At 65.7% G+C, this 115,343-nt stretch carries 69 protein-coding genes (1 of these 69 running past the window's edge); 26 read left to right on the top strand and 43 right to left on the bottom strand.

Annotation, left to right across the window (positions count from 1 at the left end):
• From F0185_RS07330 to F0185_RS07315, 4 genes are all read left to right on the top strand, one after another.
• On the top strand, window positions 1-404 hold the final stretch of the coding sequence (locus tag F0185_RS07330) for a TonB-dependent receptor (protein WP_370663987.1). The gene continues 1,714 nt to the left of window position 1, outside the view; only the last 404 of its 2,118 coding nucleotides appear in the window; its start codon lies beyond the left edge, outside the window; the stop codon is at window positions 402-404.
• A gap of 37 nt (window positions 405-441) precedes the next feature.
• On the top strand, window positions 442-822 hold the full coding sequence (locus F0185_RS07325) for a DUF2946 domain-containing protein (protein WP_167223003.1): 381 nt from the start codon (window positions 442-444) through the stop codon (window positions 820-822).
• Between the two features lie 131 nt (window positions 823-953).
• Entirely contained in the window at window positions 954-3,143 is a 2,190-nt protein-coding gene (locus tag F0185_RS07320) for a TonB-dependent receptor (protein ID WP_167223001.1), read from the top strand.
• Window positions 3,144-3,151: 8 nt separating this feature from the next.
• Window positions 3,152-4,663, top strand: coding sequence for a PepSY domain-containing protein (locus F0185_RS07315; RefSeq protein ID WP_167223000.1), 1,512 nt, complete (start codon window positions 3,152-3,154; stop codon window positions 4,661-4,663).
• Between the two features lie 90 nt (window positions 4,664-4,753).
• Here the strand turns inward: F0185_RS07315 and F0185_RS07310 are convergent, their stop codons facing one another.
• The 5 genes from F0185_RS07310 to F0185_RS07290 all read right to left on the bottom strand — a co-directional run bounded on the left by F0185_RS07310 (window position 4,754) and on the right by F0185_RS07290 (window position 26,131).
• A complete protein-coding gene (locus F0185_RS07310) occupies window positions 4,754-8,044 on the bottom strand; it encodes a Tc toxin subunit A-related protein (protein ID WP_223164470.1) in 3,291 nt (1,096 codons plus the stop codon).
• A complete protein-coding gene (locus F0185_RS07305; protein ID WP_167222998.1) occupies window positions 8,041-14,619 on the bottom strand; it encodes a neuraminidase-like domain-containing protein in 6,579 nt (2,192 codons plus the stop codon). The genes F0185_RS07310 and F0185_RS07305 overlap by 4 nt, the downstream gene beginning before the upstream one ends.
• Before the next feature lie 25 nt (window positions 14,620-14,644).
• A complete protein-coding gene (locus tag F0185_RS07300; RefSeq protein ID WP_167222996.1) occupies window positions 14,645-22,177 on the bottom strand; it encodes a SpvB/TcaC N-terminal domain-containing protein in 7,533 nt (2,510 codons plus the stop codon).
• Between the two features lie 163 nt (window positions 22,178-22,340).
• Complete coding sequence (locus F0185_RS07295; protein ID WP_167222993.1) at window positions 22,341-23,117, bottom strand: hypothetical protein; 777 nt, start codon at window positions 23,115-23,117, stop codon at window positions 22,341-22,343.
• Between the two features lie 8 nt (window positions 23,118-23,125).
• The gene (locus F0185_RS07290; RefSeq protein ID WP_167222991.1) at window positions 23,126-26,131 is read right to left on the bottom strand and encodes a hypothetical protein; all 3,006 of its coding nucleotides are present in this window, start codon (window positions 26,129-26,131) and stop codon (window positions 23,126-23,128) included.
• 220 nt (window positions 26,132-26,351) lie between these two features.
• On the opposite strand from F0185_RS07290, the gene F0185_RS07285 reads away from it, so the two are divergent.
• A complete protein-coding gene (locus F0185_RS07285) occupies window positions 26,352-28,127 on the top strand; it encodes an ATP-binding response regulator (RefSeq protein ID WP_167222990.1) in 1,776 nt (591 codons plus the stop codon).
• The gene (locus F0185_RS07280) at window positions 28,120-33,765 is read left to right on the top strand and encodes an alpha/beta fold hydrolase (protein ID WP_167222989.1); all 5,646 of its coding nucleotides are present in this window, start codon (window positions 28,120-28,122) and stop codon (window positions 33,763-33,765) included. Before F0185_RS07285 ends, F0185_RS07280 begins: the two co-directional genes overlap by 8 nt.
• Here F0185_RS07280 and F0185_RS07275 read toward each other — a convergent pair.
• On the bottom strand, window positions 33,680-34,327 hold the full coding sequence (locus F0185_RS07275) for a response regulator (protein ID WP_368737860.1): 648 nt from the start codon (window positions 34,325-34,327) through the stop codon (window positions 33,680-33,682). The two genes, F0185_RS07280 and F0185_RS07275, sit on opposite strands and share 86 nt — an antisense overlap.
• A gap of 197 nt (window positions 34,328-34,524) precedes the next feature.
• Between F0185_RS07275 and F0185_RS07270 the strand changes: the two genes are divergently transcribed.
• Both F0185_RS07270 and F0185_RS07265 read left to right on the top strand, forming a co-directional pair.
• On the top strand, window positions 34,525-35,427 hold the full coding sequence (locus F0185_RS07270; RefSeq protein ID WP_167222988.1) for a hypothetical protein: 903 nt from the start codon (window positions 34,525-34,527) through the stop codon (window positions 35,425-35,427).
• A 1-nt stretch (window position 35,428) separates the two neighbouring features.
• The gene (locus F0185_RS07265) at window positions 35,429-36,847 is read left to right on the top strand and encodes a S1 family peptidase (RefSeq protein WP_167222987.1); all 1,419 of its coding nucleotides are present in this window, start codon (window positions 35,429-35,431) and stop codon (window positions 36,845-36,847) included.
• Between the two features lie 403 nt (window positions 36,848-37,250).
• Here the strand turns inward: F0185_RS07265 and F0185_RS07260 are convergent, their stop codons facing one another.
• From F0185_RS07260 to F0185_RS07105, 32 genes are all read right to left on the bottom strand, one after another.
• A complete protein-coding gene (locus tag F0185_RS07260; protein ID WP_223164469.1) occupies window positions 37,251-38,954 on the bottom strand; it encodes a hypothetical protein in 1,704 nt (567 codons plus the stop codon).
• Between the two features lie 12 nt (window positions 38,955-38,966).
• The gene (locus tag F0185_RS07255; RefSeq protein ID WP_167222985.1) at window positions 38,967-40,112 is read right to left on the bottom strand and encodes an SAM-dependent methyltransferase; all 1,146 of its coding nucleotides are present in this window, start codon (window positions 40,110-40,112) and stop codon (window positions 38,967-38,969) included.
• 56 nt (window positions 40,113-40,168) lie between these two features.
• Window positions 40,169-41,341: a methionine adenosyltransferase gene (metK, locus tag F0185_RS07250; RefSeq protein ID WP_167222984.1), complete on the bottom strand. Its 1,173-nt coding sequence runs from the start codon at window positions 41,339-41,341 to the stop codon at window positions 40,169-40,171.
• Window positions 41,342-41,405: 64 nt separating this feature from the next.
• On the bottom strand, window positions 41,406-42,209 hold the full coding sequence (locus F0185_RS07245; RefSeq protein ID WP_167222983.1) for a sterol desaturase family protein: 804 nt from the start codon (window positions 42,207-42,209) through the stop codon (window positions 41,406-41,408).
• A gap of 55 nt (window positions 42,210-42,264) precedes the next feature.
• Window positions 42,265-43,419: a tyrosine decarboxylase MfnA gene (mfnA, locus tag F0185_RS07240; RefSeq protein ID WP_167222982.1), complete on the bottom strand. Its 1,155-nt coding sequence runs from the start codon at window positions 43,417-43,419 to the stop codon at window positions 42,265-42,267.
• Window positions 43,412-44,203 (bottom strand): carbon-nitrogen hydrolase family protein, encoded by a 792-nt coding sequence (locus tag F0185_RS07235; RefSeq protein WP_167222981.1) that lies wholly within the window; start codon window positions 44,201-44,203, stop codon window positions 43,412-43,414. The genes mfnA and F0185_RS07235 overlap by 8 nt, the downstream gene beginning before the upstream one ends.
• A 19-nt stretch (window positions 44,204-44,222) precedes the next feature.
• Window positions 44,223-45,149: a carbon-nitrogen hydrolase family protein gene (locus F0185_RS07230; protein ID WP_167222979.1), complete on the bottom strand. Its 927-nt coding sequence runs from the start codon at window positions 45,147-45,149 to the stop codon at window positions 44,223-44,225.
• Window positions 45,146-46,456 carry a phenylacetate--CoA ligase family protein gene (locus F0185_RS07225; RefSeq protein ID WP_167222977.1) on the bottom strand — a complete coding sequence of 437 codons (1,311 nt, stop codon included), beginning with the start codon at window positions 46,454-46,456 and terminating at the stop codon, window positions 45,146-45,148. Before F0185_RS07225 ends, F0185_RS07230 begins: the two co-directional genes overlap by 4 nt.
• Before the next feature lie 9 nt (window positions 46,457-46,465).
• Complete coding sequence (locus F0185_RS07220; RefSeq protein ID WP_223164468.1) at window positions 46,466-47,155, bottom strand: class I SAM-dependent methyltransferase; 690 nt, start codon at window positions 47,153-47,155, stop codon at window positions 46,466-46,468.
• On the bottom strand, window positions 47,145-49,235 hold the full coding sequence (locus F0185_RS07215; protein WP_167222973.1) for a molybdopterin-containing oxidoreductase family protein: 2,091 nt from the start codon (window positions 49,233-49,235) through the stop codon (window positions 47,145-47,147). The genes F0185_RS07220 and F0185_RS07215 overlap by 11 nt, the downstream gene beginning before the upstream one ends.
• Window positions 49,232-50,290, bottom strand: coding sequence for a BtrH N-terminal domain-containing protein (locus F0185_RS07210; RefSeq protein WP_167222971.1), 1,059 nt, complete (start codon window positions 50,288-50,290; stop codon window positions 49,232-49,234). Before F0185_RS07210 ends, F0185_RS07215 begins: the two co-directional genes overlap by 4 nt.
• On the bottom strand, window positions 50,287-51,579 hold the full coding sequence (locus F0185_RS07205) for a TrpB-like pyridoxal phosphate-dependent enzyme (RefSeq protein ID WP_223164467.1): 1,293 nt from the start codon (window positions 51,577-51,579) through the stop codon (window positions 50,287-50,289). The genes F0185_RS07210 and F0185_RS07205 overlap by 4 nt, the downstream gene beginning before the upstream one ends.
• 17 nt (window positions 51,580-51,596) lie before the next feature.
• A complete protein-coding gene (locus tag F0185_RS07200; RefSeq protein WP_167222967.1) occupies window positions 51,597-52,763 on the bottom strand; it encodes a hypothetical protein in 1,167 nt (388 codons plus the stop codon).
• Entirely contained in the window at window positions 52,760-53,545 is a 786-nt protein-coding gene (locus F0185_RS07195) for an outer membrane lipoprotein-sorting protein (RefSeq protein ID WP_167222965.1), read from the bottom strand. The genes F0185_RS07200 and F0185_RS07195 overlap by 4 nt, the downstream gene beginning before the upstream one ends.
• The gene (locus F0185_RS07190) at window positions 53,538-54,935 is read right to left on the bottom strand and encodes an ABC transporter permease (protein WP_167222963.1); all 1,398 of its coding nucleotides are present in this window, start codon (window positions 54,933-54,935) and stop codon (window positions 53,538-53,540) included. The genes F0185_RS07195 and F0185_RS07190 overlap by 8 nt, the downstream gene beginning before the upstream one ends.
• A complete protein-coding gene (locus F0185_RS07185) occupies window positions 54,932-55,636 on the bottom strand; it encodes an ABC transporter ATP-binding protein (protein WP_167222960.1) in 705 nt (234 codons plus the stop codon). Before F0185_RS07185 ends, F0185_RS07190 begins: the two co-directional genes overlap by 4 nt.
• Window positions 55,633-57,192, bottom strand: coding sequence for a 4-hydroxyphenylacetate 3-hydroxylase N-terminal domain-containing protein (locus tag F0185_RS07180; protein ID WP_223164466.1), 1,560 nt, complete (start codon window positions 57,190-57,192; stop codon window positions 55,633-55,635). The genes F0185_RS07185 and F0185_RS07180 overlap by 4 nt, the downstream gene beginning before the upstream one ends.
• Before the next feature lie 56 nt (window positions 57,193-57,248).
• The gene (locus F0185_RS07175; protein WP_167222958.1) at window positions 57,249-58,712 is read right to left on the bottom strand and encodes a tryptophan 2,3-dioxygenase; all 1,464 of its coding nucleotides are present in this window, start codon (window positions 58,710-58,712) and stop codon (window positions 57,249-57,251) included.
• A gap of 104 nt (window positions 58,713-58,816) precedes the next feature.
• On the bottom strand, window positions 58,817-59,059 hold the full coding sequence (locus tag F0185_RS07170; protein ID WP_167222956.1) for a ferredoxin: 243 nt from the start codon (window positions 59,057-59,059) through the stop codon (window positions 58,817-58,819).
• Window positions 59,060-59,085: 26 nt separating this feature from the next.
• On the bottom strand, window positions 59,086-60,438 hold the full coding sequence (locus F0185_RS07165; RefSeq protein WP_167222954.1) for a phenylacetate--CoA ligase family protein: 1,353 nt from the start codon (window positions 60,436-60,438) through the stop codon (window positions 59,086-59,088).
• A complete protein-coding gene (locus F0185_RS07160) occupies window positions 60,435-61,490 on the bottom strand; it encodes a BtrH N-terminal domain-containing protein (protein WP_167222952.1) in 1,056 nt (351 codons plus the stop codon). Before F0185_RS07160 ends, F0185_RS07165 begins: the two co-directional genes overlap by 4 nt.
• On the bottom strand, window positions 61,483-64,680 hold the full coding sequence (locus tag F0185_RS07155) for an excinuclease ABC subunit UvrA (protein WP_167222951.1): 3,198 nt from the start codon (window positions 64,678-64,680) through the stop codon (window positions 61,483-61,485). Before F0185_RS07155 ends, F0185_RS07160 begins: the two co-directional genes overlap by 8 nt.
• Before the next feature lie 14 nt (window positions 64,681-64,694).
• Window positions 64,695-65,792 (bottom strand): DUF4872 domain-containing protein, encoded by a 1,098-nt coding sequence (locus F0185_RS07150; protein ID WP_267875995.1) that lies wholly within the window; start codon window positions 65,790-65,792, stop codon window positions 64,695-64,697.
• A gap of 27 nt (window positions 65,793-65,819) precedes the next feature.
• Window positions 65,820-66,548: a DNA alkylation repair protein gene (locus F0185_RS07145; protein WP_167222947.1), complete on the bottom strand. Its 729-nt coding sequence runs from the start codon at window positions 66,546-66,548 to the stop codon at window positions 65,820-65,822.
• Entirely contained in the window at window positions 66,545-68,056 is a 1,512-nt protein-coding gene (locus F0185_RS07140) for a B12-binding domain-containing radical SAM protein (protein ID WP_223164465.1), read from the bottom strand. Before F0185_RS07140 ends, F0185_RS07145 begins: the two co-directional genes overlap by 4 nt.
• A gap of 23 nt (window positions 68,057-68,079) precedes the next feature.
• A complete protein-coding gene (locus tag F0185_RS07135) occupies window positions 68,080-68,946 on the bottom strand; it encodes a carbon-nitrogen hydrolase family protein (RefSeq protein ID WP_167222943.1) in 867 nt (288 codons plus the stop codon).
• Between the two features lie 9 nt (window positions 68,947-68,955).
• Entirely contained in the window at window positions 68,956-69,138 is a 183-nt protein-coding gene (locus F0185_RS07130) for a hypothetical protein (protein ID WP_167222941.1), read from the bottom strand.
• Window positions 69,135-69,842, bottom strand: coding sequence for a class I SAM-dependent methyltransferase (locus tag F0185_RS07125; protein ID WP_167222939.1), 708 nt, complete (start codon window positions 69,840-69,842; stop codon window positions 69,135-69,137). Before F0185_RS07125 ends, F0185_RS07130 begins: the two co-directional genes overlap by 4 nt.
• A 21-nt stretch (window positions 69,843-69,863) precedes the next feature.
• A complete protein-coding gene (locus tag F0185_RS07120; protein WP_223164464.1) occupies window positions 69,864-71,075 on the bottom strand; it encodes a coproporphyrinogen-III oxidase family protein in 1,212 nt (403 codons plus the stop codon).
• A gap of 167 nt (window positions 71,076-71,242) precedes the next feature.
• Window positions 71,243-72,247: an ATP-binding cassette domain-containing protein gene (locus F0185_RS07115; protein WP_167222937.1), complete on the bottom strand. Its 1,005-nt coding sequence runs from the start codon at window positions 72,245-72,247 to the stop codon at window positions 71,243-71,245.
• Window positions 72,216-73,007 carry an ABC transporter permease gene (locus tag F0185_RS07110; RefSeq protein ID WP_223164463.1) on the bottom strand — a complete coding sequence of 264 codons (792 nt, stop codon included), beginning with the start codon at window positions 73,005-73,007 and terminating at the stop codon, window positions 72,216-72,218. The genes F0185_RS07115 and F0185_RS07110 overlap by 32 nt, the downstream gene beginning before the upstream one ends.
• Window positions 73,004-73,867, bottom strand: coding sequence for a carbon-nitrogen hydrolase family protein (locus F0185_RS07105; protein ID WP_167222935.1), 864 nt, complete (start codon window positions 73,865-73,867; stop codon window positions 73,004-73,006). The genes F0185_RS07110 and F0185_RS07105 overlap by 4 nt, the downstream gene beginning before the upstream one ends.
• Window positions 73,868-74,452: 585 nt before the next feature.
• Here F0185_RS07105 and F0185_RS07100 point away from each other — a divergent pair.
• Genes F0185_RS07100 through F0185_RS07065 form a run of 8 tightly spaced genes read left to right on the top strand, consistent with a single transcriptional unit; the run spans window position 74,453 to window position 86,562 of the window.
• Window positions 74,453-76,297, top strand: a complete 1,845-nt coding sequence (locus tag F0185_RS07100; protein WP_167222933.1) for a hypothetical protein — start codon at window positions 74,453-74,455, stop codon at window positions 76,295-76,297.
• Window positions 76,294-77,238: a hypothetical protein gene (locus F0185_RS07095; RefSeq protein ID WP_167222931.1), complete on the top strand. Its 945-nt coding sequence runs from the start codon at window positions 76,294-76,296 to the stop codon at window positions 77,236-77,238. Before F0185_RS07100 ends, F0185_RS07095 begins: the two co-directional genes overlap by 4 nt.
• A gap of 47 nt (window positions 77,239-77,285) precedes the next feature.
• A complete protein-coding gene (locus tag F0185_RS07090) occupies window positions 77,286-79,460 on the top strand; it encodes a hypothetical protein (protein ID WP_167222929.1) in 2,175 nt (724 codons plus the stop codon).
• A 29-nt stretch (window positions 79,461-79,489) separates the two neighbouring features.
• On the top strand, window positions 79,490-81,304 hold the full coding sequence (locus F0185_RS07085) for a hypothetical protein (protein ID WP_167222927.1): 1,815 nt from the start codon (window positions 79,490-79,492) through the stop codon (window positions 81,302-81,304).
• 16 nt (window positions 81,305-81,320) lie between these two features.
• Window positions 81,321-83,414, top strand: coding sequence for a hypothetical protein (locus tag F0185_RS07080; RefSeq protein ID WP_167222925.1), 2,094 nt, complete (start codon window positions 81,321-81,323; stop codon window positions 83,412-83,414).
• Window positions 83,411-84,562 (top strand): hypothetical protein, encoded by a 1,152-nt coding sequence (locus F0185_RS07075; RefSeq protein ID WP_167222923.1) that lies wholly within the window; start codon window positions 83,411-83,413, stop codon window positions 84,560-84,562. The genes F0185_RS07080 and F0185_RS07075 overlap by 4 nt, the downstream gene beginning before the upstream one ends.
• 5 nt (window positions 84,563-84,567) lie before the next feature.
• Window positions 84,568-86,190 (top strand): hypothetical protein, encoded by a 1,623-nt coding sequence (locus F0185_RS07070; protein WP_167222921.1) that lies wholly within the window; start codon window positions 84,568-84,570, stop codon window positions 86,188-86,190.
• A gap of 42 nt (window positions 86,191-86,232) precedes the next feature.
• Entirely contained in the window at window positions 86,233-86,562 is a 330-nt protein-coding gene (locus tag F0185_RS07065; protein WP_167222920.1) for a hypothetical protein, read from the top strand.
• 87 nt (window positions 86,563-86,649) lie between these two features.
• On the opposite strand, the gene F0185_RS07060 is transcribed toward F0185_RS07065, so the two are convergent.
• Entirely contained in the window at window positions 86,650-87,354 is a 705-nt protein-coding gene (locus F0185_RS07060) for a putative adhesin (RefSeq protein WP_167222918.1), read from the bottom strand.
• 438 nt (window positions 87,355-87,792) lie between these two features.
• Here F0185_RS07060 and F0185_RS07055 point away from each other — a divergent pair, with 438 nt between their 5' ends.
• The 10 genes from F0185_RS07055 to F0185_RS07010 all read left to right on the top strand — a co-directional run bounded on the left by F0185_RS07055 (window position 87,793) and on the right by F0185_RS07010 (window position 95,914).
• Window positions 87,793-88,785 carry an FHA domain-containing protein gene (locus F0185_RS07055; protein WP_167222916.1) on the top strand — a complete coding sequence of 331 codons (993 nt, stop codon included), beginning with the start codon at window positions 87,793-87,795 and terminating at the stop codon, window positions 88,783-88,785.
• A 261-nt stretch (window positions 88,786-89,046) separates the two neighbouring features.
• Window positions 89,047-90,045, top strand: coding sequence for a serine/threonine-protein kinase (locus F0185_RS07050; RefSeq protein WP_167222914.1), 999 nt, complete (start codon window positions 89,047-89,049; stop codon window positions 90,043-90,045).
• 114 nt (window positions 90,046-90,159) lie between these two features.
• Window positions 90,160-91,020, top strand: a complete 861-nt coding sequence (locus F0185_RS07045; RefSeq protein WP_167222912.1) for a hypothetical protein — start codon at window positions 90,160-90,162, stop codon at window positions 91,018-91,020.
• Between the two features lie 150 nt (window positions 91,021-91,170).
• Window positions 91,171-91,755, top strand: a complete 585-nt coding sequence (locus F0185_RS07040) for a hypothetical protein (protein WP_167222910.1) — start codon at window positions 91,171-91,173, stop codon at window positions 91,753-91,755.
• Complete coding sequence (locus tag F0185_RS07035; protein ID WP_167222908.1) at window positions 91,752-92,261, top strand: hypothetical protein; 510 nt, start codon at window positions 91,752-91,754, stop codon at window positions 92,259-92,261. The genes F0185_RS07040 and F0185_RS07035 overlap by 4 nt, the downstream gene beginning before the upstream one ends.
• A 23-nt stretch (window positions 92,262-92,284) precedes the next feature.
• Window positions 92,285-92,965 (top strand): hypothetical protein, encoded by a 681-nt coding sequence (locus F0185_RS07030; RefSeq protein WP_167222906.1) that lies wholly within the window; start codon window positions 92,285-92,287, stop codon window positions 92,963-92,965.
• A gap of 9 nt (window positions 92,966-92,974) precedes the next feature.
• Window positions 92,975-93,280, top strand: coding sequence for a hypothetical protein (locus tag F0185_RS07025; protein ID WP_167222904.1), 306 nt, complete (start codon window positions 92,975-92,977; stop codon window positions 93,278-93,280).
• Window positions 93,281-93,364: 84 nt separating this feature from the next.
• Window positions 93,365-93,994 carry a glucosaminidase domain-containing protein gene (locus F0185_RS07020; protein ID WP_167222903.1) on the top strand — a complete coding sequence of 210 codons (630 nt, stop codon included), beginning with the start codon at window positions 93,365-93,367 and terminating at the stop codon, window positions 93,992-93,994.
• A 142-nt stretch (window positions 93,995-94,136) separates the two neighbouring features.
• The gene (locus F0185_RS07015) at window positions 94,137-94,565 is read left to right on the top strand and encodes a hypothetical protein (protein ID WP_167222901.1); all 429 of its coding nucleotides are present in this window, start codon (window positions 94,137-94,139) and stop codon (window positions 94,563-94,565) included.
• A gap of 251 nt (window positions 94,566-94,816) precedes the next feature.
• Window positions 94,817-95,914: an alpha/beta hydrolase gene (locus F0185_RS07010; RefSeq protein WP_167222899.1), complete on the top strand. Its 1,098-nt coding sequence runs from the start codon at window positions 94,817-94,819 to the stop codon at window positions 95,912-95,914.
• Window positions 95,915-95,937: 23 nt separating this feature from the next.
• On the opposite strand, the gene F0185_RS07005 is transcribed toward F0185_RS07010, so the two are convergent.
• The 4 genes from F0185_RS07005 to F0185_RS06990 form a co-directional block, all read right to left on the bottom strand.
• Window positions 95,938-96,975 (bottom strand): Ldh family oxidoreductase, encoded by a 1,038-nt coding sequence (locus F0185_RS07005; protein WP_167222897.1) that lies wholly within the window; start codon window positions 96,973-96,975, stop codon window positions 95,938-95,940.
• Entirely contained in the window at window positions 96,972-98,270 is a 1,299-nt protein-coding gene (locus F0185_RS07000) for an aminotransferase-like domain-containing protein (RefSeq protein WP_167222895.1), read from the bottom strand. The genes F0185_RS07005 and F0185_RS07000 overlap by 4 nt, the downstream gene beginning before the upstream one ends.
• A gap of 84 nt (window positions 98,271-98,354) precedes the next feature.
• Complete coding sequence (locus F0185_RS06995) at window positions 98,355-112,115, bottom strand: non-ribosomal peptide synthetase (RefSeq protein WP_167222893.1); 13,761 nt, start codon at window positions 112,113-112,115, stop codon at window positions 98,355-98,357.
• A partial coding sequence (locus tag F0185_RS06990; protein WP_167222891.1) for a non-ribosomal peptide synthetase occupies window positions 112,108-115,343 on the bottom strand: 3,236 nt, incomplete at its 5' end. The genes F0185_RS06995 and F0185_RS06990, both read right to left, overlap by 8 nt.

Below are 115,343 nucleotides of genomic sequence, written 5' to 3'. Positions count from 1 at the left end.
TCGACGCCAACCTGGCGTGGTCGCACGCGCGCTTTCGCGACCACGATCCGGCCGGCGCCTTCATTCCCGGCTCGATCAGCCGCACCGCTTCGCTCGGCGTCTCGGGCGTGGCCGGCGCGTGGTCGGGCGGCGTGCGCCTGCGCTATTTCGGCCCGCGTGCATTGCTGGAAGACGACTCCGTGCGTTCGCCGTCGTCCACCTTGCTCAACATGAAGCTCGGCTACCGGTTCACACCGCGCCTCAAGCTCACCCTCGAAGTGCTCAACCTGCTCGACCGCCGCGCCAGCGACATCGATTACTACTACGAATCGCAGTTGCCGGGCGAAGCGGCGCCGGTGGCCGACATCCATACCCATCCGGGCGAAATGCGCACCCTGCGCGCCGGCCTGGCATGGCGCTTCTGAGCAGGACCATGCAGCACGCGGCGCGCCGGCGATGCGCATGAACCGCAGGGCGTTTGCCCTGGCAGCCTGGATGGCCATGCTCGCCGTGCTCATGGCCGTCCTGGCGCCGGCGCTCTCGCACGCCTTCGGCGCGGACCCCGCGGCGCGTTTTCTGCCGGGCGACATTTGCCGGGCCGGCAGCGTGGCGGCCGCCGGAGAAGCGCTGGCCGGCGGCGCGCCCGCGCCGCCATCACACGAAGAAAAACGCCAGCACTGCCCGTACTGCCACCACGGCAACGGCGTGCTCCTGTTGCCGCCCGCGCCCCACCCGCTGGCGCTGGCCGTCGCCGACGCGCCACCCACGGCGCCATTCCCCGACGCGCCGAAACCCCGCTTCGCATGGACGGCGGCGCACGCGCGCGGCCCGCCCTGGTCTTGATCCGGTAGAACATCGCGCACGCATCGCTCAGTGCAAAGGAACAGGCGCCAGCGCCTGCGGCTTTGCCGCGTCCGATCCGTGTCGCGCCAATTTCCAATCGCCTGCACCAGACAACCGAACAAGAGTACAACATGACTGCACAACCATTCCACGCGGCTACGCTGCCGCTGGCGCATGCCCGCGCCGTCCTCCCCTTCGCCATCGCCCTCGCCTGTAGCGCCATGGCCATCCAGGCGCGGGCCGACGAGCCCCTGCCCACGGTGGAGATCGCAGGCACGGCGCCGCGCGCCAACGGCAAGCTGAACCTTGACACGCCCTCCACCACCGGCAGCCGGCTCGGCCTCACGCCACGCGAAACGCCGGCCACCGTCACCCTGGTCGACCGCGCCATGATCGACGCGCGCGGCGCCCAGGACACCCAGGAGATCCTGCGCGCCATTGCCGGCGTCACCGCCCACAATGCGCCGGGCAATATCGGCGTCAGCTACCGCGGCTTCGGCAGCGGTTCGATCAGCCAGCTCTTTAACGGCATCAACGTCCAGTATGCGATCGCGGCGCGCCCGGTCGACAGCTGGATCATCGACCGGGTCGAGGCCATCGGCGGACCGTCGAGCTTCCTGTTCGGCTCGGGAGCGGTCGGCGGCTCCATCAATTACATCACCAGGGTGGCGGAACCGGGCGACGCCGGCGCGGCGCAAGTGCGCCTTGGCACGAACGGCTTGAAAGAAGCTTCCATCGGCCTGAACCGGCGCATCGGTGGCGCAGCCGGCGACGGGCATTACCTGCGCATCGACCTCAACCATCGCGATGCTGGCAGCTGGATCGACGCCAGCGCGGCCCGCTCGACCCAGCTGGCCGCGTCGCTGCGTTCCGACCTCGGCGAACGCTTGCGCCATACCCTGGCCTACGAGTTCCAGCAAGAAGACGTTGCGCGGCCCTACTGGGGCACGCCGCTGATGAACCCCGTCGCCGGGCGCGCGCGCATCGACCCGGCCACGCGCGCGAAGAACTACAACAGCGCCGACGGCGTCTACGCCCAGCGCGTTCACTGGCTGCGTTCGCTCACCGAATGGCGCCCCACGCAACAGGTCGCGCTCACCAATACGGTGTACCTCTACGATGCGCTGCGCGACTACCGCAACGTCGAGAGCTACCGCTTCAACCAGTCCAATACGGCTGTGGCGCGCTCCGGCATCCTGTTGCAGCACCATGAACAGCGCATGCTCGGCGACCGCCTCGACGCCACGTACAAGGGCGAGCTCGCGGGCCGGCGCAGCGACTGGGCGCTCGGCATCGATGTCAGCGTCAACCAGCAGACCCGCTTTCCCAACAGCCTGGCAGCCTCGCTCGGCGAGGTCGATCCCTACGATTTTACGACCGAGCGCTTCTTCGACATTGCCGGCATGAGCCCGGCGTTGCGGCCGGACCGCGACAACAAGGTCACCACGCGCGCCATTTACCTCGAAAACCGGACCGCCATCGCGCCGTCGCTCAACCTGGTCACCGCGCTGCGCCACGAGCGCATCGCGCTCGGCCTGGTGAACCGGCGCGAGACCAGCGCCGCCAACCCGGCCAGCTTTACGCGCCGCTACCGCCCGAGCACCGGCCGCGCCGGCCTGGTGTGGGACCTGGCGCCGGGCGCTTCCGCCTACGTCCAGTACGCGACCGCCGCCGACCCGCCGTCGGGCGTGTTGTCCACGGCCTCGTTTGCCGACGTGCGCAATAACAGCGAGCTGACCACCGGCCGCCAGCGCGAGATCGGCGCCAAGCTCGACTTCTGGCAAGGCAAAGGCTCGGCCACGGTGGCGGCGTACCGCATCGAACGCAAGAACATCGCCACCCAGGACCCGGACAACAGCGCCCTGACCGTCCTGGTCGGGGAGCAGTCGGCCAGGGGCGTCGAGCTGTCGCTGGGCCTGCAGCCGACGCGCCAGTGGTCGATCCAGGGCAACCTGACCCGGGTCGATGCACAATACGAGCAATACCGCCAGGGTGGCGTCTCGCTCGCCGGCAAGACGCCGACGAACACGCCGCGCACCGTCGCCAACCTGTGGCTGGGCTACGCCCTCACCCCTGGCATCAAGGCCAGCATGGGGCTGCGCCACGTGGGCGGCGTGTATGCGGACGCGGCCAATACCATCGACTGGCCGGCCTACACCCTGCTCGACCTGGGCCTCAGTTACCAGATCAGCCGCGATGTGGCCGTGGTCGGGCGGGTGCGCAATGCCGGGGACCGGGTGCACGCGGTCAATCTGAACGCGAGCATGGCGTATCTGGGCGCGCCGCGCACGGCCGACCTTGCGCTGCGCGTGGCGTTTTGAGGCCGCCGATGGGGATCTCTTTCAAACGCCTGCTGTTCCTGGGCCACCGCTGGCTGGGCATCGTCCTGTGCGCCTTTTTCGCGATGTGGTTCGTCTCCGGCGTGGTGATGATGTACGTCGGCTATCCGAAACTGACCGAGGCCGAGCGCCTGGGGCATTTGCCGGCCTTGCAGCCCGGCGCGCCGCTGCTCGGGCCGCAACAGGCGCTGGCCATGGCCGGCATCGACGGGCCGCTCAAGGAACTCAGGCTGGCGGCCGCCAGCGGCGGCGAGCCGGTGTATCTGGCCCAGCCCGCCGGCGCCAAGGGAACGGCGGCCATCGCTGTCGATGCGCGCAGCGGCGCCCGGTTAGCACTCACCGACCAGGCGCGCGCCATGGCCAGCGCCGCCGCCTTTGCCGGCCCGGGTGTCGGCGCGCACTACCTTGGCCCGGTGGACGAAGATGCGTTCACCCACTCGCGCGGCCTGGATGGCCACCGCCCCTTGCACCGCGTGCAACTGGCCGACCCGGAGCACACGCTGCTGTACGTGTCGGGCCGGACCGGCGAAGTGGTGCGCGATGCGCCGCGCACTGAACGGCTGTGGAACTACGCCGGCGCGTGGATCCACTGGCTGTATCCTTTGCGCGGCACCGTGTTCGAGCCCTACTGGGCCGATATCGTCAACTGGCTCGCGATCGCCGGCACCCTCATGGTACTGGGCGGGGCGAGCGTCGGCATCCTGCGCTGGCGCTTGCGGGCGCCGTACCGCAGCGGTTCGCGCTCGCCCTATCCGGGCGCGCTGATGCGCTGGCACCATATCGGCGGCCTGCTGTTCGGGGTGGTGACGGCAAGCTGGATCTTCAGCGGCCTGATGTCGATGAACCCGTGGCGCGTCTTCGACGGCGGCGCCGCGCCGCTGCGCATGCAGGCGCTCGAAGGCGCCGCGCTGCTGCCGTCCGCGCGCGATGCCGCGCCGGCGGCGCTGCTGGCCGCCGCCGGCCCCGGAATACGCGAGCTCAAGTGGACACGGGTGCTGGGCGACACCATGGTGCTGGCCCAGAGCGCCGCCGGTGCGCCGCTGGTGCTCGACAGCCAGAGCGGCCGCCCGGCGGCGGTCGACGGCGCCGCGCTGCTCGATGCCGCGCGCACGCTGCTACCCCATCCGGTGGCCAAGGTCGAACGCCTGGACGCTTACGATCTGTACTATTACAGCCGCGACGCCCACAGCATGACCGGCGGCGCCGGCAAGCCGCTGCCGGTGTGGCGCATCGCCTTCGCCGATCCGCACCAGAGCTGGGTGTATGTCGATCCGCACACGGGCGCGCTGGTTGGCCGCAGCGACCGCCACAAACGCCAGAGCCGCTGGCTGTTCGCCATGCTGCACAGCTGGGATTGGCTACCGCTGCTGGAGCGCCGGCCCTTGTGGGACGTGCTCATGCTGGCGTTCAGCCTGGGCGGGGCCGTCCTGAGCGTGACGGGCGTGGTGATCGGCTGGCGCAGGCTGGGGCGCAAGCTGCGTGCGGCGCGGAATACGCCTTAACGCGCGCCGGCCTTCATCTCGCGCACCTGTGCGGTGGCGTCGCCGGGCGCGGGGTCTTCGGCGACCCGCCGCTGAAACGGCAGCATTGCCCTACGCCGGCGCCGCATACGACACCGCCATGTACACCTTCCTCGCCTGGTTCTTCTTCACGAACGCGAACACCGGCGAAGCCTGGTCGATCGATAGCGTCCACCCGCCAGCGGCGTCGCCGGCGAAGTCGACGGGGGTCGGCGCCAGGGTGAGCTTGTCCTTCGACCAGTCGATCACCGCGAACCTGGCGCGTATCGTATCGTCCATGCCGAGCCGCTTCACCCAGTAGGGGAACTGGTCGCTGTTGACGGCGATATCGATCCGGCGGGTCGCGTCCGTTGCGGCATTGCGGAACATGAACCAGGCATTGCCGAAGTCCGAATTCAGCGAGAACAGCTGGAACAGCGCGTCGGGCGCTTGCAGCACTTCCTTGACATGCGCAGCCGCAGGTGCGGCCAGGTTGCCCGCTTCGCGCGCCGTGTAGCGCAGGTGGAATACCACGTCGGAAACCGTTTCAAGGTCGAACTGCGGCACATCGCGGGGCAATTCGATGCGCCAGGTGCTGATGGCGCCGGCATTCTCGAACGGCAGGTAGCGTTCGTCGTGCAAGTTGACCTCGAACAGGCCGCTGTCGTTGTGCGCCGTGCTGGTGACGATCGACTGGATCGCACCGGCGAAGTCGCGGAAGCGCTCGTCGCCGCCGGCTTCGGCGCGCGCATAGTCGTCGCCGGCCACGGCGCTGATCCGGATACTGCTGCGCAGCAACGCCAGCTTGCAATGCACGCCGGTATACGGGCCAGTCACGCAGGGCACGGACAGCGCCACCGTTTTCAGGCGCCGCATGTACTGGCCGGGGCTGTCCATGTCGAACAGCCATTCGGGAATAGTCACTTCGCAGGCGCCGGTGGCCTGCAGTTTGAGCAGCGCCAGCGGATCGAGCCGCGCCAGCGATACATGGCGCGTCATCTCGTATTCGCGCCGATTCTGCTCGAGGTACGCCATTTCCAGGCGACGCAGGTCGAGGTACAGGCGCTCGCCGGCCAGCAAGCCCTTGCGCGCGCTGTCCCAGTAGCCGAACTCGATCAGCTTCAACTGGTCGAATTCGGCGCGCATCACTTCATGCTTCAAGGTCTGTTCGGCGCGCCTGGCGAGGTCGAAGGCGAACTTGTAGCAGTCGTAATATCCACGTTCCATTTCACCTTGCATCCAGCGATACAGCTCTTCATTGGTAAATTTCGTGCGCAGGAATTCTTCTTCCGCCGCCGCGTCATCGATCAGCTTCACGTGCGCATCGTATTCGCGCTGCAGAATCTGCTCCCGCAACAGCGCCCCGATCACCTGGCGGCCATATTGCTCCAGCTCCGCCGCGGCGACGTTCGCCTGCAGCACATAGTCTTCCGCGCGCCGGTAATAGCCGGCCAGCCGCGACGAGCGTTCGGCGCTGGTCCTGAACACACCGGCGGCAAATTCGAACAGGTGCTCGCCAAAGTTTGCCGCACTCGACAGCTGCTGGCCGCCAAAGTTGATCGCCACGCCGACGCCGAGCGGCGTGCCATGGGCATGGAACTGGGGGATCAGCGACAGCGCCGGCGCCGCCGCGCCCAGCACCATGGCGATGGCGCTGAGCTTATCGGACGATGGCAGGAAGATGTTCAGTTCCGCGTTTTCGTTCTTGTTCAGCGGCAGCGTCTGGCCCAACTGGCCGCCCAAGGCACCCGCCACGGTGTTGCCGGCAAATTCCGTCAGGCCGCCCACCGAGGTCTCCTTGCGATAGGCCTCGCGGCCCAGCGGCTTGCTGTAGCGCTCCACCAGCGCCGCATACACCCCGTCGAAATTTTCTTCGGTCAGCCGATTGCGTTGCAGGTCGAGTTCCCTGACGGCGTCGATATCGGCGTCCGCCACACCGAGGATGCGCTTGTAATGGCGGAAACGCTCCCAGACGCTGGCGCGGCTCTTGAGCAGTGAGGCGGTCGCGGCTTCCGCTTCCTTCCATTGCAGGAACTTGACATCGCGCGCCAGCTTGCGGCTGTTCAGTTCATGCTGCTGCCGCAGCAAACCGATATGCTCGGCGTCGCCCTTTTCCAGCACCGACAACAGCGCGTTGCCGAGGTTTTTCACCTCGCCGCACAGGTCGATCGCCTTTTGCAGCAGCAGCGGGCCGCGGATCGTCGACAGCGGCTGGTTGACGTTGTTGACGATGCCGGCGATATCCATGCCGGCCGCCGCCGCGCGCACCAGCGCGCCGGGATCGATCGGCGGATCGAACAGGGGCAGCTGGCGCACCATCCCTTCGATGTTCATGCAGTGCCGCAGCTTGAACAGGCGCTCGCCCACCAGGTCCCAGTAAGCGAGCAGTTTATCGTTTTGCGGCACACAGAAGTACAGCGAGCGGCCGATGCCGAACGCCGCTTCCATCCCGCTGTCCGCTTCCCCCTCCTGCCCCGCCTCCCACTGGTTGAACGGGAATGCGTTTTCCATCTCGACCAGCGCGTTGCCGAAGGCGTCCACGCCGTCGGCCTTCAGTTGCGCGTAGCTGCGCGGCGCGCTCTGGCGGCGCGCCGGCGATTTTTGCGGCTTCGGACCGAGCAGGTTTGCGGCCAGCACATAGATCTGCGTGGCTTCGTTGGCCGATTCCATCGTCTCCTGCCGGAACAGGAAGTCGCCCCAGGCCAGCAAGTTGTCCAGGTATTTCATCACCACGTTGAGCTGGTAGGCCAGGAAGCGCCCGCGCGCCAGCACATGCGGCTTGAACGGGTACTTGCGCCACATCGCAATGCTGCGCTCCATGCGGCGCTTGAGCTCACTATTGCCCGGCTTCGCCAGTTCGGCCAGCATGTCGTCGATGAACTGCGGCGAGGTCTCGTTCCTGAAGCGCAGGAACTTCCAGAAGCGCTGCGGCAGCGGGATGTCGGTGTCGTTGGCGGTGGGGTCGAAGATGCGGTGGAACCACCGCTGCGCCTCGTCGAAGCGCTGGTTTTTCGACAGATGGATGGCGATCAGCAGCGGTGCGTGAAAGAACGCTTCCCAGTTGTAGATCGCATACGGGCCATCGTCGCTGACGTCGATCTCCTCGCGCGGAAAGTCGCCGGCGGCATGCTCGCCCTGCTGGTACAGCGTCGGCGCCAGCGGCCGTGAGAGTCCCGCCTGGTAGACCGGATCGAACAAGCGCGACAAACCCTCGCCATTGAGCTTGTCGATCAGCGCATCGACGTGCGGATGGTAATGCGCGAACAGCCTGTAGTCGACGCTGCGCTGCGATTTGAGCGAGATCACCCGCTCGAGCCGTCCCGATGACGCGGTCTCGAAGCGCGCCATCGCGTCGTGAAAGCTGTAAGAGCCCTGGTATTTCATTGACGCCTCCCTTTGACCATGCCGCCCGCATCGAACACCGCGCCGCCGAATACAAACGGGGTGTCGTCCTGGATTATCCGTTCGATGTCCTGATTGAACGGGCCGACCACCCGGTCGCCGCGTGGGTCGATCCTCGGTTCGGCGCGTGGGTTGACGCGTGGCCCGACCTCGGGGTTGACCCGTGGGTCGACCCGGGGTTGGACCAGTGGGTCCCCGCGCGGGTCGATCGGTGGCTTCGGCCATGGCCCCGGACGCGGTCCCACTTCCAAGCGAGGGATCTTGATCTCAACCGGAGTGAAGTCGGGCCGGTAGTAGCTGTCGAAGTCGACCACTATCTGCAATTGCTCGGTGGGATTGATGAAGAACACGACCCGCTCGTCCGAGTAGAACAGCGGCGCATTCCAGCGGTTCGTCGTCGGTTGGATCAGTGAGCGCAGTTGAAAGCCGCCCAGCATCGCATCGGTCTTGGTCAACAACGTTTCATCCAGGTACTTTTCCGCCGCGCCAGCCGGCTGCCCGACGCGCAGCGTCAGCACCTTGCCCGGCGCATGCGCGCGGTTGAAGTCCGGCGTGTACGACGGGTCCGCCTGCCAGATCAGCTGGTCGAGGAAGGGGTCGAAATCAGCGCGGCTCTGCGTGACATCCACGGAACTGACCAGCGGCGCCGCGTTCTTACTGGAGAACACCATCTCGACTTTTTGCAGGGTGTCCAGGTACAGAATGCCGATCGTCAGGCGTTCCGCTATCTCCGGGCCGGGCTTGTGCGTGCGCAGCATTACCTGCAGCTTGGCCGGATCGAAGCTTTTCAGTCCCGTCAAGCGTATCGGCTGATGCAGTTCCGAAGACTTCGGCGCGCTCCACTTGCCCCGGTAGTACTGGCCGAAGGCGACGCTGATCTCTACGTTGAGCCTGGCGCTGTTGGTCCATGGTTCGGCCGCCATGCCTTGCGGCGACTTGCTCTCGTCGACCCCTGCCGGCTTGGGCAGCGCCATCAGCCAGAATACGCAGAGCTGGTTTTTCCAGACCACGGGGAGCACGAACTCGCCCTCGATATTGAGGCTGACCTTTTCCCATGGCGTCCAGTACCCGCCTTCGAAACGGCGGTAATAGTGCTCGCGCGTGAAACCGTTGGTGCGGCCGAACACGTGCAGGATGTCATCCTCGGTGCCCGCCTTGCCTTCCTGGAGGCAGGAGCCGGTCACCTCCAGGCGCGCCACGTCGTCGAGCTTCTTCAGGTAGCCCAGGTACGCATCCTCCGCCAGCTCATCGGTGATATCCGATTTCAGCAATTCCGCTTCGAGCTCGCGGAAGAACGGCGACTTGTCGTCCCTTAGTTCAGGCTCAAGCCAGTTTTCCGGGAACAGGAAGATCTTGCGGTTGGCCTGCCACACGCGGTATCGCCGCATCCATGCCCACTGGACCGCGTCGATCGCCGCCGGCTTCACCTCGTCCTCGAGGCCCATCAGGCAGCGCGTGACGAACAACTGCACCGTCGACAGCGCCAGCCGGATGCGCGACGTGAGCATGCACGCATCCATCTCGACGTCGATCAGGAAATGCTCGTACAGCTTGTCGGCGGTATCGATCCCGGGCAGCGGCGCCTGGTGGTGCAGGATATAGCTGACCAGGGCGCCGCGGCGCTGGTTGCGCAAGGCGTCGTTGACATCCTGCAGCGTAGCGCGCCAGGCCGCCGCATCCTGGTGCTGGCGCAGGCTTTGCTTGATGGCGGCGATCAGCGCCTGGTCCGGCGCAGCGACGCTCCAGGCGGCCAAATCCACGGCGCGCTGGCCGCTGGCCATGGCCAGATCGACGGCCTGCTTCACCTGGCGCAGTGTGCCGATCGACCCCAGGCTGTCGATATCGAGGCCGAAGTGCGCCAGCACCGCGTTCAGGTCGTCATCGGTCCAGCCGGCAGCGGCCGCCAGCACCAGCCGGCCTGTCGGCGTGACCTGGCCGGGACGTTCCAGCAGGCTGGCCCAGGTATCAAGATTGGCGTCGTCGACCTTCATCTGCGCCAGCCAGGCCAGCTCGGCAAACTCGTTCCACAGCGCGTGCAGGCTGGCGCCGGTGATCTTGCCCGTCACGTCCAACTGGTTCAGGATGCCGGCCTTGTTGGTGTTGCCGGCCGCAAGATACGCCAGCGCCTTCGGCGTCAGCGACAGCGTGTGCGACAGCAAGGCCGCCTTGTGCAGCCGCAGCAGCGACAGGCGCGCCGTGGCCAGCCGCGCGGCCGCATAGATGCGGGACGGCGGCACTGGCGCCTTCGCCATGCCATTGGTGCGCCAGCGCAGTTGCGCCGCCTGCCCGGCCGGCAGCTTGGCCAGGGTCAGTGCGAGCCCGGTGAGCACGCCCGCGCTCAAGGCCAGCAAGCCGGTGGCGGCGATTTCCCCGCTGGCGCCGACCGCTGACGCCGGTATGGCCGGTTCAGCGCCCAGCATCAGCGTGACCACGGTCCCCGGCGGCGCCGCGACAAACAGGAGGTAGTTGTCGGTGGCGGGAGGATCGATGTGCAGCAGGTGCACGCCATCGGCATCGAGCGGGGTCGCCGCGTTGAGCTGCCGGAAGTCTTCCAGCACGCCGGCGCTGGCGTCACCGGCCGCGCGCAGCACATCCGGCCCGCCGGTCAGCACCTCCACCATCTCCAGCGGCGTTTTCAGCAGCGCGGCCAGGGTGCCGCGCAGCGCCGTGCTTTCCAGGCCGCGCTGCAGCGCCGGCGTGACCTGCGCGATCAGTGCGCCAGCCTGCGCGCCCGGGTCGGCGATGCCGGCCACCGCATCGTAGACGGTCTTCAGTTCGGGATAGCCGGCGGCCAGGAGCGCCAGGTCGGCCTGGCCGGCGGCGGCAAGCGTGCGCACCGCCGCCTTGAAGTCGGCAATGAAGACGGCCAGCGCGGGCATGGTATCGAGCGCGTCCATCTCCGCCGGCGTCAGGGCATCGGCGGCGGCGCCCAGCGCGGCGGCCACTGCCGCCGGCAGGATACCCCGATAGGTCAGTTGGCGGGCGAACGGGTCGAGTCCGAGGCGCGCATCGACGGCGCCGAGCCTGGCGGGCAGCGCTTCTTCCACCGTCACCAGCGCGGCCCGATAGGTGCCGCTGCGGCCGACCAGGCCGATGAAATGGTCGGCCACCGTCCTGTCGTAGACCTGCGCCATGCGGGCATGCGCCTGCGCCAGGTCGGCGCCGGCCGCCGGCGCGCCAAGGGGGGCGGTCACGGCGCCCATGTTATCGCGCAGCGCCTTGAGGTCGCGCAGCGGCGCGGCGCTGTCGTCGGCATGGCACAGCAGGTAGTCCAGGTCGGCCACCTTCAGGCGCGCGCCCTGCAGCAGCTGCCACGCGTCCAGAAAGCGCGGCAACGAGGGCGCATCGGCGGCCATGTCGGCGGCCAAGGGATCGATGCCGCTGATCTCGCTCAAGCGCACCAGGTCCCCCAGGCCGATCCGCAACAGCCGGGCCAGGCGTTCCTGGCGCACCGGCACGGCGAGCGCGCTGTCGAACACGTCGACCCAGTCGGCCAGCCTGGCGGCGGACAGGGACTGGCGCACGCCCAGCGTCAGGAAGTTGGCGATCCGGTCCAGCAGCGCGGTAAATGCGGTGTCGAGATTGGCATCGGTCAGCTTTTCCGGCGGCATGCCGAGGAAGACGTTGAGCACGCGGTCGGTCAGCGCGATCGGCCAGCCCAGCTTTTTCCACAAGCGGATGAAGCGCAGCAGCTTGTGATAGTCGAGCTTGCCCAACTGGTCGGCGGCGTTGTCGGGCTGCGCCAGGCGCAGTTGCATCGCGCCGCCCACGTCCGTCAGCGTGATCAGCTTCAGGATCAGCTCGCGGTGATCGTGCAGCCAGCGGACCACACCGCCGTGATACGGCGCCAGGTCCAGCGCGGGCGGCAACAAGGCGCTGAACTTGGCGCTGCTGAGCGTGCCATCGTACAGCGCCTGCACCTGCCCCATCGACACTTGCAATGGCGTTAACAAGGCGACCAGCGGATAGCCCGGATTGATGAAGCGCGTGCGCAGCACTGCGGCCAGCTCGTCGGCACTGATGCCCGTGCGCCGGCAGAAGGTCTTGCTATCGGCGACGGCTTTGTTCAGCTCGGCCATGCGCATGCCGGCGGACTCGCCGAAGTACGCGGGCAAGGCGCGAAATCCGGTGTCGGTGAGGATGCTGTATTCGGCGGCGTTCAGGCCAATGCGCTCGCGCCGCGCCGCGGCGGCGCTGCCGAACACGCCCAGCGCATCGGCCAGGGTGGTGCCCCATGCCCGCATCAGCAGCCGCAGCGCCGCCAGCGGCAGGTCGAACGGCAGTCCGTGCGGATACACCTGCTCCTTGGTCTTGACGTACGCGGCATCGGCGACATGTTCCGGATCGGCCAGCAGGTCCGGCGCGCTGCTGTCTTCGCGCAGGTTAAAACCCTGAAACCCCGCCAGGCTGCCGCTGACGATGTAGTGTTCCAGCACCTCGTTGATCAGATCGACGTAGGGCAGCGCGATATTGGTGTTCTCGCAACTGAGCAGCAGATGCTGCAGGTCGGGCCGCCGGCCGAACAGCACCGCCTGCGGATTGAGCGCCGCTCCCGGCAGGTGCGGCAGGTCGATGAACTGCAGCAGCTCGACGAAGTAGGCGGCGGCGCCCAGCACCGACTTGCACTCGTCGCAGGCGCAGTAATCGAGGTTGCCCAGCAATTGCTCCAGTAACGGCGCGCCCGGCGTAGCGGCTGGCAGCGGGGCCGCCGTGTTCTGGCGCCGGCCGGTAATGCCGTACACGTTCGGCATGCCGCGCGCCGTCAGGAAGCCGGTCGCAAGGTGCAGGGTGGCGCTGTGCGTGGCAATGGCCTTGCGGTACACCAGCGCCGCCTCGGCAATGCTGGGGAAGCTGCCGCCGAAACGCGCCATGAACTGCGCGCGCGGCAAGCGCGCGATCTCCATGGCCGAGTCGACGCCCGCCCTGGACAGGGCCTTCATGGCATCGTTCGACGGCGTCAGCTGGTACAGCCGCTCGACCCGGCGCGCGCCTGTCTTCGCTTGCGGCGAGAGGGTGTCGAATCCTTTCCACTGACTGACGGCCTGGGCGCCGATGCGGGCGCCGGCGTTGCGGAAGAAAGCCGTCACCTCGTCGGCGGCGGCGCCCGCAACGCCGATGTCGATGTGCTTGCGGCGCACCATCTCGGCCATCACCTGGCTACCGAAACTGAGCTGCACCTGGGCCGCCAGCCCGCTGGCGTAGGCATCGGCGCTCACGCCCTCCGGCACGTCGGCGTCGATCAGCCGCTTCCAGGCCTCGGCTTCATACAGGCCCGCGCCCACCAGGTCTTCCACGGCGCGTATGCCTTCGGCGCCCAGGCGCTTGACCAGCGGTGCGTTCTGGCGCGTGAGAAAACCCAGCTTGCCATCGGTGCGCAGCCGCTCGATGGCGTTGGCGTCGATGCCGTTCCGGGCCAGCGCCTTCCACAGATCGGCGGGCCGGTCCGCGGTGGCCGCAAAAGCGTCGAGAAAGTCCGGCACCTGCGCGGACTCCAGGCTCACGGCCAGCAGCTCGCCCAGGCTGGAGACGGCGGCCGGCGCCTTGTACCGGCCATACTCGGCAATGCTGGCGCTCTGGTAGCGCTCGAGCGTTCGCTCAATCGGCTGCTCGCCGCCGATCACGCCGTCGTCCGTCGCGCGCTTGAGCCGCGCCTCGACGCTCGACAGCGGCAGGCGGTGGATCGCCGCCGCATCGCCGGCCACGCCGGAGCGCAGCAAGGCGTAGTAATGCTCGGCTGGAATGCTGGTCTCGCTGCTCAGCCGGGCCGCCGTGGCGCCCATGGCGATCATGCGCGGATCCCAGCGCAGGCTGCCGGACAGGGCGTGCACGCCCGCCGCATCGAGCCGCTCGACGCCGGTGCCGGACCCCAGCTCGCGCGCGATGGCACGGCTCAGGCGCAGGAATTCGTCGCTGCGCGGCGCCTTGTCCGCCGCCACCACGAGATCGACGCTCAGCGCGGCATCGGCGCCGTGAAACACGTCCGAGCGCGCCAGCTCCTTGCCGTTGCCGTTGTCGCTGTCGCCCGGCGCCCTGGCGCGCACCAACAGGTCGGCGCGGGGCCGTCCCGCCAGGTCGCCCAGCATGCTGTAGCGGCCCTCGCCATCGGTGACGGCGATGGCCAGCACCGTCTCCTTGCCCAGGCTGCGCTCGACCAGTTCGATGCGCAGTTCCGCCAGGCCTACCCCAAGCTCGTTGCTCACGACGCCAGCGAGCTCGCAGAAGTCCAGCGCGGGCAAGGACGCCAGGACCTGCGCGCCGATCGGGATCAGCACCCGCGCGCTGGCCTCGTTCGGGTTCTTCAGAATGCTCTGCCGGGTATCCTCGACCAGCCGCTTCTCGATGAATACCTTGAAGTAGACGTCGCTGGCCCAGAGCGCATGGTCGTCGGCGTAGTCCAGGGCGATCGCGAAGCGGCCGTCATGCCCGCTGGTGGCCTCGCCGACGGCCGCCTCGTCCTCCCGCTTCGGTGCGCGCAACCATGCTTGCACCAGCAGGTCGGGCAGTGCGACGCGCGTTGCGGCGTCGATCAGCAAGCCCTCGATGATCTGTCGTGCCATGTTGTTCCCCTTTTCGGTTGGCGTCCTAGTGGCAGGCCTTGATGCCGGGCGTGTAGCGCCACCCGCCGCGCTGGGCCGGCATGGTGACGTCCATTTGCTGCGGCAGCCAGCTCCTGCCACGGTCGGCGCTACGGGTCGACAGGATCTCGCTGTAAGACGGCAGCGGCACGCCGCCCAGGCCGAGCGGGCGCGCATTGGCGAAGTTGCTGACCAGGCAGGCGTTGTCAGCCGAGACCGTCTCGGTGATGGCGCCGGCGGCGCCCGCATCGTCGGTCGCCACGCCGCCGTAGCGGGCCCGCGCATATTCCTTCATCTTTTCATAGACCTGCAGCAGCGCGGCGCTGTTGCGTACGGGATCTTGCGGCGCCTGGTCGGCGGTGTGGCCGAACGAGGTGCTGAACTCGCCGCGCTCGGTCCGGTATGACGGATGTCCGATATCCTTGACGGCAACGCCAAGCACCATCAGATAGATGCCCAAGCCGACCAGCAAGGCGGCGCCGCCGTTGCCCTGCAACAGCGCCGGCTCGCTTATCAGCGTGCCCGTAGCGACCGCCAGGCCGACGAACACCAGCGACGGGCCAAGCATCCGCTGCACCGGGCGGCCGGGATCGTGGCGCATGTGCGGCCCGGGCGCATCGGTGAAGCCGATATCCTCCAGCGTGTGCAAGTGCTGGCCAAAGCGTTCCAGGTCGTCGTTGCCGCGCGCGCCCGCCCGCTGGGCGCCGATATCGCCGTCCACGCCGGCCTGCGCACTGGCGAAGGGATTGTCCGGAAAGTGATAGCGGATGGTCTGCGGAATGCGCTGGAACGCGGGGATATCGAGCTCGCCGGCCGGCTTGGTGTCCGCATCGTGGTCCATGGCGGCGGCGGCGAGCGCCACCCGCGCCGCATCCTCGGGCGGGAAGCCGGCGGCAAGCGCCAGCCGGTAGGTCAGGATGCCGTGGACTGATTCTTCAAACATGCCGTTCGGGTCGCGGTGCTTGACCGGATTGTTCTTCACGTAGGCATAGCGGTTGCCCTCCAGCCGCTCGGCGAGGTGGTCGGGCGCGATCCATCGGCCCAGCCATGGCGCGTAGTAGCGGGCATGGCAGTATTCGAGGCCGCTCTCGGCGTCGCGCTCCATGCCGGCATGGCGATAGCGCCTGGCGGCGGCGGCGATATGGCGGTCGGCCACCTGCCAGGCGGTGGTGCCGAACGGATGATATTGCTCATAGCTGATCACGCGGCCGGCGGCGTCGGTTTCGATCTGCGCGGACTGCAAGTGGTCGGCGCACTGATAGCGCACCAGCCTGGTCGCCCCGGTGCGTTCGATCAGCGCCACGCGCTGGCGCTCGTCCATCACGTCGAGCGTGCTCTGTTCGACGGCGGGCGCGGCGGCGCCGTAGTCGCGATAGAGTTCGACGCCGTCGAGATACAGCCGTTCCGACTTGCGCGCCGGCGCGGCGGCCGCGGCGGCGGCGCCTTCCACGATTTTCCGGATACGCTTGCCGTGGCCGTCATACACGTACCAGGTGGTTTCCGGCGTGCCGTCGGTCACACGCTGGGTAGCGGTGGCTTGCAGTTCATCGCGAAAATTCCACGCCATCAGCGTCAGGTGCGGCATCGACGTCAGGAAGCCATGCGCCGCGTGGTGGGCATACGCCACCTCCCGCATGCCAAACCGGGTGGCGGCAAGCCGGTTGGACCCGGCGGCATAGGTATAGTCGCGCGTCCAGCCCGCTGCGCCGGCACTGTGCTTCATCTGCGTGATGTTGCCGGTGCTGTCGTAGCGGTACTCCTGCGTGTAGTTGCGCCATGCCAATGCGTCGCCCACGGCAAGGCTGGCGCCATACGCGGCGTCGTTCCAGTTGTCGGTGGCGGCGGCGGCCGCCGCCCGCTCGCGCCCGTTGGCCTCGACCAGCCGGTAGAGCGGCGAATAGCGATAGGTGGCGAGGTCCGTGACCATCGCGTTGGCGAACCAGACGGTGGGCACGGCGCGGTCTTCGCGGTGCGTGGCATTGCCGACCGGATCGTAGGTATAGTGCAGCGCCTGCAACAGGGTGCCGTCGCCGGCAAGACTGTCGAGTTCCAGCAGGCGGAAGGTGTCGCTGTCGTAGCGACAGGTGGTGACGACGCCGTTGCCATGCACCACCCGCAGGCGCTGGCCCTTGGCGTCATAGTCCATCCCGGCCACGATGAGCAGGGTGTCTGCGCCCTGCCGGATGCGCACCTGCTCGAGCAGGTTGGCGGCGTTATACGTGGGCAGGTACTCGCTGCCATCGGCCGTGATCCTGGCGGCCACCCTGTCGATCGCGTCATAGGTGGCGCCGGAGCGGTACTCGGCCGCCTCCAGCGCGGCGTCGGGATCGGCGCCGGCCCAGTCGGGCACGCCCTTGTAATCGCGCGCCAGGCGCCGGGCGGACGCGGCCAGGTTGCCCTTGAAGTCATACGCCAGGTTTTCCACCCGGCCCGCCGTGTCGTACACCAGCGCCACGTTGCCGCGCAGGTTGCGCGCCATGGCGTCGGGCCGGCCTTCGCCGTAGACGATGCGCTCGTACACATGATCGAGCGGCGCGGCGCCATCGCCGCCCAGCACGCGCCGCCCGGTCAGGCGGTGCAGCGGATCGTCATAGGCGAACTGGAATTCCTGGCCGCGCCCGTCCCAGACGCGCAGCGGCTCGCCGCCGGCATGGTCGAGCATCTGGCGCAGGCCGCTGTCCATGCTGTCGAGCAAGGCGACGCGACCGCGCATGTCATGCCCGTAGATGACCGACGGGTTATTGCGCGCATCGCGGATCGCCACCACATTGCCGCCGGCGTCGCGCCGGTGCACGGTCGCATGAAGGATCGCGTTTCCCAGCCCATCCTGGCCGTCGTGCGCCACCTCCAGCACGTGCCGGCCCAGCGGGTCGACATGGCGGGTCAGCGGCGTGCCGGCATGCGCGGCCGTTTGCGCCGCCGCCTGCGCTTCCCGCAACGGGTCCTTGCCGGCCGCCCGCAACAGGCCATCGATGCGGCGCTTGAGCCGCAGTGCGTACCATGCCGAGTCCAGCACGGTGTCGTTGCGATCGTGCTCGACGACGCGCCAGGCCGAAAATTCCGTGCGGGTAAACGTGCCGTCCGGGTAGTTCACCCGCACCGGACGATCGGCCGGATCGTAGAAGCGCAGGATCGGCCTGCCGGCCTGCGCCACCGCCCGCTCGGACTCGAAGCGCGGCGACAGCGAGAAGAACGGCTCGTAGTCCTTGACCGGATTGCCCTTGTTGTTGACGATGCGGCGCCCGCTGCCCACCCACCGCAGGCGCGGCGGCGACTGCCGCGCGCTGTCGACCTGGTCCACCACCAGCGCGCCGTCCGCGCCGACGGTGACACGGGTCGCTATGCCGGGCTCGGCTTGTAGCTTGCGCATCTCGACCCGGCCCATGCCGTTCGAATACTCGAACGAGATCTGCACCGGCGAATCGGCCAGCGCGGCGGCGTGCTGCTCGCGCACGATCGAGGCCGCCAGAGGCGGCTCGGTCCCGCCCGAGTCCAGGTAGCGGTGCGCATCGTACACATAGCGGGCCGAGGCGCGCTGCAGCAGCGCCTTGCCGGCCGCTTCCAGCGCAAGCGCGTCGGCCGTGCCGAGGAAACTGGCGCGCGCGGCGCTGTCGGCGGCCGACGGCGCCACCGACAGGCCGGCCAGGTCGTCGCCCTCGCCTCCCTTGCCGCCGGCCGCCGTGGCCTTGACCCACCCCATTTCGTCGAGCAGCAGTGTCGATACATTACCGTTGACATCGGTCATGCGCACCGGCGCCAGGGTGCGCAGATCGAAGGTGTCGATGGTGACGCGGTTGTGCGCGGCATCCTCGGTGGCGCTGCGCATCAGAAAATACGTGCCGAAGTAGGCGACGGCGGTGCGCGCGCCCAGCGCATCGAGGTGCGCAACGGGCGCGAAGAAGCGCGCCTGCGCAGCGGCCGCATGCTCGCCCGCGTCCAGGTAGGCCAGGCTTCCGGACGACACCCACCAGCGCCCGGCGCCGCGCTCAAGATAGCCGCCGGCGCGCATCAGCGCGGGCGTGACGCGCGCCTCGAAGAGGTGCGCCAGCAGCTCCGCCGTGTAGGCCAGTTCATGGCTGGCAAACGGTAGCGCGCGGTAATGCAGCCCTGCCAGCGGCAAGGCGTCGCGCACGTTCGCATCGTAATACAGCGTTTCCTTTGCCGACATGAGGCGGCGTTGGATGACGCCCGCGGGCGGGGTGCTGTCGTACGCGAAGAACGGCGCCTCCACCGAATCGGCCAGCACGTGGAATCCGGTCCGCATAAAGTCTTCCAGGCGATACAGCGGCGCGGATTGCCGCACCCCGGTGAGCTCGAACTTGCTGCTGCGCGCCGGCAGGCGCAGCCGGTAGTGCAGCTTGTCGATGGCGTCCGTGGTGAAGTCGGTTTGGTCGAGCGTGACCAGGGTGCGGCCCTGGATGGCGGCGATCTCCGGCTGCGGCGCGCCGGCCCCGTAGGCGACGTGCACCGCTTCGAGCACGTTGCCGTACGCATCCATGGACAGATTGAGGCGGTGCTCGATGCGCGGATGGACCGGGTCGCGCTCGTAGTTCCAGGTGAGCGCCTCGCGTTCCTTGACCACGAATACGGCGTGTTCCCCGGCCAGCGCCGGTTGCAGCATCTCGATCACGCAATTGTGCGCCGCCACCGTGTAGGGCAACAGCTGGCGCCGCAGTTCGGCCGGGGTCGGATTGGTCGCCGGGGCGTCGAGGCCGAATACTTCCTTGCGTAGCACCATGCCCTTGCACGCCCTCAGGGCTTCGCGCCAGTCCTCGGGCCGCAGCGGCGCGACCGCATCGGGAGCGATGCCCGGCGCCGGCACCACGTGCGCATCCGGAAGCGCCGCTTCATCGGCGGCGCCGGCATAGCCCTGGCGGGCCAGTTCGCGGTCCCAGTATTCGTCGCGAAAGCGCAGCAAGATGGCGTCGCGCCCGCTGATCGCCCCCGTGTGGAACCACGTTTTCGTCAGCACGGGCGCCTGGTGCAGGGCCTGCTCGAGCGCTGGTTGCGCCGCGTCGCCCTCCCAGTGCTCGAACGACTCGGCATCGCGCTGCTCGACCATGCCGAAGCCGTGGAACTCGCGCTCGGCGGCGTCGTAGTAACCGTGGTGATAACGCATTTCAGTGACGCGGCGCGCGCCGGCGATGCGGTCGCGCACCTCGACCCGGCGCAGGCAGTGGACTGGAAACGGCAGCCGCGTCGCCCACGGGCGGCCATCCTGCTTATCCTTCTGGTAGAACCAGGTGGAGCTCTTGTAGGAAAACGTGGTTTCCTTGCCGAGATTGTTGACGACCTTGGTCAGCAGGTGCGGCTTCTTGCCGCCCATCAGGTCGATGTAACGCAGCGGCGCGGCGGCATGCGCCGGCAGCGGCGACATCCATACGATGCACGCGGTGCCGTTGCCCAGCAGGTCGAGCACATCGACCTTGACCGGCGCCCCGGGCGGCAAGAACGGCGCGATGGGCTGCACCGCGCTCCAGGCGTTCCCGCCCAGGTTGAGCCAGGCCCCGCAGCCTTGCGGCCCGAGGTACAGGATGTCGATCGCGCCGGTGCCGCTGACGTCGGCCAGGTGCAGGTAGCGGGCATCGAACTGGTCCGGCGCGGCGAAGGCCGGCGCGTTGTCCATCGCCACTTTCGGGCCGAAGCGCCCGTAGCCCAGGTTGGGCCAGTAGCACACTTCGTTGTTGCGGATGCGGACAATGTCCCGCAGTCCGTCGCCGCTCATGTCGGCCAGGTGGATGGTCTGCAGTTCCTCGGCGAAGACGATGGCCGGCCCCAGGTTTTCGTCGGCCGGCCTGGCCACGCGCTCGCCGGCGTCGTACCCTTGCGCGCTCCCCTTGTGCCAGACAAAGGCGTTGTCTTCCGAGATGAGCAGGTCGGCCCGGCCATCGCCGTCGAGATCGAGCCGGCGCACATGGGCGCTGGAAAGGTCGATCCGCAGCACCTTGTCGAAACTGCGGAACGGCAGCCAGTCGCCCTGCTCGCCGCGCGCGAAGTAGCCCTGCATCTGCGCCGTCTGCACCACGACCTGCTGGCGGCCGTCGCCATTGAGGTCGCGCAGCGCCAGCGCGCCTTCGCGCATGCCGCTGAACGACGGGCGCGGCATCACGCAGCGGCTCGCGTCGAGCGTGACCCGGCCGCTCTCGTCCACGTCGCCCAGATTGGCCGTGTAGAACCAGGCCCCCTCCCGCTCCGTGAACAGCCCCGGGATGCCCTCGCCATACAGGTCGGTCCATTCGTAGTCGCCCAGGCCGGGCGGCAAGCTGGCCAGCGTGGCGCGTTCCACCGTGCGCACGGCGCCATCCCAGTCCAGCGCCTGGTACTCCAGCGCCAGCGGGGGCAGCGCGGAGCGCAGGTAGCTGCCGTCGTCGCGCCGGACATAGGCGCACTGGGTGGCGTGCCGCAGGTAGCTCACGTCGGTGGCCTGCGGCGACGCCGCCGACGACGACACGTAGGCCAGGTCCAGCGAGCGCACCAGGCACGCTGCGCCGCCGGCCAGTTCATCGAACTGGTGGAACATCAGCGCCCGGCGCAGCAGGCGGTAGGTGCGGATCTCGAAACCGCCGCGGTAAGCGGAGAACGGGTCGGCGCGCGCCGGCCAGCGCTGCCCCGGCAAGACCTCGGGCACGGGGGCCGCCGCATCGTGTTCGCCATAGTCCAGCACCAGGTGGAACAGGAAAGCGGCCGGCATGGCGGCTGGCCGGTAGGGATTGGCGGGGTCCGCGACGTAGGGCGTGCGGTTGCCATAGCGCACCCGCTTCAGGTATTTGTTGGCGAAGCGCGCGACCCCGGCCAGCCGGTTGGCCTCGGCAAGCGTGGCCGGCACGCCGGCCAGGTCCTCGTCCCGGTAGTCGTACGCGAGGCAGTTGCCCTGGTCGTCGAACAGCAGCGCGGGCAGCCATTCGTGCACATTCCCGGCCGCGGCGGGATCGGCGATGCGGGTGGCCGCATCGAGCCCGAAGAAGGTGCTCACATTGTGCCGGGTGGTGACGCGCCACCATTCACCGAAAACGGGATGGGCGATCCGCTCGATGCGCGCAAACGCGCTTTCGACGCGCACGCGGTAGCGGCGGATGGTGAAATCGCCGTCCGTGACGGCCGTCGTGTCCCAGCGACCGCCCTGCCATGTGGCGGCCGGCACCAGCTCCTGGCCCTGGAGCAGGAAGACATCGTCGTCCCGGTAGCGCGGCAGTTGCTGGTCGGAGCGCCGCCGGATCGATGGCATGTCGAGCGCCCAGCCGATCCCCAGCACGCCGTTGCCGGCGCCCGAGTTGTAAGTCAGTTTCAAGGGCGGCAGGAAACCGTTGCGCGCGGGCGTCATCGGCAACGACAGCGACAGCGCGGCGGTGCCGTTCGATGGATTGAGCGTGAACTGTTCGTCGATGCCGCTGATCGCGCCGCCGCCTTTCGGCAGCGACAGCGTGGGCGGCTCGACTTCCAGCTTCGGCGCCTTGGCGGCATTGCTCCCGGGCGCCGGTTCGCGCATGCGGCGCAGATCGTCGCCGCTGGTGTGGCCCATACCGCCGGACTGCTTTTGCATGCGACGCCTCCACGCTTGAATGTCGGAAGAACGAGTGCCAAGTGCCGTATGTTGCGATTGTCCTATGAAAATCCAGGAACAATGTATTCAATTGTCACAATAGTCTTTTTGACATCGGCATGCGCCCGATGCGCTCGCCGCGCGCGCCGCAAGCCGGTACGGTTCACTGACCGGGCTTGGCGCCGCCGGCCGGCCTGGCGTTGGGCGGCTGCGGCAAGGCCTGGATGAACCATGCAATGCCTTGCGGCTGTTCCGGCGCACTGGCGGTTTGCCGAGGGCAACCCTCCGGGGCGCAGGGAACGAGCGGCTTGAGGCCGTCCGTGCTGCGCTCGAACGTGCGGCCTTCGCCGCGCATATCGGGAGCAATGCTCCTCGACGCGGCCGACAGCTGGGCCAGCACGCCGGCCACGTCGGACGGTACCGGGGCCGCGTCCGGCAGGCGCGCATAGATGGGCAGGCGCGGCCATGGTTTGGCGTCGCTGAAGCCGGAATCGGTAAACGCCTTTTGCAGGCAGGCGTCCACCTTGCGGTCGATGCAGGTGCCGGCAAAGCCGTCGGCCGCGTCCAATACCTGGACCGTCAAGCCCGGCGCCGACTTGACCGCCTGGTCGATCACGCCGCACATGGCGGCATCGAGCGGAGCGCCGTCGGCCGCCGCCGCGCCAGGCTTGGGCGGGGAAATGAGGGCGCTGACAAAGAGCGCGCCCACACGCTCGAGCTTGCCGGCGCGGGCCGTGCGATACCACTTTTCCTGCGCCAGGTCGACCACGCGGGCGGCATCCGATGCATCGGGCGGCAGCGGGAAAGGAAGGCACGCGAGCTTCACTTGCGGAAACGTCCCCTTGGCCGCCGCCAGCTCGGCGCCGGCGTGGGCGTCACCAACGCGGCATGCCAGGCTGGCAATGAGCGTGAAACCGGCAATCATCGTTACCTTGTTCATAATGCCTCCTACAGGCACAAGCCATCAGATGTGTTGGGCAGGATAGCGCCGGCCAACACGCCGATCCCGGACACCAGCGCCGACGAAAACGGACGCGCGGTGAAATCGGTCACGGCGTCGATGACCTTGTCCGCGAGGGGCAGGCTGCTGTCGGGCTTGATATAGTAGGAAATGTCGGCCAGGGGGACGATCGCACCGGCCTTGCCGCAGGCCTTGATCTGGCCGGTTCCGTCGAGTTTGAGCGACATCACGCTGAACATGCCCGCCACATCGAGCGAACGGACCTTGATCACCCGCGAAAAACCGACGCTGATCTCCGGCGCGATCATGGTCCAGCCATCGCACATGCGAAACGGCTTGCGCCATGTGGGGCAGGGGTAGTCGTAATACGCGCGGCGTTCCTTCGAAATGACCCAGTTGACCAGCTTGGCCCGGCATTCGTAACTGGCGGTACTGCGCAGCGAGGCGAGCGTGACCAGCGCCGCGCCCTGGCCCTTGAGCGCGCCGCCGTCGATGACAAGGTCGAGCGCGATAGGACCGGTGGCAATCGCGGCGCGCGCCGGCACCCCCTGGAAATCGGGCTTGCCGTCGCAGCTTTCCCTGATCTCGATGCTGGTATCGGTTTGCAGTTGCAATGCCGTCGTCAGGAGCCGGCCCTGGCCGGTGGGCGCGGCCGGCGTACCGCCAGTCACCTGCGCGGAGAACGACTTGATGCCGACGTTGGCGTCAAATTTGCCATGCGCGCTGGGCGTACTGCTCGACAGGCGACTGTCGGTCAGCAGCAAGCTGGCGCGCAGCTCCTTGTCGGCCAGGCGCTCGAGCGCGAGCGCCAGTTTGCCGCCGGTAAACCGCAGCGCGCTGCCCTGCCCCATGCGGATGTCGGCCAGCGCGAGCCTGGCGTTGGAAATGACCACGTTCTCGACCGTGAGCGCGCCATCGTCGCCGCGCCGGGCAATGTCGCCCGTGATCGATTCGATGCCGGTCCCGTCTTGCAGCACCCCCGACCAGGCCAGCTGGTTGCCGGAGCCGGTGTCCGGCGCCAGCGGCTTCGATTCGAGCCGCTCGGCCTTGAGCGCCACGTCCTTGATCGACAAGGCGCCTTTGCCGCCGTCGAAATTGGCCCTCAGTTCGCCGACCGACGCTTCCCCTTGATGGATCCGGATCGCACCAAGGTCGCCCGCCAGGCCCGGCCTGGTGGCCAGGCTGACCTTGCTCACATGCAGCAAGCCGTCGTGGATACTGCCCTTGCCGCTGGCCAGGTCGATAGCGAGGCCCACGGCGCCCTCGAACTTGTGCGGCCCGGTGAGCACCATGCCGCCCTGCTGTTCGCCCAGCGTGACAACGGGATCGGTCAGCACCAGCGCGCCGGCGCGGGCGTACAGGGTTCCCGTTGCGCCATCCTTGGTCACATGCAAGTCGCTCGCGGCCCGGAACGCCAGGCCGAGCGCGCCGAAGGCGGGCCTGGCGCCGTACAGCCAGGGCTGGTGCGTCACGCTGGCCTTGCCGCTGAAGACCAGCTCGTCCTTGTCGACATCGACCGCCCACGCCCCGGCATCGGCCGGATCGAGCGTGAGCGCGCCGCGCGCGCTGGCTTGCTCCAAAGTCCCTTCGACCGATAGCTTGCCGTCGGCAAGCAGCAGCGACCATGCCCCCGTCGCGGGCGCGGCGGAGAACGAGAACGGCATACGCAGCCGCTTGTCTTGTTGCGCCGGGTTGCCGAGCGAAACCTGTTGCTTGTCGAGTTCCAGCGCGCCCAGGCGCACCGAGGCATCCTTGACCACACCGTCGAAGGTTTCGGCGCCGCCATCGACCGCGCTGGTCAACACCACAGCGCCTGCCGAGCGTACGACGGCGGGCGCGAAGGCCGCGGACGGCTTGTTCGCCTCGAAACGCCAGCCCTGCGCGCCGGCGGCGGCGCTCGCCACGGCCAGCTTGCACGCGGCGGCGGCGGCCAAGGGCGCGCCATCGTAGCGGTAATCGCAGTCGCCGGCATCGGTGTGCAGCCCGGCGATGGCGACATCGTCCAGCGCGATGTGGTCGCCGCCATTGCCGGCGCTGGCCGTCAGGCTGGCGATAGCGCCTTTGGCGGCGCCGGTGGCCACGCTCGAATGGGGGGCCGCAAAGCGCGCGCTTGCCGCGCTGTAGGCCAGTTTCCTTGCCTCGAACCGGACCTTGCCCTTGCTTGCCGACAGCGCCACCGCGTTTGCCGCTCCCTTGAATGTGCCGAACTGTACTCCCGGAAACGCGGCGCTGGCCGCCGTGAACGGTACATTGCTCGCGCTGAACACGCCGTCAAGGAAACTGGCGGCGCCGCCCGCGAGCGGTAGCAAGACCGTGGTGTTGCTGTTTCCCGCCGTGAGGTCGAGCGTTTGCGCCGTCTCCGTACCGGGCATGACGATCCTGGCGCCTGCCAGTTCGCGCCCCCAGGATGCGAGCGCAATGCCACCCTGCGCCGGCTGGCCGGCTTGCGCAACGATCGGTCCGGCATTGCTGATCCAGGCCCTGCCGCTGGTGACCTTGTCCGCGCTGCGCCCCAGCTGCATGCTGCCGCCGTACAGTGTCATGACAGCCTTGGCCCGCACCAGTTCGATACGCAGGCTGCCTTCGGGCAGGTAGAAGACCGCCTTCGCTTCGCCCGCCGCCGTTTCGCGCCCCGCATCGACCGCCATGCGCTTGACGCTGCCTTCAAAAACGACTTGCCCGGTCAATTCGCCGCAACTCGCTAGCGGGTGGGGAACGCCGGGGATATCCCTGAACACCCGCACGAGCGGCCACGGCTCCTTGTCCTTGTGGACGTAGTCGACCTTGAAGTGGGCCACCTCCACCCCATTGTCGTTCGATGTCGCGGTGCTCCTGCGGGCCGTGTCGGGTATGCCCTCGAAGCATAGCGTGCCGATCGTCCGGCCCCATGTGCCCTTGGCCGGCGCAGCCGGCGCCACGCTGCTCGCGCCCATCAGCGCAACGGCCACGACGGCGCTGCGCCCGATGCGTTTCCTGTCCATGTGGTATGTCATTGACGTCCCCTCGTTCAGCGCTCCAATCGACACGGGAAAGTATAGGAAGGAAGGCCGCGCGGCGCCATTCGCCCACTGGCTAGTCCCGCGCCCAGTGCGGCGCCGTCCGCATGGATAGGCCATCCGGATGGGATAGCCATCCGGCCAATTGGTTTTGGCGTGCAAATGGTGTATTTTCGTCACCTGACCCTACCGTCGCCCACCGCCAGGAGGATGTTCGATGCCAAGACCTGCCCAGCCCGAAGGCGCGGAAGACCTGCTTGACGAAGAACTGCTGCGCCTGCTGGCCAAGCAGAGCCGGCGTTTGCCGCTGCCGATTTTCCTCGCGGCGGCGCTCATGGCATGGCTGGCCTCGTATCCCGGATGGCCGTCGCCCTTGCTGCTGTCCTGGGTCGCCGTGTTGGGCACGATGCTCATGGCGCGGCGTTCGCTGCTGGGACGGCTGCCCGCGATGCATGCGGTGCCGCTGCGCCTGCGCATGCGGGTCGCCGTCGCGCTCAATGCCATGAATGGCCTGTCGCATGGCGCCGGCCTGCTGTTCTTCCCGCAAGAGGCGATGCTGCCACTGGCCATTGCCAGCCTGCTGCTGGTGGGCCTGTGCGCCGGCGCGGTGGCGACCACGGCCGGCAACCGGGCGCTGTTCCTCGCGTACGCGCTGCCGGTCATGGGGGCGCTGGTCTTGCGCTGGCTGGCGACGGCGCAAGCGCCGGGGCCGCAGCCGTTCGCGCTGGCCATCGCCTTCATCCTGGCCCTGTTCGGCGCCGTGCTCCTGTCGCTGGCCGACGACGCCTACCGCCTGTTTTGCGAGTCCTTCGCCATCCGGCTGCAGCAGGCCAGCCTGAACCGCGAACTGCGCGCCGCTCTCGAACGCGCGGAGGCGGCCAGCCGCGCCAAGACACGTTTCCTGGCGTCCGCCAGCCACGACCTGCGCCAGCCGATCCATACACTGTCGCTGTTTGCCGCGTCGCTGGCCATGCGCCCGCTGGACCCGGTCAGCCGCGACATCTCGCGCCATATCGACCTGGCCCTGGAGAGCCTGGGCACCCAGCTCGACGCCCTGCTCGACATTTCCAAGCTCGACGCCGGGGTGGTGGCGGTGCAACCGGGCCGGGTGGAGCTGGCCGGGCTGATCGAACGCATTTGCCAGCAATACGAGCCCATCGCGCTGGCGAAGGGCTTGCGCGTGAGCTGCCAGGCCAGCCAGGCGGCAGTCACCACCGACCCGGTGTTGCTGGCGCGGGTGGTGGGCAACCTGGTCGACAACGCCATCAAGTACACGCTGCAAGGCGATATCGCGCTGTCGGTCAGCGCCCACGGCGGCGTGGCGGTGCTGGCGATCGAGGACAGCGGGGTCGGCATCGCCGACGACGAACAGGTGCGCGTGTTCGAAGAGTTCTACCAGGTCGGCAACCCCGAGCGCGACCGCGGCAAGGGCCTGGGACTGGGCCTGTCGATCGTGGGCCGCACGGCCGAGCTGCTGGGGGTGCGCATGGAAATGGTGTCGCGCCCGGGCATCGGCACCGGCTTTTACCTGGTGCTGGCGCTCGCGCCGGAGGAACCGGCAGCCCTTGCCGCGCCGGCGCACGCGCACGCGCATGCCGACCTTGCCGGACGACATGTGCTGGTGGTGGACGACGAGGAAGGGATACGCCAGGGCATGCGCCTGCTGCTCGAAGGCATGGGCGCGCGCGTGACGCTGGCCGAAGGCGAAGCCGACGCGCTGGCGGCGGTGCACGCCGGCAGGCCCGACTTCATCCTGTCGGACCTGCGCCTGCGCGGCGCGCAGTCCGGCATCGCCCTCATCGCCAAGGTGCGCGCCTTCGCCCCCGACATCGCAGCCCTGCTCATCAGTGGCGACACCTCGCCCGAGCGCCTGCGCGAAGCGCAGGCCGCCAATATCCCCCTGCTGCACAAGCCCGTCGTCCTGGACCAGCTGCGCCACGCGCTCTCCGCGATACCGGCCACCTCCCCCGAACCAGGACCTTCACATGACTGAGACCGGCAATGAACAAGGCACGCAATGGCTCTCGCGCGGCGTGGAAGAGCTGTTCGCCTCCCTGCACCCGCCCTCGGGAAGTGCACCCGCGCCGGTTTTCGACGTGCTCGTCGTCGGCAGCGGCTACGGCGGGTCGGTCGCCGCCGCCACGCTGGCCGGAACCCGGCGTGCCGACGGCCAGCCGGTGACGGTGTGCGTGCTTGAACGCGGGCGCGAATACCTTCCCGGCGCGTTCCCGGCCGGCGCCGCCGACATCCCGGGCCACCTGCGCTGGTCCACGCCCGCCACGCCCGGGCCGCAAGGCAAGCCGGAAGGCCTGTTCGACATGCGCCTCGGCCCCGACCTCAATGCGCTCGTCGCCAACGGCTTGGGCGGCGGCTCGCTGATCAACGCCGGCGTCATGCTGGAACCGGACGAGCGCACGCTGGAGGCGCTCGGCATCGCCCTGCCGGGCCTTGCCGAATGCTTCGCCGAGGCGCGCGCCCTGCTCGACACCCCGGCCGGCAATACCATCTTGCGCCATGCGGACTATGCGGGCGGCGCCAGCGGGCCGCTCAAGTTCGAGGCGCTCAAGGCCCTGCACGAACGGATGGGCAAGGACAGCCGCTTCGAAGCGGTGCCGATTTCGGTGGCCATGGCCAGCGGCGCGAACTCGGCAGGGGTGCACATGGACGCGTGCATCCAGTGCGGCGACTGCGCCACGGGCTGCAACCACAACGCCAAGCTCTCGCTCGACACCAACCTGCTGGTCAGGGCCAGGGCCAACGGCGCCAGCATCTACACCGGCGCCACGGTGCTCAACATCGAAGCGGTCGATGGCGCCTGGTGCCTGCACGTGGTCTACACCGACGCCACGCTGCGGCGACGCCATCCTTCGGCATTCAAGGTGCGCGCCCGCAAAGTCATCCTGGCGGCCGGCACCTTCGGCTCGACCGAAATCCTGTTGCGCTCGCGCAGCGGCGAGCTGCCCTTGCCGCCGCGCCTGGGCCAGGGTTTTTCCAGCAACGGCGACATGATCGCCGTTGCCTACGATTACCCGGCGCCGGCCAACGCCGTGGCCGACGGCCGCATCGCGCCGGACCAGCGCCGGATCGGCCCCACCATCACCGCCCGCATCGAGACCACCGGCGCGCAGGGTGCGCGCCTGTGCTTCGAGGAACTGGCCGTGCCGGCCGCGCTACGCCGCGTCTTCGAAGAAATGAGTACCACCGCCGCCGCCCTGCACCACCTCGGGCGCATCGACTGGTCGGTGCACGCGGCGGACGGCGTCGATCCCTGCGCCGTCAATGCGCAGGCCATTGCGCACAGCACCATCCTGGCCGTCATGGGCGACGACGGCGCCGACGGCGAACTGGAACTGACCGACCAGGATGGCCAGGCATGCGGCGACGGCGCGATCCAGGTACGCTGGCCGGCCCTGCGCGAGCATGCGCTGTTCGCCGAACAGGTCGAGGCCATCCCGGTCGCCACCCAGCCGCGCGGCAAGTCGGCCCCGCCGGTGCGCGAGACCGTGCTGCCCAATCCCGTATGGCGGCTGCTCCCCGCCGAGATGGAAAACATGATCGTGGCCAAACGCGGCCCCCTGACCACCGCCCATCCGCTGGGCGGGTGCGCGATCGGTCCCGAGGAGCAGGGCTATGTGGTCAACCAGATCGGGCAGGTCCACCTGGGGCCGACCCACGCCGGGGCGGGCACCCTGGTGGTGCTTGACGGCGCCATCGTGCCGGGCGCGCTCGGCGTCAATCCCGCATTGACCATCGCCGCGCTCGCCTTGCGCGCCACGCGGGCGCTGCTGACAGAGTGGGACTATGAAGCAGCCGGGACCGGGCGCGACCGCGCGCCGCCGGCGCTCTCGCCCAGTCCGCGCAGGCGCGCCGCTTGCGCGGCGGCCAGCCCGGCGCCGACCGAGGTGGACGTGGTCGAACGCCTCAGCGGCCCGGCCTGGCTGCGCGCGCCCGATGGCGGTCGCCGCCAATACATGCTCGAGCTGACGCTGCGCTACGCGCGCTGCGACGTCGCCAGGCTCTCCCTGCCGCAAGACGGCGCCGGGGTGCGGTTGCGCCGCACGCTGCTGGTGGATCCGGCACACAGCGAGGTGGCGGTATTCGACTTGAACGATTGGGAGCAATGGGTCACCCAGCGCGAGGGCGGCGGCGCCAGGCGGCCCGGCGCGCTGGCCGTGGCGCCCCTGGCCGGCAAGCTCGACTTCATGCAGCGCGAGCCAAGCGGCCCGTGGCGCCGCATCCTGCGCGGCGCCGCCGCCTGGCTGCGCAACCGCGGCGCACGCGACACCTGGCAACTGCTGCGCAACGATTGGCGCACGCGGGCGCTGCTGCGGCGCCGCCAAGCCGGCGAACCGCCACGCAACGGGCTCGGGCAATGGCTGCGCAGCCTGGCCATGCTCGCCTCGCGCGCAGGCGAAGTGCGCCGCTTCGACTACCAGCTCGACATTGCCGGCCCGGCCTCGGGCGGCGCGGCCTCGGGCGGCGCCGCACAAGGCCCGCGGCTGCACGGTCGCATCGCCGGGCACAAGCGCCTGACCTACGCCTGCCTGTCCAACCCCTGGACCCAGCTGACCGAACTGGAGCTGACCGCGTTCCCCGGGCTCACCGGCAGCGCCCGGCTCACGCTCGATACCGATTTCCTGGTGGAAGAAAACGCGCCGCTGCTGCGCATCATCACGCAGCAGGACCAGCCCTCGGCCCTGCTCGATCTGATCGGCCTGGCGGGGCTGCTGGCGCGCGTGGTGCTCAATGTGCACATGTGGACCTTCCGCAAGCCGGACGCGCCGCGCGCCCGCACGCCGCAGCGCATGCCGGGCCTCGTGTCCGGCCTGCCCGCGCCACAGGTCGCGGATGTGCCGGTCGACCAGTTGCCCGACGGCGCCCGGGTGTGCGCGCGCCTGACGCGCTACGAGCGCGCCGATACGGTCCAGCCGCCGGTGGTGCTGGTGCACGGCTACAGCACCAGCGGCACGGCGTTTTCGCACCCGCAGGTCAATCCCAACCTGGCCGGCTATCTGTGGAACGCGGGGCGCGATGTGTGGGTGCTGGACTTGCGCACCAGCAGCGGCCTGCCGTTCGCACGCCTGCCGTGGAGCTTCGAACAGGTGGCGCTGGCCGACATCCCGGCCGCCATCGACCTGGTGTGCCGCGCCAGCGGCCAGGCGCAGGTCGACTTGATGGCCCACTGCATGGGCGGCGCGATGACCGGCATGGCCGTCCTGGCCGAGCTGAAAACGGGAGAGCGCTTTTACCGTGAACGCGCATTGCTGCCCTCGCGTATCCGGCGCCTGGTGCTGTCGCAGGTGGGGCCGCTGGTGGTGTTTACCCAGGCCAATGTATTCCGGGCTTACCTGATGCACTACGTGAGCAGTATCCTGCCGCGCATCGCCTACACCTTCCGGGTCGAGGGCGAGCCCACGCTGGGCGACGAACTGCTGGACCGCCTGCTCTCGTCCATGCCCTACCCGCGCCACGAACTGGCCATCGAGAACCCGTGGTGGCCTTTCGCCGACACCAGCTTTACCGGGACCCGCCACCGCATGGATGCGCTGTACGGGCGCGATTTCGAACTGGCCAATGTCGACCGCAACATCCTCGACAACCTGGACGACTTCTTTGGGCCGCTCAACCTGGTGACGGTGTCGCAATCGATCCACTTTGCGCGGCGCAAGACCATCACCAACCGCGCCGGCCGCAACGTGTACGTCTCGCGCGCGCGCCTGGCGCGCTGGAGCTTCCCCACCCTGTGCATCCACGGGACCCACAACGGCTTGTCGAGCGTGGCGACCCTGGCGCGCATGGCGGCGGTGCTGGGCGATGCGCACTGCACCGTCCGGACGCTGCCCATCCCCGGCTTCGGCCACCAGGACAGCTGGCTCGGCCGGCATGCGGTGAAGGTGTTTGCGCCGGTGGCGGCCTTCCTGGGCGGCGACGACAGCGTCGGCCAGGCGCCGGCGCAGGCGGGCCCGCGGCTTCCCCTGCTGCTGGTGCCGGCTGCCGGGCCGGTATGGATAGGATCGGCCAGCCAGGGCAACCCGGTCGGGGCTGCGGGGAGCGACCAGTTCAGCCTGATGTGCAGCCCGGTGCTGCCCAATCCCACCACGGTGCTGTGCGTGCCTGTGATGCGCATGGACGAACACTTCGTCAATGCCGACGGTTTCGTGCCCGCCTGCCGCGCATGGGATCCGCATGCGGACGATGACGGCTGGCTGCGCATTGCGCGCGACCCCGGCCTGGCCGGCCCGGATGGAACGCTGGTGCTGATCGTGTACGACGAAGCGCTGGTCGTGGCCGGCCCGCCCGGCGCCGCGATGTCCAGGTTCTCCGGTTCGCTCGATCCGCGCAGCCGGCTGCAAAAGCGGCGCAGGTGGCCACGTCCGGCCCAGGCGGAACCCTCGGAATGGAGCGAGCTGCCCGACGCGCTGCGCCAGGAGCTGCAGCGCCTGCTTGAGAACACGCCTGCCGCCCAGCTCGAGGCGGGCGTGCTGGCCCCGCCGCAAACCGATAGCGGCCCGCGCATCACGTTCGCCGTGGGCAGTTGCCAGTATCCGGCCGGCCTGCTCGACAGCGAACCGGCCTACCAATCCTACGCGCGCCTGGCGGCGCGCTTGCGCGCCGAGGCCGCGGACGCGCCCGCATTCCTGGTCCTGGCGGGCGACCAGATCTACAGCGACGCCAGCGCCGGGCTGTTCGACCCCGCCGCGCTCGACGACCGATACAAGCGGCCCTACGAAAAACTGTTCGCGAATCGTCACGTGCGCGAGGTGATGCGCCAGCGGCCCGCCTACATGATGCTCGATGACCATGAGATCGGCGACAACTGGGCTCCGCACGCCGACGGCGCGGCGCGCGCCGCGAAAATCGCCGGCTGCGAAGGCTACCGCAAATACCAGCGCGCCTACGACGTGCAGGACAACGCGATGTGGTACACCTTCGAGAACGCGGGCCAGCGCTTCTTCATGGCCGACACGCGCAGCGAACGCGAGGCGCGCTCGCTGCGCAACCTGCGAGCGGCGCGGATCATGGGCAAGGCGCAGATGGACGCGCTCAAATCGTGGCTGCTCGAAGCGCACGAGGGTCCCAGATTCGTGGTCACCTCCTCCATGCTGGGACTGCGCCGGCGTGCCCTGCTGGGGGCGGGCGAGGTGGCGCGCCTGCGCTGCGACGGCTGGGAAGGCTATCCCGCTTCCATGGCGGAGCTGCTGGCGCATATCGTCATGAACAAGATCGATCATGTGGTGTTCTTGTCAGGCGACGAACACCTGTCGTGCGACACCAGGCTCACGCTCTGGTGCGGGGAGCGCCTGGTGCAGGTGCGCTCGGTGCATGCCTCGCCGCTGTATGCGCCCTACCCGTTCGCCAACGCGCGCGAGGACGAATTTGCCGCAAGCCCCGACTACTCCTGCTTCGAGCATGTGGACGACGCGACGGGCGGTTGTTTGCCGATCCACTGCGTGGCCTACACCGAGTACAAGGAAGACGCCGGATTTACGCTGGTAACCGTGGGACCGGACGGGCAACTCGACCTGAAGTTCGACCGGGCGCCGCCTAAGACGGGCGCACGTCCGCCTGCAAGCCCATACGCGCGGCGGCAAACACCGCCTCCGTCCGGTTCTGCACCCCAAGCGTCCTGAACGCCGCCGACAGATGGGCCTTGACCGTCCCTTCCGAGAGCTGCATTTCGCGGGCAATGACCTTGTTGGCCTTGCCCTGCACGGCCTTGAGCAATACTTCCATCTGCCGTCCGGACAAGCTCTCGCATTCGCGCGAGCTTGGCGGGCGCGGGGCAGCCGGGGCGGCAAACGCGCGCAAGGCGGGCGGCGGTATATAGATGCCGCCAGCCATGACCAGGCGCAAGGCCGCGATCAGGATCTGGGGCGTTGACGATTTCGGCACATAGCCGGAAGCACCGGCCTCGATGGCGCGCAGGATAACGTCGGGATCGTCCTCGCTCGACAGCACCACGACCATCGACGCATCGAAGGCGGCGCGGATGGCGGTGAGCACACCCATCGAATCTTCGCCCGGCATGTGCAGGTCGACCAGCACCAATTCGGGCGCATGCTCCCCGGCATGCGCGAGCGCGCACGGCAAGGTGGCCGCTTCGGCAAACGCGATACCCGCTTCCAGGTCGGCGAGCAGGAATTTCAACCCTTGGCGGAAAAGATGATGATCATCGATAAGCAAAACACGCACGGCGTTCCCCCGACCTGATATTTCCGCGCCAAGTCCAGATGGCTTAGCCTTGTGTCCATGTTAGCACAACACATCGCGACCGTTCCCGACTTCGGCTAGGCCATCAGCCGGATGGAAAGCGCGGGCGCCGCCTCCTATGCTTGCTAGGCACCAAAGAGAATTCGCCTCAATCAGCCAAGCTCATCATGGAGAAGATCATGTTCCAACGTCCCATTTCCCGTCTGCAATTGAACACCGTGCGCCGAACAGCCGTGGCGGCATGCGCGCTCATGCTGGGCGGATGCGCGGTCGCGCCCAGCGTCCAGTACCGGAAAATTGCCTCGCCGGGCGATGTGCACGCGACGATGTTCGATGCGTTCGCCCTGCAGCAATCGCATATCAGGATCGACGGCGGCCAGAAAGGCAAAACGGGCAAGCTCGATCCCGCCAGCCTGACCATGACATCGATCCCCGTCGAGTACGAAGAATTCAAGCTCGGCGTCGAGCATGCCGACGCGTGGGGCGTACGTACCAACCTGAACCTGAAGAAGTTCGACAACACCGACATGGTGCAGGAAGCGGGTACGGAAGTTGTCGACAACCGGGTCGAGCTGATCACCAAGGTCGGTGGCATCCTGGTCAAAGCGGCCGGCCTCGATGCAAAAGGGCTCGGGCTGTCGAACTTGCCCATGATCGTCAGGCCGCTGCCCATCATGGTCGCCGAGCGGATCGAACGCGACGCCAGGTCAGGCGTGGCGGTGCCCGGGGCCACGATCGACTTCGGCGCACTGCCCAGGGATGCTCAAGCGATCTCGGCACTGCCGCTGTCGGGCAAGGTGAGCGCCTTCGTGTATGCGGCCTGCCGCAGCGCAACGGTGCGCGTGTCGCTGGGCGACGCCGGTCACTTTACGAAAACGGTCAAGATTTCGGATCCTCGCTATTTCCAGTTGGTGAACTTCCCCGTCAAAGGCAAGATCACCGCGCATTCGGAATGCGGCGTATCGGTGACCACGGACAAGGACCCGGGCACCAGGTCGGGGCTCGACATTGCCGAAGCGCTTGTGACGCAAGCCATTGCGATCAAGGAAGCGATTGCGGCGGCCAAAGAAAGCGAGAAGTGAGATGATCAGCGCTCACCGCTTCCAGGCCGTGCACACCTGCGCCATCCATGGCTGCATCGGCCTGCTGTTCCTGTTCAGCTTGGTCCATCCCGCCGCGGCGGCCGAGCCCTATTCGCTCAGTTTGAGCCAGCGCAATGAACTCACCCTGACCGCCTTCGGCGCCAAGCCGGAAATCAGCCACGGCAGCGCGAAGCTCGCCGCACTGCTGCTGGGCAAGGAAAAAAGCCAGTGCGAAGTCTATGGACGGCGCAGTACGGCGTCCGGCGCCGCCGATGTGGTGCTGCTCGGCCAGCGCGAGGACGGCATGAGCATCCAGATGGCGGCCAGCGCCACCGCGATCGGCGGCCATTACCGCACCTGCGGCATGTGCGCCAGCGACAAATGCGTCGTCGTGTTCGGCCACGACACGCGCGCCAATTCGGTGGCCCAATCGACGGCCGACATTGCGATCACCTTCCCAGCCGATGCGGCCGACGCTTTCTATATCGTCGACGTGGGCGTCGCCGCGCACGGTAGCGCGCCGGCCGTCAAAATGACGGACCAGGCCGGGAAAGCGCTTGCCCCCACGGCGGCGGACGCCAGCTCGTTCAAGATACAGGCGCGCCCGGGCGCCATCTTTTATCTGTCCGCCGCGCTCACGAGCAACGCCGGCAACACCGGGGCATGCTGCAGCGACCAGTCAGGCAATTCCGCGCGGCTGGACGTGAACCTGAGGAAGGCGCCACTGCTGGCCTCTCAAAGGGAACTGGAACCCTACATCGGCGGCGGCAAGCAGACCACCTCGTACAAGAGTGTCGGCGCGCTCCTGCTCAAGGGGGAGCTTCATTGCACCGGCACGCTCATCGGCAAGAGTACCGTGCTCACCGCCGCGCATTGCCTGCACGGATACGAAAAGCAACTCGCCGCAATGACCTTCCTGATCGGTGCAAACCTCCAACAGCCCACGTTCGGCCCGGTAGCCGTTTCGGAACTTGCTTTCCCGAAAGACAGCGCCTCCGGGTTCCAGTACAACGCCAAAACCCTGGAGGACGACATCGGGCTTGTGTATCTTGCGCAGCCCGCCAACATCGCCGCTTTGCCGCTGCACGACGGCAATCCGAACTGGAAGGACCTGGTCGACAAGCAGACCAGCCTCACGTTCGTGGGCTACGGCTACGACGTCGTCGACAGCCAGCCGGTGGGCTCCGGGATCAAGCGCGAGGGTTCATGGTATGTCAACCACGTAGAAAACCGGCGGGTGAGCTTCGGCGTACCGGGCAAGAATACCTGCAAGGGGGACTCGGGTGGACCGGCGTTCCTGATCGAAAACGGAAAAATCATCCAGGTAGCGATCACCTCTTCCGGATCGTCCGATTGCACCACCGGGGTCGAAACCAGGGTCGATGCCTATAAAACATGGCTCGCAAGCAGGATCAGATAGGGTTGAAGGCGCACGCTGGCCGGCGTACCGGCATGGCTGCCGGCACACCGTAATCCCATCGACGGCAACGATGACGCGGCCCTGTTCTTTGACGAGTCGAAGAAGCCGGTCGAGGTCATCGCCGTTGCCAATGACGAGGCGGCGGGACTGGACCCGGCAGACTTCGAGGTGATCGGCGAAAAGCCCCGCTCAGCGGCAGCTGGCCACCATCTTCGTCAGGTGCGCGCGATTGAGGCGCCGGCGCGCCGCCGCGTGACCGTCAGGTGGATGTAAACCGCTGGCAATACGGAAACATTATCAGTTTAAGATTTGCCGTTGACAACAAGCACGGCCATCACTTCTTTACGGCCGTGCTCGTGGCAACAATTATGATCTGGCTTCTATAAGCTTAGTCAGACACACCCTAGACCGCGACAACAACATCGACATCTATGTCCGTGGTGACGTCGGTCGTTACGTCAGTCGTCACGTCAGTCGTAACATCGGTCGTCACGTCGGTCGTTACATCGGTCGTCACGTCAGTCGTAACATCGGTCGTCACGTCAGTCGTAACATCGGTCGTCACGTCGGTCGTTACGTCAGTCGTTACGTCAGTCGTCACGTCGGTCGTGACATCCGTGGTGGTATCTGTTGTCGTATTGACCGGCGGCGGATCGAGTGGATCAATTTCAGGGCCCACCTCTGGCTCGCTGACAGCCCCACTGGGCGCGGGGGCGGTTACTTTTCCATATATCCATTTTGCGACCGTCGCACCCACATATAGTGCCGATCCGATTTCCATTATGTATGAGAAATATTGCATTACGATTTCAAACGTCGTTGCACCGTGTGCGGCGGCACTGGAACTGCTGCTGCTGGAGCCGACAAGACCGCTGTACGGTAGGGCTGCGGTGGTACCTTGCTGCAAAGTTCCGCTGAACGAGTTACCCACATAGCCAGAACTTGTTGGCGTCGTGATAGTGGCAAAAGTAATACTGCCCGCTGAGCCATTGCTGGAAAGCGGCCAAGTCAAGGTATTGCCTTGGAACGTAAAGTTCTGAATCGCAACACCGTATAGCGTTACGCTTTCGTTGCCTGCCACCACCAGCACAGGGCCCGCTGTGAGCGTTCCATTGGTATTAATAGATGTGATCCCATAGGTAGCAGACCAAGACGCCAACGATGTGGGTACTGAGATCTGGCCGCTATATGCAACTGCCGTGCTGGTCGTACTTTGTTGCAGAGTGCCGTAAAACGAATTGCCAACGTAGTTAGAGGGTGCCGTCGGCGTGCTTACTTTGACGAAGTTAATATTGCCTGCGCTTGCATTGCTAGCCAAGGTCCAGCTTAGTTGATTCGCAACATCGTCATACGAAAGGTCAACTAGCGTAACACCGTCGAGCGTGACATTACTTGCACTGACGACCACCAGCACCGGGCCAACGACATAACTTCCGCTCGATGTTGCCAGGGAACTAGTCCCGTAATAGCCGGACCAATTGACCAGGGGCATTGCCGTGATAGGACCGATTATTCCGCTATACGGCACGGCCGTAGCAGTTGCCGATGTCTGCAGCGTGCCCGAGAATGAGTTGCTGGGATTGCTATTCGTGCTTGACGTAGCCGAGCTGGGTAGATAAAAGGTAATACTGCCCGTGCTTGTATTGCCACCGGCAATCGTCCACGCGAGCACGCCGTTGATGCCATTCGCATTGGGCGTGTACGTGAAGTTTTTTAAAGGTACATTGTCAAGCGTGACCTGCGTGCCGCTCAGAATCATCAGGGGTGGTGCCGCCACATATGCGCCATTGACCTTCATCGACACCGTTCCATAGATGCCACTCCAGAACGACAACTGCGTGTTCGACATTTGTTCCTGAGCTTGCTGGATTTGCGTTGGGCTGCAGGTGTAGCCCTGTCCGGCGATCCAAGCCAAAAGTTGACTTGGGGAACCGCCTGCGGCAGCGTTGTTGATCTGCGCTAGGTATTGCTGGCTCAAACTATCAGGTCCGTTGCCGCCTGACAAAGCATTTGACAAGAAACGTTGTGCATCGTTGAATTGTTGCTGAAGATGAGCGGTCGTCATGTTGGTTTTTCCCAAGAAAAATTCGGAAGAGTGTTTGCCCATCAAAGCCTGGGATTAACCGCGACACGGATGGTGCGCCTGATAGATGTGATCAAGATGCGGAAAGTCCTTCGTATTCTTGATTGCCATCCGAATCATGCCGGCATGCATCGACATGATCGCTTTCTCTTCTTCCTTGGTCAATTTTGCGCATAAGCGCAGTGTTGCTGCTGGATTTGCTTGAAATGCCTGTAGCAGCGATGGCGTTTCCGCCAAGTCGGCAATGAATTGCGCGAGCCCGCTATGACTGGGAGTGCCCACATATTCCATGGGCACCGCGCCGGGCTTGCAGGGCGAGGGGGCGGTGCTTGATGACAGTGCGCCGATGGTGGCATTGGCGCCAGCTGGTTTTTCGGCCAGTCCAAGGCGCGCCATCATTTTGGTGCTGGTGACGGACTTTTTCTGTGGTGGGATGTACAGGGTTGAAATGCCCGTCACCTTAGATTTCCTCAGGTCGCGCAATTCAACATGCTCGATGCTCGGTGGGCAGACGGGGTACTGCGAGCCTTGATAATGGATGACGCCATGAGTTGGCTTATAGAAGGTCTCGAGATAGTCGACCAGAACGTTCAGATTCCGATTGTCGTAGCCGGAAAATTTGAAGCCAAGATCGCCGACGCATCCGATCTGCCATATTACCGCGTGCATGTCGATATGCAGTTGCCGCTCGCGAAGCAGCAAGTCTGTGGCCTCGAACTCTTGGGAACCATTGGTGGATGGATCAATGCCCAAGTCAGCGTAGAGGCAGTCGAGCGCGGAGATTGCCGGCAGCATGGTGGCCTCGTAGCCCTCGTCGCGGAGGATCTTGATAGCCTTGTGCGATGGCAGCACGAAGACACCAGGGTGACCATAGAAGACACCGCAGCAGCGTTTGCCTGCACGGGTATGATTTACCATGACATCGACCATATCATTGTACGTATCGATACGCGGCTTCGCGTTCCCGTAGAGCGTATACAGGTCGAAAGACGCCTTGCTGTTCTTCTTGATCCAGATTTCGGTTGCAGGGTCGGCGACACAGTACACGACGATGTCTGCTTCCTTTATCCAGCCTTGGGTTTCCAGAGTGATATGGCCAACGCTCTTGATTCCAGAGCCGACCACTGTCAAGCTGCCAGCTTTTTTGCGTCTTCCCGCACTTGAGTTGATTGCATGTTTCATACGATCCTCATTTCACGTTTAAATACAAAAATTACAACTATGTCTATAAGGACAAGTCAACGCCGGTCCAGGCCCGCCTGATCGCGCAGCGTCGCCGCCTTGTCGGTGCGCTCCCAGGTAAAGTCCGGCTCAGTGCGCCCGAAGTGACCGTAGGCGGCGGTCTTGGTGTAGATCGGGCGCAACAGATCGAGCATCTTGACGATGCCCTTGGGCCGCAGGTCGAAGTTTTCGCGTACCAGTTCGACGATCTTGTGGTCTGAAATCAGGCCCGTGCCTTCGGTGTACACGGTGATATTGATCGGCTTGGCGACGCCGATGGCGTAGCTGATCTGGATCTGGCACTGGCGCGCAATGCCGGCCGCGACGATATTCTTGGCGACATAGCGCGCCGCGTACGCTGCCGAACGATCCACCTTGGACGGGTCCTTGCCCGAAAACGCCCCGCCGCCATGCGGGCTCGCGCCGCCATAGGTGTCCACGATAATCTTGCGTCCCGTTAAGCCGCAGTCGCCCTGCGGCCCGCCGATCACGAAGCGCCCGGTCGGGTTGACCAGGTAGCGCGTGCCGGCCAGCCAGGCGCGCGGCAGCACGCGCTTGATAATCTCTTCGATGACCGCTTCCTGGATATGCCGGTGCGACACGTCCGGCGCGTGCTGGGTCGACAGGACCACCGTATCGACGCCGACCGGCTGCCCGTTCTCGTAGCGCAAGGTGACCTGGGACTTGGCGTCGGGACGCAGCCAGGGCAAGGTGCCATCCCTGCGCAGCCGCGACTGGCATTCCACCAGCCGGTGCGCGTAGTGGATCGCCGCCGGCATCAGCTCCGGCGTTTCGTCGCAGGCATAGCCGAACATCAACCCCTGGTCGCCGGCGCCCTGGTCGAGATCGAGCCCGGCGCCCTCGTCCACGCCCTGGGCGATGTCGGGCGACTGCTTGTCGTAGCAAACCATTACCGCGCAGCCCCGATAATCGATGCCGAAATCGGTATTGTCATAGCCGATCTGCTTGAGCGTCTGGCGCGCCACCTGGATATAGTCCACGTTGGCGTGCGTGGTGATTTCGCCGGCCAGCACCACCAGGCCGGTGTTGCACAGCGTTTCCGCCGCGACCCGTGCCTTGGGGTCCTGCGCCAGGATGGCATCGAGGATGGCGTCGGAAATCTGGTCGGCCACTTTGTCGGGGTGCCCTTCCGATACGGATTCGGAAGTAAAGAGGTAGTCGTGTGCCATAGCATCTTTCGTAAGTGAAAAGTCGGACTGCATTGGACTGCATCAAAGTGCGCTGGCGCCCGCGTCACTCGGCCTGCTGGAGCGGGCCGGCCGCGTGCTCGGGCTGGTGCGGCGCGCCGCTGGCGTGCCCGGCCTGTGGCGCGGACCGGGTCACGACATTCTTGCCCAGCAGGAGGTCGCCCAGCCGGCTGGACGCGCCGTGCCAGAACCCGGACTGCGCATTCCACTCGCGCGGATTGCGGAAGGTACCGAACAGCATGTCCCACAGCGGCAGGCTGCCGTAGTTGTAACGGTGCACGCCCGCCTGGTGGTGCACGGCATGCGCTTCGGGGCGCGAGATGATGTAGCCGAGCCAGTGCGGCGAACGGATGTTCGCATGGGTGAAGATGGTCGAGGCAAACAGGAAGTAGCCGCTCAAAATCGCCGCCTCCATGTTGACCCCGACCACGAAGGCAGCGAGGAAAGTCGACACCACCGTATAGCCGATCGTGTCGATCGGATGAAAGTAGAACGCGGTGGCCACCTCCAGGCGCTCCGAACTGTGATGCATCTGGTGGAAGCGCCACAGCACCGGCAGCGCATGCTGCAAGCGGTGGCGGCACCAGTCGAGCAGGTTGCTGAACACGATGGCGGCCAGGGCGCCGCCCGCCGTGCCCCAGCTGTCCAGGTCGATCAAGCGGTGCGCGCTCACCCAGTCGCGCCACAGCAGCGGCAAGGTATTGACGATGGCCCCGCCCACGAGGAAGAAGGCGAAGCCCTTCAAGCGCCAGTGCGGCACGGGAACCAGTGCGCGCGCGGGAAAAATGCGCTCCAGGATCAGAAACACGATGTACGTCAGCGGAAACAGCAAGCCAAGAATCTTTTCCATGATGCTCCTTCAGTTCGCTTCAAATGATGTCCGGGAGCTTGGCGCGTCCCTGGCCCTAGAGTGCCGGTGGCGTGGCGATGGATCGCAATCGCTCGACAAATTCGTCGACCATGGCTTCGTCGACGTGGTGCGTGACAACCAGCCGCAGGCAATGCCGGAAGCGCTTCGACACCGAGATGATCCAGCCGCATTCCTCCAGCGCGCGCATGACCTCGACCGCGTTCGGCAAGTCGACGTTGACAATATTGAGCTGCGGCGGCGCGACCAGCCGGTAACCGTGTTGCACGAGTTGCTCGATCAGGTAATCCATCACGCGATAGTTTTTCCTGGTCACGTCGAGATAGCCATCGAAGCCCAGCGTTTCCAGCACGGCGTAGGTGGCCGCCGCCGCCGCCCCGCTGCGCGTGCCGATCAGGCTGTGGTGGGTCGGGGTGGCGTTGAAGAACGATTCCAGGTTGATGCTGTCGCGCAGGGCCTGGTCGCGAAAGAAGACCGCGCCGGCCGGAATGATCGACATCCCGTATTTATGCGGATCCATCGCGATCGAACTGACCCCCGCCAGGCTGAAGTCGAACTGCGGCAAGTCGCGCCCGAGTGCGCGCGCAAACGGGATGATGAAGCCGCCGGTGGCGGCGTCGACATGGAAGTACAAATCGCGCCGGTGTGCGATGGCCGCCAGTTCCTCGATCGGGTCGACCGCCCCGAACTCGCTGCTGCCGGCCGTGCCGACCAGGGCGATCGTGTTGCCGTTGATCGCCTCGAGCGCGGCGTCGGGGCGCATCCGGAAGCGCTCGTCCAGCCCGACCACGCGCAGCGTGATGCCGAGCATGTCGCACACCTTGCCGAACGAGTAGTGCACCGTCTCGCCCGCCACGATCTCGGGATGGGCGATGTCCGGCCTGCGCTTGCGCGCAACATACATCGCCAGCAGATTCGCTTCGGTTCCGCCCGACACCAGGCTGCCGGCGCAGTCGGCCTTGCCGAGCAACCCGCCCATCAGCGCCAGCGCTTTCTGCTCCACCTCGCGGCAGCCGCGGAAGATGCGCAGATCGCCCAGATTGCTGTCCAGGGCCGCCTGCCCCGCCCGTAACGCGGCTTCGTGCGGCACGGTGCAGATGGAATTGAGCACCCGGTTCCACGGCACGTCGCGCGTGCGCAGATTGTCGAGCTCGGCCAGTACCTCGGATTGCGCACGCCCCTGTTTACGCATGCGCACGCTCCGCCGCCGCCGGCATCCTGCTCTCCAGGAGCGGGCCGTACAACTGCTTGCGGCGCGACCACAGGCCGAACCACAGCGTATTGGCGAAGGTCAGGTCGGCGTCGCGCAGCTTGCCCATCTGCCCGGGTGCGATCTCGGCCAGCAGGGGCGCGCCGTCGGCCTGGCTTGATGCGGCCAGCACGCCGCTTGGCAGAATCACCGAGGCATGGGCCAGTCCGTCCGCATGCGGCCCGCTGGCAAACGCGATCGCGACGCAGTTCAGGGTCGCCAGGCCCCACAGCGAAGCGATCTTCGCGTCGGCGTTCCGGCTCGACAGGCGGGCCGGCACGAACACCACTTCGGCCCCCTGCAGGCTCAGGATGCGCGTCGATTCGAGCACCCAGATATCGTCGCCGTTCAACATGCCGATGCGGCCGGCGTCGGTCTCGATGACGGGGAACAGCGCATCGTCGCGCGCCTGCCCCTGGTCCAGCGGCGTGCAGTGGGTGTGGACCAGCGCGCCGCTGCGGTCGAACAGCCAGGTCACATCGTGCCCGCCATCCTCGGACAGCAGCGATCCGCCCACGATGTAGCAGTGCTTTTCGCGCGCCAGTTGCGCCAGGCCCTGTTGCACGTCGGCGCGCAGCGCGGCGCCAGGCGCCCCGCCCTCGCCCAGGAAGCGGGCCGGCAATACCAGGAAATCGGCGGCGGGGCTGTCGGCCACGGCTTGCCGCATGTGCGCCCACGCGCTGTCGGGGCTGGACGCGATGATGCCGGCGATGATGGAAATCTTCATGGTCGTTCTCCTTGACGGTTCAGGGCGCGCTGGCGCCGGGGGTGATCTGGCGCATGCGCAGGCTGATTTCCGCCCCCAGGTCGCGGTTCAGGCCAACATAGTCCTGCTCCAGGGCGCCGTAGGCTTGCGGCTGGCGCAAACCGAGCCCCATCCAGGTATCGTCGGATGCGTTCGCTTGGCGCAGCGCCAGGATCGCTTCGCCCGACAGGGTCGCTTCGAGCACGGCGGCGGCATCCGGCGGCGCTTGCGCCAGCAAGCCTTGCGGCGTGGCGATCAGGCTGGTGCCCGCGAACTCCACCGTGATCGAGGTGTTGCCGCGCACGCCAGTGATCTTGCCAACCGGCCCGCAATACACCATGTTGACGGCGCTCAGGTAAGCGGTGGCGCGGAAGGCGTTGATCATGGCGGGCAGGTTCTGGCGCAGCGAGCCGCCCGGCAGGAAGATGGTGGTGGCGCCTTTCAGCGCGAGGATGCGGATGGTTTCCGGTATCCAGAAGTCGGAACACACGGCGATGCCGATCGGGCCGAATTCGGTGTCGTGCACGGCCAGGGTATCGCCCGCCACGCACGACACCGCTTCGTTGGCGAAGGGATGGATCTTGTTGGCCTGCCCGATGTTGTTGCCGTCGCGGTCCAGCAAGACCGAGGTATTGCAATAGCGTCCGTCCGGCATCTGCTCGACCACCGAACCGCACACCAGGTGCACCCGGTGCTTCCTGGCCATGGCCGACAGTTGCTCGAACACGGCGCTGGTCAAGGTGGTGTCGGTGACGCCGCGCAAATGCGCCTGGCCCGGCATGTACCAGGCCGGCCCGAGGAAAAATTCGGCCAGGCACACGAAATCGAGGCTGCGCTGCTGGCAAGCCTGGTCGATCATGCCCAACACGTGTTGCAGGTTGTCGCGCGGATCGGGCTGCCAGACGCTTTGGACGAGGGCGATCTTCATTGCATAGTCTCCTTGGTTGAAAGCGGTGATGCCGGCGCGGGCACGGTGCCCGGCTTGGAGCGGTTGTCGATGCGCTGGTACCACTCCTGGCGGTCGATCGGCACCAGTTCCACCGGTATCCCGCAGTAGCGCTCCAGCGCGGTGGTCAGGCGGGCGCGGGTGTCGTGCCAGTGCCCGCCCTCGGCCGGGATCAGGTGGATGGCGACGTGGCTGGCGTCGCCCTGCACCGAATAGATGGGCTCGATGCCCGGTTCAGCCAGCAGGATGTCGTCCAGTTCGCTGATGTGAAAACGCCGCGCCGGCGCGCCGATCAGGTCTTGCACCCGGCCCAGATGGACGATCCGGGTATGCGGATTGCCGCAGGCGCACGGGCTGGTGTCGGTCTTGACCAGGTCGCCGCTGCGGTAGCGCACCAGCGGCATCGCCTCCTGCGCCAGCGTGGTCAGCACCAGTTCACCGGTCGAGCCGGGCGCCAGGACGGCTGCGCTGTCGGGGTCGATCACCTCGAACACGAAGCGCTGTTCGGCCAGGTGCAGTTGCCCCTGGGGGCACGGCAAGGCGACCGACATGGCTTCGGTCATGCCGTAGTGGTTGTACACGCTGGCCCCCCACAAGCGCTCGATGCGGGCCTTGCGTGCGGGCGAGAGCGCTTCGCCCATGCACACGATGCGCCGCACCGCCAGGTCGCGCTGCAAATCGATGCCCTGCTCGGCCGCCATCGCGGCCAGGCGCAAGGCGCGGATCGGCGCGCACACCAGGGTCGTGACCTTGTGCGAGCGCAGCAAGGCCAGCAGCCGGGTCCACGGGCACAGCTTGTTGTTGGTGCCCACCGCCAGCACGCTCACGCCGAGCAGTTCGGCCACCCGGTCGATGTCCGCCCCCACGTACGACAGTTCGTAAGGCACGGCCACGGCCATGATGTCGTGCTCGCCGAGCAGCCCGGCCCAGGCCAGGGCGACGCAAAAATTGTTGGTTTTCCAGTCGCGCGCCGTCACGAAGCCGGCATTCACGCCGCCCGTGGTCCCCGTGCTTTCGGCATAGCGGGTCAGGTTCTCGGGGGCGACCGCCAGCAGGCCGTAGGGATATTCGGCCCGCAAGTCTTCCTTGCAGGTGAAGCCGAACGAGGCCAGGTCCTCGAGCGAATCGAGCGCGCGCAGGGTTGGCCAGCGCCGGTAGAAGGGACTGGCCCCCGCCGCGTGGGCCACGGACGTATTGAGCCGCGCCAGGCGCTCGCCCGGCGCTTGCGGCTCCAGCAAGGCCGCGAGCAACTGCTGTGGGCTAGTTGCCCCGTTATAGAGATCGCGCATGGGATGGGATCAGTTGATTGACTGCACAGGGGCGGCTTTGACGCCGGTCAGGAACAGGCCCAGCTCGATATCCTCGACTTTCGCACCAGCCAGCGGGGTCGCCTCCAGCAGGCGCCGCAATTCGGCCGAGGTGTAGGCTGCCTTCACCGAATTGGCGAAGCCCTTGCGCATGTTGACGTTGATATTGCCGCGCATGAAAGCGATGGCTTCCTTACTCAGGTCGCGCCGCAAGTCGATGATGCAGAAGCGCCCGCCCGGCTTGAGCACGCGGTGCGTTTCGCGCAGGACGGCGACCGGGTCGACCCATTCGTGCAGGGAACTGTGGGTAAACAAGACATCGAAGTGATTGTCGGGAAAGGGCATGCGCTGGCAATCGCCCAGCACATATTCGCTGCGCTCCGTCAAACCGTAGGCGGCCGCGTTGCTGCGCGCCATCTCCAGCATGTCGGGCGAGATATCGAGCGCGGTCAGGCGCGCGCCGGGGTCGGCCACCGCCTTGAGCCACTCCAGGCCGAAGTAACCCGGCCCCGGCCCGATCTCGAGCGCGCTCCCGGCCCGTACCTCGCAGTCGAGCAAGAGCTCGACCTTCTCGCTCAGCCAGCCGCTGTCGCGGATATGGCGCTGCATCTCGTCGTACACGGTCGCGATATAGGCGCCCTGCAAGCCGTCTTCGGTTTCTGGAACACGTTCATTGAGCATGGGAGTCATCCTTTTCAATTTTTTCAAGTTGAACAGCGACATTGCGAAAATTCGACGTCCCCATCTCGCTGGCGCGCGCGGCGCGGCCGGTGAGCATGTTCGCGTTCGAGCGCTGCCAGTTGTCGGCGCCCTCCTCTTCCGGGTACCACCACGAGGGCGCGACATACACCACGTCGGTCGCGACGCCGTCGCACAGCTCCGCGCAAAAACGGGCGCTGCCGGTGGCGCTGCGCACCAGCACCCAGTCGCCGGCGGCGATGCCCAGGGCGGCCGCCGCTTGCGGGTGGATCTGCACGCGCGGCAGCGGCTCGCGCTTGCGCAGGCTGTCCAGTTGCCGGTACTCGGAGTTGTAGAAGTTGCGGGAATGCGCGCTGGACATGCGGAAGTGACCGTCCGGCAAGTCCTCCCCCGGCCGGTACTGCGGCAAGGCATCCCCTCCCATCCTGGGCAGGCCCGCATGCAGCAGGTTGACCCGCCCGCTGCGGGTGCGGAAACCCTGGGTCGCGTACTTGCGATAGTGCGGCGTGTTGGCGATCGGTCCGTGCTGCTTGAAACTGGTCCAGGTATGCCCGATGCCGGCCAGTTTGTGATCGAGCGCCGCCTCCAGGTCGGGCCAGAAGTGCTGTCCCAGTCCGAGGCGCTGGGCCAGCCCCAGGATGATTTCTTCATCGCTGCGGCATTGGCCCACCTGGGCCAGCTTGCGGCGCGGCGCCAGGTAGGCGTTGAACTCGACGATCTGGTCGCGTTCCAGCCAGCTCCCCACCGGCAGCACCAGGTCGGCCAGCTGCGCGGTCGGCGTCATGAACAGGTCGCATGTCATGTGGAATTCCAGCCCGCGCAGGGCGCGGTGCACGCGCTGCGCGTCGGCATACACCATCGGCAAGTTGCTGCCGAAATTGAGCAGGGTCTTGACCGCGTACGGCTGGGCGTCGAGCATCGCATCCCAGACCGCGTCCGGATGCGCCCAGCCCGCCATCGACAGCACCGGATAGGCGCCCCCGCCCAGGCGCTTGGCTTGCTGTTCCGGGGCCAGCTGCTCGGCCAGCGGGAAGCTGCGGCGTCCGTCCACCGGCAGCAGGTCCCACAGCACGTCGCCGCCCGGCGCATCCAGGTTGCCGCTCAGGGCGCTGAGTATGCAGATGCTGCGCAGCGTGGAAAATGCGTTCTCGTTCTGCGACAAGCCCGTGCCAGCCTCGATGCAGGCGCGCTTGGCCTGCCCGTAGGCGCTGGCCAGGGCCACCACTTGCCCGGCGTCCAGGCCGGTCAGTTCGGCCACGCGCTGCGGATCGTAGCCGCGCACGTGTTCGGCCAGTTCGGCGAAGCCGTCGGTATGCCCGGCCACGAACCCGGCGTCGTACCAGCCCTCCTTGATCATCACGTGCAGCATGCCGAGCGCCAGGGCGCCATCGCTGCCGGGCCGGATCTGCAACCACAGATCGGCGCGCCGGGTCTGGTCGTTGGCGCGCGGATCGATCACCACCAGGCGCGCACCGCGGTGCAATGCCTTGGCCAGCTTGACGCCGATCAAGCCGTCGGAATGCGTGTGCAGCTTGTTGCTGCCCCAGAGGATGATCACCTCCGGCTCGCCCTCGTAGTCGCAAAAGGTGAAGCCGCCGCAGGTGAGGATGGAGGCCATCACGCGCGGATAGAAGCACACATGGGCCGGTCCCAGCACGTTCGGCGTTCCCAGGGTATTGGCAAAGCGGAACACCCACTCCTGGTAGTTGCGGTCCGTGCCCTGGCTGAGCACCACCGATTCCGCGCCATGACGGGCGATCTGCTCGCCGATCCGGTGCGCCGCCATGTCCAGTGCCTCGTCCCAGGGCATGGCGATGTGCTTGTCGCCCCGGCGCAGCAGCGGCTCGGTCAGGCGCGCCGGATGGGTCAACAGTTCGAGCGAGGCCTTGCCCTTTGTGCAAAAGAAGCCTTCGCTGGCGGGACTGGCCGGATCGCCTTTGAGTTCGCTCACCACGCCATCGCGCATCTGCACGATGACCCCACAGCCGCCATGGCACATGCGGCATACGCTGCGCTGCTCGGTGCACTGGCCGCCCACGCCATCGGGATGGTCGATGATCATGCGCGCTCGTCCTTGAACAGCCGCGCCAGCGCCGCCATCAGCGCATGCTCGCGTTCCACCGTGGCGGCAAAGCGCGCGGCCACCTCGCGCAAGTGCGTTGGCGAACCGGTGTCGGCGCTCGCGCGCAAGCCTTCGATGCAATCGGCCCAGCCCAGCTCCACCGCGTGCGCATCGGGCAGCAAGGGCGCCAGGCCGTCCAGGCCCAGCACATCCTGGCTTTCGCGCAGGAACTGGCGGTACAGCGCGCGGAAATTGGCGCCACCGGTGCCGGCGAATTCCCAGAAGTTGGCAATGCCTGTCATGATGGCCGCCGGATCGGCGAAGCGCGACCACCAGTCGGGCATCTCGCGCGCCAGGGTGCGCAAACCCAGGTGGCCGCGCGCGGGGTCGGCCGGCTCCAGGTAATTGCGGGCGCAGCGGCCAATAGCGTTGGCCAGCGCAGCGCGCAGGTCGCGCATGCCGTCGGTCGAGACCACGCTCACCGACAAGCTGTCGGACGATTGCTGGCCTTGCCGGGAGGCGCGCGCCTGCGCCAGGTCGGCCAGCGCGATCCGGTGGCTACCGCCTTGCTGGGCGGTGTCGACCACCCATGCATGCTGCCCATCGATGGCGTGCAGGGCCACGAAATGGGCGCAGAAATGGCGCTTGGCCGAGAAATACGGCAAGTAGAAAATATCGAGCTTCAAGCCCGCCACCCGCCCCGCTTCCAGGATGGCGCGCGCCTGCTCGAGCGCCTGGTCGCCGTTGGCCGACTGCTCGATGCGCAACGTCACCCCGGTGTTGGCCGCATAGTGGCGCAGCAGTTCACCCGAATCCCCGCGCCCCGACAGCATCGGCATCTCGTGGCGCGCATCGGCCACCGGCCAGGCCACGAAATCGAGGCCCTGCCCGAGCCCGAACACCATCGCTTCGCTGTGCAGGATGCCCGCGTGCGCCAGCATCATGCGCAAGGTGCCCGACTCGCAGTGCACGCCCGGCCGGGCTTGAAAATCCTGCAAGGCCAGCATGTCGTGGGCCACGCCGGCGCCGGCGCCCGCGTTCGCCAGCGCGCTCATAGCAGCACCTGGCGATAGCCTTCCAGGTCCAGCATGCCGCTGCCGCTGCCCAGCACCACAATGCACGGCTCGCGGTCCTCCTCGCGCGCCCGCGCGGCGGCGCGAATCGCCGCCGCCATCGCATGGGCCGACTCCGGCGCCACCAGGAAGCCCTCGGTGCGCAGCAGCAAGCGGCCCGCTTCGAACGCTTCATGCTCTTCGATCGCGACGGCGTCGAGCACGCCTTCCTTTTTCAGCAGGCTGACCAGCGGCGAACTGTTGTGCTGGCGCAAGCCACCCGCGTGCACCGGCAGCGGGATGAAGTCCGGCCCCATCGAATAGGCCAGCACCCGTGGCGTATAGCCGGCCGGGTCGGACGAGCAGTATTCGTAGGTGCCCTGGGTCAGGCGTGGGGCGGCCGTGGATTCGGCGCCGAGGAAGGAAATCGTGCGCCCCTCCTTCTTGTCGCGCAGGAAGGGCAGCATGAAGCCGCACAGATTGCTGCCGCCGCTGACGCACGCGATCATTTGATCGGGGCCCTGTTCACCCGCCAGCGCGAGCTGGGCCCGCGTTTCCTGTCCCAGCAAGGTCTGGTGCAGATGCACATGATTGACATTGCTGCCCGACAGATAGGCCGAACCGGGGGTGGCCAGGGCCGCTTCGATCGCTTCGCTGATCGCGGTACCCATCGTGCCCGGGTGGTCGGGGCGCTGTTCCAGCAAGCGGCGGCCGATGGCCGTGGCGCGCGACGGCGACGGCGCCACTTCCGTTCCCAGCAGGCGCATGTAGTGTTCGCGATAGCGCTTTTGCTCCATCGAACAACGCGCCATGAAGATCTTGCACTTCAGGCCGAACATCTGGCTTGCCAGGGCCAGGCTCATGCCCCACTGTCCGGCCCCGGTCTCCGAGATCAGGCAATCGCGCCCTTCCTCCCTGGCATAGTAAGCCTGGGCCAGCGCCGTGCCGACCTTGAAGCTGCCCGTCACCAGGGTGTCTTCACGCTTGATGTAGATGCGCGCGCGCGTCTGCAGGGCCGCTTCCAGGGCCAGGGCGCGCCGCAGGGGCGTGGGACGGCCCACTTGCAGCAGGCGCTGGCGCACTGGCGCCGGAATATCCACCCACTGCTCGCTCGGCGCATTCTGGCGCAACAGTTCCGCCGGCCGGATCCTGGCCATGATCTCGGCCGAGGGCGGCACGTGCACATCCTCGACCGGCGGCAAGGCCTTCGGCAAGTCCAGCAGAAAGTTGTACCACTGCGCAGGAAGCTGCTCCTCGGTCAACCGGTATTCCAGGCACTGTTTTACGCTCATCACCTTCCCCTTGTCAGCTATAAATACCATTGCGCCAGCAGGCGCCAGCTATTGCGTTCGCCGTGGGCCGCGTACTGGTCCCAGGCGCCGCCGCGCACATGCGTCCATTGCAAGGCGACGTCGACTTCATCGAGCCGCCAGCGTGCTTCCGACCACAGCAGCGAACTGCCATCCTGCAAGTCGTGTTTCGCCACCGCGCTCAGGTCCAGCCTCGGGCGCAGCGCATCGGGCCAGACCAGCATGGCGAACAGGCCCTTGCGGGTCGGCGGCTCCTGCTCGCGCCGCACGAAATCGCGATACGCCCAATACTGTGCGGGCTGGCGTGCCAGGCCGGCCCACTGCTCCCTGTCGAGCGCGGCCCCGCACCAGTGGACCTCGGCCGTGAACGACATCCGGTTGCCGGCGGTATAGGTAGCGCCCGCCGCCAGGCGGTTGCGCCAGGCCCGCCCACCCTGCCCGCCCAGCGCGCGCGACAACAAGTCGCGCTGCCGCCCGCCCGACCATTCCGCATGCGCGGTCAGGGCGTCACCGAGCAGGGTCGACAGATTCAGGCCAAGCTGCGGCGCTTCGCCCTCTTCCAGCAACAGCAGCGCCTGCGGCTGGAAGTCGGGCGCCAGCCGCACGCTGCCAACGAGCATCGCGCGGCCGCGGGCGTTGGTGTTGCCGCCGTCGTCGTCACCGATGCGCGGCGCCAGCACCGCGCTCACCGAGCCGCCATCCCACACGCGCTGCCCCTGCACCAGATAGGTGCCACTGCGGCTGCGGCGCAGCGTCTCCGGGTCGACCGAGACCACCGAGCGCACCGCCCGCGCGCGAAAGTAGTCGCTCGGGTTGTAGCCGGCGGCGACACCCTGGCGCAGGTTGACGCGCCCGAGATCGATGGCGCTTTCGGCGCTCGCGTTCCAGCTCAGGTAGGCATCCTTGACTGTATTGACCGAGCGCCGTTCCGTCCCCCCGAAGTGCTCGAAGCGGTCGGCCAGCTTGAAGCGCCAGTCGGGGCTGAACTGGTGCTCCCCGCTCACGTCGACCGACAGGCGCGTAGTGCGCCGGGCGCCCGGCTGCGCTGCGCGCAAGCCCGCTTCGAGTTCGAGCGAGGTGGCCCATGGCGCACCGGCCTGGCCAGCGTGCGAGGCGGCGCAGCACGCCAGCATGGCGGGCGCCAGGGCGCAAGCGCGCCGCATCACGTATCGCGCTCCAGCCTGAAACGCGGCAGGTAGTCGCGCTGGAACCAGGAATCGGGAATCTCGCGCCCCACGTAGCCGGAAAAATCCATCACCGTGATCCAGCTGGTGTCCGCGCCATCGATGATCACCGCTTCGGTCGGGCGCAGCTCGCCGAGCACGCGCTGGGCACGCCGGTAGAACACGGTCTTGAGCAAATGCCCGCTGCCGCTGTAGTACTCGGCCTTGACCGGATGGCGGCTGGCACTGTCGAGCCACAGTCGCACCCGGTGATAGTTGGCCTGTCTGGTATGCGCGGCCAGGTTCAGCAAGGTGCACTGGCGCGCCTGCACATCGCCGTCCTGGATCTGTTCGTCGCCAACGAGCTCCGCACGGTAGTCGCGCGCCAGGTTGGCCGTGACCACGTCGCCGCTGGACGCCCTGCCAAGCAAGCGTTGCTGCGGCGAGATGCGCACCGCGGCCCGGCTCGACGGGTCGAAAAACCACATGTCGCTGCCATTGACCAGCATCAGCTTGTTGGCGTCGCGCAGCGGGCGCGCGAAGCGCACCAGGTTGCGGTACTGGCCGCTTGCGCCATCGATCTTGGCGTAGATGTTCAGGCTGCTTTCATCGGTCTGCTTGCCGGCACGGTACTCGGTCAGGCGCACATCGACGGCAAACGGCTGGACCGGGTTGCGGATCGCGTCGCTCTGGGCCAGCAGCAGGTTGGCGTCCGGCGCGCCGGCCCGCGCCGGTGCGCACGCGGCCAGCAGCGCCCAGGCCAAGACGGTGCGTCGCTCACACATGGCGCAGCGAATCGACGATGGGCAGGCGCCCGGCGCGGCGCGCGGGCCACCATGCGGCCAGCAGCGACACGATGAGCAAGGTCAGTACCGCGTTGGCGATGATCTTGTACTCGCCCCACAAGCCGACCGAAATCACTTGCGGCTCGACCGTGCCCGGCGGCAGCCAGCTCATGCCCGCATGATTGACCGCGTAGGCGATCCCCAGCGCGAGCAGCAGCCCGGCCACCGCGCAGGCCAGGCCCAGCAGCAGTGCCTCCCACACGAAGACGGCGGCAATCGCGCCGCGCTGCATGCCGATGGCGCGCAAGGTGCCGATTTCGACCGTACGCTCGGCCACCGCCATGTTCACCGAATTGGCGACCGAGAACAGCACGACGCAACTGAACAGCAAGGCGACGAAACCGAACAGCGCCCCGAACATGCCCAGTATTTGCCCGTACGAAGGGTTGATCGTGTCGAAGCCGAGCACGGTGAGCTGCTCGCCCTTGAAGTCGCGTGCGAGGATGGCGGCGATCCGTTCGCGCGCCGCTGCCAGGTTGGCGGTCGTGTCGAGCTGCACCACCAGCGAGGTGGCCCGTGGCGCCGCCTCGCCGTACACCAGGCGCTGGGCGCGCGCCAGGTGCAGTTCGATCCAGCCATCGTCGAGCTCCTTGACGCCCTGGCTCTGCGCCTTGACCACGTTCAGGTCGGCCACGTTCGGCGCGCCCGTCTCGCCCGCCGTCAGCAACTGGATGACGGGGACTGCGGCGTCCATCGCCGTGCGCTTGGCCGGCTGGCTCAGTTCGCTCAGTGCGGCCAGTCCGGCCGGCTGCGCCGCGCCGCCGGCCGCGCCCGCCTCGACCGGGGGCGGACAGTCCGGCACCGCCAGCGCTCCGCACAGGCGCAGCACGCGCGCCACGCCGGTGCCGATCACAGCCGCGTTCGGCGGCGATCCTTGCAGGGCCAGGTTGCCCGGCTTGATCGGCAAGCCGTAGGCATTCCAGGCGCGCATGCGGTTCTGGTCGTCCACCAGGGTGCCGCGCCCGAACACCGTGCGCGACACGTTGGCGCTGGCGTTGCCCGCAATGCCGCCCAGCCTGAGCGATGGCGTAATCACCAGCACCTGGGCGCGCAACTGGGGGTCGCTGCGCACCGCATCGATGATGCGCTGGTAATCGGCCAGTCCATAGGCGGCCGGGTTGCCGTCGCCGTACAGCAGGAAGTCGCGGTGCTGGATCTCCAGGTGGCCGCCATGGCGCACGAAGTTCGTCTGCAAGCCCTGGTCCACCGTTTGCACATAGGCGCCCAGCAACAGCAGCGCACAGACCCCGACCGTCATGGTGAGGAAGGTGGACAGCGAACGCCGCCCGTTGCGCCAGACATTGCGCGCCGCCAAAGCCAGCGCGCTCATGCTTCCACCAGTTGGTCGATGCCGGCGGCGCGCGCCTGCAAGGCGCCGTCGCGCAGATTGATCACCGTATCGGCCCCGGCGATGAGCGATGTGTCGTGCGAGGCGAACAGGAACGACACGCCGTGCTCGCGCTGCAGCCTGCGCATGAGCGCGACGATCTGGGCGCCGGTAGCGCGGTCCAGGCTGGCGGTGGGTTCGTCCGCCAGCACCAGGCGCGGACGCGCCGCCAGGGCGCGCGCGATCGCCACGCGCTGGCGTTCGCCGCCCGACAGTTCGTGCGGCCGGCGCCCATCCTTGCCGTTCAGGCCCACCGCGTCGAGCAGGAAGGCGACCCGCTCCTTGCGCGCGGCGGCGCCCTGTTTTGCCAGTTGCAGCGGATAGGCGATGTTCTCCGCCACCGTCAGGGCCGCCAGCAGGTTAAAGTTCTGGAACACGAAGCCAAGATGCTGGCGGCGGAAGGTGGTCAGCGCCTTTTCGGCCAGCTTGCCGACCTGCGTGCCGGCAATCTCGATGCTGCCGCTGTCGGGCCGGTCCAGGCAGCCGATCAGGTTGAGCAAGCTGGTCTTGCCGGAGCCGGAAGGTCCGGTCAGCACGCTGAAGCTGGCGTCGGCAATACTGAAGCTGACGTTGCGCACGGCTGGCACCGGCACCCGGCCGAGACGGTAGCATTTGCTGACATCGCGCACGTTGAGAATGGTCATGTGGACTCCGGGACGGGGTGGGCCGCTTGCAGGGCGGCGCTGGCGCCGTCGAGCAGCGCGACGATGTTCGCTTCGATGCCGGCGCGCCCGGGATAGCTCTCGAACAGGGCAATCCGGTTGCGCACGATGTCGCCGCGGTTCCACATTTCGTACAATTCCTGGCGCATCCCGTAGCGGTCGCTCACCAGTTCGGTGGCCAGGCGGAACAGGCGCGACTTGAACACGACGTCCACATCCTTGCCGCCCATGTAGCGTTCGAGCAGCGGGCGCAGCACCGGATTGGCCAGGTCGGCCTCGCTCGGCTGCATCACCAGGCCGGAACCGCACACCACGCGCACGATCTGGGCCACGCGCGCCGAGACCTGGGCCGCAAAGGCGTCCAGCGCCAGGGTGACGCCGGGTGCGAGGTGGCCGCCACTGGTCGGCCTGAGCTCGTTTTGCAGGCCGACGATGGCCAGCCGGACCATTTCCACGTACGAGGTCAGTTCGCCGAGCTGGTCGCCGATCTCGCGGAAATCCTTGACCCCGATGGCTTTGCTGGCCAGCGCGGCCACGCCGAGGAAGGTGCGCAGCCGATGGTAGAAGCGGATCTGCCCCACGTACAAGGCCCAGGCGCTGATGCGCGCAAAGCCGGCCGCCGCCGCCTGGCAATCGTCGAGCAGGAAGATGCGGTGGTTGGGGATGAACACATCGTCGAAGAACAGCATGGCGTCCTGCTCGTCATAGCGCGACGACAGGTCGTGGCGGAAGCTGTTGCGGTGCTCGGTTTGCGATTCGCGGCACATCAGGCGCAGGTTCGGCGTGGCGATCGGCAGCGCGAACCAGATCACATACTCGGGCGCGCTGCGCATGAAGAAGGCGGGCGACAGGTAGACCATCACTTCATGGCAGTACGGCGCCAGCGTGGCCAACTGCTTGGCGCCACGCACCACCACCCCGTCGGCGCGCCGTTCGACGATGCGCAAGGCATTGTCCGGATGCTCGGCCAGCGAGGCCGAGCGGTCGATCTGCGGGTCGCCGATGGCATGGGTGAGCGCGATATCGTGCTCGCGGCAGTACAGATAGTAGTTTTCGGCGTTGCGCGCGAATTGCGGATCGACCTTGCCCAGCTCGTGGCGGTAATCGTACAAGCCGACCACGACATTGGCGACAAAGTCTGGAATGCGCGGCAACTGGCCGTGGCTGTGCTCCATCCACAGATGGCTGTTGCGGGTTTTGGCCGCAAACTGGGCAGGCGTGCTCGGCGCCAGGTAGGACAGGCTGACCGGATGACCCGTCTGGGGGGAAGTCCAGGTCATATCCTTGTGATGGGCGTCGCTGTGCTGCAGGTCGTACAGGCGTCCCAGCTCGCGCAACACGCCGGCAAAGGCCGGGTGGGTGCGCACATCGACCCGCTGGCCGTCATACCAGACCTCGCGCTCGTCGCCCAGGCTGGCAACGAAGGACGCGCCGCTGTGTACGCCCGCAGCCTTGTGCATGTGCAGATTGTGCCGGTACTCCATATTGCTCCCGCCGGCGCGGTAGTCGACGCGGTAATCCGATAAGTTGGCTGTCATGTTGTCTTTGCTGATCGCGTTGTTTGACATCGGAGCTGCGGCCTTGGACTCCTGGCCTAAGGACGGCGCGCGGGGTCCTTGCGGCTGAACGGGCAGGTTTCCTTTTCTTGTACATGAGGAAACTGGTCGCGCGTAAAGGCCCCGGTCGCGCGCAGCAGGCGCTGGTCGAGCGAATCGGCGCGACCGACATGCCTGGACAGCACGCCGCCCGCACCGGGTCCGGCCACCACGCCGCGCGCGCGGTGCAGGCGGTTGAGCGAGGCCAGGGCGTTGGCGCCCTCGCGCATGCGCTTGACCGTCAAGAGGCCATCCGGCACGCCGATCATGGACTTGGTGCCGCCCCCGCCCAGACAGTTGCGCGGCATGTGCAGGTGCTCATGGCGCCAGGCCTCGATCAGGTCGTACAGGCGAAACGCCGCGTTGAGCAGGTTGTGCAACTGCCAGTTGTGGGCGCTGTCATGACGCCCCAGGTCCACATGTTCGACGGCGGCCTCGAGCGAGGCGAAGCCGGACCCGCTGAAGTGGGTTTCCAGCTCGCCCCAGAGCGAGGTGAACAGGTCGCGCAGCATGTGATAGCGGATCGACAGCGAATGCATGCCGCTGGCCGGGCCCAGGTTGTCGCGGAAGATATGGTAGTCGTTGGCCGACAGGCAATCGCCCATCACTTGCTGCGCCTGCACCATGGCCGGCAACAGCGTGCTGGCCACCTGCAGCCGTTCGGTCGCCTGCGAATAGCGCCCGGCGCGGATATCGCGCACCGCATGGTCGATATGGTCGTTCGCCTCGCAACTGAGGATTTCGGGCACCTGGTGCAGGGCGACGAACTCGGTGTAGCAGGTTTCGGCCTGCAATTGCGACTCCATGACCGCCTTGCCCAGCAAGCCGGACGCCACGAACTGGTCGAAGTCGCGATCGTCGAGCTCGACCACGACCTCGTTCAGGTTCGCTTCCCAGTACACCATCTCGTGGGCCGAGGAGCGCGCCAGGTTCAGCAAGGCATAGTCGAGATCGGTATGGCGGCCGAGACCCACCGTTTGCGTCATGCCGCGTCCGCCCGGTGCGGCGCCGCGCTCGTCGAAAAAGCGGTTCACTTGCAGCTCCAGCGCTTCGGACGCCGCCAGGAACTCGGCCATGGCGGGCGACTCGGCGATACCGATCTTGCGCGTCGCCGCCGGATCGCGGCACATCAGATGAATCTGCTTGGGCACGTCGCCCAGGCGGCGCATGACCAGGTGAAAGCCATGCACCCAGCGCATCACTTCGGTAGCGCGCTGCAAGTCGTCTTCCTGCAAGGCTTTGGTGGCGCGCCGGGTCAGGCGCACCAGGTTCAGCAGCGCGATCTCGGCCGCCTGGAACACCGCATGCAGCGCGGAGTTGCGCGTGCCGGCCACGACGTCGCTGACGTGGCGCGCCTGCGACAGGGTGGCAAGATTATGCAGCACATCGTAGCTCTCGGCGATCGCCCCGAGTGCATTCGCCTGCGCGGCGCCGTTGGCAAAGCTGGTATTCGTTTCCATCATCGCTACTCTCCCGGTTTCACATCAATCGCGCCCGCCTGGCGCCACTTCATCGCGACCCGCGTCGCTACCCGTGTCGCTACCCGGGTCCCTGCCCGCGCCGGCCATCAGGCCGGCGCCGGGCCATCGTCCCCGATCGCGGCGCACGGACAGGAATCCATGGCGTCGGTCACATCGTCGAGCTCCTGCTCCGTTTCCGGCTGGCGCGAGACGTAATACGTCTCGCTGGCAGTGTCGAGAGCGAAGTTGTTCGGCGCCATGTCCTTGCAAACCATGCAGTCGATACAGGAATCGTCGACATAGAATTTGCCGGCGGCGTTCATTGCGGTACGTAGTTCAATCGTGGCCATGTCGCTCTCTCCATCGGGGTGTCACGTCAGTTGAGATAGATACTCTGCATCGTCGGCTTGACGGCGTTGCGCACCGCCTTGTCGACTTTGTCCTTGTCCATCAGCAAGAAATTGACTTCCAGGCCGTGCTGGGCGACGAAGCGGGCCGCGACGCGCGCGCGCACCTCTTCGCCGTAGTTGTTCTCGGTCAAGCCAATATGCAGTTTCTCGTCAACCACCTTGACCCCGAAGTGATACGGGGCGCTGGTCAGCTCGCTCAGCACATCCTGTTCCAGCGCGAGCATGCTCATGCTGCGGCCCTGCACCACGATGTGGTCGGCCACCCGGCCCATGTGGCGCATGGTGTGGAAGGGCGAACCGCAGGTGCACGGCGCCTGCTCGATATGCACCAGGTCGCCGGTACGGTAGCGGATCAGGGGCAAGGCGCGCGAACTGAGGGTCGTCACCACCAGCTCGCCGGCCACGCCGGGCGCGCACGGTGCTCCGCTGGCCGGATCGATCAGTTCGAAGTAGGAGCGGTTTTCGATCAGGTGCAGTTGATTGGCGCTGCAAAACATGCCGAGGGTATTGGTCTCGGTCATGCCGAACATGGCGAAGGTTTCCGCTCCCCAGGTTTCGCGCAGGATGACTTGCTTGGCTGGCGAGGAGCCCTCGCCCGCGCACAAGAGCTTGCTCACTTTCAGGTCCCGGCGCGGATCGATCCCCAGTTGCTGCGCCACTTCGGACAGGTGCAGCGCGCGCGTGCCGGAACAGATCAGCGCCGTCACGCCGGCGTCGCGCAGGATGCGCACCATGCGCTCGGGCGGGCAGAACTGGGGCGACGCGCCCAGCGCCACCACGGTGCAGCCGATCAGTTCCAGCGCGCGGTCCAGGTCCTGGCCCACGCCGGCCAGTTCATAGGGCACGGCGACCGCCACCACGTCGTGCGGCGTCAATACCTGCTGCAGCATGTGCGCCACGGTGCAGTTATTGGTGAACCAATCCTCGGCGGTGAAGAAGGCCGCGATCGAGGTGCCGCTGCTGGTGCCCGAGCTTTCGCCGAAGCGCACCAGCGCATCTTGGCTCACTGCCAGCATGCCGAAGGGATAAGCGTCGTGCAAATGCTGGCGGGTGGTGAAAGGCAAAGCGGTGAAGTCCTTGACCTGGCCGGAGCGCAAGAAGGCTGGCGCGCTGCTCGCCAGATGGCTGCGATAGAACGGCGAGGCGTCGGCCGCGTGGGCGACGGCGGCATGCAGGGCCTCGCCCTGCCACTGGCGAAACGGCGCGCTCTGCATCGTGAATAGCGCATCGACCTGGGCCGCGATGCGCTCACGCATGCGCAGCGTGTCGAGGATGCGGGCCGCGCCATCGGCCGGCGTGCGGTTGACCGGCTTGTTCATTGCCGCGCTCCTTCAGTCGACGGGGCCTTGTCGATGGCCTCGCGCGCCAGCGCTTCGAGCACCGTGAACTGGGCCTGCTCGCGCCCGGAAATCTCGGCCAGCAGCTTGCTGGCGCTGGCCAGGGCATCCTTGCTGCCGCTCTTGCCTGCGCGCTCGATCAATTGCGCCACCTCGGTCCAGAGGCCGGCGATGGCCTCGAACTCCTTGGCCGCGGGGGCCAGCGCCTTGACGCCGGTCAGTTTGCTGCCCTGCTGGAGGAAGCGCGCATAGATTTTCCGGAACATGCCCCCGCCGGTACCGGCGCGCTCCATCAACATGGCGATGATCGGCAGCGATTCGCCCGGGTTGTCGATCTCGTCGAGCCAGCTCGTGATCTTTTCGCTGGTCGTCAGGATGCCCTTGTACCCCATGTTCTTGATGGGCGGATGGAGGTAGGTATGCGCGTTGGCGGCCAGCGCAATAAAGAAGGCGGTCGGCAGCCTGTCCGCCAGGTGCTCGCGCAGTTCAGCCAGCCAGGGGCCGTCGGCCACGGTCACCGACAGGCTTTTCGAGCTCATCGGTCCCTTGGCGGAGCGCGCTTCGGTCAGGCTGTCGAAACTGGTATAGCCGCCGCCTTTGGCATCCTCGGTGTCGACCAGCCAGGCGCCCTGCTCGTCGGCCTTGTACATGGTGGCGTAGTGGGCGTGGAAATGCACCGCCTTTTCCTGGAAATACTCCAGGTAGTAGTGATCGAGCTTGAGTCCGACCAGCTTGCCTTCTTCAAGTGCGCCGAGCGCATTGTTCATGGCGCGCGAGTCCGAGGACGACTCGCGCACATCGAACTTCACGCCCAGCACGGCGGACAGGTTTTCCGCCAGCAGATCGGGCTTGACCCGCCCGCCGATGAAGGGATAGGGCATGCCGCTCGATTGCCAGTGGATGTAGGACAGGCCCATGCCAAGCCCGAACACCATGTCTTCGGACAGCGCGATGCCTTGCTGCCCCAGCAGGTTGACCAGCATGGTCGATTCGCAATGCACGCCCGAGAAGGGCTTGAACTTAACTTCAGACATGAATGTTCTCCCGTGCCGCCCCATGGCTATGGACCAGCTCAATGACAAAATTGTTGTGGTTGTTGCGTAAGTGTCCGTAGCAGTGACCGAGCTCATCGCCTTCGGTGAAGGCGATCAGTTCCACCTGCGGCTGGGAGCGCGCCAGCGCTTGCAGGGTCGGCAGCACTTGCTCGCGCTCGTTGACGGCCAGTGCGGCGTGCGACATCAGGCGGGCGCGCTGGACGGGGGTGCGTTCCAGCCACGGGCCGAAGGCACGGCAGCAGAACATCTCGATCACGAAGCCGTCCGCCCGTTCCAGCGATGCCCACCAGCCGGGAGTGCCGTATTGCTTGGGCGCGATGTAGGACGGGCCGTGCTCGACGCCGCGCACCAGCCCGGCGTGGGCCAGCTGGTCGAGGAAGGCGAACCAGGCGAACACGTCCTGGTCGTTCTCATAGTCGCCGAGATAGATGGCCGCGTGGTGCACCCGGTTCAGGCCGCTGAGTTGCTCGCTGCCGGCATCCGCGCCCAGGAACTCGGTCAGCAGCGCGGCGCTGTCGCTGTCGCGCACCGAATCGGCCAGGGTCGTGACCGCATCCCAGGTGTGCTGGAATTGTGCCGGCGCGGGGAAATGCAGCGCGCCGGCCTGGGCCAGCGTGGCGCTGGTGCGGGCCGGCAAGCCATCGCGCGCTGCGGAAGACGCCGTCGGCGCCGGCGCCGCCCCGCTGCGCTGGTCCCGGTACTGGGCCAGGTAGCGTCCCGTATAGCTGGCCGCGCATTCGAGCAAGCCATCGATGCTGCCGCTGTAGAGCACGTTGCCGCCCTGCTCCCCGCCCTCCGGACCGACATCGATGACGTGATCGGCCAGCCAGATCATGTCCATATTGTGTTCGATCATCAGTACCGTATGTCCCTGGGCCAGCAAGCCATCGACCATGCGCGTCAGGTGCGCCAGGTCGGCCATGTGCAGGCCGCGCGTCGGTTCGTCGAAGATGTACAGGGTGTGCCCGGCCTTCTTGGCGGCCAGTTCGGCGACCAGGTTGATGCGCTGCGCCTCGCCCCCGGACAGGCTCGTGGTCGACTGCCCCAGCGTCAGGTAGGCGATGCCGAATTCCGTCAACAGGCCGAGCGCCTTGCCGATGCGCTCGCACTGGGGCTGGTCGTGTCCGGCGAAAAAGCCGAGCGCCTCATTGGCCGACAGGGCCAGCAGTTCATGGATATTCTTGCCTTCCCAACGGATCGCCAGCACGTCCTCATGGAATTGCATGCCATTGCATTCCGGGCATTCCACGTAGTCGCTCTTGAGGAAGTGCATATCGACTTCCACCTCGCCCTGGCCTTTGCAGGTTTCGCAGCGCCCGCCCGCGACATTGGTGCTGAAGTGCGCGCGCCCGAGGTCGGCGGCCGCCGCTTGCGGATGGGCGGCGAACAGGTCGCGGATATCGTCGCTGATGCCGATATAGGTGGCGATGGTGCTGCGGGTGGAGCGGCCGATCGGCTTTTGCTCGACGTTGACGACACTGTCGAAGCGCCCGGCCGTCCTGGCCGCGCCCCTGGCGCCCTTGGCGGCCTTGGATGGCTTGGACTCGCCGGCCGGCGCCTCGTCCATGGCGCGCACGGCCTGCTCGTAGACACTGCGCACCAGGCTGCTTTTGCCGGCCCCCGACACGCCCGTCACGCAGGTGAGCGCATTGAACGGGAAGCTGGCGCTGGCGGCCTTCAGGTTGTTGCGGTTGCTGGGCGCGACAGTGAACCATGGCGCGCCCGACAGGTCGCGCCGGGGGCGCTGGCCAAGGGGCTGCGCCAGGCAGCGCGCGGTGAGGCTGGCGGCGCTGGCGCGCATGTCGGCAAAGCTGCCCTCGAACACCACCTGGCCGCCATCCTGCCCCGCGCCCGGTCCGATCTCGATCAGCCAGTCGGCGGCGCGGATGATGGTCTCGTCGTGCTCGATGACGATCACGCTGTTGCCCATGTCGCGCAGTTGGGTCAGCACCGACAACAGCTTGCGGGTATCGCGTTCGTGCAGGCCGATGGACGGCTCATCCAATATATACATCACGCCGCTCAGGTCGGAGGCGACATGCTGGGCCAGCAGGATGCGCTGCAGCTCGCCATCGGACAGGGAGGTGACCTTGCGCGCCAGGGTCAGGTAAGGCAGGCCCACATCGCTTAGGTTGCGGCACTGTGTCAGGCACAGGCGCAACACTTCGGCGGCGGCCGGCGACAGCGCCAGGCTCCCGGCCAGCGCCTGCAAGGTCTCGCCCAGCTGGCGGGCCGACACTTGCTGCAGCTCGGCGATGGTGTAGCCGGCGATCCTGACGGCCAGCGACTCCGGCCGCAGGCGGGCGCCGCCGCAGGCCGTGCAATGCGATTCGCCCAGGTAGGATTCGAGCGCCACGCGGCGGGTGGCGGACGAGGTATTGCGGTACTGCTTGTCGAGGTAGCCGAGAATGCCGTCAAAGCGCATATTGTTCGACACCTTGCCGACCGAGACGAAGTAGGTATCCTCGCAACCATGCAGCACCATCGCGCGCTGCGCCTCGCTCAAGCTGTCGTAGGGCACGTCCAGCGCAATGCCCTTGTCGGCGCACATGGCCTCGAACACCTTGCGCACGTTGGGAATGCTGTAGGTGCCGCCGACCGCATTGTCCCAGATCCAGGTCAGGCTGCGCGCGCGGTCCGGCACCACCTTCTCTTCGCTGAACGCCGTCACCCGTCCCATGCCATTGCATTCGAGGCACATGCCCTCCTTGCGGTTGGCGCTGAAGTGGCTGGGCGTAAGCGGCTCGGCAATGCAGCCGCAAGCGCCGCACTGCAGGCGCGCATCGACCGCTCCGAGGCAAGCCGGGCAGGCCGGCGCGCCGCAGCGGGCAAACAGGACCCGCAGCGAGCGCTCGATGCCGAGCAGGGTCCCGACCGTGGAGCGCGGGTTGGACAGGCGCCGGGTCGATTGTTCCAGCGCCACCGGCGCCTGCACCCCGCCGATCTGCTCGACCTGGTAGTCGCTCTCGCCGGCATCCATATTGGCGCTGCCGAGCGCGCCCAGGTAGAGCGCCTTGGCGTACTTGTACAAGGTGTCGAAGATCAGCGAGGACTTGCCGGAGCCCGACACGCCGGTCACGACCACCAACTGATTTTTCGGGATGCGCAGGCTCACCCCTTTCAGGTTGTGGGTGCGCACGCCGTCCAGGCGGATGTAATCTTTGGCCATGGCAGCTTGCTTTCTCAGGCGAAGTTGGAAGTGGTGTTGAGGTGGGCGGCGGCGGGCGGCACCCGCGTGGCCAGCGGCCGGATCGAGCGCAGGCCGTCCATGGCCTTGCGCTCGAGCTGGTAGATGCGATCGATCGTCTCGACCAGCCCGGCCAGCTGCTGATCCAGCGCGGCCTGGCTGCTATCCGGGGCGACCTCGAGCAGGTTGCGGCCGAGCATGGTCCACAGGTGGGCGCTGGACGTCATGGTCTGGGCCGCGTCGAGCAGGCGCTCGTCGCCGACCAGGTCGCCGAAGGTATGCAGGAAGCGGCTCCACATGGGCCGGAACAAGCCGCCGCCGGTGCCGAACACTTCGATCGCCCGGCCCAGGCTCTGCAGCTGGCAAGCCAGCGCCGACACTTCGTGGACGCCGCCGTCGGACCACAATTGCATCTTCACCGTGCCGGTCTTGGTGCGCGACCAGTTGCGCACCCCGGCGGCGAACTGCTTCAGGCCTGGCAGGCCGAGATTGCCGATGCTGGGCTTGAGCACATCGCGCACGCAATTTTCGACCGCGAAGTAGCCGACCCGGGCCAGGTCGGGCGTGCCGCACACCGATTCGATGACGTGGCACCAGCGCTCCGGATTGATCGGCGGCGAACGCTTGCTGGTGCGCGCCCGGTTCAATGCGTCTTCGCTGATGGATTGCAGGTCCGGGAAGCCGGCGTCCGACACCGTGAACTGGCCGTCGTCGTGGCCCACCAGGTTGATGAAATAGCCGCCGAATGGCGCGCCCCCGTGACTGTTCCAGAACGGCAGTTCGCTCAGGTCGACACGCGCGATGACCGGGCGCTCCAGCTTGAGTTGATCGAGCAGGATGGCCGCGCCGCTGCCCTGCAAACTCCTGGCCCGCACGCCGAGCAGGCGCAGCGCCTGCCCGGAAAAGATCTGCTGGCGGCCGATGACGATATCGGGCCCGTTGTCGCGCCGCTCGAAGTAGCCGAAGCCGAAGCCGCCATCGAGGCCGAGCAAGACTTCTTCCGAAAACTCCACCCCGTGCACGGCCAGCACGTTGCGCATGCACGTTGTCTCGCAATTCAAACCGGCCCGGTGCTGATAGGCATGTATGTGCATTTGTTACCCTTTCAATTCTGTGACTGGTCAAGCTTGGGTGAAGGTGCGCCGCATCTCGGCCGGCAGCTTTTCGATGGCATAGCGCAGGGTCGGGCGCTCCATCAGCGACAAGTGCTTGCGCACGAAGGCCAGTACCGGCTGCAATTCGTACTGGCTGGCCACCTTCAGCATCCAGCCGATCCCTTTTTGCACGTAGGGGTCGCCATCGGCCAGCAGGCGCTTGCAGTTGGCGAACATCTGTTCAAGATCAAAATTCTCGCTGCGGCCCACGAATTTGACCAGGGCCACGTTCGACGCCCGGCGGCACCACGGGCTGTCGGACTGGCCCCAGGCGTAAATCCGTTCCAGCAAGTGCGGACGGCGCTTGAGGTAAACGTAGAGCGGCTTGATGCACAGGTCGTCGCACTGCGCCCAGTTGCTCACGTCGGCCTCCAGCCAGGCCTGGAAGCGGTCCAGCAGCCGTCCTTCGTCGTCCAGGCCGGGCGCCACTTTCGCCACCAGCGCCGAGGCCAGGATGAAATGCTCGTGATACGCATGCGAGTGCGCGAAATGATCGGCCAGCGCCAGCCATTCGTCGGGCGAGAGCGCGGCATGGCGCGCGAACGCCTGGGCGGCGATTTTCACCACCTCGGTGTTCGATACGCCCAGCGCGCTGATCGGCTCGGGAAAGTAGCGCTGCAGGGAGAGCGCCAGCTGCGCCGACGCGTTCGCCTGCAGTGCGCTTTCCAGCTCGGCGATGATGGCCGCGTGCCTCATGCCGCCGGCGCCTGCTGGGGCATCGGCATGAAGCGCACCTGGGTCGCGATCGGCGCCTTGACCGGCGGCAGGATCAGCGGCTCGACGCCCTGCATCGCGTGCCGGTATTCCTTGTGCATGTCGTCGACGCGCTTGATGGTTTCCCTGCTGCGCTGGTACAGATCCTGGCCCTTCAAGCCCCACCACAGATACCAGTTCTTGTTTTGCAAGTACATATCGCGGACAAACGTGAGGGTGGCCGGGTCTTCCAGCAACTCCGGCTCGACGTAGAAGGTGGGAATGAACATATTGTGGTCTTCTTCGATCAAGCCATTCTTCACCGCGATACGCTGCAGCTTGGTGTCGCTGAGGATGCGGATGCCCAGGTTGGCGTAGATCTGGTTCGGCTTGAGGTACTTGGTCGGGGCCAGCACCGACTCGCGCAATTCGCGCGAGCCCTCGCCGGGGCCGCCGAGGAACACGCAATGGGTGAATTCAACCTTGCTTTTTTGCAAAAGCTGGTCGACTTCGACCACCTTGGCCATGTCGAAGCCCTTCATCAACTGTTCCAGCGAGGCGTCCGAGAACGAATCGGTGCCCAGGTCGACCCGGATGCAGCCGGCCCGTTCCAGCAGGTTGACGAACTCGGGCGTGATCGCATTCGGGGTGAGCTGGCAGTACCAGGGCACGTTCAGCTCGGCGCGCACGATTTCTTCGCACACTTCCATGGCATAGTCGAGCGGATAGTTGAAGGTGGCGTCGACGATTTCGAATTCGCGCACCATCGGGTTGGTCACCATTGCAATGCGGATTTCTTCCACCACTTCGCGCGGGTCCTTGAAGCGGTTGCCGCGCCCCTCGGTCTTCTTGATGATGCAGTACGAGCAATGCAGCTTGCAGCCGCGCTTGGTTTGCAGGGTTTCGATGGCCGGCTGGTAGTCGCGGGTGAGATCGGTGGCGGCGGCCACCGTTTCCTCGAAGTAGCGCGGATCGTAGATGCTGCGGTCGGGTACGAGCAGCTTGACATTGACCTTGCCCAGGGTCGGGTTCTGGTGGAAGTAGCCGGTGGTCGGATCGATGTAGCACAGCCCGGAGATGGTGGTCAGGCTGCCTTTGCCGGTCTGCAGATAGTCCAGCAATTCGACAATCGCATCCTCGCCCTCCCCCGCGATGCCGAAATCGGGACGCGCGTACTGGAACATGTCTTTCGGCTCGACCGAAAAGCCGCTGCCGCCCATGACCACGTAGGCCGTCGAGTACTTGCGCACGCACTGCACGATCTTGTGCGTGATCGGGCCGAAGAACACCGGATCGATGAAGGTGAGGTTGTCGAGATTGCGGATGGCGATGCCGACCACGTCGGGCTTGATTTCCTGCAAGGTCGACAGCACCGCCTTCAGTTCGCGCGGCTCCCACAGCAAGTCGAGCATGTGGACCTCGTGGCCGGCCGCCTTCAGGGCCGCGCTGATGTAGGCGACCCCGATCGGGAGCGCAGGCCGCGGCACACGGATCTTGTTGGTTGAGATCAAGAGAATTCGCATGATGGGCCTGGTTAGGAGTTACTGCCGGAAAGAGCCGCGCGGCTATGGATGCCTTGCCAACTGTTCAGATAGACGTCGGGCTGGGTATCGCCGATCAGGGAACGGGTTTCCCGATAGCGCTGCAAGCGCCCGACGTCCAGTTCGATGACCTGGAATTGTTCGTCCTGGTTGAGCCTGAGCAGGGTTTCGCCGCCGTCGACGAAGTCGAACAGCTCATCTTCGAGAAACAGGGGATCGGCCACGACGCAGCTCTCGCCCATGTAGTTAAAGCCCGCATACACATTCGTGCCTACCCCGGACACGAACACGATGAAGCACTGGTTCTCGATGGCGCGCGTGGTCAGGAGCTGGTTGGTCACGTACGAGAACTGCTCCGGAATCAAGGCCGGGCAAAAGATGATGTCCACCTTTTCCTGGTACAGGGCGCGGCAGGTTTCCGGGAAGTTCAGGTCGTAGCCGAGGATCAGGCCGATGCGTCCGTGCGGGGTATCGATGCAGGCGAACTGGTCGCCGCAGGCGAGGTACTTGCGTTCCATCTCGAAGCAGTGCACGCGCCGGTAGGTGGCGCCGATGGCGCCGTCGGGCCCGATCAAGACGGCGGTGCTGTAGTAGGCATCGCCATCCTTTTCGAGCAGGCCGGCGATGATGCTGATGCCCCCCTTGCGCGCCAGCGCCCCCAGGGCCTCGGTGGCGGCGCCCGGGATGACCACGGCGACGTCGGCCACTTCCAGGATATTGCCCGAGGTAAGGAAGGCTTCAGGCAGGCAAACGAGGTCGACGCCAGCCTCGATTGCCTGTTCGATATAGCGCTCGGCGCGGCGCATATTGCTGTCGCTGCGATTGATCTTGCAGTCCAGCTGTACGATTCCGACTTTCATAGGGCGGTCTCAGTGTAGGCGGTTGTCGTGCGGAACGGGGGCCACAGGCGGCGGCGGGTCGCGCCCGTCGTCATCGGTGTAGAACCATTCCGGTCCGAAGTACATCAGGGCGAAGCTCGATCCGAACGCCGCCAGGACTTTCTCGAAGCAAGCGACGATGGCTTGCTCCACGGTCTGGGCGCGGTCGTTCACGGGCATTCCTCCAGGTCGTCCAGCACCACCGAGGACACCACCAGGCCCAGTTCGTCCTCATACACGCGCCACTCGGACAGCCCGGCCTGGGCCAGCAAGTCCTTGACCTCGCGCGGGCTGTAGGAGGCGCGCAGCGAATCCATGAACTCGTTCGCGCCTTCCTTGACGAATTGCAGCACGAAGGTGATATGCCCCTCTTCCGCATGGCGGTTGGTGTCGAACAGCAGCACCACGCCGCCCGGCTTGCAGATGCGGCTGATCTCCTTGAGGGTCTCGACCGGCTTTTTCCACAAATGCATGGAAGAAAACGAGTAGACGATATCGGCGCTCGCATTCGCAAAGGGAAACTTGTGCAGTTTGCACAGCTCGAACTCGATATTGCTCGGCGCGGTGCACCAGACGCTCAGGCTCAGGTTTTCTTCCGCCACCTCCAGCAGGGTGACGTTTTCTTCGACGCTCGAGATGATGTGCTCGGGCCGCTTGCCCCCCACATACAGCGACAGCAGGCCGGTGCCGGTACCCACCTCGAACAGGTCGCGGTTGGTGTCATTGCAGTAGCTCAAGATGCGCTTGGCCGGCTTCAGGTAGGCCACCAGCGCCGACTTGCGCATGCCCAGGTCGTAGCTGCGGACTTCATCGATCGATGAAAACGGCTTGACCTGCGGGACACGGTTTTCCAAATCAAAGAGGGTTGCATTGATCATGTTGGTGTGCTCCTTGTGGAATCAGGCGGCCTTGATGATGAAGGGAGAAATATTGGCGCCCAGGTGTTGCGGGTAGCGCCGGAATTCCTTCGAATAGAACGCCTTGGAAATGTTGTCCATGTAGTACCAGCCCTTCGGCCCCACCACTTCCATGGCCTCATCGGTCAGGCGCACCAGGCCCTTCGCTTGCAGGTCGGCGATTTCTTCCGGGAACAGGTGGGCGAAGTCGACCCCGTGCAGCTCGCGAAAACGCTGGCGGTCCAGGCGCGACGATTTGATGCCCAGCATCACGGCGCGACGCAGCGATTCTTCCGCGCTGATCTGCTTGCCCATGGCGATCGGCAGGCGGCCGGCATTGACGGCCTCGATATACAGCTCGATGCTCGGTTCGTTGAAATACCAGTAATCCTTCAAGTGCCCGGTCGCGGTGGGACCCATCGGGATGATCGGGAATTCCTCGGTCCAGGTGACGCTGCCGTAGGCCGGCCGCTGGCCCGGCAAGGCGAAGCAGTCGCCGAAGTAGCCTTCGTAGCCATTCCTGGTCAGGAATTCGGCGGCGTAGATGAACATCTCGTCGACTGTTTCGCGCGGCGGCACGGGCGGCAGCTTGCGCCGCTTGGTGCTGATCTGGGCGAACTCCATATAGGTATAGAAGGACACGCTGGAGACGCCCAGGTCGACCGCGGTCTGCAGGCTTTGATGCCAGCTTTCCATGGTTTGCCCGTTCAGGCCATGCATCAGGTCGATATTGATGCGCGGCACGCCGATCCGTTGCAGCATCTTGATCGCATCGATGATCATGGCCGCGTTGCCGGCCCTGCCGAGGTCTTCGAGTTCCTGGTCGATGAAGGTTTGCACGCCCAGGCTGATGCGGTTCACGCCATGCTCGAGCAGCGCGCTGGCCTTTTGTTCCGAGATATCGAGCGGGGTCGATTCGGTGGAGATTTCCAGGCCCGGCTTCATGTCGAACTCGGCCTTCATATGGGTCAGCAGGTCGACCAGTTGCTCGGTGCTGAGCGCGGTCGGGGTGCCGCCGCCGATGTAGCCGACCGTCAGCTGGTGCTCTTTCACATACGGCCGCGCGGCATAGTTCGACATTTCCTTTTTCAAGGCATCGACGTAGCGCTGGGTGACGCTCTTGTCGGTCTGGTGCTTGATGTAGGGGCAGCTGAAACAGAGCCGGTTGCAAAACGGGATATGGACATAAAAGCCCATCGGCTCTTTGCGAAACACATCTTCTTCGGAAACCGCAACGTGCTTGGTCGGATATTGCCGAACCCATTCGCTGTCCCGCTCTGGATATTCTTTCCAAAACGGCAAATCCCGGTTATTGCTGATCACAGGCCTCTCCTCGTTGTTTGCTACACGACCGTCCACTATTCCGACCGCACTGCTCTCTGCTAGCGATCGCCCATGCCACGCCCCTGAATCAATTCCTTCATTCCGGGCTCGGCCCACTTGATGTTGCGAAGATGAATTTCGTGCTCGGCGAGCGCGCCGACCGTCCTCGACAGCAGCGCCACGTCGCCGCTGCGGCAGCGTAGTGCCACCCGTTCGCCCTCGCGCGTGGCATCGACCACGTAAGGCAGCGCGTGCAACAGGCTGGCCAGGCGGGTCCACTGCTGCGCCACCAGCGTGCGGTCGGCGAAGTCGAGCGCCAATGTGTCGCTCGCGGGGCTGTCCGCGCTGTGTTCCCGGTTGCGCCGTTCGAGGCGCACCAGGCGCCCGCCCTCCATCACGCCGACCAGGTCGGCCAGCGCCTCGACTTCTTCCAGCTGATGGGTGGCGATCACCATGCTCATGCCCAGTTGCTGTTTGAGCTCGTTCAAATAGTCGATCACGTCGCTCTGGAACTGCGCATCGAGGCCGGCGCAAGGCTCGTCGGCCAACAGCAGGTCGGGACCGTGTGCCAGCGCGCACAGGATGTGCAGCTTGCGCCGGTTGCCGCCTGACAAAGCCGCCACATCGTGCTTGAGAAAATCGCTCAGGCCGGCCATGGCCAGCAAGCGCGGTGCGCTGTCGCGACGCGCGCGGCGCAGGTCGATCTGCTGCAAGACATACTCGCCGACCGTGGTGTGGGCCGGCATTTCCTTCGATTGCTGCACCAGTCCCAGATGGCGCGCGGTCTTGTTCCAGTCGGTGCTGGCATGGCCGGCGATGCGCACCGTTCCCGCGTCCGGACTTGCCAGGCCGGACAGCAAACGCAGCAGCGACGATTTTCCCGAACCGTTGCGGCCGATGATGGCGATGGTCTCGCCGCGGCCCAGGCTAAAGTCGACGCCCGCGATGGCGAAGCGCTGGTTGATCGCCGCGCGCAAGCCGCACACCTCCAGCACAGGCGCCACGCCCGCTGCCGGAACGGCGGCTGGCAGGCTAGCGGCGGGTGACACGGTGCTTGAAAACATACAGCGCCCCTCCCATCATGAGCACGGCGTACACGAGCGACAAGCCGGCGCTATGGGCGAAACTGGTGGCGGCCGCCCCCGAAATGGCCGAGCGCAGCACGTCGACCTGGGCCGAGAGCGGCAGCCACGAAATCAGCGATTGGGCCGAGCCGAAATTTTCGAGCGGGAAGAACACGCCGCACATATAGGTCAGCGGTATCAGCACCAGGTTGACCACGCTGGCAAACGAGACTTCATTGGTAAAGCAGGCCACGACGATGCCGAAGCCCCCGAAGAACAGGCAGGCGCTGACAAAGCCAAGCAGCAGGCGCCACGGCAAGCCCACGTGGACGCCGAACATCCATGACGCCAGCAGCAAGACCGCGATGAACTGCAGGGAGCATTTGAGCATCATCCCGATCAGGCGGCCCAGCAGAAAGCCGCCATACGACAGCGGCGAGAGGACGATATCTTCCATCGCGCGGCGGTTGTGGTCGACGATGAAGGCGTAGCCGATGGTGTAGGTGCAGCTGAACATGATGCCGACCCCCACGATGCCGGGCAGGGCAAAGGCGAAGTAGCTCGATCCGCCCTGCCCCATGGCCTGCACGTGCGAGGTGCCGAAGCCGAAGGACAGGACCATGGAGACCGAGGTCAGCATGGTGGAGACGACGATCAGGCGATAGCGGAAGAACTGCACCATGTCCCAATAGATCTGGCGGTACAGGTCGATCAGCCATAAGCGGCACGACATGGCGCGGCTTGGCGCGAACTCGTTCATGCCTGCAATTCCCCGTGCGCGGGCCGCTGCCAATTGTCGAGATAGTCGGCTTTGTAGGGAAGTTCCTTGCCGATCTTGTTTTTGCGGCGGATCAAGAGGTCGGCATGCACGATTTGCTGCCTTTGGCCTGCGCGGGCGAGCAAGTCGAGTTCGCGATTCTCGTCGACTTTCATCACCGTTCCATCGGCGATCAGGCTGCCACCCATATATTCCAGCATGGCAAAACCATTTTCACCAACACAACTGCAAAAGACGAAATAGCAGGCATTATCGGCGGCCCTGGCGCGGCATAAAGATTCGACTGCAAAACCATAAATATGGAACAGGCTGGCGACACAGATAATGATATCGACATTCTCTGTGAAATACCCCCTTGATGCCTCCGGGAAACGTACATCATAACTTACCAGTAATCCGATCTTGCCATGCTTGCTATCGATAAGCGGGGCCGGATCGCCGCGCGAAATATAATCGCGCTCGCCATCCCAGATACTGTTTCTTCTATAGCTCCCGGCAATTGTGCCGGATTCGTCTATATACACGGCCGCATCGTAAATATCGTTGCCGTCGCGTTCGAGCAAGCCGAACACCAGCGCAATGCCGAGCGACGCCGCCAGCGCCCGCAGGGTGGTGACGATAGGGCCGTCGATGGTTTGCGCATCGCGTTTCAAGGAGGGAAAGTTCAAGCCGGTGGCGAATGCGGCGGGCAGGCAGACGATGTCGGGCGAGGCCAGTTTGGCTTCGTGGATCAGCTTGACCGCGGCTTCCAGGTTCTTTTCGGTTTGATTATGAAGTATGCATAGCTGGATCACCGCGACTTTGACTGCCGGTCCGGAGAATATTCCCCGGATCTTATTCATGGCTGCATCCTGGCACGAAGTATACGAATACACGATGCATAAGATCCCCGGCAAATTGAATAGACGATCCAGCACATCCGCGACAGGCATCGCCGTTGAAACGTGCGCCTGTTCTTTGAATGTCTCCTTGTAAATATTAGAACATAAAAATCTTGCCTGTTTAAAAAATATTTCGATGGCCAAGCGTTGTAGTAGGGTTTCCAAAAAATCAGGGTGGCGGCGCTACATTTTCTCCCGCCGATAATTGACGGCCATTTATGCGCAATGGGCAATTCGGCTAACTGCCCCCTTTGCCCGGCGCGCGACCGTTCCAGGCCAGCGCGTGGCCAGCATCCGATCTGTCAGGGTCGAGCGGCGCCGCGGCAGGAAGCGGTTGCCGCTCATGCGCCCGGCGCGCCCCGTCCCCACATGTAACAGCCTGATACTTATCCGCCCGGCGTCGCCTCCGTACAGTGAATGAACACGTCACCCATGGCATAGGCCGGGTCCGCTTCATCACCAGTTACGCACCGTAGTCAACGACCTTCCGACCCACGCCCGGCATCCGCTGATGTCACTCACCCCGCTCACGCGGCAGGAACGACCATGGACTCACCAATAATGACTGCCGCCCAAGGGATGCCCGACTGGCAAAGCATCATCAGGACGGAAAACTTTGATTTGCTGGGCGCCTATGACAATCCGGGCCTGCGTTTTGCCGTGCCAAAGGCGGCTCGCCTGGCGAGCAAGTTGGACGGCACGCCCGACTTCCACCTCGAATTCATTTCCGATCAAAATATTGAAAGTGCGGACGAGTGCCAGTACGCCATGCTGACCATGGGCCTGGAAAAGAGCTGCGACCTGGCCCCGGCCTGCGAGGCGCTCAAGGCGGCCGGCAGCGGCGCGGCGCTGCTGCCGTGCACATTCACCACTGGCTGCCATGTGCACTTTGAACTGAACGACACCCATGTCTCGGCCCCGTTCGCGTGGCAAGACGCCGGGCGCGCCACGCTCAATGCCCGCCTCCCGGCGGACACCGCGCTCTTGTTTTACGGTGCCCTGGACCAAGGCAACCTGACCGTGGTGCGCGCCGCCATCGAATGCGAAGTGGCCGCCGTGCTCCCGCGCCTCGATCTCCAGGTGCGCTTCGACACCGGAGCCACGCTGCGGGCATTGCGACAGGCCCTGGACGGCAACGGCGCGGGCATGCCGTTTGCCGCGTTGATCAGGTATCTGACCGCCCCGCCCAGTGGCCTGTTCACCTTCAGCGCCGCCGTTGGGGGCGCGGCCGCGCCGCAGCTCGCGCTGGCACTGGCGGCGCGCCTGCGCCTGGCGTTCGGCCGCTATATGCCTTGCCGCCGTATCGACGACGGGCCGTATATCAGCCTTGACCTGCCCGCCCCCGGCGTGGCCGCTAGCACGCATTGGGACCTGCGCACACCGTGCCTCGCCGCCGTGCCGGTAGCGCTGCGCTACGACCCGTTCAGTGTTCTCAAGAGCAGCGTGACGCGCGATAAGGTGACCACGTTTACGCGCATTCCACGGCTACCCGATCAACTGCTGACGCGGCGGGTGACGCTCGCTTCTGGAATACCCGAGCAGTTGCGCAATTGCGAACAGATTACCGTCAACCTGCAAGTGGCCGCCGCCGAAGCCGCCTCCGGCACAGCAACCCCGTACTCGCTTGACCTGTATCCGTCACAGCCGCAAGCCGCATGCCTCGACTTGCGCTATGCCCGCGTGGAATCGAAGCAACCGTATCGCGTCAGCCTGACGGTGGTCCAGTACGACGACGTCATCGATGGGCCTTGGCGCGATGGCAGCGACGACTACCTGTTCATCGACGCCGGCGCGCTCCCCTCGCCGATGCGCATCGTGACGGTGAGCGCCACGGCGGCCCTGCTGGAAGAAGCCGTCGTGACAGTCGGATTGCGCGGCGTGGCGGCGGACCCGGGCCGCCTGGCGGCGACCCTGGAGCGCAACTGCCCCAGCGCCTCCTTCCTCGTCTGCGCCACGGCCGACGCGGCGCGCCTGTGCGTCGTCGCGCACAACAGAACCAACCCCGCGCACACCATCACGCTCGACCTGCCATGCCACTCGGTGACGCTGGAACCGACGGCGTTCAGTCAGTACGGACCGCAGGCGGTGCCGGTCGAAGTGCGCTTTCACGCCGGCACCACCTGCGTGCAGCTGGAATTTTTGCCAGAAAGCGCCGACGCCAATTCCGTATTGCTGGAATTTTCGACGGCCATGCCCACCAGCCAATTGAATTATTTCGCCAGCAGCATGTTCAACAACCGCTATCGCTTTCGCGTGTACAGCGATCAGGAAGACGCACCGGCGCCATGGTCCGCCTTCCTCCCGCCAGAGTGCGCACTGGTCATCGGCATGTATGACGATGGCGCCCGCGCCGAAGCAATGCCCTCACCCCAAGGAGAACTCGCCTCATGAACCAGCTACCGCAAGGCTTTTATGTCGACGCACTGTATTGCTTTCCCGTCGGTCCGGACGGCGGCGGCAACTTCGCCGTCCTCCCCGGACCGCCAACCATTGAAACCAGCCAGGACAGCGCCAAGCCAGCGCTGCTCGCCAGCGCCAACGGCGCCGTGTTGTCGCTGCAAAGCGTCTGGCGCGCCGAGGCGAGCGATCTGGATGCGGTTCTGGCCAGCATCGCACAGCGCTATCCAAAGCTCGGCGCAGTCACGCTGACCAGTGCCGAGTTGTCCGATGTGACGGCCACGCTCACGCTGCACGCCGACGCGCAGGCGGCGCATGCCATCGGCCCGCAGCCGGCGTCGGCAACGGCGGCCAATCGCGCGGTCTTCAGCGAGACGCTGACCACGAGCGAAAAGGCTGCGGCGCTGCGTGCCTTTCGCGGCGAAGCGGGCGTGCTGACGCTGAAGTACGAGGGCACGCTGACCCTCGACGAGGTGGCCCGCGTGGAGATCAGCGGCGACCTGGCGGCCGCGCTGCAGTCCCTGGCGCCGAAGGCAGCGCCAGCGTCCGGCGGCTTGTTCGGCAAGAAAAAGGAAAGCCCGCCGCCGGCGCCACCCACCCTGGCCGCGTGCGGCGCCGCCGTGCGGGCCGCCGTCGCGGCCGGCCAACTGTCCGTGGCCAACCACGACACGCCCAACGTCTCGCAGGAAGCGCGCGACGACGCCACGTCGGCGCTGTTTGCCACGCTGGCCGACACGCTGCTCGCCAAGGTCCAGCAGATGGGCGCCGACGCCATCTACATGAAGTCGTTCCCGGTCAAGGTCGGCAAACAGGGACTGGAACGCGCGACCTTCCTGGTCGGCGGCTCGGCCGACCTTGGCCAATGGTTTGCCGACCATGACGGCGCCCGCATGATCACCGAAACGGCAAGTTCGATTCCCGAACCGCGCCGCTAAGAGGCAGTTTTTCACCCATGTCACATCCAACCGAAGGAGAGTAGCGCATGTTAACAATTTCGCCAGCAGTCACAGTCAAACAGGTTCCCGGGGATTTCGACAATACCTTCAATGACTATATCCTGTACCCGGACAGCGAAGACAAGAACGTGTTTTATGCCATGGCCGAGAAACCGACGTTCTTGCCGGATGGGCAAGGCGCTCCAAGCTTTAACATGACCTGGTTTTTTGGCGCCGACATGACTGGCGGCATTTGCAGCATGACGGTCGGCCTGCCCATGCCGAACGTGGATGATCCTAAGGTGACGGCAATATTGCTCAATGCCATCAAGGGCGACCAAAGCACCTCCAACATCGCCAAGAAGACCTTGGAATTGTGCGTCGCGATGGACTCTTCGGACGCGGCAAGCGTGGCGAAGGCGGCGGCGCTGAAAGCGGAACTCGGTTTGACCGCTGATGCGGCAGACAAGAAAAAGGCCGTATGGAACAAAGATAGCAAGGATTGGGCGCAGTTCTTACCCGACATTAACATCCAGATCAAGCCAGTCCCGTATACCTCGGGAACCGTGCTGGTGCAGGCATTCAACACCCCGCAAGCGTATGCCGCATCCGACCCGGCCTTTAGTTCGGGCCTGCTGAAAACCACCCCGTCGCTGTTCAACAGCAATGCGGCTGTGGTCACGTTCAACCTCAAAGAGGTGGGCGCGCCCCTGTTCTGGCAAGCGTTGGGCGGCTGGGAACTCGACGACAGCAGCCCGAAACCGGATGGCTACGACAAAAGCAAAGGCGGCAGCAGCGTCATCAGCGTGACTTACCAGGTGACGTTCGACGGCATGCTGCCGGAGGCCAAGGCCACCGTCACGCTCAAACACGACGTCATCGCCAAGCTCGACATCGAAACCCAGGTCAGAAACGGCTCGTGGGGCCGGACTTACAGCGAGGACGTGGTACGCGGCAAGGAGTACAACGATGCGGTCAACAGTTGCACCGACATTGTGTTGCCTGCCGTTGCCTCGAAAGACGACAAGGACAGCGTGCAAAAGCTGCTGACCGAATGGGCCGGCAAGCAACTTGAGGACATGCTCAAGGCCAAGCTGCCCGATGTCAGCCTCAACGACCTGGACGTGAACGGCGCGCGCCAGATCAACCAGCAGATGGAGCAGAAGCGGGTGATGACGCTGACCCAGGCCGTCTCGCTGCCCAAGAATCCGCAGGCGCTGTTGCCCAAACTTAATGGCCTGGTGAAGGGCGACACCAAGCAGCTGTTCCAGTTGATCGATCTGAACGCCGTTCCTTACGTCAAGGTCGACCTCGCTGTAGCGGCGCCCGACGTGGCCGGCCTGAAAAACCGCATGGTCGACCGTTTTGTGGTGACGGAGCTCACTTACGCGGGCCAGAAACTGCGCGACGAGACCGGCAATGATGTCTCCAGCATCGAGTTTCGGACGGCCGAGCCGCAGCCGGTCAGCAAACAGTATAAGGGCACGTTCGGCAAGACCAGCAAGGACACGCACGTGCGCTACAGCTACCTGGTGGCGTATTCCGATGGCACGCCGGCGTACAAGGCGTCCGCCACGAGCCAGAGCGGGAATAACTATCTTGACTTCTCGGGCATCGACATCGGCGTGCTCAGCGTCAAACTCAACGCGGTCGACTTGCCATGGGATGTGATCAGCAGCGCCCACGTGGTGCTCACGTATGGCGACTGGCAAAAGAGCGTGGCGCTCAGCCGCGACCAGACGCCGGCCTCGATCAGCCAGGCCTTCGGCCAGGCCATGGACAAGCAGCTCAGCTATCAACTGACCTTGAACCTGACGGCCGGGTCGTCCGTCGTGGGCAAGGCCACGACGGTGACACTGAAAAATGGCCAGGGCGAGATCACCTTCGCCTCCCCGCTCGGCGACATGGTCAACCCGATCGCTTTTCAACTCGACCCCGATGTGCTCAAGGCGCAACTACGGGTGGAATACACCTTCCGCAGCAGCGATGCGGATCGCACCTTCAACCAGGCGATACAACTCGACAGCGCCAAGGATGGCGGCCAGGTGGTGTGGAAGGTGCCGGCCGACAGTGGCAAGGCATGCGCCTTGCGCATCGTCAAAGCGCGCGTGACGACCAAGACCGGCACCACCGATCTGACCGATCTGGCCGCAGGCAAGATCGATCCCGTCGAGCAGCAGCTGAGCATCACCGTGTATCCCGACCGGGTCGATTCATTTTAATCACGCGCGGCGCGCGGGAAGGCTGACCGATGCTTGCAGACGACCAAAAAGTGGACCTGGAAACCGCGCGCGGCATGCTGGTGTACCGCGATGCCGCGCTCCCCACGACGCTGTTCTACTATGCCGCGACCCGTCCCGCTATCGCACGCGGCGACGATGGCAACTACCAGCTCACCCTGGTCCATTACGACCGACCCATCGACGGCCTCGCCGGCATGCTGTCGTTCGTGGTCGACCTGCAGCCCGACCCGGTAGAGATGGACAATATGGAGCGCGAACTGGCGGCGCGCTACCCGGGCGCCGACCTGCAGTTCGAGCCGATCGCCTGGAGCGACGGCACGGTGGCCGCCGCCATCATCGGTGGCGGCGCCGTGACCGCCACGCCGTCGCTGCTCGGCCAGAATTCGGCCGCGCTGGCGATCGGCTTGACGACCGATCAGTATGTGTTGCTCAGGGGGAGCGCCGGGGCGCCGGCGGCGGCGCCCATCCAGATCGTCTACTCGCTATCGTACGCGGCCTTGCGACCCATGTATGGCGCAACGATCCATTTCGACGAATCCAAATTCCGCGACTGGGTGCAAAAAAAGTGTTCGGCCAACTTCGTCGTCATCAGCGTCGAAAAGACCGACACCTTCGAACAGCTGCGCCAGGACGGCGTCCTGCGCGTGGAGTCGGTCAACCAGACCGGTGGCGACGCGCCGCCCGGCTTGCGCGACGCCTTCCTCAAGAGCCTGCAAAGCATCCTGACGCCGCTGCCGCGCTTCGCCCCGGCGCCCGAAGCGAACACCGGAAACTGGCTCGTCGGTTTTGACTGCGCCACCGTGCACGACGTGCAAAACATGTCCAGGCGGCTCGACACCGATATGCAGGTCACGGGCGTGGTGGCGCGCACGGCGGTGCTGCAGGGCGCGCCGGGCGGCCTGGCCGAGGCGCTGGCGCAGCGCCCCGACATCGAACTGTCCACCAGCGCCAGCTTCACCCAGTCATTGACGGTGCGCTGCCACGACCGCTTCGGCGGCCGGCCGCTGCGGCGCGCCGACGTGCGGATCACGCCGGCGCCGTCGGCCAGGGACACGAACGTTGTCGGCTTTACCCAGCCGACCGACGCGGCGACGCTGCAGCTCACGCGTGCGTCGGGCAACACCGCGCCCACCACCTACGACTGCACGCTGTACTTTGGCGCCGGCGCGACGGCCGACGCCGCGCCATGCCAGTCGGGCGCCATCGCCATCGCGCCCGGCCAGGCCTATCTCGACGTCGTGCCAGCGCTCTGGTACACCTATCGCCAGTACCTGGCCAGCGTGGCCGACGATTTTCCGTGGGAGCTGGTGCGCTCGGTGCGGCTGGAACTGAACGGGCCGGCCGCGCTGGCCTGCACGCCGGCCGTGCTGGACATCGACAAAACCACGGCGGCGCTGGCGATCGATGCGTTTGCGCCAACGAGGGTCGACCTCGACGCCGTGGGCTATACCGCCACCTATACCCCGCGCCTGGGCGCGAAGTTCAGCATCCCAGGCCAGCCAGCCGGGGCCGCCATTTTCTTGAATCCCCTGCGCCGGCGCAGGGTGACCTTTCGGGTCGCCGCAGGGTACCACTGGCAAGCCACGAGTGCGATCGAGGTGGTCGTCGCCGGCGCTGCCGACAACCCGCAGTTGTGGGTCGACGGCAAGCTATGCCTGACGCCGGCGCAGCCGCAGCGCGAATTTATCTATTGGTACGCGTTCGACAAAACGCTGAGCTTTCGGTGGCGCTTGCGCGACGCCGCCGGCGCCGCCTCGGCGCAGATATTGACGACGTCAAGCGCCCTCGAAGTGATTTTCCCGCAACCACCAGCAGTCCCTTAACCCACCGGAGAAGCGCATGATTTACATTGACAAGAACAAGCTCACCGTCGACGGCGTCGACGTCTACCCGGACCACGCCTCGCCGACCCAGTTCTGGTATATCCCGGGCACGATCGCACTGGCGCAGCGGGCCGGCAAGAGCGTGCTGTCGTACTTCTGGTACACCGACTCGGAAAACGACACCGATGGCACCGGCTTCCTCAATTTCGAGGTCAACACCAGCGTGCCGCAAGCCACGCTGGACAAGATCAAGGCGCAGCTGGACTTGCCAGCGGGAACAGATCGCGCCAGCATCCGCCTCTCCACCGTGCCCTACCAAACGGGCAGCGTCAATTTTTCCGTGCTCGGGCCGATGGCGGCGCAGGCTGCCGATGCCAGCAAGGACGACACCGTGGTCTATCAAAGCGCGGAGCAACTGGTGTGGCGTGCGGGCTCCTCCTCGCTGGTGGGCGACAACGCCGCCGTGTGTTCGGTCACCTTCAGGAAGGAAGGCAAGCTGGCGGCGGCCATGAAGGCAGCGCTGCAGAGCAAAGGCCAGCACATCGCCGCCGTGTATCGCCTGGAATTTCTTGCCATGCGGCCGTCCGTGTCGTTCAAGGTCACGGGCGAGTTCAAGAAGACGATCGAGGATTTCCAGGCCAGCATCGGCACCCAGATTCCGCTCGAAGCGTTCGTGCTCGACCTGGGCATCAACGCCCGCTGGCAGAAAATCATGCAAAACACCGACCTGAAGATCGAGGTGGTGAACTACACGGGCAAAGGCGATGCCGAGCTCGAGGGCCTCAAGTGGGCGCGCCAGCTCTTGCTCGACTACGTGCTCAAGAACTTTTTTGAAGTCCAGCTCGGCAACGACCCGAACGCCTGGAGTCCCTTGAAGGACGAACCGAAGGTCGACGAAGCCGTGCAGCGCTCGAAAGCGACCGAAGTGGCGGCCGCCGACAAGGTCGAACAAGACACGGCTGGCGAGGCCGACAGCCCGGAAAAGAGCGAGCAGTCGGCGGCGGCCGTCAAGGAAATCGTCAAGGCGGCGACGCTGATGATACCGAAAGTGAATATCCGCGCTTCCTACTACCACGGCAGCCAGGTCAACTCGATCGACTTCCTGTACTCGGAACAAAACGCGACAACCATGGTCGTGTTGCCGCAGGCGCTGGTCGGGCTGGGGCCGGACGAGCAGGCCGCCGACCACATCACCACGCTGAACCGGGCCCAGGACCCGTTCGGGCGACGCTACAACGTCGCCCTGTCGGTCCCGGGCGCCGACAGCCAGGCCAGGCTGGGCCTGCAAACGCTGAACGTGCAGGCGCGCTATCCGGCCGGCAGCCCGAAGGACAAGCAGGCGTCATACAGCCTGAGCATCAATGGCGGCCAGACCAGCGGGACCAATCCCTTGCCGTTCCAATACGACGCCAAGGGCAACGCCGGCGTCGAATACAGCGCCGACTTCGTGTTCGCGCCCGACGCCGGCTGGGACAGCGATACCTACCAATACACCTTGACCGGCGTCAGTGAAACGGGCGTGGTCGCCACCATGGCGGAGTCGGTGGCGGAATTCCTTACCATCAACATCGAACTGCGCGCCGACTTCGTCTGGGACGACGCCGAGCAGGCGCTGGTCATCCTCTCGAGCAAAAAGTGGAATGGCGACAAGCGCGTCGTCATTCAGAAAGGGAAGGAAGCGCCGCAAGTGTTGCGCATCCGCAGCGACGCCAAGTTCCGCGCCGAAGCGGTCAGCTACCGGGTCGAACTGTCCAAGGGCAACAAAACGGTGTATGCCTACGGGCCGCTGCCGATGCAGGACAAACATATCATCGTGCTCGACCAATACGCCGAACATATTCCGGTCTATTTCAATGCCCGTTTCGAGGACGACAGCGTCGATGTCACCTTGACGTATGACGATGGCGACGTCGTATGGGAAGACCAGTTTTCACTGGACGCCGGGCAGACGAGAGTCGCGCGCATCGTTCCGGCGATGAAGTCCATCGCGCAAAAAAGCACGCTCGAAGCGCAGTACGACATCCTTTACGCCTCGGGCGCCACGGCCCGCGGCACGGTCAAGGGCGGCCAGAGCGCGACGATCCGCGCCGCTACCGGTGCGACCTCATGACGAGCCTGGGGGCGGCGCGCCAGGCACACGCCGGGGTGGAACGGGCGCGCGCCATCATTGCCGCGCGCGACCCCGGCGCGGGGCGCGAATTTGCGCGCGTCACAGGCGCCGCCGCCGCAGCCTGCGGCGGCGCATGGGTGGGAGATTGCCTGAACCAGAACGACGCGCCGCTGGAATTTAGTTTCAGCACGGCCTGCCGCGACTTGCGCTACACCATGGAAGTGGGCGGGCGCGCCAGCGCGCCGGGGTCACGGCTGGCCATCGTCAACGCCTTGCTGACCGAACTGGGCCTTGATGCGGACTGGGATGGCGTGGCGCGCTCTTTCCCGGCGTTGCAGCGCCATGCCACCTTGGCCTGGGGCGCCTGGCTGGCGGCGCGCCAGCCGCGCGCCCCAGGCCAGCGCGAGCCTGAGCCTACCCGCTACAAGATTTATGCGGAAGTGCCGGCCGGTCCGCACGACGCCGCCATGACCTTGCTGCGGCGGTATCTGGGGCCGGCGCCGTTGGCGGCGGCGCCGCACGCCCAACTGGTCATGCTCGGCGCGGCCCCCGGCTCGCAGCGCTGCGAATTTTACTTCGAACTCGGTAGCCGCGAGCTGAGCTTCGATTGCCTGCGTGAGCTGCTCGCGCACGTCGGCCTGGCGCACTTGCGCGATGAACTCGCCGCGCTGGTGGGGCGCTTCGATTTCCGGCGCGGGCGCAGCGCGGACGGCTTGCCGCAAGCCCAGTACGGCTTGAGTTACTCGGTCTTGCCGGACGGGCGGGAAGCGGAGTTCTCACTGCTCGCGTTTGCCGCCGACCTGGCCGGCGGCGAAGCCTGGGTGCGCCAGCAGGTGCTCGCCGTGGCCGGCCAGCGCGGGCTGGACCTGGCTCTCTACGGCGCCCTCACCGCGCCGCTCGCGCAGCCTCATGCGGGAGCCAGGTTCCACAACATGATCACGTTTTCCGTCGGCGAGCGGGCGCCGCCCGGATGGCAGATTTCCGTCAGTCCGCCACCCGGTGTCCATGTATCCCAAGCACCGGCGTCAGCCGAAGCAAGCCACCGCACGGCCCGTGCGGCGAAGCGCGCAGGCCGACAGTGCGACACATCGCTGCCGGCTCGCGCTGCGCGCCACTTTCCGCAATCCGTACTTAACCAAAGGAGCTAGTGCAAATGTTAACCATGTCATCGATCACCGTACAACGGGGACGCGCGGCGAAAGCCGATCTCGGCGCCGCCCTGACCAACCTGTCGGCCGACCTCACCGCGCCCGTCACGCTGAGCGACGCGGCCGGCGCCAGCTTCTACCTGCCGAGCTACCGTCCGGCCGCCCAACAACAGGGCGGCCACGAGGCGTTTGCGACCACCCTGGGCGCGGATGGCACGCTGACCCTGTTTCTTGAAGCCGGCATGCCCGACGACCTCGCCGGCGAACGCAATGGCGCGGCGCCGCTCATGGACGGCGCCGCCTTCACGCTGGTGCTGCCGGCCAACGGGGCGCGCTTCCCGCTGCGCGTCACGCCCCAGGGCGCCATGCTGCAGTTATCGGTGCAACTGGCCGGTGCCCAGCGCGACATGGTGCGCACCGCCCTGTTCGACGCCACGCCGAACGTGGCCGTCGAGGTGCTGCACACCGTGCTCGTGGCCGCGCCGCAGAGCAGCGCTTTCATCGAGCGCAATTGGGCTGACGACGCGGTGCGAACGGGTTTGCTGGACCTGTTTGGCGGTATTCCATTCGACGCGGCGTCCACCTATTTTCAGATGGCCAGCGACACCGATCCCGATTTTCCGCAACAGTATCTGCTGTTGGCCTGCGTCTACAGCGCATCGGTGGGGGTGCCGCCGCTGCCCGGCTACCTGCAGTGGCAAGTGAGCTGGAATGGACGGGCGTATAACTATTACCAGGACAACCGCGAGCACACGCACGTGTTTTTCCTGCCGGACCGGTTTGAATTCGCGCGCGGCCCCACCGGCGAACCCACCATCTCACTGCTGCAATTTTCCGTGCCCGAAGGCGCGACGTCGATCGAGCAAACCCGCGCCAGCTTCCGCTATTTCGGCAATCCCGTGGTCGAGCCCACCAGGATAGACCAGGCCGCGCGCGCGCTGCAAGAGAGGCTGGGCGTGGCGGTGCAGATGATCAGTATCGAGGATGGCCACGATGTCAAAAAGACGTTCAGCCAGTACCTGCCCAATAGTGAAGCGAGCAGCGAGAGCGGCAATCTGATGGTGCAGCCGCAGGCCGACGTCAACCTGGCCCAGGGATTGAGCAATCAGCTTGACTTGAACCTGACCCAGTTCCGCGCCCTGTGGGCGGCGATCTGTAGCGACGCTCCCGAGAAGACGCTGTTTCGCGGCTGGGTCGACATCGAACTGTCGGCCGGCAGGTATGCCGACCGGATCGACTTCAACGGCCGCTTGGCGGCGGGCAATCGAACCAGCTTCCTCGATGATATTCTGGATGTCTCCACCAGCAACACCTATGCCACCGACTTCAACATCAATACCGTGCCCGCCGTGTTCAAGGACCATCCGGAGCTGCTTGAAATCGCACTGACATTTGCCGGCAACAAACCGGTGCTGCTCGACCCCGCCACGCCAAAGGCGACTGTCCGCCTGGAACGCCCGATCCGCGACATCATCCTGGGCCAGGGTGCGGCCAATGAGCACCCCTACCAGATGCGCGTCGTGCGCGACGATGGCGCCGAACGTCACGGCAATTTTTCGACCGATTGCGCCGTGCCGAGCTTATGGATCAAGCAAAGCATGATCGATGCGTGCACAGATGACGCCTAAGCGCCGGCCCCAACAAACCAACGACAGTAAAGGAGAGTAATCATGGCAGGAAGAAAGCTGTTCACCAATCAAAGCGCCTACGCACTGGCGGTCACACTGCAGATCCGCCGCAGTGACAACCCGAACAATCTGGCTGGCACCAAGCAATTTACGCTCGCGCCCTCTGAATCGCAGTGGCAAGACTACGGCAACGACAGCGACATTTACCTCAACGGCTTCAAACTGGTCGCCAGCCAAAACGGCGCGCTCATCGGGCAGCAGGATATCGTCGTGGTACGCGGTTCACCGCTGGACAACCAGCTCAACATGTTCAATGCCGTCGACTTCATCGGCGAGAACCTGGGCTACTCGATCAGCACGCGCCAGGTGTAGCGCGCAATGGCGGGCAGGAAGCGCCCGCTGAGCGGGCGTTCCCTGCCCTACTGCCAGCGCCTGGCGCAAGGTGCGCCAGGACCGGCTTCACAGCGCTTTCAGAACGTCCGCCGTTGCCGCGTCAAAGACCTTGGCCGCCTTGACCGCCGCGGCACTGTTGAGTGGATCTATTTTCGCAGCATCCAGCGCCGCACCGGCCGCCTTGATTGCCTTGTCATAATTGGGTGCGCTTGGCTTCAGGCTCTTGACGTAAGCGACTGCCGCATGGGCCACGGCGTTAGCGTTACTCCATACAAACGAGCCGGCATCGGGATTGGTGCCCTGGTTGGCGCACGCGGCCCAAAAAACACGCGTCTTGCTACCCGGCTGCCTGGCCGTATTGGCTTTGATCAGTTTCTGCACCGCGTCGGTTTTGAGCAAGTCCTGCAGTTTGGTATCCTTGCCGACCATGATGACGTTGGTCGCGCCTTTTGGTATGGCGGCCTGTACCGCTGTTTTCAAGTCGGCCAAATCGTGCAGCACCAGGTTGGGCGCCATTTCTCCTGCCTTGAAGACCTTCGGCATGCCCATCGGCTGCAAGTCCGTCACCGCCGTGATCGAGGTCCTCAATACCAGCCGGTCGATCGGCTTGTTGCCGACCAGCGCCAGCGCCGGGCCGTCGGTCAAACCCGTTCCTACGGGCTGCAACAAGTAAAAATCCACGTTGGCAGGCATGACGAAATTGTCGGCGCCCCCTTCATAACTGCCGTGGCCGGCGAGAATGAGGTCGGTAGAACTGGTGGTGATAGGCATGGAAAACTCCTCGTAGTTGAAGCACCATTACTGGCGGTATGGAGCGGCGACGAACATCGGCCGCGCTGGGCCGCACGGGCGTTTCGGCCCGCGCGTAACAGACGATACGATGTGGAGTGAAAAGAAATAAGTATCACTACGGTAACGCCGCGCATGTTACATGCCGCACGTCGGCGCGGACCGTGGGCCTTCGTCATGACCGTCCGCCTGGCGTGCGCGCATGCACAATGGGTAATGATGAATACTTGACATCAAATCATCACCCTGGAGATATAATCGTTGTTGCAAGTTGCGTAATGCTTCGGTCGATTTCGACGGGGAATTTTGCAGATTGCTCGGTGAACTGGCGCTGCGGCTATGCGTGCATAGTGACTTGCGCAGTATTTTGATTTAGCAATTTGACTTGCTTGACGTCAAATTGCTTTGACAGAAGCGGGCATGGCTACACTACAAGGACAACACACCCAGGAGTGCCTCCATTTGCGCTCCTTGCATGTATTTGGGCGTAATCAAAACAAGGTCGACACCTTGGTCGACAGCGCGGACGTGTCGCAAGTGCACGCGTCGATACGCTGGGATGGCGGCAACTGGCTATTGTGCGACCACAGCCGCAACGGCACTTACATCAATGGGCAAGCCGTCGGCGCGCGCGCCGGGCATGTGCTGGCGCCCGGCGACACCATTCGCTTCGCCGGCGCCGCCAGGCAGTGGCGCGTGCTCGATCTCGATCCGCCGCTCCCGCTCTTGCTGCCGTCCGATCCAGCCCAGCCAGCCATCGCACTGACGGGGCTGCATTTATTGCCGGACCAGCATTCGCCCGAAGCGGCAGTCTATCAGGATCAACACGGCCAATGGCTGCATGAAGATGCCGACGGCTGCCATCTGCTCAACGATGGCGATACCTTGTGCGTCAATCAGCAGACCTGGCACTATTTCGCCTGCATGCCGATCGAGGCGACCGCGCCCCTCGCTGTGCTGCGCAACACCCGGGGGGGCGTCATCAAGTTTACGTTCACCGTCAGCCAGAATGAAGAGCATGTTCAGTTGCGGCTCGCGCTCGGGCCATCGCTCGCCGACCTGGGCGAGCGCAGCCACCATTACGCCTTGTTGATCCTGGCGCGGCAACGCGTGTTCGACGCGCAGCGCGGTTTCGATCGCTACAGCCAGGGCTGGCTCGGCGCCGGGCAATTAGCCGATATGCTGCGCATCGACACCAAGCACCTCAACATGCAGCTGCACCGCGCCCGACACCAGATCAGCGACGCCGTGGGTGGAGATCCGATGCTGGTCAATTTCATCGAACGCCGCCGTGGCGAATTGCGATTTGGAAATTTCGCTTTCGAGATTCGCGTGGGAGCCCGCCTGGAAGCCGTCTTCGATCCCAGCAGGACGCATGCGCAGTCCGCCACGCACGCCAGCGCCGCGCGCTGAGGTCGCCACCCCCATTGCTGCGCACGCCGAGCCAGTGCGCATAGTGCTGCCGGGTTGAGGCCACCGCCCCCATCATGCGCGTTGTTGCTCCATGCCCGGCACCGGGCGCCATCCCCCGCAGCCGCATCAGGTCCCCATGCACGCTGCCATCGGCCTTACACACCTGGTTATCCACGCTGATTGACGATCAGTCTGCGTGATTGAGCGGCGGCGTCCGCGCTTGTACAGTCAATATATTTAACGGCACCGATATCGGAAAAATTGATCCCAAGCGAGCGCCGCCTGCAAACCACCACTTTCGACAGTGCGCGTCATCGCTACCGGTTAGTGACATTGCTCGGCCGTGGCGGCTACGGCGCCGTGTTCAAGGCCTTGCGGCTCGACACGCTGGACACGGTGGCCATCAAATTGATCAACCCGCCCGATCCAGCTTACCCATCCGGCAATGGCGCCACGCCACTGCAGCAAATCCGGCACCTGCGCCACGAAATCACACTGGGCGCCGGGCTATGCCACCCCAACCTCGCCATCTTGCATGATTGGGGCGAGACCGCCGACGGCCAAGTGTTCGCCGTCTTCGACTATGTGCCCGGCGAGACGCTGCGCGAGCGCCTGTTGCTGCGCGGTGGCATGGATGGCCGCTCCGCGGTGTCGTTAATGGCCCAGGTGCTGGCGGCGCTCGTCTATCTGCATGCGCAAGGGATCGTCCATTGCGACATCAAGCCGCACAATATCATGTTGCTGCCGGCTGATCCGCTCACGCCGGCATTACGGCGCGCAAAAATCATTGATTTCGGCAGCGCAGTCCGGCTTCCCGTCGATCCCTTCTCGCAGTCCGGCGCACGCACCGCCTGCTCGCCGGCCTACAGCGCACCGGAACAATTACGCGGCGCGGTCCCGACCCCGGGTGTCGACATCTATGCGTGGGGCCTGGTGCTGCTCGAATGCCTGAGTGGCCAGGCCATCGTGTCCGGCCGCAGCATGCGACACATTATTGAACAGCAAGTCAGCGATGAGCTGATCCCCATACCGGTGCAACTTGCCGCGCATCCACTGGGCGCACTGCTGCGACAGGTAACACACAAGAACGCGCAACGACGCATCGGCGACTCCGCACAGTTACAGCGGCAATTGTTGCTGATCGATCTGGCTGGCATGCACGATGTCGGGCCAGGCCTGCGGCAACAAGCGGTGGCGGATAAGTGTGACGACGCGCCGACGCAATCGCGTCCCTTCACGGGATGCCGTTATAGGGTGTGATCGGGTGATATCGGGCGTGGTCGTTGATAACGATGCCGCGCGGTATTGTTGTCCTGCCAACGAGACAAGCGCCGTCCCGAACCAGCTATTTCCCCAACATGAAAGCAGGCATCCATGGAAGCGATCATCAGCGAGCACATTACCAAGTCCGGGTTGGCGCCCGGCGCGCCCTTGTTCAACCTTGACGACACCGTGCGTGACGTCATGGAGCGCCCCATCGAGGGCGCGGAAATCGAAGCCGCGCTGGGCCGGCTATTGGCCAGCGCACACTTCGCCAAGGCCCATCGCATGCGCCGCCTGCTGCGGTTTCTCGTCGAGCGTCGCATGGCGTGCCCGGCGCAGAGCTTCAAGGAAGTCATTATCGGGATCGAAGTGTTCGACCGCGATCCGGCGCGCTACGATCCCGCCGACGACCCCATCGTGCGGGTGCAAGTGGGTCGCTTGCGCAACCGCTTGCGCACGTACTACGCACTTGAAGGCAGCCATGCGGACGTGATGTTTTCGGTGCCACTAGGCAGCTATGCTCCGGCAATCGAGCGCGCCGGGAGCCACGCCGGGACGGCAAAAACATGCTACACGCTGGCCATCGGACCCGTGCAGTCGATCACGACCGACGCATCGGCGCGCTATTTTTCTCTCGGGCTGAGCGAAGAACTGTCGGACCGCATGTACCAGCAATTCGGCAGCAGCGTGGTCCAGCACGACATGTTTGTACAGTCCATGCCGGGCACGCACGCCGCGCATGCGCCGCCACGTCCGCATCTGCACTATCGAATAGAAGGCAGCGTGCGTTTCGAAAACGACCGGATGCGCGCCAGTTTTCGCCTGCTCGACCTGTGCAATGGCAGTATCACCTGGTCCAGGCAGTTTGATCGCCACGCCTCGGCCACCCTCCTTTTACAGGAACAACTAGCCACGGCCGTGTGCTGCGAATTGCAGGATTACTTTTCCGCCCGTCAAGTGCGAGCGGTCTGAGCATCCGTGTTGCGCCAGAGGCGCCGCTACCGTAACTGTTACCTTCAGATACTGATGCCGGCGCAATGAAAAAGTTATCGTGGAACCTGACTTCAAGTGGCGGCGCGACATGTGCCGCCACCCACGCCCGCCATTGCCCAAGGATCGCTCATGATGACCGAAAGCGCACTTCAGCAGGACACCGGAAAATCGCTCCCGCAAGCGCTGCCGGACCCGTTCCCGGCCACAAACATGGACGCGCTCAATGTCGCCACGCCAGACCTGGTATGCGACTGCCGCCGCATGTTGCGCTACGCCAGCAAGAACGGCATGCTGCTCGTTGAGCAACTGGTCAACGATATCGCGAAGCTCGACTCCATCCTGGTAGACAAGCGCATGGAGCCGGTGTCCGACGTCGCCCAGGCCCTGGTGGCGCCCTGGTCCGGCGCAGCCGACGCCGGGAGCGCCGATGCCGGCCGGACGACGCCCGGACCGGTCAATGCGCAAGTGCTGCTGCTGATGGTGCACCAGGAGCTGTCGGCCTTGATCACCCCGGCCACCGCGCTCACGCTGGCGGTGTCGGAACCGTCGCCTGGCAAGCATCGACTGATGGGAGGGGTACCGCTGGTGGTCAAGGGCGCGGCGCTGGTGGCCGTCATCTGCGCGCTACTGTTCATGACAACCGCGCATTTACTGGCCACGACCGACAACATTGCTGACACAGCGCAGGGCGACGCCAAAGGAGCGCACCCATGAACGGCGTCGGCTTCGATGGCATGGTGTTGTTGGCATTGCATATTTTTTCCGGCGCGGCATTGGGCGCGGCATTCTATGTGCTGGTCAAAACCCAACCTTACCTGGTCAAGCGTTCCTACGATCCCAGGTATAACGCGGTCTACATCGCGCGCTTCATTACGGGGGTGATCGGCGGCGTGATCCTGGCGACGGCCCTGGGCCCGGCATTGAAACAAGCGCTGGAGGCGGTCCCGGGCATTGCGCTCAGCTCTTCAGGCGTGTTGGCCATCCTGGGAGGTTACGCCGCGGAAGCCGTTGAATCGATCATGCAACGCATCGTCGAAGTCATGCTGGCGACGATACGCGGTGATGGCAGCGACCAGGCGCAGGCAAAGATGACGGCGACACAGGCCGACACGCGGGCGGCCGTCGAGAACATCTTGCCGGATCTGCGCGACGCCAGCGGCGATCCGGCCAAAGTCCAGGCAGCAATACAGAGAATACGTACTGTCCTCAAGAATTCCTGAGCTTTTTGATAAGGGGAAGTTAAATGAACTTGTTGCCGATTCTGCTGTTGAGCTTATCGCTCGCCGGCTGTGCCGAAGTCCCCACGCAATCGGCGCAATTGTCCACCGTATTGGGACAAGACCTGATGCAGACGCAGCGCGCCCATCTGAAACTGGTCGAGCTGTATTACGCCAGGGTCGAGGCCGACGCCAACCGTTTCGTCGATGACGTCTATGCGCCCCATCAACTCAACTCCACCTGGAAGCAATACCCGAAAATCGCGAGCGCGACAGGCCGGTCGGCAAGTCCGATGGGTGTCGACCAGGATCGCCAGGCCGACCTTGATTTCCTCAAGGTGTATTTGATTGCGGTCCGAAATAACATCGAAGATTTTCGCAAGAAAAATCTGGCGCCGATACGCGAACAGCAAAGGCTCGTCACCACCAGGATCACCGAGTCGTACGAACATATGCTGCAGGCCAATACCGCTGTCACCGCCTATTTATCGTCCCTCGCGAAGCTGAAAAATGAACAGGACAAGGTGCTGAAGAACATGGTGCCTGCGGCCCGGCAGGAAGAGGCGTCCAGGTCGCTCGCCGAGGTGTCTGAAAAGATCGACACCCTGCACAAGGACGCCCACAAGGAAATAGCCAACGGACGAAACGACGTGAGCAACATCGTCCATCAATTCGAAATGTTAATGCAACTTGGCACGGCACATTAGGAGCAACGCATGAGTGATAACGACGATTTCCAGCATGCACTGGAAGACAGCTTGGCCCAGGATCAAGCGGCGTTCGAGAATGGCGATGGCAACGACAAGCATTTGAAGAACGTCTCATCCCTGTCCCTGGACGACATTGCCGATGCCATTCCCGACGGTGGCGGGACGGCCGCCCATGCCGACCTGGTTCGCCTCCTCGAGGAAGCCACCGAACACAATATGCAGCAGGCCGAGCTCGGTACGCGGATTAGCTCCTTGGGGCAGTCCGCGATGGCGATCGCCAAGCTGGTTCCATCACTGGCGGCGATATTGTAGTTGACCCCGACGCGCCTGCGCCGTCCTCGTTCTTACAACGCGCCAGCGGCAGCGGCGTACTTTTCGATTCGCAAGGAGCCTTCCATGATCAATAACGCAAACACCCCTGTGGCGCCCGACCCCGGCGCAACGCCATGCTGGTCGACCATTGGACGCCTGGCTGCCGGTTTGCAGCCAGGCAGCCGCGGCGCCAAAGTAACGCAACTCCAATCGCTGTTGGGTGTCGCGCCAGATGGCGTGTGTGGTCCGGCCACCGAGCACGCCTTGAAAATCTCGTTTGTCACGGCAACCTATGCGGACGCCCGCGCCAGTCAAGCCACGACCCGCGTCCCGGCTGCGCTCACGACGGCGCAAGCCATCCTCGAAACGAGCTACGGACGCAGCGTGCCGACCGACATCAACAGCGGGATCTACAGCTACAACCTGTTCGGCATCAAGTCGCATCCGCAGCAGCGGTACGTGACGATCTGGACGCACGAAGTAGTCAAAGGCATTTCCGAACGCAAGGAATGCAACTTCGCGGCCTACGACAGCTTTCAGCAGTCGCTCGATGCGCACGCGACGTTCTTGACCGCCAACCCGCGCTACCACACGCTGTTCAATTCAAGCGACCCGCATGTCTGGGCTGAGGGCTTGCATCAACTGGGCTATGCGACGGACCCCGAGTATGGTCCCAAGCTGATCGCGATCATGCGCCAATGGAACCTTACCTGATGCGCACTTACTTAGCGTAAATGCACGCTGTAACGCAAGGATGCTGATCGTTTTATTGCAAGAGAACTACCGTCACATGAATACGACACTGGGCCGCCCGCCTCCGCTTTCACGGAGCATTCTGATCACATAGAGGAATATCATGAATACCAAACACCACCACATTCAAGCTCAACATTCTTTTGAAGACAATTCGCGCACGCACACGTTTTTCAACAAGCGGGCGCTGGCATTCGCGCTGTGCGTGATGGCGGCTGGTCCAAGCATGGCCGACGGTCTTGTCATTCGTGGAGGGACTTGTTCGGCCGACGCTTTCAAGAAAGGCGCCGAACTGTCCCAGGACGACACCATTACCAACCTGAGCGCCAACTGCACCAGCGCCACCAATGACAAGACCAAGTTCGCCGCGTATACCGCAGGCATTCCCGGGCCAAACTACTGCGTCGGCACCTTGGCCGCAGTGGAAAAAAATAGCGGTAAAGTCAAATCCGATCCCAAGACCGGCAACCCGCTGCACTGCCTTGTGTCGGGCAAGGCCAGTAAGCTGGCGGGCGTACTGACCCGACGCTGAGGTCCGCCGTCCCGCCCCCAGGCATCGATACATATATTCATCGGCCTGGGGCGGCCGGCCGCCAGTCATGCGGGCGCCACATCCCTTCTTCCATTCCAGGCCAGTCACAGCGCCGCCATTCTCAAAAGGGGTTCGATCACGAGCAAACCAGAGGACTTCAAGCCACGCGCTGGTCACTCAATGTTCCCGTATAATCAGCTGCTCACGCTGAGGACCAGCGCGCGCACGTCCTGGTTTTGGAGACCCCTGGTATGCAAGCACATCTGCCGAAAGGCAGCGTCCGCCTGATCGGCGCCGTCATCCTGATTTCCCTGATCGTCGGCGCGGCGTACTTGCATCTGCGACCCGCGCGCCCGCAATTGCCAGCGTTTTTTCCGCCATACCAGGAACGTACGGTCCTGATCGACAATGCGGCGGCGTCGGTCCAATTGGCAGGCACCCTCTCCCTTCCTCAAGGAAGCGGGCCATTTCCGGCAATTATCCTGGTGCCCGGCGCTGGAGAAGTGGAGCGCGACGGCGAATTGTTCGGACATAAGTTCTATTTGGTGCTCGCCGACTACTTTACCCGCCAAGGCTACGCCGTGTTGCGCACCGACAAACGTGGCCTCGGCGCATCGGGCGGCAACTACAATGTCGCAACCGGCGCCGATTTTGCCTCCGATCTGAAAGCCGCCGTCGCGCTTCTGCGCGGCCGCGGCGACATCGCGCCGCAACGCATCGGCTTGATCGGGCACAGCGAGGGGGCGATGATTGCCGCGATGGCCGCCGGCGACGATAGCGCGATTGCCTTCGTCGTCATGTTGGGCGGCAATGGTGTCAGCGGCGAGCGGCTGTTGCTCGATCGTTTGAGCAAAGTGACCATGGCGGGCAAGCCACCGGCCATGGTGGACCGTGAACTGGCGCTGCAGCACGCGCTGTTCGCGCACATCGTCGACACGGCCGATCCCGCGCAAAGAAGTGAGAAGCTGCGTCAACTATTGGTGCAAGCCCGGAGCGACCACGGCCGTCCCTTTTCCGACACTGAACTGACCACCTTGTCGACACCGTGGATGCGCGCTTTTCTTCGTACCGATCCACAGGTCGTGCTGGGCAAGGTTCACTGTCCGGTGCTCGCCTTGATCGGCGAAAAGGACCAGGTCGTGCTTGCATCGACCAATGCGCCCGCTCTCGCGCACGCCTTGCGTGCAAACGCCGCCGCAAGCGTGCGGCGCCTGCCGGGCCTCAATCACTTTTTCCAGCATGCGCCCACAGGGTCGTTTGCGGAGGTGGCCGAGATCGAAGAAACGTTCTCGCCCGATGTGCTGGAGCTGGTGCGGCGCTGGACTGCTGCGCAGCAAGGTCGTCGCTAGCGGGAATTTTCGCGCAAATCGGGTCAGGCCGCCGCCGGCACATCGGCGAAGCAAGCCCAGTGCTCCGGAACAGGAATGCCCAGTACGCTGCGCTCGGCCAGCATCGCACGCTCGCGGTCGCCTGGACTGAAGGCGAAATTGCCCTCTTCGTCGACCGACTGCTGCGCTACAACACCCATCAAGCGCCGCAGCTGGGCGGCAAACACATTGCGCGGCAAGAAGCGGGCGACGTCGATCGCTATGAAAAAATGCCCCACGCCTTGCGCCATGGCTTGTGGCTTGGGATCGAAAACATGGTGAAGTTCATGGTCAAGGTCGGCCCCGGTCAGTACCGATGAAAGGATCTCGACCGCCATGGCCAGGCCCTGCCCCTTGTATCCGCCCAAGGGCGTCAGCCATGCAGCCTCGGCCGGATCAGTGGTCGGCGTCCCGGCCCCATCGACGGCCCATCCCGCTTCCAACGGCGTGCCCTGCTGCCGATGGCGCGTCAGGCGCGAGAACGACGTTTGCGACGTCGCCATGTCCAGGTTAAAAAAATGGCCGCCGCCCGCATCGGCGGCGATCGACAATGGATTGGTGCCAAACAGTGGCAGCGCGCCCCCCGCCGGCACAACCAGGGCATCGGAATTGCAGCAAGCGATACCCAGGCCGACGCCACTCGCCAGCAGCTCGCTGTAATACCCGGCCGCGCCAAAATGGTTGGAATTATAGACACCCGCCGCCGCGATACCATGCACCCTGGCGCTGCGCACCAGCCAGTCGCAGGCGATCTGCCCGGCCACGGGGCCCAGTGCGCCGGCCGCGTCAAAGCGCGCTGTCGACATGTCGAGCGCGGGCGTTTCCGGAACAGCCGCAGCCTTTGCACGCCCGCCATCGAGCAGGTTCAGATAGGTCGGTAGCAGGGCGATACCGTGCGTATCGATTGCGCGCAACGACGCGTAGATCAGGCAGTCGACCACCGCCTTGCGCGACGCTGTGCCAACACCCCTCAGTGCCAGGAGCTCGTCGCAACGCTGCGCGGCATGCGCGGCGCTGATCCGTTTTAGAACCGGTGCGCTCATGCCGCCTCGCGCATGTGAACTTGCTGCATGACCTGCCGCGCCAGCGCTGCGATACCCTTGTCGATCTGCGCCGGGGTGACATAGCTGAAGCTCAAGCGGATCTCCCTGGTCGCCCGCTGGTCCAGATAGAAATAGCTCATCGGCGTCCACAGCACACCGTATTCCCGCGCCGAAAGAAGCAGATCCTCACTCGTGACGATAAACGGCAGCGTCATGCTCAGGAAGAATCCGCCCGACGGGGCCGTCCATGAAACGCCTGCCGTCCACGCCGCATCTGGCGGGAAATGCGTACGCAGGGCGGCCAGCATGCTGTCCCGGCTGGCAAGCAGGGCCGCCCGGCGCGGGGCGACAAAACCGTGCAGGCTACACGCGTTACGAAGCAGGATTCCCCCAACAATCGCTTGATTGATTGGTGACGTATTCACCGTCAGCAAACTTTTCACCTTCGATAGTTCATCGGCCAGGCGGCAAGTCCGTCCATCCGCCCAGGTCACGACTTGGCCGGCGGCGATAAAACCCAGCCGCAGACCGGGAAAAATACTCTTCGAAAAACTCCCCAGAAAGAGCACATGGTCGGCTTCCGGCGTGCTCTTCAGACAAGGCAATTTCTGTTCGTCATAGCAAAAATAGTTATACGCATGATCTTCGAGTACCAGCACGCCATGGCGGCGTGTCAAGTCCAACAACTGCGCGCGTCGTTCGGACGGCGTGCTTGCCCCTGTGGGATTGGCGAAATCCGGCGACAGATACAGGATACGGGGCGTCTTGCCCGCCGCCCGCAGCGCCGCCAGCTGCGCTTCCAGCCCTGCCGGATGGACGCCTTGGCTATCCGTCGCCACGGCTGCCACCTCGATGCCAAGCAGACTGGCCGCGCCGGAAATGCCGATGTAGGCCGGATCGGCCACCAGTGCGACATCGCCGGGGTTGCCGCACAAGGCGATCAGGCAGATGCACATGGCCTCCTGGCAGCCGACCGTCACGACGATGTCTTGCGGCTCCACCGATACCGACTCGTCGCGCTCGAGCAGGGTTGCAATCAGTTGACCGAGCATGCCGTTGGTGCGGCCGTATTGGCCCAGCTCGGCGTAGCCGGCCTCGTCACCCGTACCCCGGTAATCGACAAAATCCTGGACATAGCCAAGCGCGGCGGCAACATCGAAGAATTCTTCGCGCGGTCGGCCAGGCGCGAACGAGATGCAGTCGGGATAACGCATCGCAATCTCATTGAGAAAATTCATCACTTCGACCTTGGCATCGCCAAGCGCGAGGTTTAGTTTGGTGTTAGCAATTTGCATGGTGCACTCTTTCGTTCCGATCTTTCGGCTGATGTTTCCAATAAATGCAATGCGCCAGACCACGCGATCCGGCTGCGGCAGGCTTCAGGGTGACTGGGCAGTCATACGATTGTCCTGGAACACCGTCTCCAGCAGGTCCGCCGTAATGGCGGCGCCCAGCCGCGCCAAGTGGGGCTCGTGCAAAATCGTTTGATGGTTTCCGCCGATGGACACCACCCGCACGGAGCCCAGCACCATCTGCCAGTCCGCCGCATAGGCGGCGCCGTGCACCGCACTGGCGCAGTACAGCGTCGCCGCCAGATCCGCCTCTTGTACACGGTAGGTCCGCGCCGCCTTGTCGATGGTGTGGCGCACCGCCAGGTGGCGCTTCAGGGTCGCCCCATCCACGCCACCCGGTAAGAGTTGCTTCTCCTGCGCGGCAAGGCACATCGCGTCCAGCTGGTCCGACTGCGCCAATGACTGCAATACGCCGTCAAGTTCCGAAGGAATGTGCGCAAACGCCGCGCGCAAGCTACGCAACAGATACATAGCGGGCGTTTCGTCAATGGAGCATGGCGTCGCGTCCAGCCGCGCCGGCGTATCAATCAAGCCCAGATAGCCGATCGACTGCCCGCTGGCCTGGAGCTGGCGCGCCATCTCGAACGCGACCACGCCGCCGAACGAATAGCCGGCAATGCAATACGGGCCTTGCGGAAAAAGCTGGCGTATCGCGTGCACATAGCATGCGGCCATGTCCTCCACCGTGCGATGCAGCGTTTCGCCCTCCTGGAATCCACTGGCGCTGACGCCGTACACCGGAATACTGCTGTCGATCCGGGCGGCGAGCGTGCGCGCATAATCGACGTCGCCCTCGCCCGGATGGATCAGGAACAACGGTGGGGCCGTTCCCGATGTCCGTATCGGCGCCAGCAGCGAATAGGCAGGCGCTGCGCCGTGAGCATATGCCGCCGCGAACTGCGCCAGGGTAGGATGGGCGAACAGATGCCGCAAAGGCACATCCACGCCGAGCAAGGCGTGCAATCGGGACGCCAGTTGCACGGCCATCAGCGAGTGTCCGCCCAGCTCGAAGAAATGGTCGTCGCGCCCTACCCTGTCGACGCCGAGCAATTCGCGCCAGAGCGCAGCCACGCTTTCCTCGATGTGCCCGCGCGGGGCGGCGTACGGCGCCGCGCTGCAGGCGTCTGGCTCGGGCAACGCGCGCCGGTCCAGCTTGCCGTTGGGTGTGAGAGGAAAGGCCGGCAACACCACGAAGGCCGCCGGCACCATATAGTCCGGAAAGCGCTTTGCGAGTGCGGCGCGCAGCACCGGCCCGGTCGGGGCCTGCCCCGCTTGTCCGACCACGTAGGCCACCAGGCGCAAGGCGCCGCGCGCGTCGGCACGCGCCATGACGACCGCCTCCAGCACACCGTCGCACTGCGCCAGGCCACTCTCGATTTCCCCCGGTTCGATGCGGAAGCCACGGATCTTGACCTGTGCATCGTTGCGACCGAGATACGCCACATTCCCGTCGGCCAGCCAACGTCCGAGGTCGCCCGTCTTGTACATGCGCGCAGCGCCATCCCCGACGAACGGATCGGGCACGAAACGCTCCGCCGTCAGCCCGGGCTGGTTCAGGTAGCCGCGCCCCACGCCGTCGCCGCCGATATGGATTTCGCCGGTGACGCCGAGCGGTACCGGTTCGCCGTGCCGGTCAAGCAGATACACGCGCGTGTTGGCAACCGGCCTGCCGATGGGCAGCGCGGCGTCAAGCGATAAGCCGGCCGATGGCGCGACCAGGTACGTCGTCGAGAACGTGCTTGCCTCGGTGGGACCGTAGCAATGCACCAGATTGGCCGGCGGGCAGTTGCGCACGACCCGCATCACCGTGCCGATATCGCTGCGTTCACCGCCGAAGAGCAGGTAGGCCAGCCGCGAAAACACGGGCGCCAGCAGGTCGGCATACTGATTGAACAAGCCGACAGTCAGGTGCAGGATGCTCACTGGATGGGCCTGTAATAGTTGCAGCAAACGGCTGGCGTCGAGCAAGGTATCGGCGGGAACGATCAACAGGCTGGCGCCATTGACCAGCGCGCTCCAGATTTCCCAGGCGGCCGCGTCAAAGCCGGGATTGGCGCAATGGACCAGGCAATCGGACTGACCGATGCGCATATACCTTGGCTGGTGCACCAGGCGCACCACGCTACGGTGCTCCAGCAGCGCCCCCTTGGGGCGGCCGCTCGAACCGGATGTGTAGATGATGTAGGCCAGGCTGCGCGCGTCAAGCCCCGCCACCGACGGATCGGCATCGGACTGGCTCGCGATGGCGGCGCCGTCGGCGCCATCCACGCGCAACACCCGCACACCCGACCAGCCGGCGTCCGGGTGCGCATGCGCGTGGGTAAGCAATGCCAGCGGCGCGCTATCGTCAAGTATCGCCGCGATCCGGTCGGCCGGATAGCCCGGGTCGATGGGAAGATACGCCGCGCCGGCTTTCAGGATCCCCAGCATGGCCACCAGCAGCTCGGGCGAGCGTTCCATGCAAATCGCCACCGGCTGTTCAAGGCGCACGCCCAGGCCGATCAGGTAATGGGCCAGTTGATTGGCGCGCCGGTTCAATTCCCCGTAGCTCAGGCGCTGCGCGCCAAACATGACGGCGCACCCATCGGGACTGTTGCGCGCCTGCGCCTCGACCAGCCCGTGCAGCGTCATCCCGCAGGCATACGGGCGAGCGCTCGCGTTGAACCCTTCCAGCAATTGATGCCGCTGGTCCGGGTCCAGCAAGGCCAGGCGGCCGACCGGCTCGGCCGCGCCCGTGGCCGGCGCCAGCATCGACGTCAACAAGCGGCGCCAGGCCGCCACCATGCGCGCAATGCTGTCCGCGTCGAACAGCGCGGTTGAATAGCTCAGGTTGCCCTCAAGCGTATCGCCGGACGCCGACATCGACAGCGCCAGGTCGAACTGCGTCGTGGTGCGCTGCGCGCTCAGCGGCGCGAGCGTCAGTCCAGGCAGGTCGGGTGCGGCAGGCGCGCCCGTCTCCAGGCTGAACACCACCTGGAACAGGGGACTGTGGCTGACGCTGCGCGCGGGCGCGAGTGCTTCGACCACCTGTTCGAACGGAATATCTTGGTGTTCGTAGGCATCGAGCGTGACCCGCTTGACCTGCGCAACCAGGGCGTCCACATCCGGGTCGCCATCGAACTGCACGCGGATCGCCAGCGTATTGGCGAAAAAGCCGATCATGGGTTCGACTTCCGCGCGTTGGCGATTCGCCACAGGCGTGCCGATCACCACGTCGTCCTGGCCGCTCAGGCGGCTCATCAACGCCGCCCATGCGCCAAGCAACACCATGAACAGGGTCGCGCCATGGCGCTGGGCGAGTTGACGCACACCCGCCGCCACCTCCGGCGCCAGGGTGAACGCCATACTGGCCCCCTCATGTCCTTGCACGGCGGGACGCGGGCGGTCCAGCGGCAGCGCGAGCAAGGCTGGCGCGCCGCTCAACCGGGTGCGCCAGAATTGCTTTTGCAACTCCAGGCGTTCGCCCTGCAGCCAGTCCCTCTGCCACACCGCGTAGTCGGCATATTGCAGCGTCAGCGCTGGCAAAGGATCGCGCTGTCCCTGGCACCAGGCGCTGTACAAGCGCCCAAATTCGCGCACAAGGATGCCCATCGACCAGCCATCCGAAATAATGTGATGCTGCGTCACCAGCAGCACATGGTCATCCCCGGCAAGGCGCAACAGGCTGGCGCGGATGAGTGGGCCGCGCGCCAGGTCGAATGGCGCGCTGGCCTCATCGGTGGCGAACAGGCGCACGGCATTGTCGAGTTCCTTGCCGCGCAGATGGGACAGGTCGCGCTCGGTCAGGGTAAGCCCTTGTGCCGCCTCGCCAATCGACTGGTAAGGCACGCCGTCATGCTCCACAAAACAGGTGCGCAGCGATTCATGCCGCGCAACGAGGCCATCGAGCGCGCCTTGCACGGCATCGCGCCGCAGCACGCCACGCAAGCGCAAGGCCACCGGTATGTGATACGCCACGCTTGCGGCGCTATTGAGGCGGTCGAGAAACCACAGGCGTTGCTGCGCGAACGAGAGAGGCAAACGCCGGTCCCGTGCAGCCGGCACGATGACGTCAACCCGGGTTTCCTGCGCCCCGGCCAGCGCGGCCGCCAGGTGGCGCAAAACGGGAGTGGCGAACAATTGACGCAGCGGCAAGTCGACGCCCATGGCCGCGCGCACCCGTGAACCAAGCTGCACGGCGAGCAGAGAGTGCCCTCCCAAGGCAAAGAAGTCATCGTCACGGCCGACCTGTTCAATGCCCAGCAACGCTTGCCAAATGAGCGCCATGGCTTGCTCGCTGGCGCCTTCGGGCGCAGCGTACGCGGCGTGTGCGACGCCCGCCCCCTCCGGAGCCGGCAGCGCTTTGCGATCGACCTTGCCGTTCGGCGTCAGCGGCAATGCCACCATGCTGACATAGGCGCTGGGCAACAAATAGCTCGGCAGTACCTTGGCAAGCGCGTCCCGCACGGCGTTCAGGTCGAGCGCATGATCGTCCTGCGTGACGAGATAGGCAACGAGCCGCTTGTCGCCCGGCTGGTCCTCACGCGCGAGCACGACAGCGGCGCGCACGCCGGCGCAGCGCGCCAGTTGCGCTTCGATCTCCCCTGGCTCGATGCGGAAACCGCGCAGTTTGATCTGCATATCGTTGCGGCCGAGGTACTCAAGATTGCCGTCGGCGCGCCAGCGGCCCAGGTCACCCGTGCGGTACATGCGCGCGTCGCCGCCAGCGTCGAAGGGGTCCGCGCTAAAGCGCTCCGCGCTCAATTCCAACTGATTCAGGTAGCCGCGCGCAACCCCTGCGCCGCCGATGTAGATCTCGCCCGTCACACCGACCGGCACCGGCGTCAGGCAGGCATCGAGCACATAGATGGTGGTGTGACCAATCGGACGTCCGAGTGGAATCTGCCCCATCGGTTCGCTACCCGGCACGATTGCATACGTTGCGGCGAAGGTGGTGGTTTCCGTCGGTCCGTATCCATTCAATACGACGGCTGGCCGTTCGCTTCTGCCGAGCAGGCGCGCGACCACGGCGGGATCGAGCACGTCACCACCGATGAGCAGGTAGCGCAGCCGTGCGAACACCGGCGCCAGCGTGTCGATATAGTGATTGAACAGCCCCGCCGTCAACCACATGGCGCTCACGCCGCCCTCAAGCAATGCTTCGGCAAACTCCGCCGGCATCAATACCAGCGCCGCCGGCACGACCAGCAACCTGGCGCCGTTCAGGAGCGCTCCCCATACTTCCCAGGTAGCGGCATCGAAGGCTGGGTTCGCGCAATGGGCAACGCAATCGCTTGGCGCAAGGGGAGCATAGCCGCCGTCAAGGGCCAGCCTGATCACGCTGCGGTGCTCAATCATCACCCCTTTCGGTGCGCCGGTCGAGCCGGACGTGTACATCACGTACGCCAGATGGCGCGGCGACAGGGCCAGGTCCGGATTGTGCGCGGGACGCGCCGCGATCGCAGCGGCCTCGCCGTCCAGATACACCGGCACCAGGCCGGCGCAAGCACCGGCGGGTTCCTGCCCGGTCAACATCAGGACGATGTTGGCGCCGCTGTCGCGGAAAAGTTGATGCAGCCGTTGCGGGGGATAGCTCGGGTCGAGTGGCACATACGCTCCTCCCGCCTTGAGGATCGCCAGCATCGCGACCACCAGTTGCGGCGTCCGGTCCATGCAAATCACGACCGTCTGTTCGGCCGTAACGCCCAGCGCGATCAAGTGATGCGCCAGTTGGTTGGCTTGGCGATTGAGCTCGCCGTAATGCATCACCTGACCGGCGCATTGCACGGCGACAGCGTCGGCCTGGCGTTCAGCCAGCTCTTCGAAAACGCGATGGATCAGTTGCTCGCAGGAGGACGTGGCGCGCGCGGCATTCAAGCCCACCAGCACGCGCCGGCGTTCGTCGGCGCTCATCAACGCCAGGCGCGCGACCGGTTGCGCGTCGTCGCGCACCATCGCATCAAGCAGGTTGCGCCAGCAAGCGAGCAGACCTTCAATCCGGTCCGGCAAGTACAAAGACGTCGCATAGGCAAGTTCCGCATGAAGCCTGCCTTCGCTCAGGCGCAGCGAGAGCGTCAAGTCGAATTTTGTATTGAGCCCGGGCATTTCCAACGGCGCCAGCTGCAGATTCGGCAAGGAGAGCGTGGCGCTGGCGGGAGTATTGTCGAGCGTGATGACTGTCTGGAACAGGGGACTGTGGCTGGCACTACGCACCGGCTTGACCGCTTCCACCACTTGTTCGAACGGGATATCCTGGTGAGCGTACGCGTCCAGCAGCGTGCCCTTGACCTGTTCGAGCAACTGCGCCACGCTCGGATCGGCGTCCAGGCGCACGCGCACGGCCAGGGTATTGACGAAGAAGCCGATCAGGGGCTCGACCTCGGCGCGCTGGCGGTTCGCCACCGGGGTGCCGATCACCACATCGTCCTGTCCGCTCAAGCGGCTCATCAACACCGACCACGCCCCCAACAACACCATGAACAGGGTGGCGCCGTGGCGCTGGCCGAGCGCCTGCAGCTGCGCGGTGAGCGCGGCCGGCAGCGCGAACGCCACGCTGGCGCCGGCATGGCTTTGCCGGGCCGGACGCGGATGGTCGGTCGGCAGTTCCAGCAGCGCCGGCGCGCCCGCCAGGTGCGCGCTCCAGAAGCTGCGCTGGCGTTCCAGTCGTTCGCCCTGCAGATAGTCGCGCTGCCAGAGCGCGTAATCGGCGTACTGGATCGCCAGCGGCGCCAGCGGATCTTCCAGCGCCTGGCTGAAGGCGGTGTACAGCGCCGCGAATTCGCGCACCAGCACCCCCACCGACCAGCCGTCGGAAACGATGTGGTGCTGGGTGACCAGCAACACGTGCTCGCGCTCGCCCAGGCGCAGCAGGCGCGCGCGGATCAGCGGCCCGCGCGCCAGGTCGAACGGCGCCGCGCTCTCATCCTGCGCCTGCGCCGCCAGGGCCTGTTCCTGCTCATGACCGCGCAAATGCGACAGGTCGTGGCGCGCCAGCGCCATGCCCTGCCCCGCCGACCCGATGCGCTGCCACGGCATGCCGTCGACCTCGACAAAGCAGGTGCGCAGGCTTTCGTGGCGCGCCACGATACGGTCCAGCGCGCGCACCAGCGCGTCCGCATCCAGTTCACCCGACAGGCGCAGCCCGGCCGGCATGTGGTACGCCGCCGCAGCTGCGTGGTCGAGCTGGTCCAGGAACCACAGGCGCTGCTGCGCGAACGAGAGCGGCAGCGGTGCGGCGCGGCTGGCCGCCGCAATCGGCGCCAGCGGCGCGCACGCCAGCTGCGCCAGGCTGCCAGCGAGCTCGCGCAGCAGCGGGCGCGCGAACAGGGTGCGCAGCGGCAGCTCGGCCCCCATGCGCTGGCGCACCCGCGACGCCAGTTGCACCGCCAGCAGCGAGTGCCCGCCGAGATCGAAGAAATGGTCTTCGCGGCCGACCCGCTCAACCCCCAGCAGTTCTTGCCAGATGGCGGCCAGCGCTTGTTCGGTGGCCCCTTGCGGCGCCGCGTAGCGCGCCAGCGCCAGTGCCGCGCCATCCGGCGCCGGCAGCGCCTTGCGGTCCAGCTTGCCGTTCGGCGTGAGCGGCAGCGCCGCCAGCGTCACGAACGCGCCTGGCACCATGTATTCGGGCAGGTGCGCCAGCAACGCCTGGCGCAGCGCGCCCGGCTCGAGCGCGGAGGCGTCGCCTTCCGGCGTCGCCGTCAGGTACGCGACCAGGCGCGCGTCGCCCTTCCCTTGTGGCGGCGCCAGCGCCAGCACCACCGCTTCGCGCACGCCCGCGCACGCCACCAGGCGCGCCTCGATTTCGCCCAGTTCGATGCGGAAGCCGCGCACCTTCACCTGGAAGTCGTTGCGCCCAAGGTACTCGAGCTGGCCGTCGGTGCGCCAGCGCCCCAGGTCGCCCGTCTTGTACATGCGCGCATCAGGCGCGGGACTGAACGGATCGACCACGAAGCGCTCGGCCGTCAGTTCCGGCCGGTTCAGGTAGCCGCGCGCCACGCCGGCGCCGCCGATGTGGATCTCGCCGCTGACGCCCAGCGGCACCGGCTGCAGATGCGCGTCCAGCACGTAGACGCGGGTATTGCCGTATGGCTTACCGATCGGGATGGCGGCGGGTACCGGCCCGCCCGCCGCGAGCGCGAACGTGGTCGCGGTGACCGTCGTTTCGGTCGGGCCGTAGGCGTTGAGCAGCGTGCAGCCAGGCGGCAAGCTCTCCAGCGCGGCCTGCCCCAGCTTGTCGCCCCCGACAATGAGCAGCCGCAGCGAATCGGCCTGGGCCAGGGTGTCGCCCAGGCTGGCGAAGTAGGCCGGCGCGATGTTGGCCACGCTCACCGCATGGGTGCGCAGCAGCGTTCCCAGTTCCTCCGGTGTCCATACGTGTTCCCCGCGCAGCAGCAGGCGCACGCCTGCGCCCAGCGCGCACAGGATCTGTTCGGCCGACGGGTCGAAGCTGATCGAGGTGAATTGCAGCACGCAATCGCCGGCGCCGATGCCGTAGTGCGCGATCGAGGCCGCGATATGCTGCGCGATATTGCGGTGCGTGACCATCACCCCCTTGGGCTGGCCGGAAGTGCCGGAGGTATAGATGACGTAGGCAAGATGGGACGGCCCCAGTCCCAGGCTGGACGGGTCCGGATTGCCGTCCGGCTGGTCCGCCAGCGCGCCGCTGCCAGGGCCGGCCAGGGCGATCACCGGACAGGCGGGCAAGCGTCCGGCCCAGCGCGCGGCGCCATCGGCGTCGGTGACCAGCGCGCTCGGGGCGCTGTCGTCGAGCATCCAGGCCAGCCGTTGCTCCGGATAGGCCGGGTCGAGCGGCACGTAGCCGGCGCCGGCCTTGAGAATGGCCAGCATCGCCACAACCAGGTCCGGGCCGCGCGCCATGCACAGCGCAACCCGGTCGTCGGCCTTCACGCCGTGCGCGATCAGGCAGTGCGCCAGGCGGTTGGCGCGCCGGTTCAGCGCGTCGTAGCTCAGTGATTCGAATCGGTCGAGTCCCTCATAGCGCAAGGCGATCGCGTCCGGCTGCGCCTTAACCTGCCGTTCGAATGCCGCGTGCGCCAGCGCCACGGCCGGAATTGGCGCGCTATTGGCATTGAATTCGACGATCAGGCGGCGCCGCTCGGCGGCGGGCAGAATGTCGAGCGTTGCCAACGCCTGGTCCGAGCCGCTTTCAAGAGCGGTGACCAGCGATTCCAGTGCGGTCTCCATCAGCGCGCAGACCGGCGCGCACGCGCAGGCACTGCTCGCCTGCACAGTCAAGGCGAAGCGATCGACGAGATCGTCAACGCCCAGGGTCAGCGGATAATTCGTCCGCTCTTCACTCGACAAGGCGTGGATACCTTCAAGCACGGCGGCGGGCGCCACCGCGTCCGCCGTACCATGCCGGTAATTGAGCAGCGCGACGAACAGCGGCGCCGGTGCCTGCACCGCGCTACAGCGGTAGGCCAGGCTCAGCGGCGCATGCTCATGGCGCAGTAATTCGGCCAGGCGTGCATGGGTTTCGCGCGCCAGCGTGGCGGCACTGCCAGCGCCGATATCAATGCGGATCGGCAGCGTGTTGATGAACAGGCCGAGGGCGCGCTCAGCGTCGGCGCCCGCATGCATCCGCCCCAACAGCACGGTACCAAACACGACGTCATGCTGGCCAGAGCTACGGCCCAGGACCTGCGCCCATGCAAGGTGAAACAAGGTCGCACTTGCCACGCCCAGGCGGCGCGCGCAGGCGCGCAGGCGCGCACCGAGGATGGCGTCGATGGCCAGGTGCGCTTCTTGGATGTCGCTGCCATCGCCATGGACGTCGAGCAGGCCAAAGGGCGTGGCCGGTTCAGTCACGCCGTCGAGCATGGTACGGAAAAAGCGCTCTTGCTCTTCGCGCGCTCCGGGCCGCCTGGTCTGCGCGATATAGTCCCGGTAGGGCACGCTCGGCGCCAGCTGCGCGCCGGCGTCGGCCAGATAAGCGCCCACCTCCTGGTACATCAACTTGATCGCAACGTGGTCGGCGATCAGGTGATGCACCCACATCAGCATCAGCCAGCGCGCGCGCGGCGCATCATGGCATACGTGCAGGCGCATCAAGGGCGCGGAACTGACGGCAAGCCGATTGCGGCGAGGATCGAAGCGCGTGCGCAATTGTTCCATGATCTCGCCTTCAGCCGCGTCAAACACCACCTCCTCGACATGTAACTCGACCTCGCGGCACACCACTTGCACCGGCTCGGACAATCCTTCCCACAGGATCGCCGTGCGCAATATGTCGTGTCGCGCGATCGTCCTGCGCAAGCCGGCAATCGCGCCGTCCAGCGTGGCCCGGCTGGCAAAGCTGGTCAACACGGAAGTCAGATAGGCGTCCCCCTGGCCACCCAGCATGTGATGAAACAGAATTCCTTCCTGCAAAGGTGCGAGGGGATAGATGTCCTGTACATTGCCCAAGCCGCCAGCCACGATCGCGCCGATCTGCGCCATCTCGTCCTCGCTCAGCGTCACCAGCGCGGGATTGGCCTGCGCATCGCCAGGCGCGTGCGCGGGCGTTTCGCTCCAGCCTGTGCAGGAGGCACACAGCATCCACAACACGGGCGTCGCGAACAGATTCCTCACATCAACCTGCAGCTTGATCAAGCGCAAGCGCTGAACCAGGGTCACGGCGAGGAGGGAATGTCCGCCGAGCTCGAAGAAATGGTCGTCGCGTCCCACCCGTTCCACGCCGAGCAGCTCTTGCCAGATGGCCGCCATGGCCTGCTCGGCGGCGCCTTGCGGCGCTGTATAGTCGGCCTGGGACATCGCCGCGCCATCCGGCGCCGGCAAGGCCTTGCGGTCCAGCTTGCCGTTCGGCGTGAGCGGCAGCGCCGCCAGCGTCACGAACGCGCCTGGCACCATGTACTCGGGCAGGTAGGCCAGCAAGGCCTGGCGCAGCGCGCCCGGCTCGAGCGCGGCCGGGTCGCTTTCCGGCGTGGCCGTCAGGTACGCGACCAGGCGCGCGTCTCCCTGGCCCTGCCCTTGCGGCGGCGCCAGCGCCAGCACCACCGCTTCGCGCACGCCCTCGCACGCCAACAGGCGCGCCTCGATTTCGCCGAGCTCGATGCGGAAGCCGCGCAGCTTGACCTGGAAGTCGTTGCGCCCCAGATACTCGAGTTGACCGTCGTCCAGCCAGCGCCCCACGTCGCCCGTCTTGTACATGCGCGCATCGGGCTCAAGACTAAATGGATCGGCCACGAAGCGCTCGGCCGTCAATTCCGGCCGGTTCAGGTAGCCGCGTGCGACACCAATGCCGCCAATGTACAATTCCCCGCGCACGCCAAGCGGCACGGGCTGCAGATACCGGTCCAGCACATACATGCTGGTATTCCAGATCGGTCGTCCTATCGGGACGATGCCGGCATGGGCGGTGGCGCTGCAACGCCAGTAAGTGACGTCGATGGCCGCTTCGGTCGGTCCGTACAGATTGTGCAGGCGCACCTGTGGCAGCACGCTGTGCGACATGCGCTGCAGTGCGTAGGGCAAGGCTTCGCCACTGCACAAGATATCGCGCAGGCGCGACGTCCTGAGCGGGGCGGCCTGGTCCAGGAACACTTGCAGCATCGATGGCACAAAGTGGAGGACCGTGATGTCTTGTTCGGCGATCAGCTCGACCAGATAGGCCGCGTCGCCTTGTTGCCCGGGCCGTGCCAGCACCAGCGTGGCGCCAGCGAGCAAGGGCAGGAAAAACTCCCATACCGAGACATCGAACCCGAATGGCGTTTTTTGCAATATCTTGTCGTGCGGCCCAATCGCGTATTCCTCGCGTGCCCAGAGCAAGCGGTTAACCACGCTGCGGTGCTCGTTCATGGCGCCTTTGGGTCTCCCCGTCGATCCCGAGGTATAGATCACGTAGGCCAGGTGTCGGGCATGGAGTTCCGGCAGCACAGGATTGCCCAGCGCTTGAGCGCACAGAACCGGCTGTATGGCATCCAGGCACACCACGGCCGTGCCGAGCGGCGGCAGCAGCGGCGCCAACGCGCCAAGCGTGAGCACAAGCCGGGGCGCGCAATCGGCCAGCATGTCGGCCAGCCGTTCGCGCGGGTAGGTGGGATCGAGCGGGACGTAAGCGCCACCTGCCTTCAGGATGCCCAGCAGGCCAACCACCAGGTCCAGCGAGCGCTCCAGGCAAATCGCCACCCGCACGTCAGGCCCCACGCCCAGCCCGATCAGGTAATGCGCTAACTGGTTTGCACGGTCGTTCAGTTCGCCGTAGGATAAATGCGATCCCTCATACGTCACGGCGCGCGTCGCCGCTTGCAGGACGACTTGTTCCTCGAACAGTTGGTGGATCAGCTTTTCTGCTGGAAAAGATGCGCGGGTCGCGTTAAAGTCGGACAGCAGTTGCTTGCGCATTGGCGAGGTCAACAGCGGCAAGCGCCCTGTGCGCGCATGCTCATCGCCTGCCATGGCGTCGAGCAGGCAACGCCAGCAATCGATCAGGCGGCCGATGCTGGCCCCTTCAAACAAATCGGTGGCATATGTCAACGAACCTTGCAAGCCGCCCCCCACTTCGGTGAGCGCCATCGACAGATCGACCTTCGACGTATTGTCGCGCGATCCCAACCCCTCCAGTGTGAGTCCGGGCAGCGCGATGGCCTTTGCCTCGGGAGTGTTGTTCAGCGTGAGCATGACTTGAAACAAGGGACTGTGGCTCAAGCTCCTCGCTGGCCTGAGCGCCTCGACCACCTGTTCGAACGGGATGTCCTGGTGCGCGTACGCGTCCAGCATGGTGCCCTTGACCTGTTCGATCAATTGCGCCACGCTCGGATCGGCGTCCAGGCGCACGCGCACGGCCAGGGTATTGACGAAGAAGCCGATCAGGGGTTCGACCTCGGCGCGCTGGCGGTTTGCCACCGGGGTGCCGATCACCACATCGTCCTGACCGCTCAAGCGGCTCATCAACACCGACCACGCCCCCAGCAGCACCATGAACAGGGTGGCGCCGTGGCGCTGGCCGAGTGCCTGCAGCTGCGCGGTGAGCGCGGCCGGCAGCGCGAACGCCACGCTGGCGCCGGCGTAGCTTTGGCGGGCCGGACGCGGATGGTCGGTCGGCAGTTCCAGCAGCGCCGGCGCGCCGGCCAGGTGCGCGCTCCAGAAGCTGCCCTGGCGTTCCAGTCGTTCGCCCTGCAGATAGTCGCGCTGCCAGGCCGCGTAATCGGCATACTGGATCGCCAGCGGCGCCAGCGGATCGTCCAGCGACTGGCTGAAGGCCGTGTACAGCGCCGTCAGTTCGCGCACCAGCACCGCCACCGACCAGCCGTCGGAAATGATGTGGTGCTGGGTCACCAGCAGCACGTGCTCGCGCTCGCCCAGGCGCAGCAGGCTGCCGCGGATCAGCGGGCCATCGGCCAGGGCGAATGGCGCGTCGCTGTCCGCGCCGATCAGCGCATGGACCGCCGCCTCCTGCGCCGCGCCATGCAAATGACACAAGTCGTGCCTGGCGAGCGCGAAGCCCTGGTTCGGCGCGCCAATATGCTGCAGCGGCGCGCCATCGCGACTGGGAAAGCTGGTGCGCAAGTTCTCGTGGCGCGCCACGATGCGGTCCAGCGCGCGCACCAGCGCCTCCGTGTCCAGTTCGCCCGACAGGCGCAACCCGGCCGGCATGTGGTACGCCGCCCCGGCCGCGTCGTCGAGCTGGTCCAGGAACCACAGGCGTTGCTGCGCGAACGATAACGGCAAGCTGGCGTGACGGTCGGCGCGGGGAATCGCATGGCCGCTCTCGCTGGTACGCCGCTGCATCATTTTTTGCAGGAGTGCGTGGCGTTTAAGGCGCGCATGGGCATCAAGCTCTTCAGTCATCTTTGCTCTCGGAAATCAGGTTAAGTAGCTCTCGTTCAGAAAGCACGTTTAATTCGGCGTCCATGGCGGCAAGCTCCTCGTCGGAGAAGGCAGCGAGTTTCGCCTCGATGATGGTCTCGGAGAGATCGACGAGAACCGGGCTCTGGAACACGGCCTTGGGCGAGAGCTCGACATCGAACTGCTCGCGGATACGTCCGATCAGCCGGACCACCTGGAGCGAGTGCCCGCCCAGCTCGAAGAAGTTGTCGTTTCTGCCGACCCGCGCCAGGCCCAGCAACTCGCACCATAGCGCCGCCAGCACCGTTTCCACCGGGCCATCGGGTTCTTCAACAGCTGCCAGCGCCAGGGCCGCGCGTTGCGGGGCCGGCAGGTTTCCGACATCGATCTTGCCATTTGGCGTGAGCGGCATCGCCGCCAGGACCACAAAGTGCGCCGGAACCATATAGTCGGGCAAGAGCTCCGACAAGTGGCGGCGCCAGTGCGCGCTGTTGCCCCCATCTTCAGTGTCGCAGGTCAGATAGGCCACCAGCGTGTCCGCGGCGGCCGCCTGGGCGCGCACCACGACGACCGCTTCGCGCACGCCGGCGCATTCGCGCAGCCGGCTTTCGATCTCGCCGGGCTCTATCCGGAACCCGCGCAGCTTGACCTGGGTATCGTTGCGCCCCACATAGTCCACATTGCCATCATCGAGCCAACGGCCGATGTCGCCGGTCTTGTACATGCGCGCGCCGGGCTTGTCACTGAACGGATCGGCCACGAAGCGCTCCGCCGTCAAGTCGGCGCGCCCGAGGTAACCGCGCCCGATACCGGCGCCGCCGATATACATTTCGCCACGCACGCCAACCGGAACAGGCGCGCCATGGCGATCGAGAATATAGACGCGCATATTGGCCAGCGGTTTGCCGATAGGGACCCGGTTCGGGCTGTCGTCGCGCACCAGATAAGCTGTCGCACACACTGTTGCTTCGGTCGGACCATAGGCATTCATGAGGACATGCCTGCTGCGCAGGCGCTCTGCCAGCTGGGTCTGCAAGACTTCGCCCGCCGCAATCAGGTGCAAGCGGGGCAGCATTGCGATGTCGGGGCTCAGTGCGAGTACGGCCGATGGCAAGGTCGCATGCGTAATGCCGAGATCTCGCATCGTGCCGCATAGAGAGGAGCCCGGCAGCAGCGCATCGCGCTGAGCCACGTGCAAGGTGGCGCCCGCCCCCCAGGCCATCAGGATCTCCCACACGCAAGCGTCGAAACTGAACGAGGCAAACTGCAACACCTGGGCTGTTGCGGTCAGTCCAAGCAGCTGCCGCTGCGCCATCGCCAGGTTGCACGCCGCCGCATGATCGATCATCACACCCTTGGGCGTGCCGGTCGAGCCCGAGGTATAGATCACATAGGCCAAATGGCCCGCCGTGAGAGCGTCGACTTGCGGATTGGCGGCCGACGCGGCAGCGATCGCCGCTTCCTCCTTGCCGTCAATGGCCAGCACCGGCAGGCCGGGCTGGGGCACGACGCTTGCAAAGTCCTGCCGGGTCAGCAAGACGCGCGGGGCGCTGTCCTCGATCATATAACGCAGGCGCGCAAGCGGATAGCCCGGGTCGAGCGGCACGTAGGCCGCACCGGCCTTCAGAACCGCAAGCAGGCCGACGAACATATCGAGCGACCGGTCCATGCAAATGGCAACGCGCTGATCGGGTTCAATCCCGAGCCCGATCAGGTAATGGGCGAGCTGGTTGGCCTTCCGGTTCAGTTCGGAATAGCTAAGCGCTTGTCCATCGCAGCGCAGCGCCACCGCCTTAGGATGGTTTTCGGCCTGTTTCTCGACGATGCGATGGATCGTGCGTTCCGCAGGTTCGCCCTGCCGCGTGGTATTGAAGGTCTCCAGCACACGGTGGCGCTCGGATGCGGACAGCAGCGGTACGCGGCTGCTTGTTTGCTGGTCGTCACCGGCCATGGCTGTCAACACAGTTTCCCATGCGCTGATCAGGCGCAAGATCGTGCCCTGTTCGAACAATGAACTGGCATACGTAAGCTCACCCGCGAGAACACCATCGACCTCGGTGAGCGACATCGTCAAGTCACACTGCGCGCTCGTGACGTCGCTCTCGATGCCGTTCAACGACAAACCGGGCAAAACGATGCTTCGCCGCTCGGGCGTATTGTTCAGCGTAAGCATCACCTGGAACAGGGGACTGTGTGCCAGGCTCCTGACCGGCTTGACCACCTCGACCACCTGTTCGAACGGGATGTCCTGGTGCGCGTACGCGTCCAGCAGCGTGCCCTTGACCTGTTCGAGCAACTGCGCCACGCTCGGATCGGCGTCCAGGCGCACGCGCACGGCCAGGGTATTGACGAAGAAGCCGATCAGGGGCTCGACCTCGGCGCGCTGGCGGTTCGCCACCGGGGTGCCGATCACCACGTCGTCCTGTCCGCTCAAGCGGCTCATCAGCACCGACCACGCCCCCAGCAGCACCATGAACAGCGTGGCGCCATGGCGCTGGCCGAGCGCCTGCAACTGCGCCGTGAGCGCGGCCGGCAGCGCGAACGCCACGCTGGCGCCGGCATGGCTTTGCCGGGCCGGACGCGGATGATCGGTCGGCAGTTCCAGCAGCGCCGGCGCGCCGGCCAGGTGCGCGCTCCAGAAGCTGCACTGGCGTTCCAGTGCTTCGCCCTGCAGATAGTCGCGCTGCCAGAGCGCGTAATCGGCGTACTGGATCGCCAGCGGCGCCAGCGGATCGTCCAGCGACTGGCTGAAGGCCGTGTACAGCGCCGCGAATTCGCGCACCAGCACCCCCACCGACCAGCCGTCGGAAACGATGTGGTGCTGGGTCACCAGCAACACATGCTCGCGCTCGCCCAAGCGCAGCAGGCGCGCGCGGATCAGCGGCCCGCGCGCCAGGTCGAACGGCGCCGCGCTTTCATCCTGCGCCTGCGCGGCCAAGGCCTGTTCCTGCTCATGCCCGCGCAGATGCGACAGGTCGTGGCGCGCCAGCGCCATGCCCTGCCCTGCCGCGCCGATGCGCTGCCACGGCGTGCCGTCGACCTCGACAAAGCAGGTGCGCAAGCTTTCGTGACGCGCCACGATACGGTCGAGCGCGCGCACCAGCGCGTCCGTGTCCAGTTGGCCCGACAGGCGCAGCCCGGCCGGCATGTGGTACGCCGCCCCGGCCGCGTGGTCGAGCTGGTCCAGGAACCACAGGCGCTGCTGCGCGAACGAGAGCGGCAGCGGCGCGG

This window comes from Massilia rubra, assembly GCF_011682065.1.
GTDB lineage: Bacteria > Pseudomonadota > Gammaproteobacteria > Burkholderiales > Burkholderiaceae_D > Telluria_A > Telluria_A rubra.
Note: the sequence above shows the minus strand (reverse complement) of the source record. Positions and strands in the feature narration are given on the sequence as shown.

What these genes read in the sequence shown, in the direction of transcription:
- F0185_RS07325 (WP_167223003.1), top strand. Translation starts at nt 442, where the DNA reads ATGAACCGCAGGGCGTTTGCCCTGGCAGCCTGGATGGCCATGCTCGCC.
- F0185_RS07320 (WP_167223001.1), top strand. Translation starts at nt 954, where the DNA reads ATGACTGCACAACCATTCCACGCGGCTACGCTGCCGCTGGCGCATGCC.
- F0185_RS07315 (WP_167223000.1), top strand. Translation starts at nt 3,152, where the DNA reads ATGGGGATCTCTTTCAAACGCCTGCTGTTCCTGGGCCACCGCTGGCTG.
- F0185_RS07310 (WP_223164470.1), bottom strand. Translation starts at nt 8,044, where the DNA reads ATGAAATACCAGGGCTCTTACAGCTTTCACGACGCGATGGCGCGCTTC.
- F0185_RS07305 (WP_167222998.1), bottom strand. Translation starts at nt 14,619, where the DNA reads ATGGCACGACAGATCATCGAGGGCTTGCTGATCGACGCCGCAACGCGC.
- F0185_RS07300 (WP_167222996.1), bottom strand. Translation starts at nt 22,177, where the DNA reads ATGCAAAAGCAGTCCGGCGGTATGGGCCACACCAGCGGCGACGATCTG.
- F0185_RS07295 (WP_167222993.1), bottom strand. Translation starts at nt 23,117, where the DNA reads ATGAACAAGGTAACGATGATTGCCGGTTTCACGCTCATTGCCAGCCTG.
- F0185_RS07290 (WP_167222991.1), bottom strand. Translation starts at nt 26,131, where the DNA reads ATGACATACCACATGGACAGGAAACGCATCGGGCGCAGCGCCGTCGTG.
- F0185_RS07285 (WP_167222990.1), top strand. Translation starts at nt 26,352, where the DNA reads ATGCCAAGACCTGCCCAGCCCGAAGGCGCGGAAGACCTGCTTGACGAA.
- F0185_RS07280 (WP_167222989.1), top strand. Translation starts at nt 28,120, where the DNA reads ATGACTGAGACCGGCAATGAACAAGGCACGCAATGGCTCTCGCGCGGC.
- F0185_RS07270 (WP_167222988.1), top strand. Translation starts at nt 34,525, where the DNA reads ATGTTCCAACGTCCCATTTCCCGTCTGCAATTGAACACCGTGCGCCGA.
- F0185_RS07265 (WP_167222987.1), top strand. Translation starts at nt 35,429, where the DNA reads ATGATCAGCGCTCACCGCTTCCAGGCCGTGCACACCTGCGCCATCCAT.
- F0185_RS07260 (WP_223164469.1), bottom strand. Translation starts at nt 38,954, where the DNA reads ATGGGCAAACACTCTTCCGAATTTTTCTTGGGAAAAACCAACATGACG.
- F0185_RS07255 (WP_167222985.1), bottom strand. Translation starts at nt 40,112, where the DNA reads ATGAAACATGCAATCAACTCAAGTGCGGGAAGACGCAAAAAAGCTGGC.
- metK (WP_167222984.1), bottom strand. Translation starts at nt 41,341, where the DNA reads ATGGCACACGACTACCTCTTTACTTCCGAATCCGTATCGGAAGGGCAC.
- F0185_RS07245 (WP_167222983.1), bottom strand. Translation starts at nt 42,209, where the DNA reads ATGGAAAAGATTCTTGGCTTGCTGTTTCCGCTGACGTACATCGTGTTT.
- mfnA (WP_167222982.1), bottom strand. Translation starts at nt 43,419, where the DNA reads ATGCGTAAACAGGGGCGTGCGCAATCCGAGGTACTGGCCGAGCTCGAC.
- F0185_RS07235 (WP_167222981.1), bottom strand. Translation starts at nt 44,203, where the DNA reads ATGAAGATTTCCATCATCGCCGGCATCATCGCGTCCAGCCCCGACAGC.
- F0185_RS07230 (WP_167222979.1), bottom strand. Translation starts at nt 45,149, where the DNA reads ATGAAGATCGCCCTCGTCCAAAGCGTCTGGCAGCCCGATCCGCGCGAC.
- F0185_RS07225 (WP_167222977.1), bottom strand. Translation starts at nt 46,456, where the DNA reads ATGCGCGATCTCTATAACGGGGCAACTAGCCCACAGCAGTTGCTCGCG.
- F0185_RS07220 (WP_223164468.1), bottom strand. Translation starts at nt 47,155, where the DNA reads ATGCTCAATGAACGTGTTCCAGAAACCGAAGACGGCTTGCAGGGCGCC.
- F0185_RS07215 (WP_167222973.1), bottom strand. Translation starts at nt 49,235, where the DNA reads ATGATCATCGACCATCCCGATGGCGTGGGCGGCCAGTGCACCGAGCAG.
- F0185_RS07210 (WP_167222971.1), bottom strand. Translation starts at nt 50,290, where the DNA reads ATGAGCGCGCTGGCGAACGCGGGCGCCGGCGCCGGCGTGGCCCACGAC.
- F0185_RS07205 (WP_223164467.1), bottom strand. Translation starts at nt 51,579, where the DNA reads ATGAGCGTAAAACAGTGCCTGGAATACCGGTTGACCGAGGAGCAGCTT.
- F0185_RS07195 (WP_167222965.1), bottom strand. Translation starts at nt 53,545, where the DNA reads ATGTGTGAGCGACGCACCGTCTTGGCCTGGGCGCTGCTGGCCGCGTGC.
- F0185_RS07190 (WP_167222963.1), bottom strand. Translation starts at nt 54,935, where the DNA reads ATGAGCGCGCTGGCTTTGGCGGCGCGCAATGTCTGGCGCAACGGGCGG.
- F0185_RS07185 (WP_167222960.1), bottom strand. Translation starts at nt 55,636, where the DNA reads ATGACCATTCTCAACGTGCGCGATGTCAGCAAATGCTACCGTCTCGGC.
- F0185_RS07180 (WP_223164466.1), bottom strand. Translation starts at nt 57,192, where the DNA reads ATGACAGCCAACTTATCGGATTACCGCGTCGACTACCGCGCCGGCGGG.
- F0185_RS07175 (WP_167222958.1), bottom strand. Translation starts at nt 58,712, where the DNA reads ATGATGGAAACGAATACCAGCTTTGCCAACGGCGCCGCGCAGGCGAAT.
- F0185_RS07170 (WP_167222956.1), bottom strand. Translation starts at nt 59,059, where the DNA reads ATGGCCACGATTGAACTACGTACCGCAATGAACGCCGCCGGCAAATTC.
- F0185_RS07165 (WP_167222954.1), bottom strand. Translation starts at nt 60,438, where the DNA reads ATGAACAAGCCGGTCAACCGCACGCCGGCCGATGGCGCGGCCCGCATC.
- F0185_RS07160 (WP_167222952.1), bottom strand. Translation starts at nt 61,490, where the DNA reads ATGTCTGAAGTTAAGTTCAAGCCCTTCTCGGGCGTGCATTGCGAATCG.
- F0185_RS07155 (WP_167222951.1), bottom strand. Translation starts at nt 64,680, where the DNA reads ATGGCCAAAGATTACATCCGCCTGGACGGCGTGCGCACCCACAACCTG.
- F0185_RS07150 (WP_267875995.1), bottom strand. Translation starts at nt 65,792, where the DNA reads ATGCACATACATGCCTATCAGCACCGGGCCGGTTTGAATTGCGAGACA.
- F0185_RS07145 (WP_167222947.1), bottom strand. Translation starts at nt 66,548, where the DNA reads ATGAGGCACGCGGCCATCATCGCCGAGCTGGAAAGCGCACTGCAGGCG.
- F0185_RS07135 (WP_167222943.1), bottom strand. Translation starts at nt 68,946, where the DNA reads ATGAAAGTCGGAATCGTACAGCTGGACTGCAAGATCAATCGCAGCGAC.
- F0185_RS07125 (WP_167222939.1), bottom strand. Translation starts at nt 69,842, where the DNA reads ATGATCAATGCAACCCTCTTTGATTTGGAAAACCGTGTCCCGCAGGTC.
- F0185_RS07115 (WP_167222937.1), bottom strand. Translation starts at nt 72,247, where the DNA reads ATGTTTTCAAGCACCGTGTCACCCGCCGCTAGCCTGCCAGCCGCCGTT.
- F0185_RS07110 (WP_223164463.1), bottom strand. Translation starts at nt 73,007, where the DNA reads ATGAACGAGTTCGCGCCAAGCCGCGCCATGTCGTGCCGCTTATGGCTG.
- F0185_RS07105 (WP_167222935.1), bottom strand. Translation starts at nt 73,867, where the DNA reads ATGAATAAGATCCGGGGAATATTCTCCGGACCGGCAGTCAAAGTCGCG.
- F0185_RS07100 (WP_167222933.1), top strand. Translation starts at nt 74,453, where the DNA reads ATGGACTCACCAATAATGACTGCCGCCCAAGGGATGCCCGACTGGCAA.
- F0185_RS07095 (WP_167222931.1), top strand. Translation starts at nt 76,294, where the DNA reads ATGAACCAGCTACCGCAAGGCTTTTATGTCGACGCACTGTATTGCTTT.
- F0185_RS07090 (WP_167222929.1), top strand. Translation starts at nt 77,286, where the DNA reads ATGTTAACAATTTCGCCAGCAGTCACAGTCAAACAGGTTCCCGGGGAT.
- F0185_RS07085 (WP_167222927.1), top strand. Translation starts at nt 79,490, where the DNA reads ATGCTTGCAGACGACCAAAAAGTGGACCTGGAAACCGCGCGCGGCATG.
- F0185_RS07080 (WP_167222925.1), top strand. Translation starts at nt 81,321, where the DNA reads ATGATTTACATTGACAAGAACAAGCTCACCGTCGACGGCGTCGACGTC.
- F0185_RS07075 (WP_167222923.1), top strand. Translation starts at nt 83,411, where the DNA reads ATGACGAGCCTGGGGGCGGCGCGCCAGGCACACGCCGGGGTGGAACGG.
- F0185_RS07070 (WP_167222921.1), top strand. Translation starts at nt 84,568, where the DNA reads ATGTTAACCATGTCATCGATCACCGTACAACGGGGACGCGCGGCGAAA.
- F0185_RS07065 (WP_167222920.1), top strand. Translation starts at nt 86,233, where the DNA reads ATGGCAGGAAGAAAGCTGTTCACCAATCAAAGCGCCTACGCACTGGCG.
- F0185_RS07060 (WP_167222918.1), bottom strand. Translation starts at nt 87,354, where the DNA reads ATGCCTATCACCACCAGTTCTACCGACCTCATTCTCGCCGGCCACGGC.
- F0185_RS07055 (WP_167222916.1), top strand. Translation starts at nt 87,793, where the DNA reads ATGGCTACACTACAAGGACAACACACCCAGGAGTGCCTCCATTTGCGC.
- F0185_RS07045 (WP_167222912.1), top strand. Translation starts at nt 90,160, where the DNA reads ATGGAAGCGATCATCAGCGAGCACATTACCAAGTCCGGGTTGGCGCCC.
- F0185_RS07040 (WP_167222910.1), top strand. Translation starts at nt 91,171, where the DNA reads ATGATGACCGAAAGCGCACTTCAGCAGGACACCGGAAAATCGCTCCCG.
- F0185_RS07035 (WP_167222908.1), top strand. Translation starts at nt 91,752, where the DNA reads ATGAACGGCGTCGGCTTCGATGGCATGGTGTTGTTGGCATTGCATATT.
- F0185_RS07030 (WP_167222906.1), top strand. Translation starts at nt 92,285, where the DNA reads ATGAACTTGTTGCCGATTCTGCTGTTGAGCTTATCGCTCGCCGGCTGT.
- F0185_RS07025 (WP_167222904.1), top strand. Translation starts at nt 92,975, where the DNA reads ATGAGTGATAACGACGATTTCCAGCATGCACTGGAAGACAGCTTGGCC.
- F0185_RS07020 (WP_167222903.1), top strand. Translation starts at nt 93,365, where the DNA reads ATGATCAATAACGCAAACACCCCTGTGGCGCCCGACCCCGGCGCAACG.
- F0185_RS07015 (WP_167222901.1), top strand. Translation starts at nt 94,137, where the DNA reads ATGAATACCAAACACCACCACATTCAAGCTCAACATTCTTTTGAAGAC.
- F0185_RS07010 (WP_167222899.1), top strand. Translation starts at nt 94,817, where the DNA reads ATGCAAGCACATCTGCCGAAAGGCAGCGTCCGCCTGATCGGCGCCGTC.
- F0185_RS07005 (WP_167222897.1), bottom strand. Translation starts at nt 96,975, where the DNA reads ATGAGCGCACCGGTTCTAAAACGGATCAGCGCCGCGCATGCCGCGCAG.
- F0185_RS07000 (WP_167222895.1), bottom strand. Translation starts at nt 98,270, where the DNA reads ATGCAAATTGCTAACACCAAACTAAACCTCGCGCTTGGCGATGCCAAG.
- F0185_RS06995 (WP_167222893.1), bottom strand. Translation starts at nt 112,115, where the DNA reads ATGACTGAAGAGCTTGATGCCCATGCGCGCCTTAAACGCCACGCACTC.